Source organism: Thermococcus sp. EP1 (assembly GCF_001317345.1).
GTDB lineage: Archaea > Methanobacteriota_B > Thermococci > Thermococcales > Thermococcaceae > Thermococcus_A.
In genome coordinates, this window is record NZ_JXCG01000004.1 from 1 (window position 1) to 111362 (window position 111362).

Here is a 111362-nt window from a genome sequence, read left to right on the forward strand (position 1 = left end):
GTAGAACACCCTTCGGCGGTTCAATTCCAAGCTTCTCAAATACTTCCGGATGCTTTAAGGGAAGCTCAATCATTTCTCTAATTTTTTGTATCACGTCTTTAAGACCACCAATGTCCTCATAAGTAACCCCAAGAGCTGGTGTTTTTGCTACCTCCTTAACTGGCTTCTCAGAGATCACAAACTCTGTAAACTCTGTTATCTGCACTACACCTGAAGGAGTAGTTGCTGTAACTACAAACGTAAGCTCTTGACCAAGAACTCCAATTCTGATATAATCGCCTCTAACAACTGGTCTCCCAACCAATCTAGAGTGAAGCCAATCAACAAAGTCCCGACCAAACCTAATCGGCTCTGTTGGGGCCAAAACTACTTTTTGGGCCTCTTTAACTTCTGCTTTTCTTATAGTTACCTCATCCCCAAGGCCAACCCCAGAATTCTTTCTTATCGTACCATCCATTCTGATAATTTCTAATCCTTCATCTTCTGGATAAGCTGGCCAGACTACTGCAGCTGTATTTTTAGTACCTATAACCTCAATGATATCGCCTGGTTGAATTCCAATCTTTCTCATTGCACTCCTATCAATCCTAACTATCCCTCTACCAACATCCCTCTGATAAGCGGAAGCTACTTTAAGTTTAATCTCATTCCTATCACTCATTTATATCACCTCTTTCTTTAGTTATTAAATGACCGTGAATCCAACATTATTTAATTATTTAATCAAATTAAAAAATAATGAAATATCACTCTATCTTAACCTCAAAACCACCCTTCTCCTCTTTCTTGGTTGGATATTTCTTAGGAACTCTTATCTCAAGAACACCATTGTTATATTTAGCCTTTGCCTTTTCTGCTACAACCTCTTCAGGAAGCCTGATAACTCTCCTATAACCACTGTAATACCTTTCAATTCTCACTGCTCCTTCTTTTTCAAGTTCGTGTTCTCTCTTCACCTGGGCCTCAATATAAACAGCGTCGCTAGTTACTCTGACTTTAATGTCTTCCTTTCTGACTCCCGGTAATTCGGCTGTGATTATGAATTCTTCACCTGTGTCAAAGATATCTACAAAGGGCTCTCTCCAAACTCCTTCGCTTCTTATCTCAAATTCTCCTCTTGGCTCACTAAATCTTCTATAACTCCATAGTCTGGGCCCCCTGAATATGTCTTCAAACATTGCATCAATCTCTTCTTGTATTTCTCTCATTATATCGAAGGGGTCCCAGAGGTCTCTCCTCCACCATCTTCTCGCCACCTTCATCACCTCCTTACATCTTTTGGTTACCGATAGTTATTAAAATATCAACTCCTTATAAATTTTTCGATTTTAGTATACTTAAGTAAGATTAAATTACCGCAAGATTTATAAAGCGGATTAGACCTTCTATAGTTTGGACATGGGGCGGTAGCTCAGCCTGGGAGAGCGCCGGACTGAAGATCCGGGTGTCGGGGGTTCAAATCCCCCTCGCCCCACCACGTTTTTCCTGTTCTATGGAAACATAAAAGTTTAAAAGCCACTCTCCATAGTGATTTCCGGTGATGATAATGAAAGGGATTGTACTAAGCTACATGAGAAGTAAAGAACACCTACACAAGAACCACATGATTATCAAACCACTTGGAATTGAGAGTAAAGAGCAAGCAGCAGCATTGATTGGCAAGAAAGTCTTCTGGAAGAGTCCTAGTGGTAAGCTCCTCGTGGGCAAAATCACCAGAACTCATGGAGTTAGAGGAGAAGTAAAAGCAAGGTTTGAGAGACCATTACCAGGGCAAGCCCTTGGAGACTACGTTGAAATAAAATGACCTTTCTTTCCTTCTTTTTGGAGGTAACTTGATGAAACTTGTTAATATTAAAGAAGGAAAAGCAGAAATTTTTATACCTAAAGCAGAGCGTATTTATGATGCTCCTGTTTTTTATAATCCTGCCATGACATTAAATAGGGATTTAAGTGTCCTTGTTTTACAAGTTTTAAGTCCCAAAACAGTCTTAGATGCCCTCTCAGCCACAGGTATTAGAGGAATAAGGTATGCTTTGGAGACTAATGCAGAAGAGATATGGCTTAATGATATAAATCCTGATGCCTTTAAGCTCATTATTAAAAACCTAAAGATTAATTTTGGAGAAAAACTCACCTTAGATGACAAAATGACAAGAATAAAAGGGGAAAAAGAAATAATTGCTACTAATAAAGATGCGAATCTCTTGATGGCTGAAAAATTCAGATATTTCGACTTTGTGGATCTTGACCCATTTGGTTCTCCGATGGAGTTCCTTGATTCAGCGCTGAGAAGCGTTAAACGAAAAGGAGTTCTAGCAGTTACCGCTACAGACACTGCTCCTCTCTGTGGAGCCCATCCAAAAGCATGTCTCAGAAAGTATAACTCAAAACCTCTAAGAGGCGAGCTCTGCCATGAAAGTGGCCTGAGAATTCTGATAGGAGCTATCGCTAGATATGCCGTAAAATATGATCTCGGAATCAATGTTCTCTTTGCCTATTACAAAGATCACTACTTTAGAGCATTTTTACAACTTAGAGATGGCGCAAAAGAAGGTGATAAATCCCTCAAAAATATGGGATATGTATATTTTGAACCCAAAACAGGAAGGTTCGAAATTGAAAGGAATTTTCTTCCAAGCAGAGAAGGGGCCTTTGGACCCTTATGGCTCGGCCCTCTCAAAGAACAGAAGTTCATAGAAAAAATGATAGAAAAAGCTGAAAAAGCCGAATTACCCCAAAAGAACAAGCTTCTCAAATTCCTGAGTATTATCAAAGATGAACTCAATATTCCGTTTTTCTATGATTTTCACGCTCTCGCAAGACGAAACTCTCTTGAAGTAAGAAAGCTCTCAGATGTGTGCAATATACTCCAGGAGAAAGGGTATAGAACGAGTCGAACACATTTCTCTCCAACTGCAATAAAAACGGATGCACCTTTTGAAATAGTTCTGGAAACGTTAAAACTCCTCCAATGATCAGACCTTTATATATTTCCAACCACCTCGTTTAAATATCCACCAGAAAAAGATTGCTGTTGTGAATGTTTCTAACGTCATGGCAAGCCATGCTGCAATAACCCCCATTCCTTTGATGTGAATAATCCAAAATGAGACCCCAAACCCAAGGATATATGATGGAATTATTCTGAAAAAGAGCTTACTTATTGCCGTTACATACATTGGACTCTTTGTATCTCCAGCTCCTCTAAGAGAACCACTTAAAACGAACGTCCATCCAAGAGGTATCTCACTTATTCCAACGATTATCAGATATATACTAGCCAACCTTAAAACCTCTGCATAGTCCGGGTCACTTCTTGTAACAAATGGCATCACGAGATAGTTAGGAAATACCACCAGAATTATTGCCATAATACCCATAAACACTGAAACCATTTTAAGGGCCTCATAAACAACTCTTTCTGCTTTTTCAGGGTCTCCCTCTCCAAGGCTTTGACCAACCAAAGCTGAGGCAGCGACATTAAAACCAAAAGCCGGCATATAAGCTATACTTTCTACTCTCAAGCCCACCTGATGAGCTGCCAATGCTATAGTACCAAAACGGGTCACTATGCTTATGTAGAGGAAGTTATAGAAGCTGAAAATAACTCTCTCAATTGTAGCAGGAATTCCAATTCTGAGGATCCTTTTTATGGTTTCCCAGTCAGGCTTGAAGGCAGGCTTGAATTTTAAAACCAAGGACCCCCTAAGGAAAAGAATCAACCCAACAATAAAGGCAAGCAAAATTGAGAGGCCTGAGGCTAATGCAGCACCTACCACTTCAAGCCTCGGTAACCCAAACTTCCCAAAGATTAGACCATAATTCAAGAAAACATTAGCCCCATTAGTTAATAGACTTAATTTCATTGGTGTCTTTGTGTCTCCAGCCCCTCTAAGGGCACTAAAAGCTGCAAATGCCATGAAATTAATTGGATAAAAAATGAAAAATGTTCTTATGTAGGAATAACCAAGTTTTATGACATCTTCACTTGCCCCCATTATTTTGAGGGCATCATCTCCAAAGAAAACTCCAAAGAGCATTACCGGAATACTCATGAAAAAAGCTAGATATATACTTTGTTCAAGCACTTTTTCGGCCATATCAAAATCTTTCGCCCCTACAAACCTTGCAACTAAGGCCAGAGTCCCAGTAGAAATAGCAAACATGAGGGGCATCATAAACCAGGAAAATTGACCTCCAAGGCCCACGCTTGCTATGGCTAAAGACCCTAGTTGTCCTACCATTATCATATCCACTAGGTTGACAAGAGTTTGTCCAATATTGGCCAGAATGGCAGGCCACGCAAGAGCCCACAATCTTCTTCTTAATTCGCCATCCATGGATCCCACTCAGATTATTGTCTTAACGATTAGAGGCAAGATATAAAAGGATCTGAGAGGTTAAAAATCTTTTGGCAAAAGAAGAGGATCCAAATTGAACACCTTAAGTCCAAATCGTTCTAAAGCAGATTCAACCTGCTCCTTACTCAGTCTGTAATCATAAACAAATCCTTCAAACCCATTTCTTATCTGCTCCTGTTTAAACCCAAAAACCATTTCCATTAAACGTATGGCTTCTTCTTTTCGTTGTTTAAGGCTTTTAGTATTCTTTTTATAATAATCCATGAATTTGTAGAAAATTTCTTTGTTAATCTTAAAGAACTCATAATTGACTCCCAAAGCACAACAAGGATAAAGACCAAACAGTTCAACATATCTATAGACTTTAAACCCTTCTTTTTCTAAGCTGCTTAAATATGGTTCCCATATACTTAGAGCATCTATTTCGCCCTCTAAAAATGATTTTACGATCTCTTCGGGTTTTTTGAAATAGATTACTTTAGCTTTATCTACAAGCCCATGCTTTTCCAAAAAGAGCTTCAGCATTGTCTCCATTGTAGAGAGTTCTGAAGAACCAATCTTTATACCTTCCTTTAAATCTCCTTTTAATACGACTCCACTTCCTCCAAATCCACAACCACCAGCAATTCTTAGGTTTTTGGTAAGAAGACCAAAAAGAACCTGTGTAATAAGGGGAGAACACGCCAAATCAACTTTTCCCAAGGCCAATGCATTTGTTAGCTCAATAGCACTGTTATATACCAAAATTCTTACATCATACTCTCTCTCAAGATCCTTAGCTGTTAAAATTGCATGAGGATATTCAACAGCCCTCAAAAGTCCCAGTCTGAGAACTCCCTCTATTGGAAAGGGAGCTTCTTCGACAAGCCAGATGCGATAGGCCTTTTTACCAATTTCTTTCCTAATTACCTTCTTTTCTTTTTCTAAACTCTCAATAGCCTCAACAATTGTGGATCTAGAATAATTAAGCCTATAAAGCTCGCTTTGGAGTATTCCCTCATGACCTTTTGCTGTGAGATAAGCCAAAATATCGCCTTTAGCACTCATGAAAGTACCTTAAGAATTCATGTTTTTATAATTTTTGAAAATAGTGAAAAGAGTTAAAGAATACCTTTCGCTTTCTTCCACTTGTGACTCCAGCTGTATTTTCTAAGCCTTCTGCTCCTCCCAAAGCCACATGCAGCACAGTAACCCTTTCTAGTGTTAAAGGATTTCCTTCCACATCTTCTGCACTTTATATGAGTGGGAGTTCTATTCCGTTTTCCATGTGGAGCTGTTCCACTTCCCACGAAACCTCACCTCTCGCTCATTCTATCTCAACTGGGGAGATAGCCAACACGTTATCTCCTCTGATCACTATCTTACCGTAATTCTTCTTTGGCTCGCCATCCTCAATAAGCTGAGCATTAGCCAAGACAACATTTAAGTGGATGTCATAACCAATGAGCTTTCCTCTATATTCGGCTCCTCTCTTGAGGATTACCAAAACCTCCTTGTCGAGTGACTTGTGTATAACATCAAGTGGTCTTTCCGCCATTTTTCTTCCCTCCCAAATAATCAAAGATAGAGTTCACAATGATAACGGGAACCTTGCTTTATAACTCTTTCTCTTATTAGGCACAATCCTAATTAAGGTGTGCATTATAAAGAAAGTGGAGGTGAAAATATGGATCTACTCAACGTATCCAGAAAAGTCATGGAAGACGTTTTGGCAGTGGAGAGTGGAGAAGAGATATTAATAATCACCAACCCCGGAGAAGTTTTTGATATTTCTCTGAGTCTCTTCAATGCTGCAAAAGAATTCAAAGCAAAGCCCACTATTATTATCCAAGAACCAAAGGGATCTTTAGACTATGCTGAACGGGCAGTTATTGAAGCCATCAAATCAGGCCCTGATATTGTACTTTCTATTAGTGAGAAGAAGCTTGGAAAAGATGCTTATGGTCTCAACATCGGTTATATTGGTAGAGACAACAAGAAGTACACTCACATATTTGAAAAACTTCTAAGAGGAGATAAAAGAATTAGAAGCTTTTGGAGTCCAGGTATTACCAAAGAAATCTATCTTCGCAGTGTGCTCATAGATTATATCAAACTCAGAGAAGAAGCCAATATTTTGGCAGAGATTTTAGCTAAAGGAAAAGAAGTACACATAACAACAGAAAAAGGAACAGATTTATGGATAAACATAAAAGGCAGGAGACCTTTAAAAGATGATGGAGACTTTAGAAAGCCCGGCCGTGGGGGAAATCTCCCAGCAGGAGAAGTTTTTATCTCCCCAGCAATTGGAAAGAGTGATGGTGTGATAGTTTTTGATGGAACCCTAGGGTTGGGAGGAGAGAGTATTATCCCAAAAGAACCTGTTAAAGTGTATGTAGAAAACGGTTTTATAGTCAGGATCGAAGGCAAAGATGAAGCTAAAAAACTTGAAGAAGCAATAAGGAATGCAGAAAAGATGGCTCTAGAAATGGAGAAAGAAGAATATGCCAAAAACTCATGGCATCTTGGAGAACTCGGCATAGGATTAAACCCACGAGCTCAGATGTCAGGCAAACTATTAGAGGACGAAAAAATAAGAAAAACCATCCACATAGCAATCGGAGCCAACTATGACAATGATGCTCCAGCTTTAAACCACTATGATTGTTTGGTATGGAATCCTACCGTAGAAGTGGATGGAGAGAAAATTATGGATAAAGGTAACTTTACGATATTCTGAGGTGGTAGTATGGAGATAGGGGTTGTAGGAAAACCAAACGTTGGGAAGTCGACTTTCTTTGCCGCAGCGACCCTTGCAGATGTGCAAATAGCTAACTACCCATTTACGACTATTGGAGCAAATATCGGAGTAAGCCATGCAACAGCTGAACATCCTTGTAAAGAACTTGGGTGCACACCAAATCCCCAGAATTATGATTACAGAAATGGAGTAGCCCTAATCCCGATAAAAATGATAGATGTAGCTGGACTTGTCCCAGGAGCTCATGAAGGACGAGGTCTCGGGAATAAGTTCCTAGACGATTTAAGAATGGCTGCTGCCTTAATCCACGTTATAGATGCAACTGGAAAAACAGACGTTGAAGGACAAACCACTGATTATCATGATCCTGTGGAAGATATAGAATTTCTAGAAAAAGAAATAGACTACTGGATATATGGAATCCTTAAGAAAAATTGGGATAAATTCGCAAAGAGAATAAAAATGCAAGGCTTAAAACTATCAAGGGCAATTGCAGAGCAATTAACTGGGATAGGAGTTAGTGAGGAAGACGTACTCGAAGCCCTTCACAAGGTAGGACTAAACGATGACCCCACTGTTTGGAAAGAGGACGATCTCTTTAATTTCGTGAAAGAACTCAGGAAAATAAACAAACCTATGATAATAGCTGCTAATAAAGCCGATGCAACAAGTGATGACGAAATAAAACGGCTTATAGAGGAGGGAAAGAAGAGAGGGTACATAGTGGTCCCAACTTCTGCAGTTGCAGAACTTACTCTAAGAAAAGCAGCAAAAGCAGGATACATTGAATATATCCCTGGCGATAATGATTTTACTGTACTAAAATCTCTCAACGAAAAACAAAAACATGGATTAGAACTCATCAGAGAAAGAGTGTTAGAAAGGTTTGGCTCTACCGGAATTCAGGAAGTCATAAATAGGGCTGTTTTTGAACTCCTTCAACTAGTCCCAGTTTATCCCGTCGAAGATGAACATAAACTTACAGATCAATTCGGAAATGTTTTACCCCACGTGTTTCTGATGAAAAAGGGATCTACTCCAAGAGATCTAGCTTATAAAGTGCACACTGACCTAGGAAAAAGCTTCTTGTATGCTGTAAATGCAAAAATCCACAGAAGAGTGGGTGAAGATCATGAGCTTCAATTTAACGACATAATAAAAATCGTTGCTACTGCAAGGTAGCTTCTCTTTTTTCTCTCATAAGTTGTTGATAAAGCCTTGATTCAACATCTGACTCGTTTAACCCAAGTTTTTGAGCAATTTTCCATATTTTTCCTTTAGCTTCTCTCACATCCTCTCCTATGACTTCTATGTCCAAAAAGTCCCCAAGATTTTCGACTTTATTAAGTTCAAAAGTCACGTCGTCGAGCTTATAGACAAGTCTATGCTTCTTAACCCACACGTCTTCTCCAAAGCCAAGTCGAGTTAAGATTTCCTTCATTTTTTCAAAGTCCTCGACTTTGACTTCTATCTCCTCAAACTCTTCATTCTTCTCGTCTTGGATCTCTTTATAGCCTAAAATTACTTCCCCTAGATTAATGATATGTCTAATGCGAAGAAGTCTTGGAAGAGGAACAGAGAAATATAAATCCTCTTGCACTTCTTCCCTAATCAGCCTCGCTCCAAGATTTTCTATCTTCTCTCTAATCTCATTGAAGTCGACTCTAAATTTAATTTCAATTTCCATCCTAGATCCCTATTAAAAGGCCCTTAATTTCCTCTCCCTTTTTGAAGTCTTCAACATGATAAACTAAAACCTCTTTTACACTAGGTATGCTTTTAATATTTTCTTCAATGAACTTTGTAAGTTCCTCCTTATCCTCAGCACCAATTAGTGCAATTATCCGTTCATCTTTAGTCTTTCCAACTAACAGAATATGAGGTAGCATTGCTAAATTTCGTGAAACATATTCAAGATACTTGCTTAGGAAATCTTCAATAACAGGTTTTTCTAACTCTAAAATTACAAAAGCTATTTCTTTTGGCCTGGCACTCTCACCTAAGACTATAGTATACCTCTCTATGATCCCTCTTTCAATAAGTTTCTTTATCCTGAAATGGATGGTAGATTCAGGCTTACCAAGTCTTTCACCAATTTCAGAGATTGTTATACGGGCGTCTTCTTTTAGAAGCTTCAAAATTTCTCTATCCAAGTCATCAAGATATACCACATTATTCCCCCCATCTTTTGTATAAATTATGAGAGACTCCAAGAATGTCTAAAATTTTTCCAATTATAAAATTAACTATATCGTTTAAATTTTGGGGGTGATGATAAAAGCCTGGAGATGCTGGCATGACAACTCCTCCAGCTTGGGTAACTTTCAACATATTTTCGAGGTGAATTAGGTTCAAAGGAGTCTCTCTAACCAAAAGAATTAGTTTTCTACGTTCCTTTAGAGCCACATCAGCTGTTCTTGTGATAAGGTTATCAGCAAACCCATTTGCTATCGCACTTAAGGTTTTCATTGAACATGGAGCAATTACAAGAGCATCAAATTTATAAGACCCCGAAGCTATGGGGGCAAATAAATCACGCTCATGAAAATCAGGCTCAAAATCAACACCCAACTCATGTTTTATGACTTTTAAACCAGTCTCTGATGCAATCGAGATAACATCATGACCTAAGTCCCTTAAAACTTCTGTTAAACGGACTCCATAAATTACACCACTTGCACCAGTAATTGCAATCACCACTCTCATAATTCACACCTCTCCACTTAAATAGAAATCCGCACTCACTGTTTAAAACACTTGTTAACGTTCAAGGCGCTACTTACTTATTTAAAAAATATTTATAAATACCCACTACTTATAACTTAAATTAGGGAAGGAGATGAAAGAGGGTGAACATGCTAGAATACTACTCAAAAAAGCTATAGAAATCACAAATGCTCTAGATGCTAAAGCATTAGTTATAATTGGGATTCCTCCTCAGTATCGACCCAAAATGAAAATTCCTATTCTTATAATCGGAAAAGAGTCCGATAAAGAATCTTCTAACTTTCAACATCTTCCTCTACCTTTATCTCTCGGATCAAAAAACCTTGTGAATCTAGCTTCAAGCTTTATGATAGCCAATGGAATAATCCAAGAAGGCGAACTCTTCGTCTATGTCACCCCTTCAACAGTTGGGATTCAAAAAGCTGAAAAGACCGTTGAAGTGCGAGATGAGTTTTTCTCACAAATAGAGCATATTTTCCAAGAAGTCCTTGAACTAGCAATAGAATTAAGTCTAGAAGGCCGAGAAGGAAAACCGGTTGGGACTATATTTGTAATAGGAGATACACGAAACGTTATCCGCCACTCTCATCAGATGGTTCCTAACCCATTCAAGGGATACAAAATAAATATCCTAGATCGGAATACGAGGGAGATAATAAAGGAATTCGCATTCTTAGACGGAGCATTTATTATAAACAAGTCGGGCAGAGTATTATGTGCAGGTAGGTATCTTGATATTGACTTTAAGAAAATAAATGTTCACGTCCCTTCAGGACTAGGAGGGAGGCATTTAGCAGCTGCGGGAATTTCCAAGCTAACAAAAGCTATTGTAATAACTGTGTCGGAAAGTGGAATTGTTAGAGTGTTTAAAAATGGAAAAATTATCTTTGAATACAACCCAAGATTGCATTAAACTGAGTTATCTTTCTTTTAACGGTAAAATTTTAAAAAAGGTAAAGCTCAGAAGAGCCATTGGTTCTCAATACATTCATCACATGGTGGCTTCTCTGTCGCTATTGCTTTAAATTTCGTATAAATACACTCGGGTAGCCCTAAAGGACATCTCTCTGGTGTAAGTTCAGGCCTAACTTTTGTTGGATCTAACTTTATCTTTAAGTAAGCTTCATATTCTTCCACTTTCTTCCAAGGCAATACCTTAGCGCCATATATGACAAGGTTATCATATATCCTGGCATAGTCTCCAATCACAGCATTCTCTTTCAGGATAACATTTCTCCCAATCACGACTCCTTCTCCGAGTATTGAGTCCTTTAGCTCGCTTCTCTCTTTTATTATGTCGTATCCTAGAAGAATCGATCTCTTAATGTAAGCCCTATCTTCTATAATTGTGTTTGGTCCAATGTAGGTATATGCTTTAATCTTGACCCCATGGCCTATTTTTACGCCACTATCTATGTAAACCGGGCCTTGTATCTCCACATCCTCAGGAACCTCAGCATCCTCTTTAACTGTATAATATCCATTATTCTTTGCAATTTCATCAAGTATTAATTGATGAGCATAGAAGAAATCCTCTGGAGTTCCTAGATCCACCCAATAAGTCTCTCTTGGCATCATGTAACCATACACTAATCCCTGAGCAACGAATCGGGGGAGGATTTCTCTCTCAAAATAGACCTCTTTTCCTTTGGGTATCTCTTTGAGAACTTCTTTACTGACCATGTAAATTCCAGCATCTACAAGATTGCTCTTTGGTTTTAGTGGCTTCTCTTCAAAATCAACTATTTTCCCTTCTTCATCCGTGACTACAACACCATATTTCTCAGGATCATAAACCTTCGTAAGGGCTACTGTTATAATACCTTCCCTCTCTTTGTGAGCCTTTATAAGTGCCTCAAAGTCAAAGTTGGTAAACACATCACCATAGATAACTAGGAATTCGTCGTCTACAACATCTTCAACGTTTTTGAGTGCCCCACCTGTTTCTAGAGGCATTGGATCGTTAACAAAGCGAATGTCTTTTGGGTAATCACTCATTTTATCTTCAATGAACTCTCTAATCTCACCCCTCATATAGTGGACTGAAAGGATAATTTCGTCAATTTCGGGTATTTTTTCCAGGTTCTCAAGAATGTATTGCAAATTTGGCCTACCAAGAACTGGAATCATGGGTTTAGGTCTGGTTGAGGAGAGTGGCCTTAATCTTGTTCCAAAACCACCAGCAAGAATAACTGCCTTCATATCATCACCAATAATACATCGGGATAGGAGCTTAAATATTTTACGTGTATTAAATATGCCCTTAATGGACACCTTTCCAATAAATGTCTATTTTTCGTCATCCCTCTTAACTTCATAGATATTCCCTTTAAACACAACACAACTACCAGAACATATTTTCTTCAATGGGCAAGTATTACATGAAGGGTTCATATTAATCTTCTCGACATACCCTAAACTCTCGAGGATCCTTATTATACCCTCTACTTCCTCAATACTTAAGTTTAACCGCTGGGCTATTTCCCCAGCTGTTCTACTTCCCTCTTTTATTAAAGCCAATACTTCATCTAACTTCCCCATACCAACCACCTAAAATAAATCAAAAGCCAAGAAGACGGCCCAAATTGTAAACCAAGATCCCTATGAGACTGGCCAGTACTAGATTGTATACTGTAGCAACTAATGCCCATTTGTTTCCTCCTTCTGCTCTTATTGCTCCAATAGTAGCTATGCATGGAATATATAGGGTAGTTACCAAAGCAAGAACAAAAGCCTGTAATGAAGTCATTGCAGTTCGCATTAGTGTTATTAAAACCTCTTCACTCTCCCCTATCCCGTATATAATTCCATAAGTTGCAATAACGTTTTCCTTTGCAATTATGCCAAAAATCAAACTTACTGCTGCTTTCCAATCAAGCCCCATCAATCTTGTAAACGGCTCAAAGAACATTCCAAGCTTTTCTGCATAGCTCAGGCCGCTCCCTATAGATTGTGGATAACTACTCAAGTACCATATTGCTATTGAACCAAAAAGTATCACTGTGCCTGCTTTTCTTAGAAATTCTTTGCTTCTTTCCCAAGAGTGAACTATAGCGATCTTCCATGAAGGTAGAGAGTACTCAGGAAGCTCTATTACAAATGGACTCTCCTCTCCCTTGACAACAAACTTCCCAAGTAACAAACCTGAGAGGAGAGCAAGAAAGAGTGAAATTGCATATATCCCTACAGCAATAAGGGCCTTGTGTTCAGTGAAAAACGCGCCCGCTAAAAATGTTATCACAACCATTCTTGCACTGCATGGTACAAGAGGATTTACAAGCATGGTAAGTATTCTATCCCTCTCGTCCTCCAGAGTTCTTGTAGCCATTATTGCTGGGACATTACAACCAAACGCAAGTACCATTGGAATAAAACTCTTTCCAGGAAGTCCAAATCTTCGCATAATCCTTTCCATAACAGTGGCTGCTCTTGCCATGTATCCACTATCTTCAAGAATTGACATTGCAACAAAGAGTAAGAAGACTAAGGGGAAAAAGCTTAGTACTGAACCAACTCCACCTATGATTCCATCAGCGACCAGTCCTCTAATCGTCTCATTTCCTATATGAGAGGCTACAAATTCACCAAAAGATGTAAAAGTACTATCTAAAAATTCTTGCAATGGAGTTCCAATCGTGAATACGAACTTAAATAAAACATAAAACACAGCAAGAAGACCCAAGATCCCATAAACAGGGTGTGTAAGAATCCTATCCACGTGATCACTGAAAGTATCTTTAATTTCTCCAAATTGAAGAACAAACTGGTGCATTAGCTTATCAATAAATTCATACTTTTGATTTGCAATAACTATATCCAAAGAACGTTTGTAATGAACCTCCAGCTCACTTATATGGGTAAGTATTTCATCCATTTTTCCGGGTCCTAGATATTTCAACACTAGCTTTATTACTTCCTGATCCCTCGTGAGAAGTTTTATAGAAAGCCATCTAAGATTATAAATCTGCGCCAGGGGTGTTTCCCTTAAAATCGCTGATATATGCTCTATTTCCTTTTCTATAGGATCTTCATAAATTGGAGTGATTGGATTTGTAGTTATCTTTCCCCTTGTCATCAGATATACTACGTTCTTTAACTCTTCCAATCCCATTCCTTCTTTAGCATTAGTGGGAACCACTGGGACTCCCAATACTTTCTCCATTTTTCTCACATCGAAGCTTATTCCCCTCTTTTTTGCAGTATCTATCTTGTTAAGAGCAATTACTATGTTTTTTACCCCCATTTCAAATATCTCCATTGTTAAAAAGAGATTTCTCATAAGACAGGAAGCATCAACAATATCTATCACAACATCAGCATTCCCACTGAGTAGGAAATTCCTTGCAATGAGTTCATCAATAGAATTAGCAGTGAGAGAATAAGTCCCAGGCAAATCCACAACTAAAAACTCCTCATTATGATACTTCATTATTCCTTCTTTTTTCTCAACAGTTACACCAGGCCAGTTTCCTACATGCTGTCTCAACCCAGTTAATCTATTGAATATTGTAGTCTTTCCTACATTTGGATTACCTGATAATGCTACAACTCTCAACCCTCGTTTTTTCTCCTTGGAAACCTCTTTAACATCACAGCAGGAAACCACTAGAATCCCCTCCTTACAATAATCCTCTCTGCAATTCCACTTCCTATAGCAAGACGTGTATTTCCAATACCCACTATGTATGGTCCAGGATTTCCAGATTTTATAACTACTATTTTAGTTCCTGGAGCAATCCCCATCCCCAAAAGTCGTTGCCTGGCCCTATGTCCCCCTTGTACATCAACTACAACCCCATGTTCTCCTTCCCGCATCTGAGCTAATCGTACATACATGAGCATCACCGTTAGGTAAGCCTAATTCCATTTATAGAGTGTATAGAGTCCCTTAAAAAGATTTGGTAAGTCTAATATCCTCAGGGAGTTTTAATATCAAACAAAACGGTTCATTTCCAATATCAACTGAGTGCTCTTATCAGCTATAAAAATGCAAACTATTTTAAAGATAAACATACAATAAATTAATGACAAAAATATAGTGGAGGACCTGAAATGGATGAAGAAAAGAAAACATCTCTTGGACTTGAAGAAAATATAGAAGGAGCATTAGCTTATCTGTTAGGTTGGTTAACAGGCATATTGTTCTTGTTACTTGAGAAAGATAGTGATTTTGTAAGATTCCATGCAATGCAATCAACAATAACCTTCTTGGGAATTATGATAGCAAGCTTTATATTAGGATTCATACCCTTCCTTGGGTGGATGCTTGGAATGCTCCTTGGACTTGTTGGATTTATCTTGTGGATTGTTGGGATGATTAAGGCATTCCAAGGGGAATACTACAAGTTCCCGATAGTGGGAGAAATAGCAGAAAAACAATTAGGAAAAATTAACATTTAGGTTCTCTTTCTTTCCTTTTGTTCCTTCCACTCTTCTAATAGGGTTGAAAGAAGGCCCAACACTACTGGTCCAATTATAATTCCTTTTATTCCAAAGGCCATTATACCCCCAAAAATCCCAATTAGCACTATAGCAGAGTTCATTTTCGCACCTTCTGCAACGAGCTTGGGCCTAACTGTAATATCTGGTACGGGAGATATAAGAAGCGCCCCATAAATCCCAAACATAATTCCCGCAAAGATTTCACCTCGGGTAAGAAGATATATTGCTCCTGCTAGCCATACTAACCACCCACCAATTACTGGAAGGAGTTCAAGGACAATACAAAGAATCCCTGCCGCTATTGATCCACTCAAATCTGCTATTCCAAACACATAAAATCCTAAAGTTAGTATAAAGCCTTTAAAGATACTCAGCATGAGCCATGTTCTCAAAATAGCATTCAGAGTATCTCTAGCCTTGTTAATTAGTTCGATTCCAAGATCTCTTCTTTCTTCTGGTAAAAGACGGTAAACTTCGTTTAAAAGAACATGAGAGTGTGTCAATATACCATAAAACACAACGATAAAGATAACAGCTTGAAGAAGGAGCTTAGGTATTGAAAGAGTGTAACTAAGAAGATATTCACTCAACTTTGCAGAAACTCTTTCAAGCAAAATCGCTGTTGACTGCCGTATATCAAGAGGAAGGTCTAAACTCACGAACCATTCAAATGCTTCGTTTATGTACAATATAAGAGAGCTTGTGACATCTCTAAACCACAAGGCTATTCCAAAAATAAAACCAATGAGAAGCAGACTCATGAATACTGAAAGTGCAATAGCAGAGTTTTTTGCCCCAATTTTCTGGGTAAGCTTTGCATGTGCAGGATGAAGAATATATGCAACAGTCAAAGCAAAAATTATCGGTGTAATAAGCGGCTCAACGGTCTTCCAAACCATGAAAAGAATTATCAACGAGACAACAATCCAAATAACATGTTCAGTTTCCATATCACCATCTCCTTAAGTATTTAAGGAGTAGATCCCCCACCTGAGGTTTGTTAAACACAAATAGTATCTTTCTTGCTTCATCGAACAAGAAGTTCCTCCCAATAACCAATAAACCCTCTTTAAGTTTATAGATCTCTGCATTCTTAGTATCAATCGAATGTTTAATCTCATCTGGGAGTTCCATTCCATCTAGTGATCTATTAACTCTGTCAACCAAGGATCGAGTGATAAATTTTGGTTTGGCTAAGTGATATTCCTCTGCTACTACCTCCTCTGCATCCATATAAACTCCCCAGAACTCCTTGGCACATTCAAATGGATAGACATATTCGGAACCATAAATTGGCTGATAGAGATCATATATAATGGCGAGCAATGTTTTTCTACCATCCCCTCCATAATACTCGACCCGTAAGTTGAACTTCCCATCTTCGAATCCATTTTCAAATACTTCAAGGTGCTCCTCGCATTTCATACCTTCACCTCCTGATGTACGAAACCACATAATTTGACGGCATATAAAGCGAGGAGCTCTCATAAATCCCAAAATCTATTTTTTGAGTATCATAAAGTACAACGTTGGCACTTTTTATTCCTAACATATTTTCTAGTACTGTTATTGCATAATCCAAGTCTCCTGTTTCATCTACCAAGGTTCCCTTAACTTCACTCGCAAACCACACTCTCCCATCTCCATATTGTCTTGTCGTATTCATATCAAGCTTTCTTCCCTCACTTACTACCTGAAGAAAGTATTCAAAATAAGTATTAATCTCATTTTTTATCATCTCTCGCTCTTCGTCTGTTAGGTCCCTCCACTCAGCACCCGTATCTTTATATTTCCCAGTTTTAAAGACATTTACTTTTATTCCATTTTGAGCATAGTTCTGTTCAAGGTTATAGTGGACGTAGATAACTCCTATACTCCCTACCTCAGCGAGAGGATCTGCAATTATCTTATCTGCAGCACAAGCTAGGAAATACCCTCCAGAGGCTGCTAATCCTCCTGTATATACTACTATAGGTTTCTCGTAGGATAGTTTTCTTAATTCTTTGTAAATTGTTATTACCGGCCCTACATACCCTCCCGGGCTTTCAATCCATAGAATCACGCCAACAACATTGTCGTCCTTCCGTATTTGCCTTATTTTGGATATTGTTGTAACAGCCGTACTCTCATCAATAGGACCGACAACTGGGAGAATAGCTATTGTGACATTTGATTTCTCAGTCTTATTAGCTCTCAATTGATTTTTTATGTATTCAAGTTCCCTCTGAAGTTCATCTATTTTTGCTTGAAGGGCCAAAGTAGCATTGCTTTCGATTTCCCTCACAGTTTCATTATATACTACAGTGATATTACCTCGTTCTTGGATAGCTCTCTGAAGTTCATTATTGTTAATATAAAGGAGAACATTTCCAACTGCTGCTAGGGCTAAGAGTAGCATGAGAATGAAGCTAAGATATTTCCATACCTCTCTCTCCATTAGAATCACCTAAAATGAAATAACTTTGGAAACTTTTAAATTTGGTGTTCCCATAATCTTTAACAAAAACATGAAAAGGTGTAAAACATGGAGATAGGAGTAAGTATTTATCCACATTTTGTAAACAAAGGGAAAGCTCTCCCGTCTGTTTTGGCGGATCTAAAAATTAAAGATTATGATTTTGTTCAAATATTTCCACATGCTCTTGGCCTCATTAAAAACGGCCAGGTAGTAGAGAAAAACCTTCGCTCGGTAGAGAATGCATTAAAGGGAGTTGGAGTAAACTACACTATCAGAATGCCTCTTTCAGTAAACCTCAGAGACAGTGTATACTACACCCGACACTTCAAAGTAGCTAGAGCTGTGATTGATGTAGCAATAAAACTCGGTGCAAAGATAGTTGTCATGCAAAGCGGACGTACCGGAAGATTAGATTTAGAGATAGAAGCTCTCCAACAGCTTGCAGATATGGCAGAGAGTTTTGGAATTAAAATAGCTCTTGAAAATACATATAGTGTTAAAGACACCCTCTATGTTGTTGAAAGTGTTAACAAGGAGAATGTAGGATTTGCCCTTGATCTCGGTCATGCATTCCTCAGTGCTCAGGGTGATGAAAATAGATTCTTAGAGGACGTGAAACTTGGAACAGAGAAAACAATAATACTCATGATTCACGATAACTTTGGAAAACTTTCTCCACAAGTAGAACCAGAGGACACTTTAGCCTATGGAGTGGGTGACCTCCACCTAATGCCAGGAGAAGGGAAAATACCCTTTGGAAAAACCCTTAAGCTATTTGGGGACGTGCCACTTTTGCTTAAAATAAAAGACCCAGACACCTTCGCAACACTTCCGACAAAGAGGGGCCTAATAGAGCTACTAACAAGCATCTAAAGTTCCAATCTCTCTTTTATAATCTTCAAGAGTTCTCCAAAAGCATTTCCAATTACTTCTTTTTTTCTTGAGGGATGTGTAACCTCAGGAGAGAGATTTTCCCATAATATCTTTACAGCTTCTTCTATACTTATTATTTTTTCAAGCCATGCGTAAGCAATGATGGCCTCGGCTATATCACCTTTTCCATGCTTATCTGTTCTTGGTGGAACATGATGAAGAAGACCAGATTTTTCAAGAGCTATTGTCAAAGAAGCATTAGGAACTCTACCAGCACTTGGATGACCAAGATACTCACTAAGTGCCAAAGAGAAAATAAAGTTAATAAGAGAATCCCCAAACTTAGAGAGATTCTTATCCGTAAAATCTTTAGAATATCTCATTATTCTAACCCCTTCCGAGTAAAAGGTAAAAAGAAACTCACTCTTTTGTAGTCTTTTCCCAAACTTCAAGAACATCCTTAGCCTTGTCGAATATCTTCTGAGCTGCATCTTCCAAAGCTTTCTCCGGAGTTATTTTGCCATCAGTGACTATTCTAAACTTTGGTTTTCTTGCCATCAGCACAGGATGCTCTATAGTATATGCGGCAAATGTGACATGCTTATTCTCGTGGAGCACCTCATTTAGCAAGTTGGCAAATGTATGATCCTCTCCTATCAAGTAAAACTCAAGCAAATTCTCGTCACGCTTTATAAGTTCAATTTTCATTTTCCTCACCTCTCAATTTTTTAAGCATGATTTCCATCGCCTGCTCCTTATTCTTCACAAGTTCGTATTTAAACTTATCTTCCTTATATTCCGCAACTCCAAAATCAACAGCGAACTCCAAAACCTCCTGAGGGTCAATATCAAAAGTTGCTGCTAGTGGAATAACAACCTCCCTTATCTGCCTAGTGGTTTGAAGAGAAATATCACTCAGTATTCCTCCAAGTTTTTTAACTAATTCTACAATCTCTTCCCATGGTAAGGAACTTATGAGCTTATCCTCCTTGAGTTCACTATACTCCCCCAAAAGTTCAAGAGTTTTTATCAATATTGGAATTGATATGGTCACCCCTGCCTCTCTAAAAATATCATCAACATCATATTGATAAAACCCCTTTTTATTAGGATAGAGGCGAGAACGGACTTTATAATGTATTTCTCTAACTTTTTGCATGGCCTCTCTTATTTCGTCTTTCGTACCCTGAATATTGATCTTGAGAGAGTTCAATTTGCCATGAACATAAATGAAGGCAGGTAATTCGAGTTTTTGAAGCTCTTTCATCAACTCTTCCTTTTCTACATCATCTCTAACATGAACGACTATAACCTTCTTTGCTCTCATATCTTACACCTTACTCCAACTTCAGTTTTCTATAATACGCAGATAACTTTCTAGCTTCAGTTCTCCCACATTTAGGGCACACCAACACATTACCCCTTCTTACTAAAGGTATTCTACATGAAGAACACAATGCGTAAACCACGCCTAAATCCAACTCTTTTGTTGTGAGCTGTATCGGACTTTTTTCATTGGTTAAAACCTTTGCTCTAACTATATCACCGATTTTGAACTCATTATTCATGGATTCCACATATCCCTCCCTAACTTGAGAAATATGGATACCCGCCAACTTGGAAGTTGCTATCTCTCTATAACCCTTTCTCCCTTCAATTTTAAGCAGCTGGACTATCGCAGCCTGTGGCTTTACTTCAATCACTCTTGCTATGACAGTATCACCCACCTGGGGAAGTGGCGGAGTGTCAGTGATAGGTTCTACCGAAATCTCAATTTTTTCGAGATCAATTTTAACTCTACCTGCTCTAGCAGCATAAAGCTCACCATTTTCCTCGATTATTCCCTCGCCTGGGAGGAATTCCTCGATAACCCCAAGATAATCTCCAGGAAGAACTATATCTCCATTTTTTATTATCCTCTTTTTTCCTTCATCCATCTACCCACCACCACTAGACTTAGCCCTTCCGAACTTTTAAGTTTATGGATAGGGAAAGCCTATAAAAAGGTTGATGGCAACTTTTATGTAGTTTTGCCAATAGAAATAAGGTGGTGATATAAATGAGAATGCTCCTAATACACAGTGACTATCTTGAATATGAGGTGAAAGGTAAGGCACTCAAAAAGCCTGAAGAAATAAAGGAAGATCAAAAAATAGGAAAACTAGATGAAGTTCTTGCGGTATTCATGAGTGTTGAAAAAGTTGACGAGCAAAATCCTGATGAAGTAGTAGATAAGGCTATAAAAGAGATAGAGGATGTCGCTTCTCAAGTAAAAACAAAGAATATTTTTGTTTATCCATTCGCCCATTTAAGCAGTGAGCTCGGTTCACCTGAGGTTGCTCTAAAAATTCTCAAAAAGATAGAAGAAAAACTTAAAGAGAAAGATTACAACGTTAAGCGGGCTCCCTTCGGATATTACAAAGCATTTAAACTAAGTTGTAAAGGCCATCCCTTAGCAGAACTCTCAAGAACAATAGTGCCCGGAGAAGCTAAAAAAGAGGAAGAAGTCCCAGAAGCATTAAAGAAAGAAGAAGAACTTGTAAGTTACTGGTATATCCTAACACCTGAGGGAGAGCTCATAGAGGTAGATAAATTCGACTTTTCTGGTCATGAGAACCTTAGAAAGTTTGCCAATTATGAGATAAGCAAAAGCAGAGTTGTTACAGAGGAACCACCTCACGTAAAGATAATGCTCGAGCAAGAACTTGTTGACTATGAAGAGGGAAGTGACCCTGGAAACCTTCGCTATTATCCTAAGGGGAGACTAATTAAGTCCCTTCTCGAGAATTACGTAACTGAGAAAGTCATAGAATATGGTGCAATGGAAGTGGAGACCCCAATCATGTATGACTTCGAACATCCAGCACTTGAGAAATACCTAAATCGTTTCCCTGCAAGACAATATGTTGTGAAAAGTGGAGATAAGAAGTTCTTCCTCAGATTTGCCGCCTGTTTTGGTCAGTTCCTCATAAAGAAGGATGCCACAATAAGCTACCGCCACTTGCCTCTGAAGATGTATGAATTAACCAGGTATTCATTTAGAAGAGAAAAGAGAGGAGAATTAAGCGGACTCAGGAGATTAAGAGCCTTTACAATGCCCGATATGCACACAGTGGCTAGAGACTTACAGCAGGCCATGGAAGAATTCAAAAAGCAATACAAGCTAAGTATGGAAGTTCTCAAAGGTGTAGGCCTAGCTCCTGAGGATTATGAAGTAGCAATTAGATTCACAGAAGATTTCTGGAATGAGAATAGAGAATTCATAGTAGAACTTGCAAAAATAATTGGTAAACCAGTGCTAATAGAGATGTGGAAACAGAGATTCTTCTACTTCATCCTAAAGTTTGAGTTCAACTTCGTTGACAACCTTGACAAGGCAGCTGCTCTAAGTACAGTACAGATAGATGTAGAAAACGCTCAAAGGTTTGGAATAAGTTACTACAACGAGGACGGGCAAGAAGAGTACCCACTACTCCTCCACTGCTCGCCAAGTGGTGCAATAGAGAGGGTAATGTATGCGATACTCGAAAAACAGGCAAAACTCATGAAACAAGGTAAAAAGCCAATGTATCCCTTATGGCTCAGCCCAATCCAGGTGAGAGTAATCCCGATTAGTGATAAATACCTCGATTATGCCCTTTACGTAGCTGGAAAACTCGAAGGTGCAAAGATAAGAGTCGATGTAGACGATAGAAATGAAAGACTTAACAAAAAGATCAGAGAAGCTGAGAAAGAGTGGATTCCATACATAATTGTAGTAGGAGAAAACGAAAAGAGAATGGGCATTATCACAGTTAGAAAGAGGAAGGACAACAAACAATATGAAATGCACATTGAGGACCTAATAAAGGAGATAAGACAGAAGACAGAAGGCTTCCCATATAAACCGAGACCATTACCATTGTTGGTTAGCATGAGGCCAAAATTTAGGGGATGAAATTTTTCTTTCTTCCCTTAAAATTTTTAAGAAAAAAGAGCTGTCATTTTTCAGGTTTTTGCTCTCCAATCATGTCTCTAATGAATGCCTGAGCTTCTGGAGCAAATTTGTTCTGTGGAACCTCTTCTCCAAACTTATTGAAAACTCCACCCTCAATAAAGTTCAATTCAAAAACTTCGTATTTTTCAGTGTCTTTTTCGGCAACATTGATTCCATGTTTAGCCATGTGCTCTGGTAAGCTTTCTATATCCACAAATTTTCCACATTTTTCGCACTTGTAAAACTGCCAGAAAACATAATCTTGACCGTTCATCATATTGCTCTTGAGATGTCTCACTAATGGCCCTCCGAGATATTCATAAAGATCCTCTTGGACGAGTTTTCCATCTCTCTCAATAACTCTAAATCCTCCCCAGATTATGTGGTCATTTATATCCATAAGTGTAGCTTTTAAGAACCTCTCTGACAATATAAATGTCCCATTTTTGATATAAAATGTATTAGCATCTGGGAGAACTGCAATATCAATTCCAGGCCCATCTTTTTGTTCACTCAGTTTTTCTGCTTCTTCTTTACTCTCTACTACTCTTATCCTTATAGGAAATTCACTTTTCCTGTGATATCCTATAATTTTGTCCTCATGAATATCCCAGTGATAATCGTCTAACATTCTTATTTTCGCATAAACTCTTTTAACGTTCCCATTTAGCTCACTATATTTCATCCCCACCACCGATAGAAGCTCGACTTTAGGATTAATAAGTCTTCTCGGAAAAATTTAAAAAGGGTTGGAAATGCGAAAAAATCTTTTAAAGTTTAGAGAAGAGAAAAAGATGGAGTGATACAATGCTCCCCAAAGAAGTAGAAGAAATCATAAGAAGAATGGAAGAAGAACGAATTCAAGGAGCTTCTTATCTTGCAGAGATGGGTGCTAAGGCATATATAACCCTCGCTGAGATATTTGAAGGAGATACACTCTTAGAAGGGATAAAAGAGTTAGGAACAAAGCTCATTAACGTAAATCCCACAATGGCATCGCTTTATAACCTCGTGAGATTTATCCCCCTGACAAAAAACCCTGAGTTTGTAAAAGCAAAAGCAGAAGAGTTCATAAGATTAAACAAAGAGGCAAAGTTAGAAATCGGAAATATTGGGAGTGAAATAATAGACCAAAATGAAATCATAATCACTCATTCCTACTCTTCAGCCGTTCTTGAAATACTAAAAAGAGCCAAGGAGAAAGGAAAAACCTTTAAAGTCATATTAACAGAGAGTGGGCCTGATTATGAAGGCTTAGCTTTAGCAAAAAGACTTGATGAACTCAGGATACCTTTTGAAGTTATAACTGATTCACAGATGGGTCTTTTTGCAAAAAAAGCCACTCTAGCATTAGTTGGAGCAGACAACATAACAAGAGATGGTTATGTATTTAACAAAGCTGGGACATACTTACTCGCATTATCATGTTATGATAATGGCGTGCCCTTTTATGTTGCTGCTGAAAGTTTCAAAATACATCCAGAAGCAAAAGTAGACGACGTGAAGATCGTTGAAAGAAAATTCAAGAGAGATCATACAATCATAAGAAACTACCTCTTTGATGCAACTCCTTGGAAATATATCAGAGGAATAATAACCGAACTCGGAGTGCTGGTTCCACCAAAAGAAATTTAAGGTTAGAGAGCAGCATTAATTAAAGCCCTCATATGAATCTCGGCAGTATCAAGGACCTCGATTCTTACATCCCCTTGCTTTATTACCAATGGAAGCTCTGTACATCCTAGGATAACTCCATCTACATCCTGGTCCTGTATATATCGTTCTATAAGGTTAAGTAACCATGGCTTGCTTTTGAAGTTCTCAAACATGAGTTCCTCAAAAATTATTCTGTTAATCTCTTCTATTTCCTCTTCATTGGGTACGATTACTCGAAATCCTTTTCCCTCAAGTGCTTGTTTATAAAATGGCATTGTCATTGTGATCTTTGTGCCAAGGAGAAGAAGTTTTTTAAGACCTCTACGCTCGGCCTCATCTGCCACTGCATCTATTATGCTGACCATTCTAGCGTTTACTTCATTTTTAATTTCAGGAAAAACTATGTGAGGAGTATTAGCAGATATTCCAATCACCTCTGCCCCTGCTCTTTCAAGAGCCTTCGCCGCATTTATGAGGATTTTCTTTCTTCCCTCCCATCCTTCAGAATTATCTTTGAACTCTTTGAAATTAATTGAATATATAATTAGCTCCGGGAAAAAGTATGGATCAAACTTCTCTCTTGATATTTCAATGTATTTTTTGTAATAATAGAGAGTTGATTCAGGACTTGTCCCACCAATTATACCTATTCTTTTCATGAGATCACCAAGAAAAACTGAAAGAAAAGGAGTTTAAGAAGATTTTTCTGAGAAATTTTTCAATCTTGCCTTAAATGTACATCCAGCTGTGGGAATGGAATCTCAATACCCTCCCTGTTATACGCTTCATAAATGGCCTTGGTTAATTCTCCTTTTACTGTCCAGTAATCTCCAGTTTTTGCCCACGGCCTAAGCTGAAGGTTTATAGATGAATCTGCAAGTCCTGTAATTGCTACGTTTGGTGCTGGATCCTCTAGAACGAGTGGATGACCTTGCATAAGGTTCATTGCAATTTTTATAGCTTTGTCAAGATCCGTTCCATAAGCAACGCCAACGTCAACATTTACTCTCCTAATTGGCATCCTTGTGTAATTGACTATCGGACTTCCCCAGACAAGCTTGTTTGGAAGTGTTATTACAACATTATCCGCTGTAAAGAGCTCAGTTGCCATTATTCCGATACCTTCAACTTTTCCAGTATATCCTCCAATTGTAACCACTTCTCCCATATCAAAGGGCCTAAAGGCGGCTAACCAAATACCAGCAGCTATATTTGTGAGTGTATCTTGCATACCAAAACCCAAGACTAAACCTATTACTGCTGAGAGGCCTAAAACCACAGAACCAGTATGGACCCCTAACGCTCTAATAGCTAAGAGAAGGATTACCACATAGAAGAGGGCACTCAAAAACCGTCCAAGAAACTCCACCACAAGCTCTGGAAGCTTCGTCTTTTTGAGACTCTTTTTAAAGGTTCCAACTATTACCTTCGCTACAATCCACCCGATGATCAAGATTGCAAGAGCCATTACTATCTGGATTGGGGTTATATTTACATATGGCAAGGGTTTATTTAGGACAATCACTAATGTCACCACCAAAACATTGACAATAGTAACATCCATTTCAGCCCTTAAAAAGGTTGGTGGATTTACAAAAAACCTAAGAAAATTAACTCAAACCCGTTTCGGTTTTCCATCTCCAATCTTTTTTGCTTTTAATCTTCCCGGTGATTTTTCTTCCGTGATCCACAGATGATAAACCGTTGATGTGAAGCCTTCTTCTGGAGATTTTACAAGATAAACTTTTTCCTCAAGATTTTCATTAAGTTGCGTGGAAGCTACGATTACATAATCGCTTATCCCTGCTATCCATCCAATGAACCTCTTAGAAACAACATCTTTATTTATTGGTAATATTAACACAGAATCAGGCATTTGTTTTGAACGTTGAGCAATTGTCTGATTTAAGAGTTTAAGAGTTTCCATCTCACCGAACATTAAAGCTGTGCCATCAAGAGTATTAACTAACCTTATTATTCTCTCTTTACCTGCCATTGGCAAAACATAAGTCTCATAGATTATATCGATCTTTGGATTTATCAACTCTGGAGAAACAGAGTCAATATAAAATATATTTTTCCTCTTGTATTTCACATCATATTTAGATCCAAATATATCTATTATCACGAGGTTGTCTCTTTTGAGTTCTCCCTCTATATCCAGGTCTACTTGCCTTGCAGCTCTGCAAAGCTCCTGGAGTGGAACATTATAATTAGAAATTACTCCAAATCCGTTTTCAAGCTCCTTTTTGAGAATAGCAAAACCTAACATCCATGCCGAGGAGTATGCATCATAGATTATGGTTATAATTGAGCCACCCAATACTTGCCCCTTGAATAACTCTTTCACGATCTCAAATTCCTGGGGCATTTATTCACCCCACTCTGAGGGCCATAAATTCAATCGAAAATTTAAGTATCATTTGATATTATAAATTTTTCCCTTTAATAAACACAATCAAACAAGATAAAAAACTTGAAGATTGTAGGATTATGATAAAAGAGAAAATTAATTAGAGCATCGCCTTGATTTTGTCCCAAATCCTTTCCGCCAATTCTCTTTTACTCATGAGAGGCAGTTTCTCATGTCCTTCACTAGTAACCCAATAAACCTCATTGGTTTCACTTTCAAAAGCTATTTCTCCTTTATTGGCTATTACAACGTTGCTCCTTGCCTTTTCTATCTGTTCTCTAGCCCGTATAATTAGTTCTTCTTCGTTAACTCCATATTCAGCCTTAAATCCAACTAAAAACACATTTGGTTGAATTTCCTTAATTCTCTGTATTATCTTCGGAGTGGGGAGAAGCTCAAGAATCATGCTCTGTCCACTCTTTATTTTCTTTTCTGCTCTCTCTTTTGGTGTAAAATCACTCACTGCTGCTGCTAAAACCACAACATCATATTTTTTACTCATCAGCTCATTTTCTATAGCTTCTAGCATTTCACCAACAGTTTCAACCTCTATTTGATTTTCAACAAAACTCTCTACGCTTCCCTTAGTTTTTATTAAAGTCACCTCAGCTCCTCTTAACTCTGCCTCCTCTGCTATAGCAACCCCCATCTTGCCACTACTCTTATTTGTGATAAACCTTATCGGGTCAATGTACTCCCTTGTTGCACCGGCCGTGACAAGAACCTTTTTCCCGAGTAAATCTTTTTTATGAAGCTTTTTGAGAACCTGATATACAATTTCCTCAATGCTTACTATTTTTGCTTTTCCTTCCTCAAAACGGGGGCCTATAAACTCCACACCAAGTTTTTTCAGCTTTTCAATGTTCTCTTTGATTATTGGGTGTTCATACATTGTTGAATGCATAGCAGGAGCTATCATAATAGGAGTATGAGCAAAAGCAGTTGTCACTACGGTTGTTACCGGAGTATCATCAATTCCACATGCGATCTTTGATATTGTGTTTGCAGTTGCTGGACAAACCAAAACTAAATCTGCTTTATTTTCATGCTCTCCACAGAGCTCAACATGCTCTATGAAACCCGTAATCTCGGTGATAACTTTATTTCCCGTAGCAAATTCCATAGCATAAGGGTGAATTATCTTCTGAGCACTTGGACTCATAACAGCATGAACCTCAGCTCCATGTCTTATTAACTCCCTTGCAAGCTTCACACATTCAACAGCCGCTATACTTCCAGGGATTGCAAGAACTATCTTCTTTCCGACGAGTTTTCTACTCTTTGTTGCATATATAAGCTTGACATGATGGAGCATTTTCCTCACCAAAAAAGAATTGTGGAGTGTTGTATTTAAGGTTGCTGTTTCTAATAAGCAGGTGAAATTCTCTCAAACTCCCTTTCTAAAAGGAATATATGCCTTTTCTCAAGAGCTCTTTCATCCACGACCACTATGAAAATCGCTTTTTTCATTAGAATATGATCCTTTAAGTGTACAAGAAACTTAAAAACTGATTCAAATCCATTTTCAAGGATTAAATACTCAATCCCATCTAGTATTAATACCGAATCTTCTGTTACTGAATTAATAGCCAAATAATGCAGTTTTACTAGATCTGTTGGACTTATCGTATTCTCTTTTTCCACCTTGCTAATCCAGAGAGCTGGAATTCCATATTTTTCAAAGAGAGGAGCATTTCTCCCAATGACGAGAATGTCTCTATCCTTTAGGAGAGTGAAAATAGGATCAAGGTTCAAAGAGGGATATAGATATCCACCAGGCTCCAATGATACCTTTACCCTATTGTCTTCTTTAAATGACTTAAACATCTTTCCAATACGCAATAGTCCAACTACCGGTAGAGAAAAGAAAACTGAATATCCCATTAATAAATCCTCTGAATTAATAAATAACATGGGTAAAAGTACATGAGGAACAACTTCCATATTTCCCATCCAACATATAAATACTGCCAATCATTTATAAAATTGTTGTTGATAACTTTTTAATAAATTAAACTAGTAATAAATTTTGGTACAGTTTGCAAACCTATTCCTCCCTGACAGCATCTTCTTCAAACCTACTTACTTCTTCTTTTGTTCCAACCCACACTACTATAACTGGCTCAATAGTTATCATACCATCCTTTATCATCGTTTTAATTTCGTTTATGGCTTTTTCTATCATGTGTCCTCTATCAATTGCTTCAATTATTATTGGTAGATCCATAGAAAGTCTCAGAACATCACTTGAGTGCACTCTACTCTTTTTCCCGAATCCATAGATACCTCTATACACCGTGGCCCCAGCAAGCCCCATTTCTCTTAATCTCTCTACTATAACCTTATATAATGGCCTACCATGCCAACTATCATTCTCTCCAATATAAATTCTCATGCGGAGAGTATTCCAGTGTTCGATTTCAACCATAAACTCACCTCCTTGCAAGGAAAAATCCTAAGAATACTAAGCCTATGGTTATTATAACGTTTGCTGAGATATTTAAGACAGCAAGAAAGTGTTCTCGTTCCCTTAAAAGAGTAAACGTCTCATAGGAAAAAGTCGAAAAAGTGCTCAAGCCTCCACAAAAGCCTGTTCCAAAGAAAGCCCTCCAATTTGAAGAAACTTCATAGCCAAGGAAAATCAAGCCATAAAGGTAACCAAGCAAAAAACTGGCTACGCTGTTTACCAAAAGTGTACCTATAGGTAGATCCTTATAAACAGGAAGCATACCAGTGATACCATAACGAACTATAGCCCCCAGCATACCTCCAATGCCAACTGCTAGAAGTACTTTGAGATTCATTTTCAAACCCCCTACTTTCGAAAGTTCAAGAGATCGCTTAAAGTTCTAAGAGCCCTATAAGTATTCTGAAAGTTTGAGATACCCATCTCAAGACTTCTTCTAAAACCTCCATTTGGATTTTGAAGAGCTCGTATAAGTTGTATGTGAGCATCTATGTAGCGTGATTTTTCACCAAGGAGTCTTAATCCTCTCACTGCATAGAAAGTAGGTTCTAAATATGGCGGAAGAGAGTAGGGAACTTCTGTAAAACCTCCTCGAACCTCACACTTGTGAAAATGTCTTATTGTTGGAATCTCATATCCTAAGATATTAAGCGCAAATATTGCTTGATATGTCATAGTTGTCGTTGCTTGTTTTACTCCATACCCGCTTCCTTTCCTAAACATCTCGATGAATTCCTGTATTTTCTTTTTTTCTTCTGAGGAGGGCTCATAATCTATCGCATTAAATGCCCTGAGTACCCAGTATGTGGCCTCAAGAGGTGTTGCAGTTCCAAATTCTTCACTCCCTCCAAGACCGATAGCAAATTGGCCTTTAAGAGGATTGTATTTTCTAAAAATGAGCTGCAAGCCTTCTTCTGCAAGATCTATTGCCCCCAAAATTGCAAGTCCTTCAATCGCCATAGATATTGCCACAACAGCTTGTTGGGGTTTTAACGAAGCATAAAGGAATTCTATTGTCTTTTCTTTCTCTGGAATTCTCGTACCTAAGAGAGTATAAGTCTTTACTGCATAATAAGTGTCGTTTATATTTGTCTCATTCAACAAAGAGATGAAGCAATACCCACCGTCTTCGTGTCTTCTCTTTCCAAGATATTCTAAAACTGCTTTAATATTTACATAACTCTCAAGCTCCGAGCCCATTCTACCGCCTCCTAAAGTTTTAGCGGAGAACAGGCGTCATCAGCCCTTAGTGGGCGGTTCGGGCCCGAAGCCCTGGGCGGACGCCATCGCCCAACGGCAAATCTTTAGGTAATTTTATAAGCTTTTCCTTTAGAAAGATAATAATAGCAATCAAGCTAGTGTGAGTTAACATGGAGCTCATAGGATTTGTTCACGTGGGCAATACGTTCAATGAAAGGCTCATTGCTAGAGTTTACAGGAAGGTTAATGCATATTTCAAATCAAAGTACCTCCCTATAAGGTTAGTTTATTTAGGAGAGCTTGAATTAGGACCGGGTTACTTAGTTAATATACAAACGAAAGAGGGAAGTGTTAAAGGATACCCCCTTGAGGGGATCACCGAACTGTTACATGCAAGCCTTATTCACAAACAAGAAGAGCTTATGCAAAAAAGGAGAATAAGAGAAGAGAGGAAAGAGGGCAAACGCAAAAATACCTCCAGGATGAATAAGATTTTTGGCATAGTAAACTTCCCCCTAGTTTCAAGAAATCCCTACCTTGATTTTTACGAAAAGTTTTTGGGAATTCAACAAAACTTTCATGATCTTAGAGTAATGGTCCTCTCTATAAAACCTTTCGAAGACAAAAATGAAGAAATTTTTGAAAAAAGGCTCTTCAAAGGCATTTTACATGAAATTGGGCATGCTTTTGGTTTAGATCATTGCCAGAATGACTGTGTCATGAATCCACCAAAACTTATTGCAGAGTGGGATCTAAGAAAAGAAGACTTCTGTAAAGAGTGCTTCTTGGAGCTGAAAGGGAATGTTAAAGGAAAAAACGATTAGTCTCATCATTCCCGCCTACAATGAAGCAAAAAGGATTGGTAGTGTTCTTTCTAAAATTCCAGATTTTATTGATGAGATCATAGTGGTGGATGATGGAAGTAAAGACAACACTTCTGAAGTTGCAAAAAACTGGGGAGCAAAAGTGATTAGATTAAAACAAAATCAAGGAAAAGGGGCAGCTATGAAAGCAGGAATTAACAAAGCAAGTGGAGATATAATAGTTTTTATGGATGCAGATGGACAACACAACCCTAAAGAGATAGAAAAGCTCATTATACCAATAATAAATGATGAAGCAGACTTTGTAATTGGCTCCAGATTGATAAAAACCCAGGGGAAGAGACCACTAATTAGAAAACTCAGTAATTTCTTGAGCACTTTCTTGATAAAGCTCAAACTGGGAATTGAAGTAAAAGATACTCAAAGCGGCTTCAGAGCCATTAAAAGAGAGTTTTTACCAGACATCGAGAGCAAACGATATGAAGTAGAGACAGAACTCCTAATAAAAGCCGTAAAGAAAGGAGCGAGAGTTAAAGAGACCCCAGTAGAGCGAATCTATGGGATTGAAACGGGTCACTTCCAATTTGAAGACATTATAAGATTCCTAAAAGTCCTTTTCAAATATTAAATTTATCAAAAATCTGGAAATTTTAACTAACCCCCACTTAGGACAGGCATAATCTTTATTTCATCCCCTTCTTCCACTACCGCTGTCCCTTTTGCTGGTTTACCGTTAATGAATATTATTTTATCATGAAATTCGTCATATCTAGGAATAACTTCCCTGAGAATTTCATCGACGGTTTTTTGACCTTCAAGCTTAACTTCAAGTTCTCTTGTCTTTGCAAGATGAGCAAAAGCCCCCATAAGTCTAATTCTAACCATGATCACCACCATAGAAACTTAATCTCAGGGTATTAAAAATTTAATTGAAAGAAAAGAAAAAGCTTCACTCGAGCTGTGTAACTTTTTCAAGTTCTGGAATAACAAAATCAAGCCCAAACTCTTTGAGTGTCTCCTTCTTTGGAATACCTCTTTCATCCCAGCCTCTGAGCTTGTAGTACTCGCTAAGTAAGGCATCATATTTGTCTTTTTCAAGGTGTTCTCCTTTGTGTGGTCCAGTTTTAAGTCCTTCCTTGAACCATCTTTCTGGTGGATAGTCCATCTCCCTGTTCCAGTTGCCATTGTATTCTCTAACCCAGTAAGCCCTGATAAGGGCGTAAACTCTATCAGCTGCTTTGTAAAGATCGTCCCATGTGTATTTAACTCCAGTGATGGCCTCAAGAAGCTTTGGATAGTAGTCTAAGCTGAGCCCAACCTCAACCCATGGAAGTCTGCACGCTGTGAGCATCTCAAATAGACCGCCTCTAAGTCTCTGTAGCTCAATAACTTTAGCAGCCTTTTCTGGATCATAAGTAATCTTGTACTCAACTTTCTGGGCCTTTTCACCCTCAATTGGAGCTGTACCAATCTCCCAAGCAATAACCCAAGCTTCCTTGTGGTGGGCCCCAATAGCACTTGTTCCATAAGCTAAAGCCATTGCTGGGTAGATGAAACAGTTGTAACCGCTTACTTCCAAACCTTTTACGTGCATTGCAAAGTCCTTAGCACCAAGTTTCTCGGCCATTGCCTTAACACCTTCAGCAGCGAAGTTTCCAAGTTCTGTTCTTCTGTAAGCAATGTCCAAAGCTAGTTGTTTGGCCTTCTTGAAGTCACCAAACTCTGGGGCAGCGTCATCTTTTATGAGGCCCTTTTCTTTAGCCTCCATTACGTATGAGATTGCCACACCTAAGGATATTGTATCAAGGCCCATCTCATCAGCAATTCTATTTAGAACTGAAACCTCGTTGAGTTTTCCAAGACCTAGGTTTGAACCAAGTAAAGCAACGTTCTCATAGTCAAGTTCACTTTCTTGACCCTCTGCATCGAGAACAACGTTTCCACATGGCATGTTACAGTAAGGACATCCTCTTTGCTTAACTTTCATACCTTCCATTGTAAAACCATCAATAGAACGAGCAAACTCAAAACTACCATCACTGAAGTTCCTTGTTGGAAGGGCTGAGTTTTCATTGGTCCATTCAAGTGCGGCCATTGTTCCTTGTCTGTGCCAGAATGGATAACCAGGTGAATTAAGGATTTTATTATATGCTTCTTGAGAGAGCTCTCTAAGCTTTTCTTTATCAGCAACTGGAATCTCTTTAGTTCCTTTTATCACCACTGCTTTTAAGTTCTTGCTTCCCATAACTGCACCCATACCAGGCCTTCCAGCTGCTCTTCCCTCTTGAGAGATAACAACTGCATATTTAACGAGATTCTCTCCACCAGGACCAATGCTTAGTACTCCCACATTCTTCCCGTGGATTTCTTTAAGTTCTTTTTCTGTTTCAAAAGTAGTCTTGCCCCATAATCCCTCTGCACTGAGAATGCTAACGTTATCATTCTCAATATAAATATAAACCGGCTTTTTGGCCTTACCTTCAACAACAAGTGCATCATAACCAGCTTTTCTTAAGTGGACAGTTGCCATTGTTCCAAGGTTACCATCACCATAACCACCTGTTATGGGACTTTTAGCAGCAATGACCATCTTTCCCCCACTCGGGGTCGGGAGTCCGTTGAATGGTCCACTTGCAAAAATCAACCTGTTATCAGGGCCCAATGGATCCACATTCTTAGCTTCGTTCCAAAGAATCCAAGCTGCTAATCCTCTACCACCGATAAAGTTTTTCGCAACATCTTCAGAATATTCTTGCACCCATACCTTATTGTTCGTTAGATCAACTCTTAAGATTCTTCCCCACCATCCTTTCATAAAAGATCACCAAAGTTCATTAATGTGTGAATTTTAATAAAATTTTGGGTTCACAAAATATTTTACTCCGAATACACTATGAAAACGTGTTTATTTAACGCAAACTCGACAAATAAGCTCTTTTGTTTAGCAATGATTTTCGAAAATTTTACAATGAAATGCAACTAAAGCAAAGAGTTTGCTAAATTGCTTTGCGTATGCAAAACCTGAAAAGGATTTAAAGGGCCAATTAAAATTTCTAACTGATGAGTTATGTGGTTTAGGAGAGTTGAGATTGGAGAGATTGAAAGAGCAAAGAAAGCATTACCACATTATTTTTCAGTTTTTAGCGGAAAAGAAAAACCAAATTTCTTTCACGTGAAACAAGTAGAAGTATATTTCGATGAGGAAGACGAGCTCAAAGAGCTTTGGAAAATACATGAGGAAGGTCTGGAAAAGTTGAGAGAAAATGACTTAAAAGAAAATCCAGAGAAAAATCTCCTTGATCTCAAGGCCCTCATTGCCCATAAGATCCTAGAAAAGTGCGAACTTTGTGAGATTAAATGTCATGTTAATCGTTTTGACGAAGCAGGATACTGTCGCGTCAAAGAGAGCCTCGTTGCAAGCGATTTTCTACATATTGGCGAAGAGCCAGAACTTATTCCCTCATACACAATTTTCTTCTCTGGATGCAACTTTAGATGTGTTTTTTGCCAAAATTGGGATATAAGCCAGTATCGGGTGGGCGTGAGGTATTCTCCAAAAGATATGGGGATAAAAATAGGAGTTGCCTATGCAAGAGGAGCTAAAAACGTTAATTTTGTTGGTGGTGAACCAACGCCAAATCTTCCTTTTATATTAGAGAGCCTAAAATATGTTGAAGTCCCAATTCCAGTGGTATGGAACTCCAACATGTATATGAGCAAAGAAAGCATGGCTCTTTTAGACGGTATTGTTGATGTTTATTTGGCTGATTTCAAATGGGGAAATAATCAAGATGCCCTTAAGTATTCAAAAGCCCCTAAATACTGGGAAACCATTACAAGAAACTTTCTCTTGGCAAAGAAACATTACAAGGCAGAATTCCTTATAAGACATCTTGTAGTTCCTGGTCATCTAGAGTGCTGTACACAGCCAATTTTAAAGTGGATAAGTGAAAACTTAGGCAAGGATATTAGAGTCAATGTGATGTTCCAATATAGGCCAGAATATAAGGCACACAAATATCCTGAGATCAATAGAGGACTCACAAATGAAGAGATGATACGAGCAGCCGAACTTGCAGGAGAATTTGGGCTAAAAAACGCGCTGGTAGGATAAGATGCTTATTCCAAATAAAGAGATCACCGATAAAGACTTAGTAGCCTCTTTGATAGCAGTAATAATAGTTTATGCACTTATCCAAGTCTACACAAGATGGTACTCTAACTATCTCAAGAAAAGGGAAGAAAAGCTTAAAGAATGCAGAAATATAGGAGAGCTCTACTAGCCACCCGCCCGAGCTCTCATGAAAACCTCCATAAATTTTTCTATTTCTTCTTGGCTTCCTTTCAAAACTACTTTCCAACGAGGAGCCCCATAGAAAGGCTCACCTTCTTTAATACATAGATATAAGTTCGCTTTTGATTTTTCTAGAATCTCCTGTATTTCTTCTGGAGGTACCGCGGTGACAAGTTCTCGTTTCATGTGAATATCTTCACTCAGAGATTTTATAATCATTACCAAAAACTTTATAAACCAAACATGCATATGTAATATTGAACTTACATATGGAGAGGTGAAAGTACATGAGAAAGAAAATATTGGGAATTGGGTTGTTAATGTTGGGCCTCTTTGGCCTAGTGTTTGGAGCAGTAGCAGCGTATCAAGGAGAGCCAGGGCCAAACCCTGATGCAATGCTTTATGCCCAAGAGGATATGCAAGCTGGAGCTCAAGCTATGGCAATGAAGGGCCATGGCCATGGAATGAGAGCTGAGGAGAGGGGCCAATACATGGGACTTGGAGTAAACGGTCAGTATTTGGAAGAAGTTGATGTTGACAGCGGTGAAGTGCAAGAGTACTTGAACCAGCTCAGCGTTGAAGAGTTTACAAACCCAAGGGGAATTACAGTTCAAAAACTCGTCTATGATGGCGACTACGTCGGCAAGATAGTCGGTGACTATGACCTAAGCGAGCTCAGCATCTATAAGGCCTACGAGACACTCAACGGCGTTAAAGTATTCCTAAGCTACGATGATCAAATAGTGGGCTTTTTCAGGATGGCCTGAACCTTCCACTTTTTTCTTTTTTGAGGTGGTAAAAGTGAAAATTTGGAATAAAATTAAAATGTTGCTTTTACTAATTGTAGATAATGGGGATAGTGTGAAAAATGTTGCTTCGGCAGTTCCTGTAGACTGGAGGGATAAGGAATGATGGAAGGATTTGTAAGACCAGAGTTCGCGCTCATAGGAGGATTTGCTTTAGTAGTATTGTTCTTTGTGGTCATGTTTTTTATAGTTGGAGCATATTTCAAGGAATATTACAAAAATGAGGAAGCAGAATGTTTGAAAGCTGATTGTGGGTGATGGCCATGAGATGGCCGAGATGGGTTAGACCCACAATCGATGTTTTGTTAACGATTGACTTTATTGTAGCAGCACTCTCGGGAATTGCATTATACTTTGCTCCAAGCGGTAGGATTGCGGAAGTGACAGGATGGACGTTCTTAGGAATCAGTAGGGCAATATGGGACGCTTTGCACATATACTTTGGAATTGCAATGATTCCTTTAGTAGGGATTCACATAGTGGTAAACTTAGCTCCCCTTGTAAATCAAGTTAAGGCCATAATCAGGGATAGGAAAACCAAGTCGATAAATGTGAAAGCTACACTAGGACTAATCCTCGTCGTGATGGTGCTCATTGGAGGAGCAGTGGCTTATACATGGAGTTCAATAGAAGGAGAAGAGGATACCTCTGAGATTACTTATGAGGACACCAGCAATACAGTGAGCTACGATAACACCACCATTGAAATTACCGGGACCATGTTGAAGAGCTACACCTTAGAGCAGATTGCTCAGCTCTACGATGTCCCTGTGGACGAGCTTATACGGGTTCTTAAGGAGGACTACGGTATCGAGGCCCAAGCAAATGAGCTGTTGGAGACTATAGAGATTAAGAATGAACTAGATAGAGAGGTGTTTAAAGAGATACTGGCTGAAGCAATAGTTAAGGCAAAGACAAGTGGTAATTTTGGATGAGGAGAATTAATGGAGAGAATAATATTTATTTATCTTTTTAGTAATATATTTTTTAGAGGTGATACGATGAGGCAGTTTATGATCTTTATTATTACTGGAATATTACTAGTGAGTGTTGGTGCGGGATGCATCCAAGACCAAAAAACATCAACAACTTCCATAACAGAGGAAGAAAAGCAGGGAATACTTTGGATGCGCGAAGAAGAGAAATTAGCAAGAGATGTCTATTTAACACTCTACGAAAAATGGCGTTTGCCAATATTCAATAACATAGCCGAGAGCGAACAGACACATATGGAGGCCGTAAAGAGTCTAATTGATAAATATGCCCTTGAAGATCCAATTATTGACGAAGTAGGAAAATTCAATAATCGAGAACTCCAAGAGCTTTACAACCAACTCGTTGAGAAAGGAAGCAAGAGTGTTGAAGACGCTCTCATAGTGGGAGCAATGATTGAAGAGCTTGATATTGTGGATCTACAAAAATGGATTTCAAAAACAGATAAGCAGGATATAATAGAGGTATATGAAAACCTAATGAAGGGATCAAGAAACCATTTAAGATCATTTGTATCAAACCTCAAAAACTACGGCGTCACGTACGAACCTCAATATTTAAGCAAAGAGGAGTATGAGAAGATAATAAACAGCCCAATGGAGGAGGGCACTTCAGGTTGAGATATTTTTCTATTTTATTTATGCCATATATTGCCAACTAGAAACCACCCAATAATACTAACTATATATTCTCTTGACCCATATAGCTTGTAGGGAATTCGAGCTTCCAGAGCTCTTATGAGCATCTCCATAGCTTCCAATACTTACACACCAGAAAGAATTCTCTGTCCCCAAAGTGTGAAGTTTTTGAAATAGTAAAACACTCCAAGAGTTGATGTGAGAAAATACGTTAAAGTGGAGCCTTAGACAAAAAGATTTTTATCCCCTCTTTCACAAGTATTTATGTAACTGAAATCTGTCTTATGTAATAAATTCCTATGTGATGACCATGGTAGAGACAGTGAATGAACTGGCAATAATAGGAGAGGCATTAAGTTCACCTATAAGAATTAAGATACTTAAGATGCTTTGCGAAAAAGAGTGGTATGTCTATGAGCTTGCCAAAGAACTTAGTATATCTCGCCAATTACTTTATCTCCATTTGAAAAAGCTCGAGAAGGCCAAACTAGTTGAAAGTGAACTTCGCTTAGAACCTGGAGATCCAAGAGCTAAAAAATATTACAAGGCAAAAGATTTTAGGATTTTGATTAATAATAATGTTATAAAAAATCTAAAGGGGGAGTAAAATGCCATATGTTGGAACACCAAGTGGGTGGATTTCAATTATCTTAGGACTCGTGTTGATAGTAATAATAGTCTTTGCATTTTATCAAATGAACAAAACTCTAAATGAACTCAAAGTGGAAGTCAACAACTTAAAGAACGCCCTTAATGAAACACAGAAGAACACTGAAGAAATTAGAAAAAAGCTTGAAGAAGTTTAGATACTCTCTACTTTAAAATAAAAAGATAGCATTGTATTCTCTTCAAAAAAACAAGACTTTCAAAAGACAAACATATTACACATAAAAACGAACAAGGTTATATAACCCAAGATCTCTACATAAACAAAAGGTGAGAAAAGTGAGGCTTCCTTCTCATAAGACAAAGATAATTGCCACTATAGGTCCTGCATGTAGAAATAAATCTACAATGGAAAAAATGATAAAAGCAGGAATGAGTGTCGCTAGATTGAACTTTTCCCATGGTAGCCTAGAGGAACACGCAAAAACAATAGAACTAATCAGGAAAGCTTCTGAGAAACTTGATAAGAGAGTGGCCATTCTAGGGGATCTCCCCGGAGTTAAAATACGAGTTGGAAATCTAAAAGAAAACTCTGTAACCTTAAAAAAAGGAGAAAAGATAATTCTTACAACAAGAGAGATCGAAGGCGATGAAAATACAATTCCTGTCGAATTTAAAGACTTCCCAAAGCTCATTTCAACAGGAGATATCATTTACTTGAGTGATGGGTATATTGCATTAAAAGTTGAAAACGTCCGAGAAAATGACGTAGAATGCCTTGTAATCAATGGAGGAGTTCTATTCTCTCATAAAGGCATAAATATCCCAAAAGCCAATCTTCCAATAGAAGCAATAACCAAAAGAGACCTCGAAATCATAGAATTTGGGATTGAACATGGAATCGATGCTATAGGAATATCCTTTGTGGGTTCCGTTTATGATGTTCTCAAAGTTAAGCGATTTATAGAAAAGAAAAAATCCAAAATGTTTGTTATTTCCAAAATAGAACGACCTGATGCTGTAAGGAACTTTGATGAGATCCTTAATGCCTCCGACGGTATAATGGTTGCACGAGGAGACCTTGGGGTGGAGATGCCTATTGAAAGTTTGCCAATTCTTCAAAAACAGCTAATCAAGAAAGCCAATATGGCCGCAAAACCAGTAATAACCGCAACCCAAATGCTCGTTTCAATGACCCAAGACAGATTACCAACAAGAGCCGAGGTCACAGACGTAGCTAATGCAATACTTGACGGAACAGATGCTGTAATGTTATCAGAAGAAACTGCTGTTGGAAAATATCCAGTAGAAGCCGTTGAAATGATGGCCAAAATTGCCAAAGTTACAGAGGAATACAGAGAATCGTTGGGGTATTCAAGAATACGGTCTTGGATTGAGGCTTTACCAAAGAAAAGTACAATAAAAGAAGCAATAACTAGAAGTGTCATAGATGCACTGTGTACAGTGGACACAAAGTACATATTAACCCCTACAAAGACCGGTTTAACTGCAAGACTTATCTCAAGATTTAAGCCAAAACAATGGACCCTAGCATTCTCCACTGATCCATGGGTATGTAATACATTGATGTTCTCTTATGGTGTGTATCCATTCTGCATGGAAGAAGAATTCAATGAAAATGACATGATATCATTAATAAAGAGTTTTGGATTAGTAGATAGTGATGATATTGTCCTCCTAACGGAAGGAAAACCCATAGGAAAGACCGTTGGAACAAATGCAATGAAAATATTCCAGATACCTTAGACATTCCCAAATCTTAATCCTCTCTTTTCCATAAATTTTTTCGCCTTTTTAATTTCCTCCTCAGATTCACCAAAGAGTATTATTCCGATATATTTTCCAAAGCCCTTTGGAGAGGAGTGGATTTTCACATTAAATCTTCCTAAAACCTCATTTAAAAGTGGTGCGAGTTTCGATTCGTCTGTTATCTCTGCGAGAAGTTTTTCTTGAATAAACTTTCTTTTTCCAAGTCTTGGAAGAACTTCATTCTCAAGCATAGCTTTCATTTCCCTTGGCATCCCAGGAAGAACAAAGATTTCAGTAGAGTTATGTTTAAAGTAAGCTCCAGGGGCCGCACCTACAGAATTATCTAACGCTTCTGCCCCTTTTGGTAAGTAAGCCATTTTTATTCTGGCTTCATTTAAATTTGGATCCTCTACAATACCTTTTTCATAAAGCTCACGATAAAAAACCTCGATTCTCTCTACCACATCTTCCCTGAGCTCAAGCTCCACATTTAAGGCTTGGGCCACGGCCACCATTGTAACATCATCATGAGTTGGGCCTAGGCCTCCAGCTATAATGAGAACCTTCGGTTCTCTTGAAAGGGCTTCTTTAACAGCATTCTTTATTTCCTCAATATCATCACCCACAGTAGTTATCCTCCTAACCCAGAACCCCCTTTCCGTGAGCTTCTGAGCAATGAAAGCAGAATTGCTGTCTACAGTATTTCCAGTTAGAAGCTCGTCACCCACTGTAATTATCTCCGCGAACATTTTTGCTCACCTTTTTAGTCTACTCTCTCAAAAATTTTAATCTTTCTCATAGAAATCCTTTAAAATATTATACCAAATCAATCTTCGATGATAGAGAGAATAAAAGACGATTTCGTAAAATCCTACCGCCTGCAGCAAAGCCTAGAAGCACTCGAACGGGTTAAGGAAGATATTAGTGAAGAAGCGTACAAAAGACTAAGAGCTCTCCTTCGTTATCGACTTTATGGGGAAGAATTTGAGAGAAGTAAAATTGACGAAAAGATTGCTCTAGCTTTTTCAATGGGTAGTGATAGCACGGCCTCTCTTTTGATCCTTAGATGGGCAGGCTTCGACGTAGTCCCACTGATGGTGAGACTCCCTCAGATGAGAGACGTTGTCCTATTTAGAGCCCAAAGCTATGGAGCTGTTTTTGTCGAGATCCCTAATTATACAGAAGTTATAAATGATCAAATTCAAAAAAGAGCCCCAATCTGTGGAAAGTGTCATTCTATGATAATGGATGCTGTAAAGAACTATGCCAGAGAAAACGAAATAAAAATTGTGGCCTCAGGAGACCTTTTGAGTTTTGGTAGCATATCCATGTACAAAGATGGAGATTTGATAAAGCTAAATCTTCCAGCCTTTCTCGCAATCGATAAACGGGAAGCAATAAAAATACTTGGAAGAAAGTATGCCCTTGGATTTGGATGTTCACTTTGGAAAGGGGCCATCAAAAATGCACCAATATTAAAACGCTTTGGCATCCAGAGAGTATTAAGAGAACTTAGAGCAGGAGCAATAGATAAAGAGATAGCCAAGACACTTGTTAGGGATATACTAAAGAACTAAAACAAGATGGAGGAGAAAAAGTTGCTCTATGTTGAAATTCTTGGGAATTTACCTAAAATGGCCGAAGGAGAAGTTAAAGCATTATTAGAACTCAGCAATAACAAATTCAGGATTATTGAAAGAGATTATCTGTTTCTGGCATTAAAAGCGGACAAAGAAGCTTTTTCGTATCTCAGAAGACTTGGGATGGCTCATGAATATGGAATTTTACTCTTTTCAGCTGAAAGTCTGGAGGAACTCTACTTAAAAGCAAAAACTCTTAAATGGAGGGATTTTATCAACACTACATTCAAAGTTGACAGAGAAACAATGTTAAATTGTTCCTATAACGTAAAAGATTTAGAGAAAGAACTTGGTGCAATCATAGCACAACAAGGCTTTAAAGTCAACTTAAGCAATCCAGGCACCCTGATTAGGGCCTATTGTGGAGAAAAACTTTGGGTTGGAGTAAGAAAAGAAATGTTTTTGGCTAAAGACTTTGAGAAAAGAAAGGCCGATAAAAGACCATTCTTTAAACCAATAGCATTGCCTCCCCGACTTGCAAGAGCAATGGTAAACTTAGCAAGGGCAAAAAAGGAGGTTCTTGATCCATTTATGGGGACTGGAGGGATACTAATCGAAGCTGGCCTTATCGGCCTAAAAGTTTACGGAGTAGATCTCAGATCGGATATGGTAGAAGGTGCCAAAAAGAATCTCGAATATTATGGAATAAAGGAATACAAACTACAAAAAGGAGATGCCACCAAGTTAAGAGAACTTTTCCCTGATAAAACGTTTGAAGCAATTGTCACTGATCCACCCTATGGAACTTCTGCAACACTAGGAGGGAAGAAAAGAGAGGATCTCTATGAAAAGGCCCTAGAGAGCATGTATGAAGTTCTAAATGGATATCTAAGTATTGCATTTCCAGCTGATTTTAATGTAGAAAAAGCTGCTGAGAGAATAGGATTTACAGTTTTAGAGAAATACTATCAAAGAGTTCACTCTTCACTAGATAGATATTTCTATGTGATGAAAAACTAGCTCATTTCTGCCCCTTTTTCCATGACCTCCCTAAACTTGTCCTTAGATCTTTTTATAACTTGGTTTTAAATTTTAACAAAAAAGTTATAAAAGTCCAAGAGAATGAAAAGTGGAACAATTGAAAGGTGATGGACATGGAGGGAGGATATGACATAAAACCCGTAAAAAGAGATAAGAGAACTTTTACCCTCTTAACACTTCTTGCAATATGGTTTGGAGCAGGAATAAGCATTGCAGAATTTTGGGCCGGAGCACTTTTAACACCAGCTCTCTCATTAGGTATGGCACTTCTTGTGATACTCTTCGGACATATTCTTGGAAACACCATAATGGGGTTAATAGCCCTAGAAGGAGAAAAAACAGGACTTCCAACAATGGTGCTTTCAAGAGCTTCCCTAGGAATCAAAGGGTCGATCCTACCTTCCATCCTAAATTATCTTCAGCTTATAGGATGGACAGCGATAATGCTCATTGTAGGAGCTAATGCCATGAACACAGTTGCAGAAAGCCTTGGAGTTGAGAATTATGCTCTCTGGGTAATTTTGTTAGGCCTTTTAGTTACAGGATGGACATACATAGGACCTAAAAACTGGGAAAAATTAGAAAAAATTGCAGCCCTTCTTTTACTCGCACTAAGTCTATGGCTTACGTACATTACTCTCCAAAGATTTTCATTCACACAGCTTCTCTCTAAGCCTGGCACTGGTGAAATAGGAGTCATGCTAGGATTAGACCTAGTAATAGCGATGCCACTTTCATGGGCACCACTAATAGCCGATTATTCGAGGTTTGCCAAAAATAAGAACGCAGCATTTTGGGGCACTTATCTTGGATATTTTATCTCATCAAGCCTCTTTTATTTTGTAGGAGCCCTAACAAACATGGCAATTGGAGAAGGAGACCCAATCGGAATCATAGCAGCATATGGAATTGGAATCCCTGCAATGCTAATAATCATATTCTCCACTGTGACAACTACTTTCCTCGATGTTTACTCTGCTGCGATAACTTACAAAAACATTTCTCCAAAAGCCAATGCAAAGAAACAGGTTTTACTTGTTGGAGCACTTGGAACCCTCCTCGCTCTGGTATTCCCAATGGAACAATATGAGAGCTTCTTGCTTCTCATTGGTGGAGCCTTTGTTTCGCTAGCAGCAATAATGATAACAGATTACTTCCTCGTTAAAAAAGAATACAATGCAGCAGAACTCCTCGATGAAAATGGAAAATTCGCAGGTTATAATACCAAAGCTATACTCATATGGACAATTGGATTCGCATTTTACATGGGACTTGCCATAGAAGGTCTTTTCGGGATCTACATTCCTCTGCTAAGTGAACTTGGCTTTAAGTTGGGTTCAAGCATTCCAACCTTCCTCTTGGTAAGTATTCTCTATTACATATTGGAGAGGTGAAGAAAATGAAATGGATTATCGAAGCGTTGGGAAAAGTTAGGGAAAATAGGCCCTTGGTGCATAATATAACCAACTACGTGGTTATGAATACCACGGCAAATGCTCTCCTTGCTATAGGAGCTTCTCCAGTTATGGCCCATGCAATAGAAGAACTTGAAGAGATGGTTGCCTTGGCTAATGCACTAGTGATAAACATCGGGACCTTAGACGAGCACAAAATATACTCCATGATGAAAGCCGTTAAGACTGCAAAAGATCTCAAAAAGCCTGTTATTCTAGATCCAGTAGGTGCCGGGGCCACAAAACTTAGGACAAAGACATCTCTAAGAATTCTGGAGGCAGGAGAGATAAGCGTTATCCGAGGAAACTTTGGAGAAATTGCAGCCCTCCTCGGTGAACATGGAAAAACAAGGGGAGTAGATTCCGCAGTATATGATGAACAAGTTGCCAAAAAGCTCGCAAAGGACGCCTCAAAAGAATTCAACACAGTAGTTGCTGTTACAGGGCCTGTAGATTATGTAAGTGATGGAGAGAAGGTTTACGCTATAGAAAATGGAACTCCTTTGCTTGGGAGGGTAACTGGAACCGGTTGTATGGCAACAGCAATAATCGGTGCATTTTTAGCCGTTGAAGATCCTCTAAAGGCCACCATTGCAGGATTAGTTTCTTTTGAAATTGCTGCTGAAAAAGCCTTTGAGGAGTCTCCATACCCAGGAACATTCCACACAAAGTTATACGATTGGCTTTACAGGATTGATGAAGAGATTATAATGAAAAGAGCGAAGGTGAAAGAAGTTGAACTTTAGAGAAAAGCTCAAACTGTACGTAATAACTGATAGAAGACTGAAAGATGAGATAGAAAGTACCAGGCAAGCTCTGGAAGGAGGAGCAACTTCAATTCAACTTCGCATAAAGAGCGCACCCACAAAAGAGATGATCAAAATTGGAAAAGAAATAAGAAAACTAACAAGTGAATATGATGCCCTTTATTTTGTGGACGACCGTTTAGATGTTGCCTTAGCAACAAACGCTGATGGAGTTCAACTTGGTCCTGAAGATATGCCAATTCCCACTGCTAAAGAAATTGCCCCAAATTTAATCATTGGAGCCTCTGTATACAGTCTGGAGGAAGCTTTAAACGCTGAAAAAGAAGGGGCAGATTATCTAGGAGCCGGAGCTGTTTTTCCCACCCCTACAAAACTCGATGTTAGAGTTATCGGAATTGATGGACTTAAGAAAATACGTGAATCAATAAAAATTCCAGTTGTTGCAATAGGCGGAATAAATCACGAGAATGTCAAAGAAGTGCTAAAAACCGGCGTTGATGGAGTTGCAATAATTTCAGCAATAATTGGAGCAGAAAATGTAAGAAAAGCCACAGAAGACATGAGAAAAATCATAGAGGAGGTGATTAAATGAAACCTGAAACCAAAACACAAAAACTTGCTTATGTTGGAATTTTCACGGCTTTAGGAGTTGTTCTGGGAACAATTTCCTTCCCAGTTGGGCCAACAAAAGTCGCTCCCTTTCAACATTTTATAAACGTAATAACCGGTATCATGCTTGGACCATGGTGGGCTTCCCTAACAGCCCTCTTTATAGGACTCCTTAGAATGTCTTTTGGGGTTGGCACAATATTTTCAATACCTGGTGGAATCCCAGGAGCTTTTACAGTAGGAGTAGTTTATAAAGTCATGAGAAAAGACTGGGCTGCCTTTAGCGAACCTCTGGCTACGATTTTCATAGGAGGAACGCTAAGTGCCCTATTATTTGGCCCCCTCATAAATGTCCACAAAGGAGTTACATGGTTCTGGATAGCTTTCGCTCCAAGCACCTTAGTTGGAACAACTTTGGGATTCTTAACTCTTAAAGCCCTGAGAAGGATGGAGGTGATAGAGTGATTAGAAAGGCCCTAACTATAGCAGGAAGTGATAGTGGAGGGGGGGCAGGAATAGAGGCAGATTTAAAAACTTTCTCTGCCTTTGGAGTTCATGGACTTGTAGCAATAACTTCTGTAACCGCTCAAAACACACAAGAAGTTAGAGCAATTTATGACATCTCACCAGAAGTTGTGGTAAAACAAATTGAAGCTGTTGTAGAGGATATAGGTGTTGATGCTGCAAAAACAGGAATGCTAAGCAATTCAGAGATCATAAAAGCCGTGGCAAAAACCGTGAAGAAGTACAACTTTCCTCTAGTGGTCGACCCTGTGATGATAGCAAAAAGTGGAGCTCCTCTTCTAAGAGAAGATGCCATGGAAGCATTGATTAAAGAAATAATCCCATTGGCTTCGCTTGTCACGCCCAATAGGCCAGAAGCAGAAAAATTGAGTGGGTTCCAAATAAAAAATAGTGATGATGCCAAAAAAGCCGCAAAGATAATCGTAGAAGAACTTGGAGCTAGAGCAGCGATTGTAAAAGGTGGTCATTTAGGGTTAAGTGAAGCAGTGGATATTTTATATGTCAACGGAGAGTTTAGAGAATACCGTGCGCCTTTTGTTGAAGGCTGCACTCATGGTACAGGATGCTCATTTTCTGCAGCAATTGCTGCAAATCTTGCGAAAGGAAAGTCCCTAAAAGAGGCTGTAGAAACGGCAAAGAAGTTTATAACAATGGGCATTTATTATGGTGCAAGAATTGGCCATGGCCACTGCCCCGTGAACCAAAATGCATGGATTGAAATCCCAGCTGAGAAATGGAGAGTGTATGATACATTGAATAGAGCTCTCAAAGAGCTTGTATCAATAGAAGGCCTTCACAAATATGTCCCCGAAGTAGGAATGAACTTTGTTTACGCGCTTCCAAAGCTTTATGCAAGGGACCGAGAAGACGTTGCTGGAGTTAAAGGGAGAATCGTAAAGTTTGGAAACACTATAAAGCCCGTAGGTTGGATAGAATTTGGTGCTTCTGATCACCTTGCCAGAGCAATATTGGCCTTTATGGATGTTTTCCCCGAAGTTAGGAGTGTTCTCAACATAAAGTACAACGAAGATCTAATTGCCAAGGCACAAAAACTCGGCTTTAAAGTATCCTTCTACGATAGAAGAGAGGAACCCGAGGAAATAAAAGCAAAAGAAGGTGGGACTATTCCATGGGGTGTAAGAACAGCAATCGAGAGACTAAGAGACAAGCCTGATTTGATATACCACCTTGGAGACTGGGGTAAAGAAGCAATGATCCTAATATTTGGAGAAACTCCTGAAGTGGTATTGACAAAACTCAGAAGACTTATAGAATAACAAGAGTGTGATGAAGCTAAAAAACGTGACTAAGTACAAGGAGCACAAAAACAATAGCTATAACTCCAAAGATTAGCACTATTGCCATCTCCAAGTTTAAAGGATCTTTTAGCCCCTCAACATCCCGCAAAAATTCTTTTCTTTTTTCTATAAAAGGAATTGGCATCTGTTAACTCCTCCAAAATGTCCATCACTCACTCAAGATCATTATTTTTGTCCTTCAGGACGCAAAAGGAGCACACAAGGAAGAGAAAAATTTTCTGCACTTTTTATGGTGCCCCAAATGAATTGTTCTCTTCCTGGTTGAAGTTTTTAATATATACTTTGCTTGATATATTTAAAAATTTCGCTTTATGATTAACAAGTAAAAATACAAAACTAATTTACATAGTTATTTGTCATTATACAAAAATTTAGATAAAAGACAAGATTTCTTTCAAATCCTTCAAAAAGCTCTCTAAGTGTTCTCTCTTTACATGTGGCATCATAACTATTCTTATATACCCCCTATGGGCACTTATTCCCCAACCTCGCTTTTTAAGCTCTTTCTCAATTTTTTTAAGCTCCTTTGACCCAAATGACACTATGTTAAGCATAGGTTCTCTTATTAAATAAACACCATTTAAACCTTTTATTTGCTCTGCAAACCATTTAGCATTCTCCATAGCCTCTCCAATGACTTTTTTATACCCTTCAAATCCAAGATGCTTAAGAAGAGCCCAAACTGCTATCGCATTTGCCCCAGGCCTTGTACCTGTTATTGTGGCTTGGAATATTTCACCCCCTGCCAAGTAAGGGGCTAAGACGTTAATCGCGTCCATGTATTTCTTCTCTCTAAATATTATCCCTCCTGCAGGGATTGGGGCCATTCCCATTTTATGTGGATCTATCGTGACACTTTGAACCCCCTTAAGCTTAAAATCAAAATCCGGTAGATCATACCCTAAGGCCTTTGCAAATGGAATTACAAATCCCCCAAAAGCAGCATCAACATGAAGAGGAATTCCATAATCCACTGCTATATCAGAAAGTGAAGGAATGTCATCAACAACCCCTAATCCAGTTGTCCCTGCTATCCCTACTATTCCTATTGTATTATCTGTTATTTTAGCCTCCACATCTTTCACATTGACAGAGTAGTCATTATTAAGTTCCGCCCAGACGAGTTTTACCTTTAACAAATCTTTTGCCTTTAGAAAAGAGAAATGTGCACTCCGAGGTAAGATAAGTTCTGGTTCCTCAACACCAGAGAGATTCCGAAAAGCCCTTACAGCTAAAATATTTGCTTCCGTACCACCGCTAACTATATTTCCCCAAGCCCTTTTCAGATGTAAAAGTTCTCCAATCATTTGAACGGCTTCCTCTTCGATTTCTTTACTCCCTGTATGCAACCCCGGATCCCCTAAGTTCCTATCTATGTATCTTTGAATCACTTTTTGAGCTAAAGGATGAGGGTAAGTGCACATAGATCCAAGAATTTTACCGGAATTAAAAGTTAAGTCTGACCTAAGCCTTTTTTCAAGTTCAGCAAAAATTTCATCTTCACTCATACCCTCTTTTGGTATCATGCTCCCACCAGCCAAAGTTATTTGCATAGCATTTAAGCTTTTGTTATGACCTTGAAAACATTGCTCTTCAAAGTCTAGGATACATTATTCCTCCCGAATGTGGTTTAGGTAAAGCTTAAAAAACTGCGGTGTAGTTACAGCGGTGAGCATTGAAACTATAACTACAGCTGCAAAAATCCCCTGATCTATCAAACCTTCCTCAATCCCAAACTTTAAGATGGCAAGCTCTAGGCTACCTCGTCCTCCCATTCCAATACCGACTAGTGCTGCTGATTTCCAATCAAACTTAAAGAATTTCATTCCAAGACCACATCCCAAAAACTTTCCTGCAACAGCTGCTAAATAAAGAATGAATACCAATGCTATATTAAACTCATTTAGAGGGGGATTAAACATTAATCCCACATATATAAAGAACAACGGAATGAAGAATTCTGTGAGAACTACTTGAAGATCTCCAATAAGTTCATTAAGTTTTATTTTACTTAGTACAAGAGGATCTTTTCTCTCTCTAAGTCTACTAATTGTTAATCCGGCAAGATATGCTCCAATTATCTGGTGTAGGCCAACTCTCTCCGCAACTATTGCTAAAAGGAAAGTTAGAATTATCGTAAAAGTGAAGAATATGTTAAGGTTCCTCAGAATACTGTAGAATCTTACAGAGCGTTTGAAGACATACTCAGAAATTAGAAGCACTACAATTATAAAAATTGCAATTTTGATCGTCAGTATCCCAAGAGGAAAAAGTGCTAATTCCCCTTTTGTCATTGCAGTGATTATGCCTATCAAATAAACAGCCATGATATCATCCGCAAATGCAGCTCCCATCAATATAGATGAAATCTCCTTTCTAACCCGAGACTTTAAAATTACTCCACTTGTTACTTCTATTGCAGTGTTTCCAAGAGTTACTCCTACAAATATCGCTGCTGCTAAGCCTTTACCAAAGAAATAAACTGTCAAAAACCCGAATATAAAAGAAAACACTACACCCAAACCTGCAACTAAAATTGCCTTGCTCTTGTTGGATGCTATAGAAGAGAAGTTGCTTGTAAGTCCCATGTAAAGCATCATCATTAAGAGACCAAATTCAGAGAGAACCTTCAATGGTTCAGAGGGTATGACTACATTAAGGAAAAATGGGCCAAGCACCATTCCAGTGAGTATATGAGCAATTATTGGGTGGATTTCCCTTTTCTCAAAAAGCCACTCTAATGTCTTTGCAAGCACAAGGAGTATAGAAAGATCGAGAATATACTCCACTTCACACCCTCCTGCTTATCAAAGTCCCAATTATCCAGAGAACCATTAATAGAATAGCCAGTATCATCGCAAAAGTGGCCCCTCTACTGGTTCCAAATACTATAGGGATGGGGCCTATCATTATAACCCCTCCTCCTTCTACTTCAGCCTCTCCACTTGAGGCACTTATTAGAGTGCCTATAAAAATCAACATGAACCCTATAAATATCAACCCCATTCCCACTAGTACTAACAATCCACCTCTCATGGTCCCTCATGAAAAAACTATATCCAGAGTTTTAAAGCTTTAACGTTAAAGTTATTAAAGTGGAGGGCACAGTTATTACATGCTTGTACTTGTGGATTTGGATGATACTTTATGCAATACGTGGGAAGCTGCTAAGTGGAGTGTCCTTCGTCTTTTACCCCATTTAATCAGAAAAAGAAAGTTCCGAGCTTTACTTTATATTCTCACACAGCGCTACAAAGAATTAGAACAATCTAGAGAGTTACATCTGCTTGATCTAGACGAGTTGGTAGAAAACTTTATGGAAAGGGTATACAGAAAAATTTCAGAAGAAGACCTGAAAGAGATGTTTGAATTAGTCGATAGAACATTCTTCTCAAACTTAAAGCTCTATCCGGATGCAATTGAGTTCCTGAAGGGATTAAAAGCAATGGGCGCAAGGATAGTTCTCATAACAGATTCCTCCTCTGAATGGCAAAGAAAAAAGCTTGAATATCTAAATCTGAAGGATTACTTCGATTCACTTATAATAAGTGGAGAAACCGGTTACAGCAAACTTGAGCCTTATAACTTTATATTGGCAAAAAGAAGATTCCCCAAAGAGAGTGAAATATACGTGGTAGGAGATAGAGATGATACTGATATGCGAGGCGGAAAAGAGATCGGAGCAACGACCATCCTGGTTAGACGGGGTTACTTCAAGTCCCTTATGCCAAAATACGCTGATTATATAGTAAAAGACCTTAATGAGGCCTTAGAGGTGATAAAACGTGAGCATAAAAAGCGAGCTTAAAAGAAAAGTACTTCATCTAACTGGGTTGAGTGTTCCACTACTTTACCTTCTCTTTGGCCAAAAAGTAACAATAGGATTCGTTGCCACAGCTTTAATCGTTTTCGTAATATTGGAGCCTTTTAGAATAATTGAAGAATTAAGAGACAAAGTCAAACGAAAACTTGGCCTTTATGTAAGAGAAGAAGTAATTGCCCTAGTTGAAAAGGAGCTCGAAGCAATATCCAGGGAACACGAAAAATACTCCATTGGAGCACATATATACTTTACAATTGGAGCACTAATAATAGTCTGCCTTTTTCCGAGAGATATTGCCATTGGGGCCATAACTGTTGCAACGTTGGGAGATGCCATAGCTGCAATAATAGGAAAGCCCTTTGGAAGACATAGGTTTAAAAATGGCAAAAGTGTTGAAGGAAGTTTGGCATATTTTGTGACAGCGTTTCTAACACTTTTCGTGTTGATAAATTTACCACATGCCCTCATCGGGGCCTTAGCCGGAATGTTGGCAGAATTCTATGAGTTGCCCCCCGATGATAATTTCTCTAATCAAATAGCAGTAGCCATTGCAATATACGCATTCAGAAGGATATTCTTTTAAAAAATTAAGAAAAGTGGGATCAGCTAACTTCTATCTCAGCAAAAACTGTTATTAGGTCGAAGTCTGTCCATTCACCATATCCTTTTACATCATCAGTGAGCTCGTGCATGCTTGGGTTGTCTGGAAGTGCTTCAACTGCTGAGTCTTCTGGATAACCTCCGGTGACGAATGCTACAACTCTCACGACACTTGGTTTACCTCCGAGAGCATCCCAAGGTATTGCTAACTCAAGGACTTTCAAACCTTCAGAACTTCCAGTAATGCCACTCCAAATGCCCCAATCGCTTATGGGTCTCTCATCCCAAGTACTGTTAGTCTCAATCCATTTGCCAAATTTCTGAGCCCCTGCTCCTCCTCCACTTGTCCATTGTAAGTAGTATTCAAAGTCTATTGGTGGGTCAAAGCCCATTCTTCTTACCCACATATCTAGCCCGTCGCTGTAACCACTTTCTTCTCCATTTACATCAATTCCAATTCCATATGCAATGTCCCAGCTGGCTTTGTTGTCACCTACTAACGCTATGTAGAGGTAGTTATCGTCATAGTCCACATAAAGGGCCTTTAAGTTTGCACCTTCCTGGCCGAGCCCAACAATATCTTCTGCAACTTTTGTGGATTCATTCCAATCTGCTAAACTTCCATCAATTTCTTTTGAAAGACCACTTTCTATAAGAATCTTTAATCTATCAATATCCTTCTGAACTCTCTTTAATAGAGAATAGCTTCCATAGATCCTCAGAGCTCCGATATAGGAATAATATGGATACCTATATCTCAAAAGCTTTTGACCAGTCTCAAAGAGCTCTCTGCTTTTATTCATCTTTGCTTCAAATTCAGGTATTTTATCTTTGTATTTCGGAGGAATCACTAAGGAGGATAACTCTTCAAGCATTGAAAGAGTTTTTTGATGCTCATCTTCGTACATTGGCTCCAGAGTATATCCTGCAGTTACAAGCTGGTTCTGAAGCATTACACTAGCTCCAACCTTTAAAGTTAATTTGGCTACATTATTGGCCTCATTAACTTCTTCTATTGTATTGGAGGGATCAACAACAACTTTCAATGTATGTATTCCGACTTTGTTGATATCAAAGAGATATTCATAATTAAGTGAAATCTCTCCTCCTCCAGGCAATAAACCAATCGTCCAATTATCAAGTTTAGTATTACCATCATACAAGACCACTAGAACATCATTGGCATCAATGTCCCCAATATTCTTGACAGTGATTGTTATATTTCCAGGTTGCCACTCTTCCACATTCAAAACATTTGAAGATATGCTAACCGTGAGTTCAGGTTTTGGGAGAATGAATTCTCCTAGCCAATCACTTGCATCTGCATCAATAATTACTGGAGGATGGCCACTAATATCTGCTAACTCAATCTCTAAATAATAGTTAACAATCCCATCATCTACTTCGTCCCAAGTGTTTGGGCCAATATTAGTTATAGCGTCTAAAGCATCTGAAACTCCGCCAATATCCCAAGTCCCACCACCATTTCCACCATAATTACTCCATGCTCTTCCAGTTATTGCTTCAATCCTTATCTTATTGGTAGAAGGGATTCCACCAACAGCATTCCATGAGATTTTCACTTCAATAATACCGTTACTCAAGTTAACTGCAAGAGCACCATAAGTTCCAGTATCGCCTAGTTGATAAAGATGGCTCCATGTTGTGTCAAGGAACTGAAATATTGCTCCCCAGTTGTTTGTACTTTCGTTTAAAGGATGAACTATGTAAGTTAACCCTTGACCAGAATACCTCGAATCTGCAAGATTAATTACAATTTGCCTTTCCCACGCAGCATTTGGATTCAGTTGAGTGTCAGATTCCCCAGAAAACCAAACCTGTCCACTACCAGATACTTGATCAGTGTCAATTGTAATTGCCAAGAATGGTGCTCCATTATCCCCAATGTGCCAACTATTCGTGTTATTAAGCTTTACAAGGAAGTATAGATAATCTTGATCAGTAGTTACTCTGAATTCCGTTATATCAACGTGAGTATTTGCACCCCACTCAGTTCTTTGGTCACCAGCTGCGTCTTTCCAAATAAGTTCTTGCGAATTTATAACCCACAGATTCTCTGCTCCTTGAGCACTCACAAACTTCACTGCAGGCACTACATTAAAAAGCACTAAAATAACAATAGCTAAGGGTACACTCCTCCGCATCTTTATTCACCTCGGGTGATATTTGTTCACCCAAGTTGGTATATATGCATAAAATATTTATATATCTTTTCCACTATCACTCTTAGTGATAATGTTCATGGAGGTGTAAAAATGGAAAAAATCAACTTCATATTTGGCATTCACAACCATCAGCCTCTTGGAAACTTTGGCTGGGTTTTTGAAGAGGCTTATAACCACTCATATCGACCATTCATGGAGATTCTTGAAGAATTCCCAATGATGAAAGTAAATGCCCACTTTAGTGGCCCTCTTTTGGAGTGGATTGAGGAAAATAAACCAGATTATATTGATCTTTTAAAATCTCTTGTAAAAAACGGTCAGCTTGAAATAGTAGTTGCAGGATTTTACGAACCTGTGCTTGCAGCCATTCCAAAAGAAGATAGAATAGCCCAAATAGAATTGCTTAAAGAGTATGCAAGAAAACTTGGATATGAAGCAAAGGGAGTATGGCTTACCGAAAGAGTATGGCAACCAGAACTCGTGAAATCTCTTAAAGAAACAGGAATTGAATATGTGGTGGTTGATGACTACCACTTTATGAGTGCTGGACTAAGCAAGGAAGAGCTCTTCTGGCCGTATTATACTGAGGACGGAGGAGAAGTGATAGCAGTCTTTCCAATAGATGAAAAACTTAGATACCTGATTCCTTTCCGACCCGTAGAAAAAACCATTGAATACTTGGAAACCCTCGTAGACACCGATCCATCTAAAGTTGCAGTCTTCCATGATGATGGGGAGAAGTTTGGCGTCTGGCCTGGAACCTATGAATGGGTCTACGAGAAAGGATGGTTGAGAAACTTCTTTGATGCCATTACAAGCAATGAAAAGATTAATCTATTAACGTATACTGAGTATCTAAAGATGTTCACCCCCCGTGGGTTGGTTTATCTTCCAATAGCATCCTATTTTGAGATGAGTGAATGGAGTTTACCAGCCAAACAGGCAAAATTATTTGTAGAATTCGTCAAAGATCTGAAAAAAGAAGAAAAATTTGAAAAATACCGTGTCTTTGTAAGAGGAGGTATATGGAAGAATTTCTTCTTCAAATATCCAGAGAGTAACTTCATGCACAAAAGAATGCTTATGATAAGTAAAGCTGTTAGAAACAACCCAGAGGCAAGACGCTATATTCTAAGGGCCCAATGCAACGATGCATACTGGCACGGGATTTTTGGAGGGGTTTATCTTCCCCACTTAAGAAGAACTATATGGGAAAACATCATAAAAGCCCAAAGCTATCTAAGACCAGAAAATAGAGTCATTGATGTTGACTTTGATGGAAGAAAAGAAGTTATGCTTGAAAATGAAAACTTCATTGCCACAATAAAGCCTCATTATGGAGGAAGTATATTTGAGTTGAGCTCAAAAAGAAAAGCCGTGAACTACAACGATGTACTTCCAAGAAGATGGGAGCATTACCACGAAGTACCAAATGCAGCAACTCCAGAAGAAGAGAACAACGAAGGAGTGACAAGCATACACGAATTTGGGAAGGCAATTCCAGATGAAATAAAGCATGAACTGGCATATGACTGGCAACTCAGGGGTATTCTTCAGGATCATTTCATTGGAGTCAATGAAAGTTTAGACCGTTATAGACTCGTCAGATATCACGAGCTTGGAGATTTTGTTAACCAGACCTATGACTTTAAGATTAACGAAAACTCCGTGATGCTCTGGCGCAATGGGGGAATATACATAGAAAGAAAGATACCAGTAAGAATTGAGAAAAACATTGAACTCACCAAAGAAGGTTTTCTCGCCCACTACAGAGTCAGCTTAGAAACTCCGTATGAGGTACTCCTTGGAGTTGAACTAAACCTCGCAGTCCACAGCGTTATGGAAAAGCCAGAAGAATTTGAAACAAGTGAATTTGAAGTAAACGACCCATATGGAATCGGTAGAGCAAAAATAGAATTAGATAGAAAAGTCAAAGTGTGGAAGTTCCCAATAAAAACGCTTTCACAAAGTGAGGCTGGATGGGACTTTATACAACAAGGAGTGAGCTATACTCTGCTTTTCCCAATTGAAAAGGAGCTTGAGTTTGAGATAAAATTTAAAGAACTTTGATTTCAATTTGTTTCAATTCTTATGTCATTAATCTCATAACTGCTCTTGCCTCCCCATGCTCCACTTCCCCCTTCATTTATCATCCATTCATTAGGGTCAATTATGACTGTTTCAGGCTTGTTTTTGAGTTCAAATGTTAAAGTTGTGTTTTTATCAACAAATATTCTCTTCAAATAGCTTTTTCCTTGGTAATCAACAACCTTCACTTCCAATGGCATTTTAAATCCATTTGTTTCTACTATTTGGAGAGTTAAGAGATATACTCCCTCTTTTTTCTCTAAGATCGCATTAGAAACTTCAATATGTGGATAACCCGTTTTATAAAACCATTCACTAAAGAACCATTCCAAGCTTTGATTTGAAACCTCCTCAAAAATCCTCTGAATTTGCTTTAAAGTTGTCATAGTGTCTTGGACACAATTATTTAAATGACAATACTCCAGTAAATTCCTCATCCCTCTGAAGAATACTTCATCCCCCAAAACAAACTGCAAAGAACGAAAAACAAAAGCGTTTTTATAATACAAGGTTACCATATTCTCCCCAGTATTATCCTTAATTTCTGCGATTGGAATTGTATCAGTCGAACTCAAACACATTCTTTCAATATCGTCATATTTAGTCAAATTATTCTCATAAAGCAGATCCGCATAAGTGGCTATACCCTCATGTATTGGATAAATGTTAGCATAGAGACCAAACCAATTATGTGCAGTCTCATGGGCAATTAATGGAATATATAACTGAGTTGCTATTATTCCTCCATCTAATCCATGACCTCTGTATTTGCTCATTGGATGCTTAATCTGTATATAAAAGTATTGGGCCTTAGGATAAGGCATAAATACTTCAGAATAAAAACGTAAGATGCTTTTGATACTCTCTAAAACCCATTCACCTTCATTTGTAAGAGCTATCACTCTAATGGTCTTATTTCCAACTTTTATGCTCCCCTCATAAAAATTCCACTTTCCAAAAATTAAATAAAAATCATTTAAATTTTCTTTTTCAAAACTTCCATTATAGAGTAGAGGTCGGAATCTCCAGAATTCTGTCTCAGATGGCTGATCCAGTATAACAAGAGTATAATCTTTTGGGTAGTTAATGTCCACCTTAATTCTCTCTTCATTACCTTTTAAGTTATTCGAGATAGTAAAGTATCTTTTTGGGATATAAATATGCAGAGAATCCTGATTTAAGTGATGATCTAGATAACTTTTTGGCTTTTCACGAAAAGGATTATAACTCACTTTAAAATGGACTTCAACAGTTACATTTTTAGTTTTTGGGGTTATGTTGAGCAAGATCAGTCTGCTTTCTTTGTCTTTGAATGCTCTATATGTAACTGAGGCATTGTACACTATAATCCTATTAACCTGCTTGAAATCTTCAAAGAGTATTGAATATAAAGCAGGATATGTCAAGGGAAAGGTGACTCTTTCAATTCCTACAATCGATACACGTTCATCCTCTATGCTGATATTTAAGATATAATGATAAGAAGCATTGAGTGTAGAAAGCTTATTTTCTTGATAAAGTTCATCCAATTTTTCTTTTTCTATTTTTTGAAAAATTATCTCTTGAGTAATGTTTTCCATTATTAGAACACTTTTTGGATTTGTATTGTTCACAATAAGGGCACAGAAAAAAAGTGTTATGATGAGTATCATGGGCAAGAGCCTACTCTTTTTCATGACTACCACCAGGGATAAATTTTATTCTATATATTATTTTATGGAAATTTTTAAAATTTCACTAAAGAGCAAAAGCCCAAAAATCTAAATTTTAAAGTTTATAGGCTCATCCAAACGCCAGAATCTGCAAAAGGAACATTTTTCTCTCTGAGCCGGCATTCCACAAACTTCACAGGCATGCAGCTCGGCTTTTTCTAACTCCTGACCGAAGAGGGATTTTTTCCTTAGATAACCTTTCACAAAGTTTATCTTTGTTCCAGGCCTTTCCTCTTCCATTCGGTTCAAAATCTCCTTATATTCTATTGTTGTCGCACCTCTTGCATGGGGACATTCCTCAATAAGATATTCTATTCCCACTGCCAAAGCATATGCAACAACTTCTCTTTCTGTAACTTCATAAAGAGGTTTGACTTTTTTCACAAAAACTCCTTCACCTAGTAAGAGGGGACCTTGTTTGGCTAGATACTCCGTATTCCAGTTCATCAAGTTTGAGAAGATAAAACTCGCTTCATCATCCAAATTGTGACCGGTGGCTATTACGTCAAACCCGTTGTCATAAGCAAACTTATTAAAGATATACCTTTTTGTCAGTCCACAATATGAACATGTAGGCCTTCTTGTTCTGACTTCTCCAATACCAGCGCCTAAAATCTCTTTGACTCTGACTATATGCAAAGGAGCATCTATTAGTTCGCATTGTCTTTTTACATATTCTTCACTTTTCCTGGAGTATTCTCCTATGCCAAGATTTATATGGAGACACTCAATGTTGTAACCAAGTTTCTTGAGAATATAAGCAGTTACTGCTGAATCTTTACCGCCGCTGATAACCACGAGAATTCTCTCGCTAGGTTTGAGGAGTTTATATCTTTCAATAGTTCGTTTAACTTTTCTCTCAAAGTATTCGATAAAGTGATCAACACAAAGATACATTTTGGGATAGTGAATCTTTATGTAAGCCTTGTTCTCACAAAACTTACATCTCATGTTCTCACCAAAAGAAGAAAATAGAAACCAAATTTAAAGCTTGCTCCTATTCTTCCAAACTTTCAACAGCCTTTTTCCAGTTACCTGATTTTTTGAAGTCTCGTTCTCTGTAAAGTCCTTCTTTAATTAGTATTCCTCTAGCTGCTAAAAGACCAGTTGCAGCGGCGTTTACTATATCCCTTGAAAGTCCTGCGCCATCTCCAGCCACAAAAATATTCTCCATGTTCGTTTCAAGCAGATCATTAACTTCCACTCTCATAGCATAATATTTAATTTCGGGAGCATAGAGAAGCGTATGGTCACTGGCAACACCTGGAATTACTTTGTCAAGCTTTTCAAGTCCTTCGATTATATTTGTAACAACTCTATGAGGCAAGGCCATTGCTATATCTCCTGGAGTAACATGTTTCAAAGTGGGTTCAACATCACTCTTCTTAATCCTACTCCATGTGCTTCTCCTTCCTCGCCTTAAATCCCCTAATCTCTGCAGTATTGGTTTTCCTCCTCCAATAGTCGTTGCTAACTGGGCTATACTCTTTCCATATGCTGTCGTATCTTCTACTGGTTCTGTAAGTTCAATTCTCGTAAGAAAAGCAAAATTTGTATTGTTACTCTTTTTGTCCCTCATTGAATGTCCATTTACTCCCACATAGCTATCGTATTTCTCTTCAACGACAAAACCGTTTGGATTGGTACAGAATGTCCTCACGAAATCATCATAAGTCTCAGTGTATATGTGGAACTTGGGATCATGGTTTATTTTTGTTATTGGATCCATTATTATGGCTGGTACCTCAACTCTAACGCCTACGTCAATAGGTCCATGTCTCGAGTGCAGGCCAATCTTTTGAGCAACTTCTTGAAACCATTCCGCTCCTCCCCTTCCCGGGGCAACTATTATGTAACGCGTTTTTATTGTAAACGTATCCTTTCCTTTCCTAGCAATAACTTCTCCCTCTCTAAATTCTTCCACTTTTGTCCACAAGAGGAACTTAACTCCTTTATTCTCTAAGTGCTCCTTTATGCTCTTTATAACTCCTTTAGTATGATCCGAACCTATGTGGCGCTGGATTATTGGAATAAATTTCACTCCAGCTTGAGCAGCTCTCCGCTCCCACATCTGTATTTCGTCTTCGTCGCCTTTGTAGACTCCTCTAGGAGCACCATGTTTCAAGAGAATCTGATCTACTTCCCAAACAAGCTGCCAAGAGTACATCTCATCCCTTGTAAACTCTGTTAAATCTCCTCCAATATCTGGTCTTAAGTTTATAGTCCCGTCACTAAGTCCTCCTGCTCCTCCCACACCACTCATGATATGGCACGGTTTGCACTCAATACAATAGCCAAGTTCATCCATTGGACATATCCGATTTTCAATGTCTCCTCCCTCGTCAATTACTGCAATCTTCAGGTCACTCTTTTCTGAAAGCTCATAGGCCGAAAAAAGACCTGCTGGCCCAGCACCAATTATGACAACATCAAACTTTTCTTCAAAATTCATATTTCCCTTGTCTATGTTTGTAGTCACCGTTCTTATAAACTTTTTGCTTGTTACAAGACTAATCTCTTATGCTTTTCCCTAAGTTTTTGCCTTAAAAATGTATATTTTTAGGACCCATAATAGAGAGTTTGCTCAAGAAGAGAAAATTTTAAGTTGAGAAGAGAGAAAAACTATAGGGGATAAATGTGGAAGACGCCTCCCTTTCAAACAAACCTAAAGAAGCTAAAAATAAAAAAATAGCAATAATAATAGGCAAAAAGAGACATTTACAACTTCAGAGAAAAGAGGAACTAAGCCACAACCTTCGATATATTTCAAAAGTTCCCGTAAAAATTGTTATGGATAAAGATTTTCTAACAGTTCATCCCCAAGATTCACTTACTGTTTTGATAGGAAAGTTCACAAGCGAGGAAACTTCTGCAATAGTTGTAGACGATGAAGGGAAGCTGTTAGGATTTATCACGATGAAAGATCTTCTTCAATTCTTCACAACCCCTAGAAGGTACTCTGTTGTGGGGTTGGGATTGCTAAAAAAGTACACAATAACCCGGGCCTCTAGAGTAGAAGATATAATGGTGACAAAGCCAATAACAATTCATGTGGATGATAATCTCGGACATGCGATCAAGCTCATGGTAGAAACGGGAAAACATCATCTTCCGGTTGTAGATAGTGAAAAAAAGGTCCATGGGTTGTTGGAGGTCAAAGACATAATTCGGCTTATTAGACTTGTTGCCCTTTAATCAGCAGGAGATGAAAGTATGGATGTATTCCTTGAACTTGCAGTGATCCTGATAGTGGCCAAACTATTTGGTTATATTGCTACAAAAGTAAAAATGCCTGGAGCTCTTGGGCAACTTATTGGAGGAATGCTTATTGGCCCTTCCATTCTCAGTATAGTAAGCTATTCTGAAGGGGTTCATTTAATAAGTGAAATGGGAATAGTTTTGTTACTTTTCCTTGCTGGCCTTGAAACAGATGTTGAAGAATTCAAGAGCGTTGGACTACCCGCTTTTCTGGTGGCTATAGGAGGAGTAACAGTACCCTTCGCGCTAGGATACTTTGTTTCTGAGGGGTTTGGATATGAAAAGATGGAGGCATTATTCCTAGCAGGTATCTTAACAGCCACCAGTGTTGGACTAACTGCAAGTATTTTGATGGAAATGAAAAGAGTCCGAACAAAAGAAGGAACAGCAATTTTAGCTGCTGCAGTTGTTGATGATGTATTAGGAATTATAGTGCTTACCACATTGATAGCCATGCATAGAAAAGGACATGTATATGTAGAGGATCTTGGAATATTAATTGGAGAAATAATTCTATTTTTCATAATAAGCTGGCTTGTTGGAAAACCTGTTATCAAAGAAATTTTAATGCTTTCAGAGAAAATTGACTTGCCAGAGACCTTAACAGCATTCGCTCTCGCTTTAACACTCATCTTCGCCTATATAGCTGAACAGTTCAAAATAGCAGGAATAACGGGGGCTTATTTAGCAGGAGTTTTAATAGCCCAAACAGATGAAGCAAAGAGAATAACTGACAGAATAATAACCCTTTCATACTCCCTGTTTGTCCCTGTTTTCCTCGTTGGGATTGGAGTTAACACTGATCTGAGTATCCTCTTACATGCAGGATCCTTCGCAATAGTTTACTCAATAATAGCAGTCACGGGGAAGATATTAGGCTGTGGTGTTGGAGCCTTAGCAGCTAGATTTAGTCCAAAAGACGCCCTTAAAGTGGGTGTAGGAATGGTTCCCAGAATGGAGGTTGCTTTAATTATGGCCAATGTTGCACTAACAGAGGGAGTATTTGACAAAGGTATCTTTTCAATCCCGGTTACAATGGTAATAATTACCACATTCGTTACACCACCCCTCCTAAAATGGGCCTTCTCGAGGGATTAGTATGGAGACAATACTTGTGATTGCCCTAATGCTTGCAGTGGCCAAACTTCTTGGGTGGGTATTTGAAAAAATCGGCCAACCCGTAGTCCTCGGACAAATTTTAGGTGGATTACTCATAGGGATTTTTGCAGAAAGTAATGAGATAATTAGAGAGTTCTCTAACCTTGGAGTTCTCCTGCTATTATTCCTAGCAGGAATTGAAAGCGACCTTACCGAGTTTAAGCGAGTTGGAAAGCCGAGTGTCCTCGTCGCTGGAATAGGGGTAGCATTCGCCTTTATGCTTGGATTTTTAGTTGCATATCCATTTGTAGAGTTCCACGAAGCTCTCCTTTATGGTGCAATAATGACCCCAACAAGTGTCAGTATAACCGTGAAAGTCCTAATGGAACTTAGGAAACTTAGAACTAGAGAAGGTACAACTATTTTGGCTGCTGCAGTTGTTGATGACGTATTAGGAATACTTGTCCTAACTGTAATAATATCTCTCCTCCGTGAGGGGACTATCGATTATAAAACTATCCTCGAGATTATTATTGAGGTTAGTGGATTCCTAGCAGTTTTTCTGTATTTTGGCCCAGTTTTTGCAGAAAAGGCTTTTAGAAGAATTTCCCGCATAGACTTGCCTGAATCTACGACTGCATTTGCAATAGTATTTCTAATAATTTTTGCTTACATGGCCGAACATCTAAACCTAGCCTCTATTCTAGGAGCGTATTTAGTAGGACTAACGATTGGGCAGACAAACTATCGGAAGCAAGTCGAAGATCATGTAAGCATTCTTGGTTACTCTCTGTTTATCCCCCTTTTCTTTGTAGAAGTGGGAATGAGAATTGAACTCAGTTATATTTTACATGCTAGCCTTTTCGCGATTTTATACACTATTGCCGCAATAATGAGTAAAGTCGTTGGCTGTGGAGCTGGGGCATATCTAGCAGGTTTTGATTTCAGTGCCTCCCTAAGAATTGGAGTTGGAATGATCCCTAGACTTGGTGTTGAGCTTGCAATGCTTACAATAGCCCTAGCAAGTGGTGTCATTGGTACAGACGCCCTAACAATAGCTATATTCATGGTATTCGTGACTACGATTTTAACACCTCCCCTACTAAAATGGGTCTACTATTCAAAAGCCCCTTCTATCAAAACAGTTAAGACGTCAGAAAAATGAAATAAAACTCTTATTAACAGAGACTCTTCTTCAACTCTTTTGAAAGAAAATTATTTATATTTGAAGAAACCATAAAAATTGTGAATGTAATATGAAAAGATTTTAGGTGTGGTATATATGGTCTATGTAATCGTCAGGGAGGAGATAGTCAATGGGAAACTCAAAAAACTCACTCTTCTAATCGGGGATAAAGAACAGTTGAATAATTTCATTTACGAAGAATTAAACAAATTTTATAAAGAAGGAGGGAGTTTTTCAAAGAGAAAAGAAACTGAAGACAGACTTTATGAAGTTTGGGAGCTACGCAAGTCTACTGGAGAAATCATCGAACTAAGATTCTATGTGTTTGGGAACGAAGATACAGATGTCATTGAAATGGTGAGCTAATCCCTCCAACTTACCTATTTCTCCAGAATAGAAAAAGTCTATGGTGCGGTGGCCGGGATTCGAACCCGGGTCACCGGCTTGGGAGGCCGGTGTCCTAGACCAGGCTAGACTACCACCGCTCAACGAAGAATAATACAAAAAAGGTTTAAAAGCTTTACTTTAGGCGCTCCAAGATTATGGAAGGACAAACTTTTGTAACTCCGTCAATTTTTCCTATTTTATTTGACATTATATCTGCTAAATCTTCTCCATCTTTTGCCCATATTTCTGCCATGATCATGTGGTCCCCACTTGAGAGGTACAATTCCCTAACAAACTCAAATGCTTTCAGTTTTTCAGCAACTTCAAAAAGCTTTTCCGGTTTTGTATCAACGCCAGTAAGACTTATCAAATTATAACCGAGTTTTTGTGGATCCACTTTAATACTATACTGACGTATGACCCCCTTTTCTTCTAATGCCCGTACTCTCTTCCTGACTGCTGTTTCACTTATACCCAGGGTCTTTGCTATTTCTGTGAAAGGCATCCTTGCATCTTTTGTCAACATTTCAATTATGACCTTATCTCGTTCGTCTAACATAAACCCACCTCACCGTTGTTTTATCAAACAGGTATATTAACTTTTTGAACCCTATATTTTGCTTTTCAAATTTAGTTTTGCAATAATTTCAACATGGGGAGTATGAGGGAACATATCAAGGGCCACTATTCGCTCAATGAGATAACTCCCTTTAAGCTTTTCCAAGTTTTCAGAGAAGGTTTTTGGGTTACATGAGACATAAACTAGTGTCTCAGGAAGATCCCTTAGCAGTTTCTTTATGAGCTTTGGATGAAGACCCGCTCTAGGGGGATCCACAATAACAGTATCATAAACTCTTAGATTCCTCACATCTTTGTCAACGCCTACCCTAAATTCAGCATTCACATTGTTTATTTTAACATTTCTATTGGCCATTTCTACGGCAAACGGATTCACTTCAATCCCTTCTACTTGAAAGCCCCTCTTTGCTAAATAAACTCCAAAGGTTCCGACTCCAGAGTAGAGATCAAGAACTCTCTCCCCCTCTACAAATTCACTGACCTTTTTTACAAGATTAACAGCTTGATATGAATTTGTTTGGAAAAATGAATTTGGATGGATAAAATATGTAACATCATCAAGCTTCTCCCTAATAAACTCCTCTCCCCAAAAGTTTCTTGGTTCTCCATAGGACACATCACTTTTAGTATTGTTGACACTCCAATAAAGAGAAGTCACAAAATCAAAGTATTCAAAAATTCTTTCAGGAAGCTCCCCTTCAGCGGTTACCAAGTTTATCATAAACTCTCCAGTGAATTTGCCCTCTCGTAATACAATATACCTTAGAAAGCCCGTATTTTTCTTCAGATCCCATCGTGCCAATTTATAGTCTTCAATGAGTTCTCTTAGGGATTTTAGAGCTTTTTTACTTTTACTCCCAAACACATCGCACTTCTCTATATCAACAACATTCCACCAAGTACCTCTTTTTCTAAACCCAATACCTCTGGTTGTTATTGCAATATCAATCCTGTTCCTATATCCATATATCTTAGGAGATGGAATCACATCAACTTGAATCTGTAAAAGCTCGAATAATTTCTGTTCTTTAAACTCTATTTGCTCTTTATAAGGAAGATGTTGTAACAAACAACCTCCACAAATCCCAAAGTATTCACACTTCGGTTCAATCCTAGAAGAAGACATCTCAACTATCTCGTAATCATGGGCTACAAGTTTTCTTTTTTCCCTATGCCACTTCCTGATATCAACTATATCCCCTGGAGCAGTGAAAGGCACTAGTATCTTCTTCTCTCCAACCTCAGTTTCCCCAAATCCCTCAGGACTTAGCTTTTTTATCTCCACTCGCATGTGTCAAAGTTTAAAATATTCCTATAAAAATGTGCCGTCTAAAAAAGAGAATAATTTCCCCCCTAACTTGTCAAAATGTCAACACCATGGCAAGAAATCTTTATTAGAAACAAAAACAATATATTATTTGGTGTCTTCAGAATGGTTGTCAAAAAAGACATTATTTACAAACTATTAGTGACAAAAAAGAAGGCGACTTCTTTACAAAAGTTGAGTGAAGAACTGGAGACCCCAATGCCATGGCTTCTCCATACATTAAAAAGTCTGGAATCAGAGGGGCTTGTTGAAATATTCTATGGAAACGAAAAAGCTGCAATAATGATTAAAGCAAAAACTCTTGAAGATTATTTTTAGTCCCTTATTTACTTCACTTTTCTCTATATTTAAAGAGCTCCCCAACTGTTACCAAGGGAATTAACGTATAACCTTCTTTTTCCAGAGATTGCTTGGCACCCTCCTCCCGATCAACAACCACAATGATAGCCACTATATTCGCACCCGCCCTCTCCAAAATCTTAGCTGCTCTAAGTACACTACCTCCCGTTGTTGTAACATCCTCTACAAGAAGGACTCTATCCCCTCTTTTTACCTCTCCTTCAACTTGTTTTCCCGTTCCATAATCCTTCTTCTTTTTACGTACTATTAAAAGAGGCTTATCAGCTATTAAAGCTAATGAAACTGCAATGGGGACTGCCCCAAGCTCTGGACCTGCTACTTTATCATACTCAAGACTAAAGCTCTCTGCTTTAGCTTTTATAAGAGAAGCAATTATCTTTAAGGCCTGAGGATTTGTTATAAGTTTTTTAATATTAATATAATAGTTGCTTTGTTTTCCTGAGCTAAGAACAAAGTTTCCAAATTCAATAGCACCCTCTTTGAAGATCAGCTCAATCAAACGGTCCTTTTCTTTTGACATTTCCATGTAAACCACCCCTACATTTCCAAAAATATGTTAACAAAAAATTTATAAATCTTTGGGAACTTAATTTGGTCGGGCTTTATGCGATTCCAAGATGTGATTAGTATAAACGATTTTGAAAAAGACGATATTGAATATGTGTTAAAAACTGCAGAATTGCTTGAAAGAGAACTTAAAGAAAAAGGGACACTCCAATACGCAAAAGGTAAGGTTTTGGCAACTCTCTTTTTTGAGCCATCTACAAGAACTAGATTAAGCTTTGAGAGTGCAATGCATAGACTTGGAGGTTCAGTTATTGGCTTTGCTGAGGCTTCAGCCACCAGTGTTAAGAAAGGAGAAAGCCTCATGGACACTATAAGAACTGTAGAGAACTACGCAGATGTAATAGTTATACGACATCCAAGAGAAGGGGCTGCAAGATTGGCTGCAGAAGTTGCAAAAATCCCAGTCATAAATGCTGGAGACGGGGCAAATCAGCACCCCACTCAGACTCTTTTAGACCTCTATACCATTAAAAAAGAATTTGGGAAAATCGATGGACTTAAGATAGCTCTTTTAGGGGATCTCAAGTATGGAAGAACTGTGCACAGCCTCGCAAAAGCACTTTCTTACTATAACGTTAAGCTTTACTTTGTGGCTCCTCCAGGGCTGGAAATGCCTAGACATATCGTGGAAGAGATCTCAGATAAAGTGGACATAGTGGAGACTAGCAGCCTGGAGAGTGTTATTCCTGAAATTGATGTACTGTACGCTACAAGAATTCAAAAGGAAAGATTTCCAGATCCAGCAGAGTACAACAAAATCAAAGGATCTTACAGAGTTGATATAAAGATCCTAGAAGGAGCAAAAGAAACTCTCAAGATCATGCATCCTCTACCAAGAGTCGATGAGATATCCTACGAAGTAGATAAAACACGTTACTCCGCGTATTTCAGACAGGTTTGGAGTGGAGTTCCTGTCAGAATGGCTCTTCTAGGGATAGTCCTGGGGGTGATAGAATGAAAGAACTTAAAGTCTCAGCAATCCATAAGGGAACAGTCATAGACCACATACCATCAGGGAAGGGACTAAAGGTCCTTGAAATCCTTAATCTACCAGAAGACAGCACAATCCTCATCGCTGTCAATGTCAGAAGTGAAAAGCTTGGAAAAAAGGACATAATAAAAGTAGAAGGGAAAATTCTGAGTAAGGATGAGGTAAATAAAATAGCTCTTATAGCACCTACTGCTACAGTAAACATCATCGATAAATGGGAAGTCGTCGAGAAGAAAAATGTGGAAGTACCAGATGAAATAATTGGCATCATCAAATGTGCAAATCCAAACTGTATAACCCACTATGAAAAAGTAAAACCAAAGTTCAAAGTGATTTCAAAGAAACCACTCAAGTTAAAGTGTCACTACTGTGAGAGAACTATGGAAGAAGAGATCATAGCTAAAAACCTCTTGTGAGGATTAAACATGATAATTAAAGGCGAGATACTATCTCACAGCTATCAAGGAAAAGGATACATTGTAATAAAAAATGGAATAATCAAAAAAGTCCAGCAAGATAAGCCTAAAGAAAAAGGAGAATTTATAGATGCAGGAGACAAACTCGTGATCCCTGGCCTAATAGACATGCATGCTCATTTCAGAGAACCAGGTTATGAACATAGGGAGACTATAGAAAGTGGCTCAAAAGCTGCTGTCCATGGAGGAGTTACTACTGTGGCGATAATGCCAAACACAAGTCCTCCACTAGATAGTATTGAAACCATTGAATATGTAAAAAAACGAGCCCAACAAGTGGGACTTATCGATATTCTCCCAGTAGGAGCAATAACAAAAAAGAGATATGGAAAAGATCTTGTAGATTTTGAAACCCTAGCTCCACACGTAGTTGCATTTAGCGATGATGGAACAACTCCTCAAAGTTTTAAAGTGTTTCTCAAGGCAGCACAGCTTGCAAGAGTCGTAGGAAAGCCAATTGCTGACCATGCAGAGATAACAGAATTATCCGGGGGAAGTATAAGGGAGGGTAAATTTTCAAAGGCTTACGGAATAAGTGGAATCCCAGATATTGCTGAATCAATAGCTGTTGCAAGGGATGTTGAGATTGCCCGTTATACTGGAGCTCACATCCACGTCCAACACTTATCTACAAGTGCTTCTGTCAAAATTCTAAGAGACGCGAAGAAAAGAGGAGTGCCAGTAACAGCCGAGGTAACTCATCACCATCTACTTTTTACTGATGAGGATTTAAGAGACCGATCTCCTTTTAAAAAAATTAATCCTCCACTTCCAAGAAAAGAAGATCAAGAAGAGCTTATAAAGGGCCTCTTAGATGGTACAATCGATATAATAGTTACTGATCACGCACCTTATTCAAAAGAAGAAAAATCTACAAATATAGAAGAGGCTCCATTTGGAATAAGTGGTATCGAGACCCTCCTTTCTTCACTTTTCATTATAGCCGAGAAATACGAAATACCCTTTAAGGTTCTTTTGGAGAAAGTTACTTGGAAACCAGCTCAACTTTTTGACTTGGGTCTTAAAGGAGATATTATCCCCGGATATTCCGGAGATATTGTGATACTCGATCCAAGCAAAACATGGAGGGTTAATGAAGAGAATCTCTTTTCAAAAGGTAAAAATACACCATTTTTAAACAAAACTCTTCCGGGAGTTATTGAATTAACGATTAAAAATGGCAAAATTGTGTACAGGAGGGATAGTATTGATTGAAGCTGAACTTAAGAAAAAGAGAATAAGTGGCGACTATGGATTTTTTATTTTCAAGCTTCAGGAAGAGATAGAAAACCCAGATGCAGGGCAATTTGTAATGCTTAAGGCCCCAGACGAGCCAATTTTAGCAAAACCATTCTCCATATACTCATATAAGAATAGAGAACTCGTATTGTTTATAAAGCGCGTTGGGAGACTAACGGGGAGAATATTCTCAAGTCCTATTGGAGAAATTTTCTATGTAAGAGGACCTCATGGAAATCCCTACGTTAGCTCAATAGATTTAACGAAACGATACATTCTAGTTGGAGGGGGAAGTGGGATTTCCCCATTAAACTTCTTTTCTGAACTCCATCCAGAGTTAACATATACAAAATTATATGGATTCAAAGAAGGACATATAAGAAAACTCTTTAATGAAAATGAACAGAAACATCTCGTAATAGAGGAAGAAACCGGACATACCGTTGTAGATGTTCTTAACGAGCTAACTTCAGAAGAAGTTGGAATAATAGCCTGTGGTCCTATTCCAATGCTAAAAAACTTGCCTAAAAATGCGTATGTATCTCTTGAAGCTGTAATGGGATGTGGGGTTGGAACGTGCAAAAGCTGTGCCGTGAAGACTATAGAGGGTGTGAAGCTCGTCTGCAAAGATGGCCCCTTATTCAAAAAGGAGGAGATAACATGGGAGTGGATTTAAGCATTGAAGTATTCGGAATACAGTTTAAAAACCCAATAGTGCTGGCCTCTGGGCCTGCAGGGTTTGGTTTTGAGCTCCAACCGTACTTAGACTTCTCAAAAATTGGTGCAATAACCCTAAAAACAATTACAGTGAAAGCTAGAGAGGGAAACCCACCTCCACGACTCGTAGATGCGTATGGAGGGGTCATAAACTCCATAGGGCTCCAAAACCCAGGTATTAAAGGATTTATCACAGATATCGTGCCCGAGCTTAATAAGCTTAATACCATAAAGATCGGTAGTATAGCCGGCTTCAATCTTGAGGAGTGGCAACTTCTGGTAGAAGAGATGGACAAGATAAAAGAAATACCACTCATCGAACTTAATCTCTCCTGTCCTAATATCAAGGGAAAAAGACGTTGGGCAGAAGACGTGAAACTTACACAAGAAGTTGTGAAAACTGCTAGAGAGTTAACAAATAAGCCAATAATAGTCAAACTTGCTCCAGATGTCACAGATATAATAGAGATTGCAAAAGCAGCTGCAGAGGCAGGAGCGGATGGACTAACTATTGGAAATGGTATTCAAGGCATGAGAATAAATGTTGAAACTGGCTTACCAGTACTCAAACTCAAAACAGGAGGCCTAGGTGGGCCAGCTATAAAACCAATAACCCTTGCAAGAGTATTTAAAACGAGTGAGGTATTGGATATACCAATAATAGGTATAGGCGGAATCATGAACTGGCAGGATGCTCTCGAATATGCTATGGCAGGAGCATCGCTTTTAGGAATAGGAACGGCTGTAATGGTGGATCCAAAGAGCCCTACAACAATCTTAAGTGGAATTGAAGCATTCCTCAAGCGGAAAAAGATAGAAAGATTTAGGGACATAATTGGAATAGCCCACAGAGGTGGATTCAGTGTTTCTTGAGAAATACAGAAAAGCTAGAGATAAGAACAATTCCATCCTTGTAGTAGGTTTGGATAGTGACATAGACAGGATCCCCAAAAAATTCAGGAATATTACAGAATTCAATGAGCATGTGATAAAAGAAACTGCAGATCTCGTATGTGCATACAAAATAAACATTGCCTTCTATGAAAAACTTGGTTGGAGAGGGTACAAAGCCTTAGAAGAAACAGTAGAGCTAATAAAACAAGATACAAAAGTTCCAATAATTCTGGACGCCAAACGGGGAGACATAGGAAATACTGCAAAAGCCTATGCAGAGGCTTATTTCGACAAACTAAAAGTAGACTCTGTAACTGTAAACCCCTACATGGGACGAGATGCCATAATTCCATTTTTAGAAAAAGGACATGTGTTCATCCTTCTCTTAACTAGTAATGAGTCTGCACATGAGCTCGAAATATCTGTATATCCAAGAGTGCTTGAACTTTCAAAAGAGCTTGAACGCATCTACCCCAAAAAAGTGGGAATTGTTGTTGGAGCTACAAAAGAGGATTACATAAAAAAAGTTTCCCAAGAAAGTGAGACTCTTCCATGGTTAATTCCCGGAATTGGAACACAGGGAGGAAATCCAAAAATCCTTGAAGAACTAAAGGGGAGAGATATCTTAGTAAACGTGTCAAGAGCAATAATATTTGCAGAAAATGTTAGAAACACCGCAGAAAAATTCAGAGAGATTCTAAACAAATACTACTTAGGATAATAATCCTCCAAATATCCAAACTTTTTCAAAATATGCAGAATACCCTCTGCTCCCCCTTCTCCATAAGATTTATTTGTGACATAATCCGCTTTCTTTTTAAGACTCTCTGGAGCCTGAGCCACTGCAACTTTATACCCTACAACTCTGAAAGCATCAAGATCATTTTCTCCATCACCAATATGTGCCACTTCTTTTGGAGTTATGCCCAAACTTTGACATGCTTTCTTTATCCCCTCTCCTTTGTTTACATGTGGCTGTTTTATATGAATAGCATATCCACTGTCCACAGCTATGAGATCCAAATTCAAGTCCTCTATAATGGCCCTAACGACTTCTACAGGTACCGTTCTCTTTATTACAAGACCTGCTCGTCTTTCTCCATATTTCATCGTATCACTCATTTCAGCATTAGGATAACGTTTTTTCAGTTCACTCCACAAAATCATTGAATCGCCCATGTCACCAAGAAAAATACGATTATTTTTCCTGTCCCCTATCACTCCCCCATCTTCAGCAATAAATGGGCCAGTAGTACCAATTAAGACGCTCGTAGCATAAGCAAAGCATGCACTATTCCCAGTGACAAGCATAACAGGTACTCCAAGAGTCTCTGCTAGTCTTATGGCTTCAACAGCTTTTTCATGTAATCTCCTATTTGGGTATGTTATCGTCCCATCTATATCTACCGAGATTGCCTTAATCATGATATCTCCTCCTAATGATCTTTCATTATCTCTCTCATAACACTTGTAGCATAAACCCCTTTGGGAAGGAAAAATCTAAATATTAACCCTTGCTCGAAGGCCCTATACTTAAATTCTTTTGGTTTGATTAGAAGCTCTCTCCTACCACCAGCCTCTGCGAGAATTGAGAGCTGTTTCATTTTAAATTCATCCATGCTTATTCCCTCCTCTTCCAAGATTTCCCTTTCTATTTTACCCATCTGGCCCTCGGCAAGTCTTGAGGCAAAACCGAAAATTGGTCCAGTTACCATAGCCTCTCCTCGCCTAATCCTCTCATTAACGAATCCTAATGACCTCTTTGTAACCTTAAAGGTCTTACTCCGAAGTGGAAGGCCTTTTTTCACTTGACAGACTATATCACCCACAAGAGCCTCATTAAGGGGTAATTCCTCTTCTATTCTACGGGATAACACTTTATTGAACAAATAGGACTGATAAGAATGAATGAATATCCGCACTATAGGTCTTGGAAGAACTGCAAAGGCTTTTTTCCAGCTTTTGGTTTCTCTATACCTGTAAAGCATTGCCCTTTCATACCGGAGAAAATTAGGAAACTCTTCCAAAGCTTTTTCTACATTCTTAGTTTCTAAAAAATTCTTCCTAGCTTCATCACCCATCATGTCTCCAGTATACTCGCCCAAAAACTTTAAAGCCGCCTCTTCAAAGTTCCCTTTTAGTAAAAGCTTCCCAACTTCATGATTGATAACTCTTCTCTCTCCAAAACGCTGATAACCAAAGTAATTCGGGAACCCTCCCTTAGACCTCAATTCCTTTAGAATCTCACGTGTTCTATTTAGTCCTTTGATAGGATCGACATCCCTAACAATTATTTGAAAATGATTCCCAAGGAGCATGCCAAGCTTTAGAGGTTTTCCAAATCCTACAAACTTTAGAGAAATGTCTTGTATATCTAAGGCATCAACACGCTCTTTAACCTCTTCTAGGTTTTCTGTACAAATACTAATATACTGATATGTCACAGCGTGTCTGTCTTTAGTCCCAGCGAATCCAATAGTTTTATAATCAACGCCACTGCGTTTGGCAATTTCCTTTACAGCTGCCATTGTTTCCCAATTCCGCTTTTTCATGATGTAGATCAAACATTTGTTCCCTCTATGCACGGCCTTTGGAATAACTTCTTTAACTACAAAATCCTCTGGTCGAGACTTGATTCTTCCACCGATACCTGCCAATTGACTTAAATATTTGAATTGAGCAAAGAATTCTCTATAGTCCATTTTCTCCCACTCACACAAGCTTTAAATCTCCAGTGACTTTATTAACTAGTTCTTCAGGGCCAGGGCCAATTGCCAAGCACGTTATCGTGCCTGGAGGGATTTCTGTTAATCCTGCATCTCTTATTAGAGCTGTCGGAAGCCCAAATTTCTCAGCTTCAGCTTTTAGTTTAAATAGATCACTCTCACTATCTACCTTTACTACGACCTTTTTCTGGCCCTCTTGGAACCATGGTTTAAACCACTCTGGTTTCTCTTTATACGCTTTAAAGGCTGCTGTGACTGCTCCATGAGCTACTTGGACTGCTAACTTTCCCTTACTGAGTTTTAAGTCGTTCCTAACTACTACGACTTGCTTATACTTGAACATTTCACATCCCAAGAGAACCAAATAAAAAGGAGTATATAAAAGTTAAGAAAAGACTTCAAAGTTGTTCTTCTTTACTCTGAATTTCTTCAGTTTTTTGAGCTTCCTCTTTCTTTGGAATTCCTCCAGGTCTCCTCTTCTTTCTTCCAAGTTCTTTGAGAGCTTTATCATATTTTGACTTTAGGTCCACATAATTGTATCCTAGAACCGCTGAAACTATAATGAAGAGAACTGTAAGAATTGGCCACCAGCTGATACCCTTTTCGGGTAAGTATGCAAGAGTGATATTTTGGAGAGCTTCTGCCAGCGTGACCTTACTATCATTATCCAATTCAGCGAGAGTGCTGTTCACATAGGATGGAAGTTCATCTGGAGCTGGATAAACCTTTACTTCCTTAATCTCAATTGCTGGTGGGAGGGAGTTCACTACAACTAGATTTCCAAAGCTCTCCTCGTGCCAATTTCCTAGAGGGTCTTGATAAACTAGTTTCGCATTTATTATGGCATTATCTGCTTTTAGTATTGCATAATCACTTTCAAGAGTCTTTGTTTCACCAGCTTTAATATCACCAACGTATAGTTTTATCTCTCCATCCATACTATCAGGAAGCTCTAGTTGCAGGGTTGCATTCTTGATAAACTCATACTTCGGGTCTTTACCTTCTGCAGAGATTGTGAATTTTAATTTGACGGTTTTCTCTTGGGTATGGACATAGGTGCTCCATGTACCGTTGAAGGCCTCTCCTGTTACAGAAAGCTTTGGAAGAGCATAAACGGTTATCTGAATTGGTTTTCCAGAGTCCTCTTCTTTTTCAGCACCTCTTTCATCGTGATATTTGACAACTACTGGACCAAGACTATATTTACCAACTTGGGTTGGTTTTAAGACATAAACTAAAACAGGCATTTTAGTGAAAGGTGGCAACGTACTAAGAGTCCAAGTTCCAATTTCACTCCCTAATTCAAATCCAGTAGGTATTGAGGCAGCCACATTAACATTATCTGCCCTTCCACGTCCACTGTTCTCAACATCTATGAACACCAAAAGTTCATCCTCATCCAATAACAATTCTGTTGAAGAGGTGCTTATGGCAACATGTATTTCAGGATCTCTGATAATTGGGGTTGTCTCAGCCCCTTTTGGTGCGTAAATTCTCACATATGCTCGTTTATACTCACTTTCATAACTGAGTACTTCCAAAGCCAATGGTGCTTCAGACATTATGTACCCTGTACCTCTCCTAACTTCAAAGGTTTTGATAAGATTATTCTCTTCATCAAAGACAGAAAAGCTAGAGTAATATCCGACTGTATTAAGCTTTACTGTGTAACTAGTCTCATTAAGAGTTATTGTGAGATTTTCCCCTTCGTACATGATGTCATTATAAACAAGTTCAGTCGGCTCTGCACTTGGGGCACTGGGCGTAGTACCACCAGTCTCCCCTTCACCCAATTGGAAAACTGTAGTTGGATATTTTGGAAGATACACATCAAAAACTGCATAACTGGTAGTTGCGTTTTTGAGGTAAAGATATAGGTACGGAGAGTATTGGAAATCACCATTTAGCTTGTAAGCGACACCATAATGGTCTCCCTCAAAAATAGTTTGAGTTACAGTTTCATAAGGCAATTTAATTTGGACATCTACCTTATTGTCATAAGTGTTGGTCACTTTTATTTTTATAGCCGGAATTACTACATCATTGAACTTATAAGGCAGAGAGTACTCCCCATTTTTGGTAATATTTACATCCCCTTGGACTAACTCTAGATCCGATTCTAAGGATATCAAAATTTTTTGATTGCTTGCCAATATCCACGAAACCCTGACATAAAATATTGGATTTTGAGCATCAGGTACTGGAAGAGAGTACCCAGTGGGGAGCACTTTACTCGTGACAGGACTTCCATCTTTAGCATAAACCTTTATTAGTGCTTGAGTCCACGCCTGATCTACATCTGCAAATTGAATCTTATAATCACCAAAAGTCACTGATTCTCCCAAACCGAGCATTACTTGATCAATGCTAGCTTTTCCAACACTAGCTGATTCCACATAAGGCACAAGTGAAAAAATCAGCAACCCCATCATAATCAGAGGCAATTTTTTCATCTTTTTCTCCTCCACCAACTTGTTTCCTAAATTCATAAAAAGGTAAAAGAATATAAAGCTCTTATGGTTCCAACCTTTTTCTGTCCCTTGGGAATAGTATGACTTCTCGGATATTGCCCAAGTCAAGCATTTGCTTGACCAATCTCTCAGCACCGAGACCAAAACCTCCATGCGGCGGCATGCCATAACGGAATGCTTTTAAGTAGAAATCAAAGCTCTCTACGTTCAGTCCTTTTTCTGCTATTTGAGCCTTTAGTTTCTCATATCTGTGTTCTCTCTGACCGCCAGAGGTTATCTCTATTCCCCTATACTCAAGGTCAAATGACCTTGAGATCTCTGGCTTATTGTCATACTTCATAATATAGAAAGGCTTGGCACTACTAGGATATTGATATATGAAATAGAGATCTTCATCATAGGCTTCTTTAATATAACGGCCAAGAAGTTTCTCCCCTTCAGTGTCTATATCTTCTCCCCAAGGAATGTCTTTTCCTAGGTCTCTTAGGATTTCAAGAGCTTCAGTATAAGTAATCCTTCTGAAAGGAAGCTTTGGTTCTTCAAGTTCAAAATCAAGAACTCTTAGTTCCCTCTCATTATGCTCTCTCACATAAGCTATTACATGTGCTATGAGGTGTTCAAGAAGCTGCATCACTTCATCTTCGTTCTCTATAAACGCCATTTCTCCATCAATACTCCAAGCTTCATTCAAGTGCCTGGTAGTGTTGTGTTCCTCAGCTCTGAATATTGGGGCTATTTCAAAGACTCTGTCTAACCCTGAAGCCATCATAATTTGTTTGTAAAGCTGTGGAGACTGGGCCAAAAAAGCATCTCTCTCAAAGTATTTCATAGGAAAGAGTTCAGTTCCACCCTCTGTAGCTGTAGCTATTATCTTGGGAGTGTGAATTTCTACAAAGCCTTCCCTATAAAAGAAGTCTCTAACTGCTCTAAAGACACTTGAACGGATTTTGAATATTGCCATAACTTCTGGCCTTCTTAGGTCTATAAAACGATTATCAAGCCTAGTATCTAGTTCAGCTTTAATCTTTCCAGTTGGATCTAAGGGGAGTGGTGTCCCGGCTTTTGAAAGAATCTCAATTTTTTCAGGAATAATCTCAAAACCTAATTTTGCTTTTGGAGTAAAGTTAACAACTCCTTCAACTGAGACTACATCTTCACTATTGAGTTTTGGTATAAGTTTAAATAGCTCTTCAGAGACTTTCTTTTTTGGAGCGGTAATTTGGGTTATACCCTCTCTGTCTCGTATCCATAGAAACTTTATTCCACCTAAATCCTTAACTTCATGCACCCATCCAGCTACCCTTACCTTTTTCCCATTCAATTCTTCAGTGATTTGACTTGAATAGTGTGTCCGATACATGCTTAAACCTCCAAAAAATAGAATCAGATAAAAGAGATCTTTACGTCAGAGCCAACGATTTTAGATAAGATATCTTCCAAAATTTCCTGCCTCTCAGGGAGCTTCTGCTTATCCCTTCTAAGTATCAAGACCTTGTAGTACTGTCCAGCTGGAGCATACACTACATTAACTCCAAAGACACTTGCAGGGTATAATAAGTCTATCGCCAGCTTTTTGATGTCTTCAGTCCCTTTTATTTCCATCCCTTCAATTACCCTCACTCTCTTTCCAAGCTCCCCTCATAAGGAGCTTGATATTTTTGCCACCCTTCCCAATGACAAGAGGGACATTTCCCTCTCCTACCATTATAACTACTAGGTCACCAGCCTCTACTGCTTTTTTAAATTCTACATCAACATCTCCTAAGAGCTTGTAAAGCATCCTTGAAATCCTAACATCCATCTCAGAAATAACTCCCTCTTGCAGTTTCTTTTCATCTGCTGGACATAAAATATCCTCCGTTTTAAGACACACCTCACAGATTGGTGCTTTCATTAGCTCACCTCCCAGTTATTTGCAAAAAATGAACATAAGCTAACACTCTTTTGTAGATGTTATTTAAAAACCTTATCCCATCGCAAAAAGAACTGAAAAGTGAGCTGTTCACTCTAAAATTAAGACTTCAAAAAAGATGTATCTCACAAGAAAACCCTAAAGCTCTCCTTCAATTTCCTTCTGTATTCTTTTAATGAATTCCTCCACGAACTTGTGTCTTTCGTTAGCAAGCTTCTTTGCACTTTTGGTATACATCAAATCTCTAAGTTTCAATATTTTCTCTTCAAAGTGCCTTAACGAGACATCTATATCTCTTCCATGTTCTCCAGAATACATGAATACTCTTGCGACTCCGATCGCACCTATAGCATCAAGTTTATCCGCATCGCTTAGTATTTTTGCCTCAATGGTTTTTGGTTCCGGGGGTTTTGAGAACCGGTGAGCTTCTATTGCATGAACTACTTCCTCTATTTTGGGATATCCAAGAGAACTCAAAAAGCGACGGGCAATTTTTGCACTTTCTTTTGCATGATCCTCTACAATTCCCTTGTCTTCCAAAGGCCGTGCAATATCATGAAGCAATGCTGCTAAAGCTAGAACCTCAAGATCAGCCCCCTCCTCCTTTCCTAAATGTAAACAAAGATTAAAAACTCGTTTAATATGGGAAAACCCATGAGTCCCCTCTCTTTCAAAGAAATTTCTAGCGAATTGCTCTGCTTTTCGTATAAGTTCCAAACTAGCATTATTATGAATATATTCCTCGATTTTCATCGTACTCACCCAATTCTACTCTCTATTATCGAATTAAGCAAGGTCAAGATATTCTTATGAAGTTCAAATGGAATTCCATCAACGCTAAGCTGAGGTTTTTTAACAACACCGTCTATAACTCCTACAGAAATTAAGGCCTCCAAAACCCTCCTTTCATCCCAATCTTTCAAGAGATTTTCTTTCACTTCAAGAGAAACTTGGGCAATCAAACCATAAGCACCCCAATTGGAAACTGCAGCAAGTATTAATTCATCAACTTCTATAATACTAGTTATTTTCTCTCCAAACCTGATGTACTTCCTAATGAGTTCGGCAATATTTCCCATTCCTATCTCATTTCCTCCGTCCCCAATCCCAATGGTAGGTATCCCAAGCTCTCTCGCTTTCAAAAATAATTCATCAAAAGGTGGCATTTTAATTTCTAATGCACTCATCGAATAATATTTTCCATCCTTTGCCCGTCCAGGGGTTTCAACACTTATCAAAAGAGAGTATTCCTCAACTGAAGGATCCTCTGTAAAATTAACTTTGAATCTGTTGAGGGCCCTTTTTATTTTTTCACACGTTAATATCTCTGCCTTCCCTCCAAGTTTTTCAATTGTCTTATATAGGGCCAACGCACCAGGTGGGCCGTCAGTTTCTACTATTTGCATTGGAGGTATTGGAAAACATGTCACAATGAGAACATTATCCAGATTTTTTAAAAAAAGATCTTTGGCATCCTCTAAAAAATTGAAGTTTTGCTTTCGATATTCCAAATAAACTTTCAAAATGTCCCGTCCATAGATATCAGTGTTGATTAGATGCGCAATCATCTTTCATTCCCCAAGCTCATATACAATTATTTTGATCTTTTTTCCCTTTATGACCTCTTTAAGTTCCCACCATAGATTAGTAGGGCGTTCTTGCTTATGCACCAACTCATCCCCATTTTCCAGTTTCACTAGCTTCTCTTCAAATTTTATGAAAATCCCTTCCTTATTGAATATCTCCTTCATTTTTCAAATCCCCCCAGTATACTTCTAAGCTGATGAAGGCTCCTAATTTCGATGGTAGCAAAATTATAATCCTCTACGCCTTCACGATTTATCCAGATAGATGTCATGCCAACATTTCTAGGGCCATACACATCCTGATTTAAATCATCTCCTATCATTACAGCTTCTCTCGGTTCTATTCCTAACTTCTCACACCCATATAAAAATATTCTAGGGTCAGGCTTCACAGTTTTTACATCTTCTCTTGTTACAATAACATCAAAGTACTTATCAAGTTTCGTTATCCTGAGTTTCAATCTCTGATACTCTGGACCACTAGTTATTACCCCCAACTTATATCCCTCTTCTTTTAACCACTCCAACGTTGGGATTACATCCGGAAACACTTGAATTTTGTGGGGATAACTCTTTATCAGCTCTTCATACCTAAACTCGAGTCCAAAGCTCTTAAAGAAAAAATTCCAATCATGCCATTCGTAAGTATTTTTTCTTTCTGCGATTTCTCTAAGAAATTTTAGTCGAGCATCACCTTTGGATATTCCGAGCTTTTTTGAGAGCGTATCATATACCTGTGGAAGAAATAGCATAATGAGAGGTCTTTCTGTTAAGAGAGTTCCATCTATGTCAAAAAAGATAGCTTTCATGTTACCACCTCTTAACTAAGAGAGAAAGTATCTCAACGCGGTTGTTTAAGCCCTCTTCCATTTTTATTCCCCAGATTATGTCCTTTTCTTTCAGGAAATTCTGAAAATTATAAAGTATTTTATGCGCATCGCTTAAGGGAACGTTTTCTCCTACAAGAATGTTTATCAAGCCTTTATCCCAGATTCCCCAATGCCATTCAAAGTTAACTTTAGTTAGCAACCGTAAGATCCCTACATTATTACCCCTAACTATGTTGAAGAAGTCAGCATAATCAACATTTACCAACATTTGGTTTTCAAGATAATAATGAAGCCTAGTGAACATAACTCCAATATTTTTTGCTGCCATTTGAAAGGCCGTTTCTAGTGAAACATCTGTGTAATCGTGCAAGAATTCCCATAAAGAATCATAGAATACTGTATCGAATTCCTGGGCCCACCATGGTTTCTTTTCATATATTAGCTCTTTTTGAGGAGTTAAGATGTACGCAAGTTTTAATGGATTTTTGGGCAGGTAATCAAGAATAATCTCCAATATTTCAATATTTATTGGCTTATTTTCTAGCACAATCCACAGAACTGCATTGTCTGGAATGTCCCAGAAGGTCTTCCTGATTTTCTCTCTGAATGAGGATTTCCCCAATAAGTAATAAGAAGGGTTTATGGAGAACTTTAGAACATCTTCTATTCCAATATTTTGGACAACCCTATTGCCATTGTTCCCAATCCCAATAAAAATATGAGGAAATGAAGACATACGAATCACTCTAATGTAGCATGTTTTCTCTTCATATCCTTTTCTGTCTTTTGGAACGTGGCCATCAATAGAGCTATTATACCATCTAAAAACAGCATTGTTGAATCTTCAAAAAGCGTTCCCATTGGGGCTATCCACTTATACTCTGTGAGCATTTGTCTAGCAATGTAGTCAGTGGGGATATCTGCTTTTGTTCTTCCTGGTATTTCTACCACCACATCGGAAAGCTTCCCAAGAGTTGAATCCTTATATGAGGTTATTGCTACAACTTTTCCCCCTTGTTTTTTAGCAATCTCTGCTGCATCGACTATAGTTCTGGTTTCACCACTCCCACTGATTGCTATAAGGAGGTCCCCTTCACCAAATGCAGGGGTTATTGTTTCACCTACAACATAAACGTCAAAGTCAAGGTGCATTAACCTCATTGCAAATGCTTTTCCTACTAGACCACTTCTCCCAGCACCATAAATAAATATTTTATTTGCTCCAATCATTGCGTCTACCATTCCCCTGACTTGCTCTAGTTTTAAAGAATCAGCTACCATGTCGATATGGTCTGTGATATCGTGAATCGCCTTTCTAATCGTCTGCATGTATTCACCCCAGAAGAGGTCAAGTATCTTCTTGGTAATACCTTCAGGGTCTTTCGTCTTTGTTATTGCTCCTCCAACTATGATAATGGTAGCACCTGCTTCTATAACCGTGGGGATTGTCTCTAAATTTAACCCACCAGCCACGGCAACCGGGACTTTTACTGCCTTTACAACTTTTTCTAGATCTTCAAGTGGATCCTTTCCTTGAGCTTGTTCATCTATTCCCGTATGAACAAGAATATAGTGAACTCCCATCTTTTCAAGTTCTTTTGCTCTTTCTACCTTATTCTTAACTCCGATTAAGTCTACCATCACCTTTATTCCATACTTTCTACCTACAGTAACTGCGTCTTTTATAGTTTTGTTGTCAGCAACCCCAAGTATTGAGACGACATCTGCACCATGTCTAGCTGCCATCTCTACCTCAAGTGCCCCTGTGTCCATAGTCTTCAGGTCAGCCACTATTTTTCTATCAGGGAACCTTCTTTTCATAAGTTCTACTGCTCTCATGCCTTCCTTCTTTATGAGTGGTGTTCCAACCTCGAGCCAATGAGCCCCACCACGAGCTGCTTTTTCTGCTATAGAAATAGCCTGTTCTATATCCGTTAAGTCAAGTGCCACTTGTAAGATCATCTTAACGTACCTCCCCAATGATCCTCAAACTTAACATCAAGAGGGTTACTTTTAACTTTAACCCCTTCACCACTAGTCACTCTCTCCCATAAATTTAAAAATAATAAGCCCAAAATAGCCTCACGTGAGAAATATGGTCACTTTCATTCCTTTTGGAGAAAAACCAAATAGAGAGGGAGTCATATACGCCCTTGAACTACTTAGAAAAAATAAGATAATACAGGATTTCATGGTGGTCGAATCAAGTAATGTTGAACTCTTAGCTGATAGGCTCCCGTTCGACAAATGCTACATAGTGGGAGATCACTTAGCCACTTATGGAATAATTAAACGTGTTAAACCACGATCATTGATAAGTATCGATGCCCATACTGACTTAATGCATGACTACCTTGACCATGGCTCATGGCTTGCTTATAGCTTAGAAGAGCGACTAATTGAGAGAGCAAGTATAGTTGGGCCAGTGTTAATGATTCCCACAACTGAGGGGACAAGCTTATGGACACGGCGAGTTAGGATATTTCCAGCTCTCCCAAGGAGCAGACGTGTAAGAGGGACATGGAGAGCATATAAAAGTTTAAGAACTTCCTCTCTCGAAGAAATCATCAAAGATATGAAAAAATACCTAGGAGATGAAGTATACCTAACCGTTGATATGGATGTTTTAAAACCAGAATACAAACTCGCTAGGTTCCAACATGGAGAATTAACATTAGATGAATTGACTAGTATTGTAGAAGAGATTAAAAAGAATTTTAATATAATTGCATGCGATATTGCTGAGGTTTCAGACAGAATAAAGAGATCTAAACTAGGAAAGAAAGCCCTAATTGAGCTTTATACAACTCTTATGGGGGAGTAATATGGTACTCAGTGATAAGGAAATTAGAGAAATAATAACACCCCTCCTACTTTCAGGAGCAAAGATGCTTGATAAGCACTGCCTCAGATGTGGCTCCCCACTATTTGAACTAAATGGGAAGGTATTCTGCCCTGTTTGTGAGCACAGAAAAAAGCATGGAGAAGTCGAGTTAAAGAGTGTTGAGGAAAATTTGATACAAAAACTGAACATGTTAGCAAACACCCTTCCCAATGATGTTAATGAGTTAAGAAAGTACTTAGAAGTTATGGACATGATAATCACACTGCTAGAAAAATACAAGAGAATGGAGGGGAGAAAGTGAAGCTTATGAAAATCTTAGAAATTCTAAAAAATGAAGAAGCGACAGTTGAGGAGATTGCAAATAGAACAGGAATGAACATCCCCCAAGTAAAAAGACTTCTATTAAGACTTTTGAGCCAAGGGAAGATAGAGAGTCTCGAGAGGAATGGAAAATTGGTTTGGAAAGCTAAAGAAAAGGATGAAGCTGAAGAGAAATTCAAGTATATCTAAGCTTTCTCTGCTTTTTCCCAGTATTCATTGAATTTGCTCTTGAATAGTTCGACTATTCTGAAGTCTTTAATCCATACTTGGGTTTCATAATTAAAGTATCTAGCGGCTAGATCTTCTAAAGCGAAAAAGACTTCCTCATCACAAATCAACATTGGGAGCTCTATCTTATCAAGAACTCTAAGTTCCAGTTTTCCGTCTTTATAATAATCCATGATTTTTGAAGTCTCAAGTCTAGGAAGGAGTTGCTTTAAGACAAGCAATTTTGCTTTAACTCCCTTATCCACTGCGGCAGCTATCTCTTTATCAAGATTTGCTGCAACATACCCATTATCAGCAAGTAGTATTTCTTTTTCAACTTCTTCTAACATTTCTTGTGTCTTTAAAGTTGAATTTCTAATTCCTCTTACCACCCAAACTCTTTCAACGCCATATTTTGGAATTTCAGTTTCTATTAGAGGTGTCATTAGTTCTATAAGTTCCTCCTTTGCCTTTTTCTTTGCTTCAAGTTCTTCTTTAACCCGCTCTTGCCAGTCTTCTATAAATTTCTCCAGAATGTTCTTAGGATGTACAGGCCTATATTTATTGGCCTTTCCAGGCTGGCTTAGCGCAAATCCCTTCTTCTCCAAGCTTCTCAGCACATCATATGTCCTAGGAGCTGGAACCTCTGAAACACTCGCTAGCTCTGCAGGTGTAAGAATTCCAAAACCTACTAAAGCAACATACGCTCTGGCTTCATATAAATTCAACTCAAAATGTTCCTGTAGAAGTTCTACAATTTTTTCTTTTACCATTTTAACCACCTCTTCTTTTTATAAAAAAGTCGACGATCTATATAAATTTTTCTTATCACTGTTAGTTGCTCTTTTTCTACATAACGATTTTATTTAGAATGTATGAGTATGCAATTCTGCTACTATTAATATTATTAAAAATACACTATGATAAGTGTAATTGATTTTTTACATACAATTCATTAAAGATAACAAAATTTTGAGCAAAGTGAGTGGGATTTACCACAAATGTTTCCCAAAACTTTATAATACCTTTGTCTCTCACTCCTCATGACGGCAAATGAACGCCGAAAATTATAAAAGACTCAAACAACTTATAGATAAATTGCGAGAGTTTGATGGTGTTATCCTGGTAGAAGGAATGCGAGACGAGGTGGCTTTACGAAAATTGGGGGTCGAAACGGAGATAATTAAACTTTCCCGCTTGCCATTAGCGGAGATTGCACTAACAGCCTCTCACTATCATGATATAATGATATTAACGGACTTTGACAGAAAGGGTGAAGAACTGGCAAAGAAATTAGCTCAATATTTAGAAGGGTACAAATGTAGAGTCGATGTCGAAACAAGAAAAGAGTTCAAAAAAATAGCAAAAAAATACATTAAAGGTATTGAAGACCTATATGGATTATATTTACGGGCCGAAAATCTCCGTTTCTGACCCCCAACAGGAGGGGTATGGATTGAAGAGAAAGAAGACTACAATCCAGCAGATTTTGCTTGATAAGCAAAGAATGTTAAAAAAGAAGGAAATAGAAGGTGATAGCATGGCTGCGAAGGATGATTTTGGAACAACAAAGTATGTAATCCACGCAGAATTTGAAGCAAGTGGAATTGTCGAACGACCAGATGTTGTTGGTGCTATTTTTGGACAAACTGAAGGCTTACTCGGAGATGATTTGGATCTAAGAGAACTGCAAAAAACTGGAAGAATTGGAAGAATAAAAGTTGATGTTCATACGAGAGCTGGAAAAAGTTATGGAAATATAACAATCCCTTCCAGTCTAGATAGGGTAGAAACTGCGATTTTAGCAGCTGCCTTAGAAACTATAGACAGAATAGGACCATCAGAGGCTAGAATCAAAGTAATGAGGATTGAAGATGTTAGAGCAACAAAGAGGAAGTACATTATTGAAAGAGCTAAAGAGATTCTGGAGACCCTTATGGAAGAAGAAATCCCAGAGACCCAAGAGATTACTGAAGAGGTCAAAAAAGAGGTACGGGCTAAGGAACTTATTGAATATGGCTCAGAAAAACTCCCTGCAGGACCTCATGTACCATTCTCAGATTCAATAATTGTTGTTGAAGGGAGAGCTGACGTGCTTAATCTCCTCAAACACGGAATAAAGAACGCTATAGCCGTTGAGGGTACCTCAATTCCAGAAACTATAATACGACTCAGCAAAGAAAGGATTGTTACAGCTTTCACTGATGGAGATAGAGGTGGGGAACTAATACTCAAAGAACTTCTTCAAGTGGCAGATATTGACTACGTCGCTAGGGCCCCAGAAGGAAAAGAAGTTGAAGAACTAACCAAGAAAGAGATAATTAAATCCTTAAGGAGCAAAGTTCCAGCAGAACAAGTAATCAATGAACTATTTGCAAAGGGTAAAAGCTTTTATGAACTCGTAAAAGAGAGGGAACAACAGAAGGTTGCTCCTGCTGAAAAAATAGAAACCCCAGTTGAAAATAAACCCGAAGTACCTGCAGAAATTCATTCAGAAGCTCCAAAGGTCGAGACTCGAGCCCCCGAAAGGGAAGAAAAGAGAGAAGAGAGATTTATAAAACCAATAAAAATATCAAAACCTCCAGAAATTGATAAATTCAACCAGTGGGTTGAGGAAGTGAAAAAGGACTCAAAGGCAATCTTATTAGATGAAAATAAAAATATCATTGCAGAAATACCAGTAAGAGACCTTTCAAGTTCATTGAACGATAAAGAGGATGTATATGCAATAATTTTCAATGGAATAATAACTCAGCGGCTTATTGATATAGTTAGTGAGAAAGGTGTTAAATATCTAGTAGGTGCAAGGAAAAGCAACGTTGTTAGAAGGCCGATAAACCTCAAAATACTTACTTTCGCTGAGTAAGCTCTTTTATATTTTTTCTTTGAAAGCTTTATCCATTAAAGGCTAAATACACCATCAATTCAAAATTAAGAAGAAAAATGAAGAAAGATCACTTTTTCTTTGCTCTTTGAAGTTTTGCCTCTTCAAATGCCTTTGTCCATTTGAGTTTTCTTGGGTTTCTGCCCATAAAGAAGTACTTTTCACACTTCCTCGAACAGAAGAAGTATACTCTCCCATCGTTTCTAACATACATTTTTCCTGTTCCAGGCTCGAATTCCTTTCCACAGTATGAGCAAACGTTCCACCTTGCCATTTACATCACCTTCTTGCCTTAATTTCTCTGGCTTCTCTTTCAGTCTCTCTGAGGATAACTATGTCTCCAATTCTGACTGGGCCTTTGACGTTTCTTCTGATAACTCTCCCCTTGTCCATACCTTCAAGAACACGAACCTTTACTTGAGTAACCTCTCCAGTAACTCCTGTCCTTCCTACAATCTCAATAACCTCTGCCGGGTATCCCTCGTCTGACATTTCTCACACCTCTAATGATTGTAAATATAAAAACTCGCTCAATTTAATGAGAGTGAGGAAAAGGGAGCTCACTTAGCGAGCTCCCTAACTTTCATTGCGATTTCTTCAACAAGTTCACGAGCCTTACCAGGCTCGATTATAGCAACACTTGCAGATGGAACTTCAATACCTGCAGCAGCTCCAAGCTCCTTCTTACTTGGAACATAAATATAGGGTATCTCTTTTTCCTCACAGAGGGGTGGTAAGTGAGCCACAATCTCTTCGGGATCAACATCTTCAGCTATTACTACAAGTTTAGCCTGGCCCCTCTCAACAGCCTTTGTTGTCTCGTTTGTACCTTTCCTAACCCTTCCAGTGTCTCTTGCAACCTCAACTGCTTCAAGAGCCTTCTCAGCAAGCTCTTTTGGAACCTCAAACTTTACGTAACTTGGCTTTGCCATTTCACATCCCTCCAAACTTCATCGTTCATCGAGTCATCAAGTTAGGGAAGGATGCTTGCTTTTTAAATCTTTCCTTTCTTTTAAGAAGGAGAATTAGAAAAGGCAAAAGAAAAGAGTCAACCCTCATATATCACATACTCTTTATCAGCTATAAACACAGGTTCTACTCTTATCCCTCTAACCTCTACTCTATCGCCATATTTTTCTTTGAGCTTTTCAATATATGGTTGGATGACAACTGGGAAGTTAGCTTCTCCTTTGAACTCCAGTACTTTGTCACTTGTAGTTAGTCCATCAGCAATTTTTTCATAGTGAATTATATCCATATGGGGCTCAAACGCTGCATTCGGGTCGTCTCTGCTCTCCCCTTTAGTTCTAACAAGATAAATTACTGTTGCCCTAAGATAAAGTCCAAGGTTTGAATAATCTTTCCTGAACCCTGCTTTTAATTCAAGTTCCCCACTCTGACCATCTCCAAAAACTCTTATTGGATTCGTTATTTTGCCGTCTACTTTAGGAGCTTCAGTAAGGACTCCAACTGGGCCTTTCTGTATAAGAACTAACTGGTATCTTGTAGCATTTGGTAGTTTTAATTCAACTTCTAATGGGGTCTCATTAAGATGGTTAACGTTGACATTCTGGGCTATTACTTGTTCACTTACAAGCTTATCTCCATTGTATGCCCTTAGTTTTATTGTGGCGTCCTTTATGTCCCTTCCAAATGCTGAAATATAAAGTTTGGCCTTATACTCTCCTGGCGTAAGCTTTGAAATCGACTCCCAGCTACCATTCTTATAAATCTCAATTTTATAAATGCCAAATGGAGTAAATTTATATGTATTCAAGTCATTCGTACTTTTCACAAGCTGGAAGTTCGAACGTAGCTTTCCAACAAATCGTGCCTCTGTACTAATAGGAACTCCAAAAGCTAGTTTCATGAAATTACTTGTTGCCACTTTATGGTAAACAGCAACAGCGTAATTCGGAAAGACATAGACAACGTATGGAAAGTTCCCTTTCCCGGGTATAACCTCCCCAGTTTGCAAATCTACTGTTTGCACAGGTTCTCCTTGCTGATTACCAGCTATTATTATTCCTACTTTCTTCCCATCCTGTTCAACTATCTGGAACTGAATACCATAAGGACTATAATACGCCTTCTCCCCAATTTTCTGATTGAATGGAAGAATCATACCAGATTTATCTCTTTCAGTCCTTGTTATTGCTCCTCCCAAATAACTAATAGCATTGAACTTAGCCCAGTCTTGTATCCACACAATAAAATAATTAAGCTGCCAGCTTTCAAAGTCCACTTCACTCTGATTCCCATCATTTGCAAGGAAGCGGGCTATTATATAGTCCCTATCTCTAGCATGACCACCATCTGCACTTGCTCTTCTATTACCCAACAAAGAGCTTTCAATCCAGTATCCATAATCCCACCATGAGGTTGCAGTATCGTATTCATGTGTATTTTCCCTAAGCCATTCAAGGGTTTCCTCCCAACTCGGAGTCACTGCATCTCTACTAACCTTTGCAGACTTATAGGTCGTGTTTGCCCCAACTATTGGTATGGGTATAAAAAGAAGTATTAACAATACAGCGTAGAGTGCTTTTGTAGAGGCCTTTTCCTGCATGGATTCCACGATCCTAAAAAGTTCGCCAACTAAGATACCGAAAGCAAGTAATACTGCACCTGAAGCGAGGAAAAGAAATCTTACAGCAGTCCACATTAGATAAACCGAAAGTCCATAGAATACCAACATGAAAAGATTATCACTTTTCACATCACTTTCATTAAGCGTGTTTTTAAAGAATTTAAAGCCTACTATTGCGATCCCAACAAGAGAAAGTAAAAAGACTAATCCATCAGTACCCTTAACTGAGTAATACCTCCTTACGTCTTCCCACGTAGTTTTTGCCAGCTCTTGAACAGTCTCATATACTTGGGTTGATTGGTATGCACCGCTCATTAATGAGAAAAGCTTGGGACCAACATAAAGATAGGCTCCAGTAATACCCAATAGGGTAACAACAGCAACAACACCGAATCTATGGGTTCTGTCAGAGTAGTTAAGGTATTTCCCTCCATAGAGCATGAGCACTGTAAGCAATGTCAGTCCAAGGAAAACTTCAAATGCGAATTTTATATGTCCCCCAACTCTCACGATTCCGTTGAATGTTAATAAGTAACCTATGAGAAGAATTGCTAAATAAGCTGGATAGAAGTCTCTAACGAACGTCTTTACTTCATCAATTTTGCCAAAGATAAACGTTACTACTACATAGAGACTTGCGAATCCTAGAAGCACCATAAGACCAAATGGAGAACCATTCCAAACTGTAAGCATTAGCACACCAGAGATTATAAAAAGACCTCCAAATAAGGATTTCTTTCTCAGATCACTGCTTTCAAAGTAGTAGAACATGAATAAAGCAGAGAAAATAAAGAACATTAAGAACGGCCCATCACCTCTAGCATTTCCTGAAAATGTCCTTGTCCAGTGAGCTACTGAAAACATCATGGCTAAGGCTGCCCAAATGCCAGCCCATTCCGAATGGAGTTTTCTCCCAAGGAGGTAAATTCCAATTATACTGAAGAACCCAACAAGAGGGGGCCATGCTTTAAAAACCCCAATTGCATCAACTCCAAAGGCGGAGAACATTTTATATAGTATTGCTGGGAGTATGTATAAACCTAGTGGCTCTTTCACAACAGAACCAAATGGAGCATCAGATAATGGATAATACTTAGGAATCCACTCTTGAATTGCGAGTTTATAAATCTCAAAGTGATAGAATGTGTCTGGATCTATAAAGTACTTAGTTTGACCTGTTGCAGCCCTAATTTTGTACCCAATAATTCCAATAACAATCACTAGTATGGGAAACAAATACACTCTAACTTTTGAGAAATCAAAAGATGAGGAGGATTTTTCCCCTCCTTTAGATTTTTCCTTAACTTTCGTCTCCACCATTTTAAATCACCTCATTCAACGGTAACCGACTTTGCCAAATTCCTAGGTTTGTCCGGGTCATTACCTCTAAGTATCGCTAAATGATAAGCTAGCAACTGCAGTGGTACTATATACACAATAGGACTTAAAAGTTCATCTATTTTTGGCATCTTTAGAAACACTTGACTTACTTTCTTAAGTTCCTCGCTATCCCCAAGACTTATAACAAACCCTTTTCTTGCGTTGACTTCCTGTATATTAGAGATCATCTTCTCGAACGTCTTTCCAGTGGGAGCAATTGCAACTACTGGAACTCCATCTTCAATTAGGGCCAATGGGCCATGCTTGAGTTCGCCCGCAGAAAGGCCTTCTGCATGAATATAACTAATCTCCTTAAGTTTTAAAGCACCCTCAAGGGCTGTTGCTACACTCGGACCCCGTCCAATATAGAAAAAGCCCCTTTTCATTACTAATTGCTTTGCCAAGCTCTTTATCTTATTCTCATAGCCTAAAACTACCTCAACATATTTTGGAAGTTCTTGAAGCTGTTTTTCAAGGCTCATGAGGTACTCTCTATCTACCGTATTCAATTTTTTAGCCAGTGCTATTGCAAGCATCATTAAAACCGTAAGCTGTGTTGTATAAGTCTTAGTAGCAGCGACACCTATTTCTGGCCCGGCATGTGTATATAGAACAAGATCACTTAGCCGAGTTGCCATACTTCCAACAACGTTTACAATGCTCAAAACTTTTGCACCATTCTTCTTAGCAAGCCTTATCGCCGCTAACGTATCAGCAGTTTCCCCACTTTGAGTTATGGCTATCACAAGGGAGTTTTCATCCACTATATCTTCAAATTCATATCTAAATTCGCTTGCTTCCTCTACCAAGACTGTTTTATTCGCTAAACGCTGAAGCAGGTATTTAGCAGCAATTCCCGCATGGTACGACGTCCCCATTGCTACTACAAATATCTTCTCGTACTTTGCTATCTCTTCTGCCACTTTATTTATTACTTCAAGATTTCCATGTATTGCATCTTTTACTGCTCTCGCTTGCTCATGGATCTCTTTAAGCATGAAATGAGCATAACCTTGCTTCTCTGCCATCTCAAGGGTCCAGTTAATCTCATGGATTTTTTTATCCTTTATATCTCCCGTCTCTAGGTCTTTCACCACAAAAGAATCCTTATCCACAATTGCATACTCTCCATCATCTAAGAATACTACTTTATTTGTATAGGGGAGAAAAGCGGGGATATCGGATGCTGCAAACATTTCATTATTCCCTACTCCAAGAACGAGGGGGCTTTCATTTCTAACAAAATACAAATGGTCCCGATCCTCTGTATATATAATACCCAGTGCAAAAGATCCCTTGAGTCTCAAAAGGGCCTTTCTCAATGCTATCTCAAAGGATTTTGATCTTGTTAACTCCTCTTCAATTAAATGGGCAATAATTTCAGTATCAGTATCACTCTTAAACTTATGACCCCTCCTTTCGAGCTCTTCCCTGAGTTCAATATAATTTTCAATTATCCCATTATGAACGACTGCTATCTTACCTGTGCAATCAGTGTGAGGATGAGCATTAACATCATTAGGGATACCATGAGTGGCCCATCTTGTATGACCAATCCCTCTCTTCCCTGGAAGTTGAGCAAGGCCTAATCTCTCCTTAAGTTCGTTTATTTTACCCGCTCCTTTTTTTATGAAGAGTTTTCCATCTTCCGTTACTACACCAACTGAATCATATCCTCTATATTCAAGTCGTTTAAGACCATCAACAAGAATTTCAGCAGCTTCTTTCTCTCCAATGTATCCTATTATTCCACACATTTCACTGCCCCCTCATTTGCACTGTAAATCGTAATATTCTAGAATAGATTAAAAGGTTTCCCTAAAACCTTTGCTGCATCCAATCTAAGTTCAAGCTAAACATTTGCTTTTCGGTTAGAATAGTTCAAAACAATTTCTATCCCTTTTAAGTCTCTGAAAATTGGAGATTATGCCAACATGTCCTTCAAGAATAATTGGAACACTTCCAAAAAATCTATATATTTGTTTGAATGGTATTAGTTTGGGTGGGTAAATGAATAGAACCCTTGATGAATTCATTAAAGGAGATATTAAAATCAGCAAAGAAAATTCATTAAACAATAAAACTCGAAAAAAGAGGCTCAAATCCACAAAACTAGATCAATTCCTACCTAATGAACATATAGACTACTTCAAGGCTCTTAGAATAGGTTCAAAGAGAATACAAAGAATGAAGATAATCGAGGTTTCGGCCAAAAAAGAGGAAAGCTAATCAATAGATTCAGCGATTATTGCCTTATCATTGAATTTGAATAGATATGCTCTTTTATCCCCTCTTAATCCTTGTTCTATTCTTCTTCTAACTTTCCAGTATTCAGTGTCGGGTATGGAGATTTTAAGGGTAGCTCTCCCATATCCCTCTCTTTTTAGAAACTCATTAATTTTTACTGGATGGAACTCCAGAACACTTTGAACCACGTAGTGTCTTTTGAAGTAATCACTCTTTATTTCTTCGTCACTTGTAGCTAATACTCGCCTTTTTTCCCTCATGAGCATCCAGAGGTTACCATCAACTATGTGAAAAAGCTCATTTATTAACCCTGCATAATTAATGCTCTGAGGAATTTCATATAAATACTCTCTAACTTCCTCACTCCATTTTACAATGTCTTCTAGATTTGGATCGCTCTCTAGCCTAATGCCTTGGGGCAATATAACTGCCGAACGTTCTGCTTTTGCTAGGGGCTCAAAGTAGAAGGTTAGTCTATTAAGTGCACCATAGAGATCTATGTATTCAAATTCACCGTTCCATGGAATCTTCTCCCTCCTTATCTGGGGAGGAAGGTCAAAGATGAAAGCATCTGTTTTATGTTTATACGCTTCATAAACCTCAAGAGGACTAGGTAAAAGGTCTTCAAGCCTCCTCTCAGGCATTTTCGGTGGCCTGGCAGGATCAGAGAAGATAATATCTGCCTCTACCTGGTTAACAATTTCTTCCTTCAAGCTATCACCATGGATGAAAGTGATTTTATCTCTAACATCGTATTTCTCAGCATTTTTCATTGCATAGAAAAGCTTCTTCTTATCTATATCAATGGCATATGCCTTATCAGCATATTTTGCGAAGAAGATGAGCTGAATTCCCACTCCACAGCTTACATCTGCTATGCTCTCTGGTTTTACCCTTTTAGCCCTGTATTCTGCAACGATCTCGTGGGTAGCGTATCTAAGTCCATCTAAGTCCATCCACAGATCTGTTCTTGAGAATTTGTTTTTTGCTTTTATTCTAGCCCTTGCTATTTCAATTATCTCATCGGCACTCTCCTTCGGGAGTCTCGCCCTTATTTTTTTCTCATCAAGCCCCTGTTTTATCATCTCAACAACTTCTTTGATATATTCCTCCATGCTACCTCACTATTCTTCCTATTTTCGGAATTTTTAAAGATTTGTGCGAAAGGGTTTAAAGAGAGTTGGATTAAATCTAGTGGGATGGGGATGAGGGAACTTAAGAAGAGACTCTACTTTGCATTGGTTGCTTTGATAATACTTGGAACCTTTTGGTATTCATATGAAAAAGCCTCAAGCTCAGAACTTTATGATTATATTGGAGACGAGGTGTGGTATATCCCAGCTGCTAGAAATGTTCTCCACAAACTTGGCTTTGAACTTCATTATCTAAATGAGACAACGAATTCAGAAGGTGTAAATATCATCTCTAAGGGTACAATAATCAAAGGATACGTGAAGGTGAGTGCATTTGGATTTGAATTCACAAGGCCATATACGAGAAACGTTGCTTTCCAAACCCCTCCTCTTCTCTCTAAAATAGGGGTAAAACTTGAATTTACACCATTAAACAAAACTCAGACATCTAATTTCGATGAAATTAAATTTAAAATAGAAGTGATAGCCAAGAGATACAACTATACGTACTATAAACCATATGCCAACTTCCCTGGAGTTTACTATGAGATTCCCCAAGAAAACATTGATGAATTTATAGAAGAAGTCAAAAAGATAGAAGAAATTGAAATTGTAAAAGGCTTTCGATATCCTGATAAAGAGAACATCCAGAACTATCTTAACACCGAACATCCGTTTCTTGGAAAAGACATTATAATGCTAGGAATGCTCATAGAGGACAAACCTATTTTTTGGCGTCTCCCTGGACTGATAGAACATGCCATCATAAATCTTATCGTCTTTTTAGTAACATATAAAATCGTGAAAAGTTATTTGGCAGCTTTCATAGCCTTAGTATTTTCTGCATTTGATCCTTTGCTATATGCAACTTCTCTTGCTGCCATGCTCGATATTCACGTAGCGTTTTTCACCGCTGTTTTTATGTATTTCTTAATTCTCGATAGGTACAGTTTAAGTGGGAGCTCAATCGGGCTTGCAGCTTCCACAAAACTCAATGGAGTATTTTCTTATCCAGTACTAGTTATAAAAACACTCAAAGAGAAAACGGAGCTTAAAAAATGCCTAGTTTCTCTAATATTCTTACCTGCAATTGCTTTCCTCCTCCCACAACTGCCAATAATTATGGCGATAGGGTTCTTCCCATGGCTTTCAGAATTTATCGGAAGCTTTGGATGGCACTTAAGTTACAAGGGTGATCATCCTGCAAATTCACCCTTCTGGGAATGGTTCATAAGCCTCAAACCTTTTGCCTTTCATTACAACCCCGACATATTTGCAGCGACCGATCCCATTTTAATGCTCTCAATGATCGTATTTATCTTTGCGATTCCATATGCTGCTATAAAAAGAAGAAAACTCCTAATTCCTTTCGGAATCTTCTGGAGCACTATAGCCTTCTATGCACTCCAATGGATCCTTGGAGGTAAGACGCAGTTTAGTTTCTATGCAACTCCCTTAGTCCCTCCTGGAGCTGTAACGTTGGGAGTAATGGCCTATGAGATAATAAAATGGGAGTATTTCAAGAATTCTATCCAAATGTACTGGAGATGGACAAAAGGCATTCTCTTGTGGATATGGGAAAAAATTCAGAAGTTTAAGACCTTTTTAAGAAATCTAAAATAGTAGATTGCGCTTCTTTATTTTTTAGTTTTTCTTCGATTTTTTCCAAGGTTTTCCAGCTTTTCCTTACTATGGGCGGAAAAACACCATGCTTCTTATAGTATTCCTCTAGAAATCGTCTTGTAATTGGGTCACTGGGATAACCGGATCCTATTTCTCCATAAGCTTCCTTGAGTTTTTCTATTGCTCTATCTCTCGTAACTTTCGCAAGAATTGAAGCTGCTGCTACTGGAATATACTTAGAATCTGCCTTATGCTCCGCTACTATCTTGGGAGAAAATGATAGTCTCTTCCCAATTACCTCTCCAAAACGTTCTTCCTTCACATCAGCAGCATCTATATAGAGGACATCAGGTTTGAGATTAAGTGAATTTAAGACCTTAATAAAGTTTTCAACTTCAAATTCGTTCATAGTACCTTCTCTATTATCTATCTCCTCAGGAGAAATCTCTAAAATAAAATAATCATCAACAAGTCTGATTATTTCCTTAAAAAGTTCTTCTCTCTTCTTAGGACTCAATTTTTTCGAATCTTTAACTCCTAAAGTTTCAAGGTTAGAGAGTTTTGACTCATCTACAACTACAGCCGCTATTACAAGTGGTCCTACAACAGGGCCCCTTCCAGCTTCATCTATGCCTCCAAGTTTCATTTTTTCTACCTCCTTAAAACTAAAGTTCCATAAACCAAACCAAGTATTATAGTGGCTATTCCACTCGGTGGAATATCAGTAAAATATGCCAATATTATAGAAAGTACCTGAACTGAGAGAGTTAAGCCCAAGCTAATCCCTAAGATCTTTCTAAGATCATTACTCAACATTAATGCTATTGCACCAGGTAAAACTGCAATAACTTGAAGGGTTATCAATCCCACAGTTCTAACTATCAATGCTCCCGTAGCTCCTACCACCACATAGAGAAGGGTAAGATAAAACTTTGCATTGCCAGAGTAACTCTCAAGCCCTTCAGCATCAAAACTCACATACAAAAAGTCCCTATAAAAGGCAAGCATGACAAAAAATATTACCACCCCACCTAGGATCAAAAAGAGTAGATCATTGAGTGTAATTAGGAAAAGTTCACCTGTAAGATAAGAAACTATACTTTGAGAGAATGCAAAGTAGGGTTTGAGTGCCATTACCTTATACAAAATTCCGAAACCTAAAACCGTAAAACCTGCTATAAAGCTAGCTATTATTCCTATTGCTGTATCACTCCCAAACCCCCTATCTTCAAGAAATGCCACCAAGATTACTACAAAAATTGTAACTATTAATGCCATCCAAAGGATTAGAGAAAGGTTTTCAAAAAGTAATCCGAGTATCATACCCAGAACCGCACCAAGGAGTAGAGAATGAAAGATAGCATGAGTTAAAAACGCCAGACCTTTCATATTTATTAAGGGACTAAGCATACCTAACAGTACACTAACCATTATACCCCCCAAAAGAGCTCTAAGTAGATACTCGGGGATCACTTTTCCTCCCTCCTATGCAAGTGTACATCACCTATAAAACAGTACATTCTCTCGCCAACTTTAACAGCTTTAGAAAGAGGACCGTATACCTTTGTTATTATCTCGTCTTTAAGTACATCTTCGGGAATCCCAAAGGCTATGAGACGTCTGTTAATGAGCATTATTTTATCACCAATCTCCGTTAGAGGGTTTGGATCATGAGTGGTTATGATTACTGTAATACCTGTCTCATGTTTTATTTTTGCTATAACAGAAACAACCTCAACCCTCGCGCTAGGATCAAGAGCTGATAGAGGCTCATCTAGCAAGAGTAATTTAGGCTTTGATACAAGTGCTCTTGCAAGTAAAACTCTCTGTTTTTGTCCTCCACTAAGTTCTGCAAACCGTTTGTCCTTTACTCTCTTAAGACCCACAAATTCTAGTGCCTTTTCCGATTCTTTTAATATTTCTTTAGGGATGCTAAAATGAACCAGACCTTTCTTATAGAGTGCACCCATAGCAACTACTTCGATAGCCTTTAGGGGCACACGTTCATTTAAAGAATGACTTTGAGGAACATAAGAGATAATATCTCTAGCTTTAACCGGAGTTTTTCCAAATACTAAGAGTTTTCCTCTGTACTCTTCATGGAGCCCAGCAATGGTCCTTAAAAGCGTGGTTTTTCCAGCACCATTCGGGCCCAGCAGAAGAAGAGTCTCTCCAGTATTTAGCTCAAATGTCACATCCTCAATTGCTCTATAACTATCATAATAAATGTTCAGATTTTCAGCTATTATCAATTTTCCACCCTCAATTAGGTTTACCTAAAAAATTTAAAAAGTTTATGGAGATTAAATGCCAAATACTCCTCTAATCTCGTTAATCACAAGTTGTACGGCCATTGAAGCTAGAATTGCCCCCATCCTCCTAATAACTGCAAAAAAACTACAAAGATATAGAGAAAAACCTTAAAAAACAAAAAGAATTCCATTTCACTCACCAAATAACCGTTCAAGCATCCACTTTTCATCAAAAGGCATTAAGTCATCGTAACCCTGTCCAACACCTACAAAAAGTATTGGGGCACCTATAGCATGACTTATACTTAATGCTGCTCCTCCTCTTGCGTCTGCATCTAATTTAGTCAAGATAACTCCATCAATTTTAACCGCATCGTTAAACTGCCTTGCCTGCTCTATTATTGCATTTCCAGCCAACGCATCTCCGACAAACATGACGAGATCTGGCTTAGTAACTCTCGCTATCTTCTTCATTTCGTCCATTAAATTTCTATTAAGTTCATTTCTTCCGGCTGTATCAACTAGGACGACATCAATTCCTCTTGCTTTTGCATGCTCTATAGCATCGTAAGCTACTGCAGCGGGATCAGATTTATAGCCGTGTTTTATGATCTTAACACCTACTCTTTTTGCATGTTCCTCCACCTGCTCTATGGCACCAGCTCTAAAAGTATCACTAGCTGCTATAACCACGCTAAGTCCGTGTTTTTTAAGCCAGTTTGCAAGCTTTGCTATAGTTGTCGTCTTTCCGCTCCCATTAAATCCAACAAAAACTATTACAAAGGGCTTTTCTTTCTTTGATTTTATTATTTCCAACAAATCTATTCTTTTTTCTGGGGTTAAGACCTCAAGAACTGCATCTCTAACAGCATTTTCAACAACTTCTCTCTTATTAGTGCCAATTTTAACCTTTTGTCCTACAAGTTTTTGTTTTATTCTCTCTTTAAGTTCATCTACAACTTCTAGTGCAACATCTGCTTCTAGAAGTTCTAGTTCAAGGTCCCATAAGGCATTTTCCACATCTTTCTCACTTATCTCTGTTTGAGCAACTTTATCAACGAATGAGCTTAACTTTTCCTTGAGCTTTCCAAACATCTGCCGCCACCGGATTTATGATAATGCGTCACATTTATAAAGATAAGCCTCAGCGATAGCTGGTATCATCACATTCTCAGTTCCGAAACCGTTCTTCATCGGCTGTTTTTTGATACACTTTATCATTTAAGGACTTTTTGATGGCGCAGAAAATATAAAGCAAAGTTAAAAACTATAATGGGTGAACAATTTGATCAAGGCATACATAAATGGAAAAATTTACACATCCTTTCAACCAGTGAAAATCGTTAATGGACTTGTTGTGGCTAATGAAAGGATAATCTATACAGGAAACTGTGAAAAAGCTATGAAAATTGCAAGAGAACTCCAAGGGGAGATAATAGACTTAAAGGGAAGAATAGTATTGCCTGGTTTTATAGATTCCCACATACATCTAACTGCTCTTGGTCAATCTCTTCAAATGCTTAACCTCAAAGAAGCAAAAAGTATAGAAGAGTTGAAAAAAAGGCTTAAAGAGTATAGTGCAAAGGTGGAAACAAGCTGGATTCTTGGTTTTGGGTGGGATCAGGAGAGACTTGGAAGATATCCAACTAGAAAAGATATAGATGAGATTATCCAAAACAAACCTGTTCTCTTATATAGAACCTGCTTCCATGTAGCTGTTTTGAACTCCAAAGCCATAGAGATTACAAAACTAAACGAGGAAGAAGACGTCGATCTTGAAAAGGGGATAGTAAGAGAAAATGCCCTTGAGAAGGTTAGAAAAATTGTAAACAAAACTCTAAGTGTAGAAGATTATAAGCATTTTATTGAGAAAGGAGTAAAGTTTGCCTTATCTCAGGGAATCACAAGCATTGGTTTCGTCAGTGTAAACGAAAAAAGTTTAAAAGCCCTCATAGAGTTGGATAGTGAAGGAAAACTGCCCATTAGAGTTTTTCTCTATCTGAACCCATCACTTCTTAAAACCATGAAAAAACTTGGTCTAAAGAAAGGAACTGGAGGTAAAAAGGTTAAAATAATGGGAATAAAAGTTCTTGCGGATGGTAGCCTCGGGGCTAGGACAGCATGGCTTTCAAAACCCTATGCTGACGTTCCCACAAACGGACACCCAAATATAAGTGAAGAAGAGCTTAGAAAAATAGTCAAAGAGGCTCATGCACTTGGTCTCCAGATGGCAATTCATGCTATAGGAGACAAAACCACAGATATGATACTAAGAATCTATGAAGAGTTCAAGAGTGATTTAAGGCCCCGAATAGAGCATGCCTCCATTTTGAGAGAAGACCAGATGAAAAAAATGAGAGAACTCGGAGTTGTCACCTCAGTTCAGCCCAGATTTATAATAAGTGATTGGTGGGCTGTCAAACGTGTTGGAAAAGAAAGAGCAGGATGGATATACCCATTCAAAAAAATGCTCAAAAGAGGGATACCCATTGGATTTGGAACAGATTCCCCAATAGAACCTATTAATCCTTGGGAGAGTGTTTATGCCGCAGTGACAAGAGGAAAATTTGAAGGAATCGAGACTTATGAATATACAAAAGAGGAGTGTCTAAGCCTGGAGGAAGCCATGAAGGCTTATACATATGGATCAGCCTATATAATGTATGTTGAAAATGAACTTGGAAGTTTAGAGAACGGAAAGTTTGCTGATTTTATTGTGGTTGATAAAGACCCCTTTGAAGTGAATGAAAAAGAGCTAAAGAGCATAAATGTTCTAGAAGCCTATGTTGGAGGCCTAAAGTATTATTAAATCCCTCTCGGCTTTAGTAAGTCTTTTTCCCTTTTTCTTTACAATAACATCATCCTCTATTCTAACGCCCCCTATCCCAGGAAGGTAAATTCCGGGTTCAATTGTAAATGTCATGCCATCCTCAAGAACAGTTCCACTAGTAGCACTTATGTAAGGCTCCTCATGCACTTCCAACCCAAGACCATGCCCAGTTCTGTGGATAAAATACTTCCCATAACCAGCTTTAGTTATATAATCTCTCGCTGCGCTGTCAACCTCCCTAGCCATTATTCCCCTATGAACGCTTTGAAAGGCCCGTTCTTGAGCTTCTTTTACGATTTCATAAATCTCCTTAAGTTTTTCATTAACTTCACCAATCGCTACAGTTCGTGTTATATCAGAACAATAGCCCTTGTATTTTGCTCCAAAGTCGAGGATTACAAGATCTCCTCTCCTTATTTTCCTTTCACCGGGTGTGTGATGGGGATTTGCAGCATTCTTACCTGCAGCAACTATGGGATCAAAAGCCATGCCCTCAGACTGTTCTCGAAGTAAAAACTCTATTTCCAAGGCTACTTGTTTTTCAGTTTTACCTTCTAAATCCATGTTAATTACTTCATAGAACACTTCATCAGCTATTTGAGCGGCTTTTTTCATTAGTTTTGTTTCTTCCTCATCCTTATATATTCTCATTTCTCTCGTAACTATACTCAGGGGAAAGAGTTCGTAATCCTTAAGAAGGTGCTCGATATTAATAAGAAAACTTGCTCTCATTGTATCTTCAATCAAAATTTTTCCGGTCTTCAAATTTAAGGATGAGAGCACATTATCTAAAATTTCATATGGATTTTCATTGTCGCTCCAGAAGATCACTTCTTCCCATTCTATTTCATTCTCATATAGTTTAGGGGCAATTAGAGTACTTTCTCCCTCCTTATTAACAACTAAAAGAAAAAGTCGTTCTTCTGTCGCTTGAGGCTTCATCCCCGTGAGATAATATAGGTTAGTGCTTGGCGTTATTAAAGCTCCATCGTATCTCCCAAGATAACTCAAAAATCTCTTCATTCTCTTCACAATCCCCACCACATTTCAATAGTAAGCAAAATTTATAAGGCCTCCTCCAAAAGTTTCCTTGGATGCCCCGGTGGCCTAGTCTGGATAGGGCGCGAGGCTGCGGACCTCGAGGTCCGGGGTTCGAATCCCCGCCGGGGCGCCAAATTTTTGAATAGACTTTTCTAACCCTAAACCAAAACTCTCTTCGCTCTAAGAAAAGATTTAAATATAAGCTCTGAAGAGCTCCAAAGCTTTTTTTACCTCTTCCTTAACACCTAGCAAATAGACCAAAAACCCTATAAAAAAGAGACTTTTTGAGATAAATATCAAGCCCTGAACCGATACTGCTAATACAAATGGGAAATAGGATCTAGGAGAAATCCCAATGTTCTTATATGAAATCCATGCCGTCATGAGAAGTATTGCCAAATAACCCAATAGTAGACCTAAAACAGCCCCATATTCCTCAAACGGCTTTATCAATGTTAACCATGAAACTAATGAAATTATCGCGCCAAAAATAGCCACAAAAGTTCCCTCTCTCACGTACTGAGTTGAATTCAATGCAACTATGCTAGGATTGTAAGCTATATACGTTTCAACTGCCATGAGGGCAAGATAGAACTCATTACCAAGAGTAAACCCAAAGAGAACTGAAAGAAGCTCTCTCCCCACAAGTATTAGAATAAAAACAATAAAAGCCACAAAAAGTGAGAGCATCTTTGTGGATTCTTCAGCAAGCCATCTAACGTAGTTCATTTCATTCTTCCCATATTTATAGGAATAAAGTGGCATTATAGCAGATTGAAACACTTGAGGAAGATATGTCAGTAAAAAAGCCGAGGAAAGCGAAGCTGAAACAATACCTGCAACAATAGAACCAGCGAATTTTTCACTCAAAAAGTATGGAGCCTGAACCAAAAAAACGCCCGAGAGCGTCCCAAGAAAAGCAAAAGAAGAATACCTAGTAAGAAGTTTGAAATCCTCAAATTTAGGCTTTCCAAGAAGTTTATTTTTGAAGAGATAAATGAACCCAGAAATGGTAATAACTAAAAGTAGGCCTATATACGGAGCATAATAATTTTCAAACAAAAAACCACCTATGAAAAAAAGAAAAGAAACACACATCACATAGGCATAAACCTCACCCCTATGAAGGCCATAAATAAAGCTTCTAAAAGTTAGTTGGAATGCTCTAAGAAGAGCTATTACTCCGAGAAATAGATTAAACGGAATCAAACAAAACCCCACAAACGGAAAAGCGAATCCTATTGTGGTTATGGATTTTATCTTTTCTTTTTCAGCTTTTGCCAGAAATTCAGAAGTATACTTTCCCAATGCAACTGCAAAGAAGCTCAGTGGAATTGCAAGAAGAAATGCTTGAGAGATTAAAGAGTTTGCCCTCCCAAGAATTTCAATGCCAAACTTTCTTGAAATAATGACACTATAAATGAACCTACTAGCACCAAAGATAGCGAGAGCAACGATGCTTGCCAAAGAATGCCTCAACATTAGTTTTCTCTCATAACTCATAAAAGAAAATCAGATAAAGCAAAATTTAACCTTTGCGGAATCCAAGGTAGAACCCAGCTACAAATGCTCCTGTTCCTGGAAGAATTCCTACCGCCCTCTCAGCCAAAGTTAAGGTTGATGTTGTTGCGCTTTCTGCAAGATTGAAAAGGGCATCGGTATTAATACTTATAACTCCTTTTTGTTGAAGCCAGAAAAGGCTCAATATATAAGCTCCTATCAAAGTAAGTACTATTTTGATGAACTTTTTAAGCGCATACCCCGTTATAAAACCCACAACTGCTCCTATTCCCATGTCACCCATTATTCCACTAATATCGAAGTTCATCATGCCTCACCGTTTATCTTTTTGGAAATAATTGATTAAATACTTTTGCTTTTTGATTTTATAATAACAAAATGTTTAAATGCTATGAAATCCAGATATTTACAATACATAAAAGTTTTAATGTTAGATAATATACACCATCAAAGGTGATACAGATGACGACTCCCATGGATAGACTGAAAGAGAAAATAACGAAAGAAGTTCTTTGGATGTACATACTGAGACTTCTAAAAGATAGAGCAATGTACGCATATGAACTTAAAAATGAAATAAAAGAGAGGTTTGGATTTGAACCCGCTACTGTAAGTAGTTACGTTGTTTTATACAAACTTGAACACGAAGGATACGTCACCTCAGAATGGCAAGAAAGTGAGACTGGAAGGCCCTCGAGAAAATATTACAAACTTACTGAAAAGGGAGAAAAGCTCCTCGAAGAAGGAATAAAATTTATAGAAGAATTATTAGAGAAGCTCAAATGACACTAACGTCCAGCTCCTCCTCTTGGCTCTCTAGCTTTTGCTCTTAGTCCCTTGTATCCGCACTTTCTGCATTTTTCTGCTTTCCATGGATTAGTAGCACCGCACCTCATACATATATATTTCCTAAATATCCTTGCCTCAGCTTCAGGAAACCTCGCCATTTTAATTCCCTCCATGATCTTGACTGTGTTCACTTACAAGCATTTCTTTTTAAGCTTTACCTTTTTTATATTATCCACCGAAAGCTTTTTAATCAAACCTTGCTCTTTCACTTATGAGCGGGGGTGCCCGAGCCTGGCCAAAGGGGACGGACTTAAGATCCGTTGCCGTAGGGCTACGCGGGTTCGAATCCCGTCCCCCGCACCAGTTTTTATAGAGATTCTGAAATAGTTTTGTGTATAAAACTATCATTTGAAATTCGGATATTTTTTTAAGGAAAAATTTTTATTTTCGAATTATCATTTTAAATACTAGAGGTGAAAAAATGCCAACCTTTCTCTTTATGCCTGAAGTGGAAGCGGTCTTCGAAGAACTTAGATTTGGCGAAGGAGTTTTAATAGAGTACAATTCCCTCACCCATCCAGATTTGTTGCTTTATATGCTTATTCAGTGGGCAAAAAAGAGAGAGTATAAAGTCGTCGTTGATGATAATCTTGATACATTTTACACTTTCAAGACAACGCTTGATCTATTAGGTCTTGATACCAGAATTTTAGAAGATATATTAGTTATAAAAACTGGTGGAAGAAAGAGAGTTGGCAACGTTATCGGACAAATTCCAGTTAATGACGTTCGTGTAGAATCTACTAAGTATATAAGCCTCTTTAGTTCCACAATAGAAAAAGGGAATGTAATTAACCCGGTGTTGGGCCTTGATAGGGCCTTTTATATACACAGTTCAAAAGAAGAAATCATGACATTATTGGGCAATGCTATAGCTTTTAAGGGAGACAAAAGAAGAATTGCATTCTATTTTGTCAATATTGATGTTCTTAACAAGATCCATCCAGCAATTTTATCTTGGCTTGAGGAGCTTGCTACAACAGTAATACGAGTTCAGGGACATTTAGAAAAAATGAAAGTAATTATCATAAAATCAATAAACGGACCTCTAACCGGAAAAGAAATAGTTGTATCACTCAAAGCATGAAAACTTACCTCCTTGCATTAAGAACAAGCTTATCAAAGAAAATCGAGATCCCAGAAGTAGGGGTGTAGACTCAAAAACATCTCTTCTAAATATAGATAGTTAAAAATAAAACTAGATAATCAAAGGTTTCTTAAACCTGGAAACCAGTATTTTCTACCTCTTTTTTCCTTCTCTTCATCCCATTCAGCCAATATCTTAACAGCTTCGCTAGCAACTAGGGCAGCTTCTTTTTCACCCTCTTTTCCAAACTGATTGGTTACTCTATTAGCAAAAACTGCACAAACACAACCTGCCCTAAGTCCATAAATATTCGCCAGAGTATAAAGTGTTGCTGCTTCCATTTCAAAGTTAGTAACCCTTGCTTGCCTTAAATCATCTATAAGGTGTTTTGCAAAGCTTGGGAAGTAACCATTTAAACCAGGTCTTGCCTGACCAACATAAAAGCTATCTGTAGAAGCTGTTATCCCCACATGATATCTAACACCTAAACTCTCAGCAGCTTCAATAAGAGCTAACGTTACCTCAAGGTCAGCTGCAGCTGGATACTCTATTCTAACATACTGTTTTGATGTCCCTTCCAGTCTAACGGCTGCTTTTGCTATTATTAAGTCACCGATTTCTATACCTGGTTGAATTGCACCAGTAGAACCAACTCTTATAAATGTATCCGCTCCTATAGCAGCCAATTCTTCAATTGCTATAGCAGTAGAGGGTCCACCAATTCCTGTGGAAGTAACGCTTATAGGAACTCCCTTGTATTTGCCTGTATGAGTTCTATATTCTCTATGAAAGGCTATTTCCTTGGCTTCATCCCAAAGGGTACTTATCTTAGGGACTCTCTCAGGATCACCCGGAAGAAGGACATATCTGGCAACATCTCCGGGTTTACAAGCTATATGATATTGATATCCTTCTTCAGTTTGAGGCCTGTCTGCTGGCATGAACTTCTTCATACACCTCACCTCCAGAGTTATTTTAGAAAAGACCTATATAAATGAAACCCTTAATAATAGAGAGGTGGTACTGTGTTAAAATGCCAAACATGCGGAAGGATTTATGAGAACTTCAAGATTATATGTAAGTGCGGTGGAGTTCTAGACTATATCAGTGAAATTGAAAATAACTTTGATTCCCTACTCAAAAAAGAGTTCCTAGATGTTAGAAGATATCTAGAGTTTTTGCCTGTAAAAGAAGAATTCCTACCAAAGTTGATACTTCCAATAACCCCAATTGTGAAAAGAGAGATTAATGAAATTCATGTTTTTTTCAAGCTCGAATACCTTATGCCAAGTGGCTCTTTTAAAGATAGAGGCACTTATGTAACGATAGCAAAGTTAAAAGAGGCAGGAATTAAAGAAGTTACTTTGGATTCCTCAGGCAATGCTGCTTTAAGTTTAGCCCTATTTGGAAAAAGTGAGGGGATAAAAACCCATATCTTTATTCCAGCGTATACGAGCGAAGGGAAAAAACAACTGCTCAAATTTTTTGGAGCAGAAGTGCATGAAATCCAAGGTTCACGGATGAAGGTACATGCAATGGCCAGAGAATTCAAAAAAGGACTTTACATCTCCCACTGGTATAATCCGTATTTCATTGAGGGAACTAAAGTGATAGCATATGAAACATATGAACAAATAAGAAGCATTGACTATATATTAACTCCCGTAGGTAGTGGAAGTCTTTTTTTAGGAGCTTATAAGGGATTTAAAGAACTAAATATTCTTGAAAAAATCGAGATTCCAAAAATGATAGCTGTCCAAGGAAAAGGTTATGAAAGTCTTTGTGAGAGGAGTGATGAAAGAAGCAATTTAGCAGAGGGAATAGCGATCCCTGAACCACCAAGGAAGAAGCAGATGATCGAAGTTTTAAAAACAACCCATGGAACATGCGTCTCCGTTGGAGATAGGGAGATCAAAAAAGCGCTTAATGAATTAATCTCTATGGGATTTCTTGTTGAACCAACTTCAGCAACAGCTTATGCAGGATTTAAAAAGCTTTTAAACGAGGAGTACTTTGAAAAGGGTTCTAAAGTTCTAATACCTCTAACTGGATCTGGACTAAAAAACGTTTAAATGGAGCCGGGAGGGGGATTTGAACCCCCGTAAAGCGGATCTGCAGTCCGCCGCCTCGCCTCTAGGCTATCCCGGCATTTTACCCTAAAGAAGATTTTTGGCGCCGCGGCGGGGATTTGAACCCCGGAGGGACCACGCCCATCGGCTTAGCAGGCCGACGCCATACCAGGCTAGGCTACCGCGGCATGCTCAACATTAAGGAGTCTGGGAGGGTATTTAAATCTTTCGCAAATGGCAACGCTAGAATCTATGAGTATGCACAGAGTGCCTTTTTGACGCCAGTATTAAAAAACCATTGACAAGAAATGGCCAATAGTTTAAAAGAACTTTCCATACATATGCTGAGGTATTGGGCAGAATATCAACCGCCTTCCCCACAAACAATCTGCACAACTGGGCTCATTACCCCAACAATCAACATCACTCGTAGTAACAAAGTCACATGACTCTCGAAGGGAACAATCTGTACAAGAGGGGTAGGCATAATTCTTCATGATAAATCGGAACCAAGTATAACGCCTACTTCTCCATATGTCGCTTAATCTTTCCTCTTTCACGTTTCCAAAAGAATACGCATTGACCTTTTTCTTTCTTCCAAAAATGTACTCATAGTAAGTATGAAGAAATCTGTAGCATGGGGCTACCTCACCATCCCATCTAATAACAGCAGCATTATTTTCATCAAACTCGCATCTTCTTTCACTCTTCAGCTCAAAATAGGGGATCTTCATATATAATCCATAATGAGCCATTTTTTCAAGCTCCTGGACATAGTACTCCATGTCAACACTACCATCATAAACAATGTCGTTTATTTGTTCTTCAGCCATTGGAATTAAATTTGAAAGCAACAGAGTATCAGCACCGATATCCCTAAGATAACGAGCTATTTTAGATAGTTGATTATAGTTTTCTTTAGTTACAACAACCTCAACACCAATAGAAGGTTTCCCTGTCCCATACTTCTTTTTTAATCCCACTAATTTTTGTATTTTTTTGGCTGTAAGAGCAGCGGCTAAATGTCCAAGAGTTATGGCACCAGAAACATTTGGAACAGTGTCCATGGAAAAATAAATCAACTCTACTCCAAGCCTTACAAGCTCTTCAAGAACCTCATCTGTAAGCAAAGTACCATTTGTCGAAATTCCTAAGGCAAAACCTCTTCTTTTTACCTCCCTAACCATCCTAATGAACAGAGGATGTACAGTAGGTTCTCCAATACCCCCAAAAAGTATCATCTCTAGCTTTGGAAATTCCTCTGCATCATCAAGAATTTTTAAAAACAGATCCCAATCCATGTCTCCTTCTTCATCTTCCCAATATTGTTTAAAACACATTTTACACTTTAGATTACACCGGCTTGTTATTTCAATATAAAGATACTTCATGTCAAGTTTGGGTTTTATTGTGACTTCTGCATCCCAGAGTTTGAATTTATGCTCCATTTAACCCCCTCCAGCGGGGGGGAATACACTAACTGTATCATCTTCTTTCAAGGGAGTTTCAGGGCCTTGGAGATGCTCTATGTTACGACCGTTAACAAGTATCATAAAACCTTTCTCAATTTCCTTTTTGAAACCAGGAAAAAGCTCATCCATTTTATCCAGAAGCTCCCTTACGGTCTTAACCCCATTTATCTCCATAGCCCTCTTTCCTGTGAATCCTATAAGAGTTGCAAAAAGCTTAACTTTTACCATTATTCCTCACCTTAAAAATATTTCACTTCAATAACATTAAAAATTTTTTATGAAAAAAATTTCATAAAAGAAAAAGACTCACATAAATTCATCAAGACCAAGCTCTTTAAGCTTCTCTTCTGGAATCTTTCCGTCTTCACTCCATCCACGAAGTGCATAGTATCTTGGAAGCATTTCTTTAAGTCTAACTGTGTGTCCTTTGTTTGGACCTTCTGGCATTGGCTCTTCAAGGAAGCGTCTTGGAAGAGTATCGTCTTTAGCTGGATCAAGGCCCGCTTTAAGGTTGAAGAGTCTCTCTGCATTCCAAATTCTTTCTCCAATCTTAAGATAGTCGTCAGTGCTAAAGTCCCAACCAAGACCTGCGTTGAGCAAATCAGTGTAGTCATCTGCCCCTAAACCAAATGTCGTGAATAGACACAATCCAGCAGCATCTATAACTGCAGTAAGGTGCTGGAAGATTATAAGCATCTTTACCTTCTCATCTCCTATGTCGTGTGGGTCCATTTTATATGGATATCCAAGAATTTCTGGACTTATCATGTAGTTCTTTATGTGACATCCACCACGATTGTTGGTTGCGTAACCTAATCCATGTCCTTCAGCACCTCTTGGGTCATATGCTGGGAGTTCCATTTTCTTAACTCCCATAAAGTACTCTGTTCCATTGTACATCTCAGCTAACCTGTATCCTCCTTCAGCAAGCTTGTCTCCAAAGCCTTCTCTCTTGGCTATCTTCTCGATATAGTAGTGAAGGACCTCGCTGTTACCAAACCTAAATGGCGGAGCTTCCCCAAGATCCTCATCTTTTATTAGTCCTTTTTCGTAAAGCTCCATAGCCGTTGCCAATGTTCCACCAGTTGATATAGTATCCAGACCAAATTCATCACACATATGATTAGCTTCAATTATAGTTGCTAAGTCATTTATGCCCATGTTTGAACCAAGTGCCCAAATGCTCTCGTATTCAGGCCCCTCAGTCTCTCCAACAGTGGGGAGTTTATTAACCCTTGCACATCCAATGGGACATGCAAAACAAGGTTTATTCCTAATAAGATACTTAGCAGCCATTGCTTCACCACTTTGTTCATAAGCGTATTCAAATACTCCTGTTTGGAAGTTCTTATGTGGATAAAGACCATTTTCATTTATTATATTCACTAGTACTGCAGTTCCAAACTTGGGCAATCCTCCACCACCAACTGGATCATTCCTTATCTTGTTCACCTTCTCTCTAACAACTTGCATGAATTTTTCCTTATCCGCAATAGGAACTGTTTTAGTCCCTTTTACAGCAATAGCTTTGAGTTTCTTACTCCCCATTACTGCTCCCGGGCCTCCTCTACCAGCAGCCCTGTGTTCATCATTCATCACTGCCGCAAATTTCACAAGATTCTCACCAGCTGGACCAATTTCTGCTATTCGGATATTCTTATCATTAAGCTCTTTTCGTATAATGCTCTCAGTTTCTCCTGTAGTTTTACCCCATAGATGAGAAGCATCTTTAAGCTCTATGTGGTCATCGTTTATGTAAAGATAGACAGGCTTTTCAGACGCTCCTTCAATTACTACCGCATCATAACCTGCTTTCTTGAGTTCTGCTCCAAAATAACCACCGGAGTTTGCAAATGTAATATACCCCGTAAGCGGGCTCTTAGTTATAACATTGTATCTCCCTCCGGTAGGGGCGCTTGTTCCTGAAAGCGGTCCTGCCGCTATTATCAATTTGTTATCCGGGCTCAGTGGATCTACAGTCGGATCCATTTCTTTTAGAAGAAGATATATCCCAAGTCCTCTGCTACCAAGCCATTTCTTTGCAATTTCTTCATCCCAACTTTCTACTTTTATTTCTCCAGTCGAAAGATTCACTCTAATATATTTTCCCCAGTTTCCATACATAAAGAAACACCTCGATGTACTATATGTTATACTTTATATATAAAAATTTAGGAAATCAGAAATGTTAATATATTGTAAAAAAGGTTAATTGAATAGTTAACGTCCAAACCTCTTCTCGTCTTGAAACCCCCCAATCAAAAGACGGAGAAGTTTGACTGTGTGTCAAGAAGAAACATAAATCAAAAATCAATATACCAGTAGAGCTCAACAAACTATAAATAATATATTTTCAATGAATCTAATGATGGAGCTTTTTAACTCAAAGCTGTGTGCTCTTTGCAAAGGGAGAAAATTGCTATGTGGGCGGCCTACTTGTCCGATTCTTGAACGTTTTA

125 protein-coding genes, 6 tRNA genes, 3 pseudogenes and 1 riboswitch (1 of these 135 running past the window's edge) are annotated in these 111362 nt (G+C 38.4%); of the genes and pseudogenes, 56 read left to right on the forward strand and 78 right to left on the reverse strand.

Annotated features, from left to right (window positions below; translation table 11 throughout):
- Window positions 1–661: pseudogene (locus tag EP1X_RS04390) on the reverse strand (AAA family ATPase); the annotation flags it as partial.
- Window positions 662–746: 85 nt separating this feature from the next.
- Window positions 747–1262, reverse strand: a complete 516-nt coding sequence (locus tag EP1X_RS04395; protein WP_055282107.1) for an Hsp20/alpha crystallin family protein — start codon at window positions 1260–1262, stop codon at window positions 747–749.
- A gap of 138 nt (window positions 1263–1400) precedes the next feature.
- Here EP1X_RS04395 and EP1X_RS04400 point away from each other — a divergent pair.
- From EP1X_RS04400 to EP1X_RS04410, 3 genes are all read left to right on the forward strand, one after another.
- Window positions 1401–1477: transfer RNA gene (locus tag EP1X_RS04400), tRNA-Phe, on the forward strand.
- 63 nt (window positions 1478–1540) lie between these two features.
- Window positions 1541–1804, forward strand: a complete 264-nt coding sequence (locus tag EP1X_RS04405) for a 50S ribosomal protein L35ae (RefSeq protein ID WP_055282108.1) — start codon at window positions 1541–1543, stop codon at window positions 1802–1804.
- A gap of 31 nt (window positions 1805–1835) precedes the next feature.
- On the forward strand, window positions 1836–2975 hold the full coding sequence (locus EP1X_RS04410; RefSeq protein WP_055282110.1) for a tRNA (guanine(10)-N(2))-dimethyltransferase: 1140 nt from the start codon (window positions 1836–1838) through the stop codon (window positions 2973–2975).
- Here the strand turns inward: EP1X_RS04410 and EP1X_RS04415 are convergent, their stop codons facing one another.
- The 4 genes from EP1X_RS04415 to EP1X_RS04430 are packed head-to-tail and all read right to left on the reverse strand — an operon-like array spanning window position 2976 to window position 5898.
- Entirely contained in the window at window positions 2976–4340 is a 1365-nt protein-coding gene (locus EP1X_RS04415) for an MATE family efflux transporter (protein ID WP_055282112.1), read from the reverse strand. It abuts the gene before it with no gap.
- Between the two features lie 60 nt (window positions 4341–4400).
- Complete coding sequence (locus tag EP1X_RS04420) at window positions 4401–5408, reverse strand: ABC transporter substrate-binding protein (protein ID WP_055282114.1); 1008 nt, start codon at window positions 5406–5408, stop codon at window positions 4401–4403.
- A 53-nt stretch (window positions 5409–5461) separates the two neighbouring features.
- The gene (locus EP1X_RS04425) at window positions 5462–5650 is read right to left on the reverse strand and encodes a 50S ribosomal protein L37e (RefSeq protein ID WP_055282116.1); all 189 of its coding nucleotides are present in this window, start codon (window positions 5648–5650) and stop codon (window positions 5462–5464) included.
- A 17-nt stretch (window positions 5651–5667) separates the two neighbouring features.
- Window positions 5668–5898 carry an LSm family protein gene (locus EP1X_RS04430; RefSeq protein WP_055282118.1) on the reverse strand — a complete coding sequence of 77 codons (231 nt, stop codon included), beginning with the start codon at window positions 5896–5898 and terminating at the stop codon, window positions 5668–5670.
- 129 nt (window positions 5899–6027) lie between these two features.
- Here EP1X_RS04430 and EP1X_RS04435 point away from each other — a divergent pair, with 129 nt between their 5' ends.
- The gene (locus EP1X_RS04435) at window positions 6028–7080 is read left to right on the forward strand and encodes an aminopeptidase (RefSeq protein WP_055282120.1); all 1053 of its coding nucleotides are present in this window, start codon (window positions 6028–6030) and stop codon (window positions 7078–7080) included.
- Between the two features lie 9 nt (window positions 7081–7089).
- Window positions 7090–8283 (forward strand): redox-regulated ATPase YchF, encoded by a 1194-nt coding sequence (locus EP1X_RS04440; protein WP_055282122.1) that lies wholly within the window; start codon window positions 7090–7092, stop codon window positions 8281–8283.
- On the opposite strand, the gene cyaB is transcribed toward EP1X_RS04440, so the two are convergent.
- Genes cyaB through EP1X_RS04455 form a run of 3 tightly spaced genes read right to left on the reverse strand, consistent with a single transcriptional unit; the run spans window position 8270 to window position 9807 of the window.
- On the reverse strand, window positions 8270–8788 hold the full coding sequence (cyaB, locus tag EP1X_RS04445) for a class IV adenylate cyclase (protein WP_055282124.1): 519 nt from the start codon (window positions 8786–8788) through the stop codon (window positions 8270–8272). The genes EP1X_RS04440 and cyaB overlap by 14 nt on opposite strands.
- A gap of 1 nt (window position 8789) precedes the next feature.
- Window positions 8790–9272, reverse strand: coding sequence for an Lrp/AsnC family transcriptional regulator (locus EP1X_RS04450; RefSeq protein WP_055282126.1), 483 nt, complete (start codon window positions 9270–9272; stop codon window positions 8790–8792).
- A 1-nt stretch (window position 9273) separates the two neighbouring features.
- Complete coding sequence (locus tag EP1X_RS04455) at window positions 9274–9807, reverse strand: UbiX family flavin prenyltransferase (RefSeq protein WP_055282127.1); 534 nt, start codon at window positions 9805–9807, stop codon at window positions 9274–9276.
- 133 nt (window positions 9808–9940) lie between these two features.
- Between EP1X_RS04455 and EP1X_RS04460 the strand changes: the two genes are divergently transcribed.
- The gene (locus EP1X_RS04460; RefSeq protein WP_055282129.1) at window positions 9941–10741 is read left to right on the forward strand and encodes a diadenylate cyclase; all 801 of its coding nucleotides are present in this window, start codon (window positions 9941–9943) and stop codon (window positions 10739–10741) included.
- Between the two features lie 47 nt (window positions 10742–10788).
- Here the strand turns inward: EP1X_RS04460 and EP1X_RS04465 are convergent, their stop codons facing one another.
- The 4 genes from EP1X_RS04465 to EP1X_RS04480 form a co-directional block, all read right to left on the reverse strand.
- Window positions 10789–12030, reverse strand: a complete 1242-nt coding sequence (locus EP1X_RS04465; protein ID WP_055282131.1) for a sugar phosphate nucleotidyltransferase — start codon at window positions 12028–12030, stop codon at window positions 10789–10791.
- Between the two features lie 87 nt (window positions 12031–12117).
- Window positions 12118–12369 (reverse strand): helix-turn-helix domain-containing protein, encoded by a 252-nt coding sequence (locus EP1X_RS04470; protein WP_055282133.1) that lies wholly within the window; start codon window positions 12367–12369, stop codon window positions 12118–12120.
- A gap of 19 nt (window positions 12370–12388) precedes the next feature.
- Entirely contained in the window at window positions 12389–14434 is a 2046-nt protein-coding gene (feoB, locus tag EP1X_RS04475) for a ferrous iron transport protein B (RefSeq protein WP_172672598.1), read from the reverse strand.
- Window positions 14434–14664 carry a FeoA domain-containing protein gene (locus tag EP1X_RS04480; protein WP_055282135.1) on the reverse strand — a complete coding sequence of 77 codons (231 nt, stop codon included), beginning with the start codon at window positions 14662–14664 and terminating at the stop codon, window positions 14434–14436. Before EP1X_RS04480 ends, feoB begins: the two co-directional genes overlap by 1 nt.
- 216 nt (window positions 14665–14880) lie before the next feature.
- Between EP1X_RS04480 and EP1X_RS04485 the strand changes: the two genes are divergently transcribed.
- Entirely contained in the window at window positions 14881–15228 is a 348-nt protein-coding gene (locus tag EP1X_RS04485; RefSeq protein WP_055282137.1) for a DUF4870 domain-containing protein, read from the forward strand.
- Here the strand turns inward: EP1X_RS04485 and EP1X_RS04490 are convergent.
- The 3 genes from EP1X_RS04490 to sppA are packed head-to-tail and all read right to left on the reverse strand — an operon-like array spanning window position 15225 to window position 17707.
- Window positions 15225–16220: an AI-2E family transporter gene (locus EP1X_RS04490; protein ID WP_055282139.1), complete on the reverse strand. Its 996-nt coding sequence runs from the start codon at window positions 16218–16220 to the stop codon at window positions 15225–15227. The genes EP1X_RS04485 and EP1X_RS04490 overlap by 4 nt on opposite strands.
- A gap of 1 nt (window position 16221) precedes the next feature.
- Entirely contained in the window at window positions 16222–16695 is a 474-nt protein-coding gene (locus EP1X_RS04495) for a PH1570 family protein (protein WP_055282141.1), read from the reverse strand.
- A gap of 4 nt (window positions 16696–16699) precedes the next feature.
- Complete coding sequence (gene sppA, locus EP1X_RS04500; RefSeq protein ID WP_055282143.1) at window positions 16700–17707, reverse strand: signal peptide peptidase SppA; 1008 nt, start codon at window positions 17705–17707, stop codon at window positions 16700–16702.
- Between the two features lie 87 nt (window positions 17708–17794).
- Between sppA and EP1X_RS04505 the strand changes: the two genes are divergently transcribed.
- Window positions 17795–18601, forward strand: coding sequence for a sugar phosphate isomerase/epimerase (locus EP1X_RS04505; RefSeq protein WP_055282144.1), 807 nt, complete (start codon window positions 17795–17797; stop codon window positions 18599–18601).
- Here EP1X_RS04505 and EP1X_RS04510 read toward each other — a convergent pair.
- Genes EP1X_RS04510 through EP1X_RS04525 form a run of 4 tightly spaced genes read right to left on the reverse strand, consistent with a single transcriptional unit; the run spans window position 18598 to window position 20538 of the window.
- Window positions 18598–18984 (reverse strand): ribonuclease III family protein, encoded by a 387-nt coding sequence (locus tag EP1X_RS04510; protein WP_055282146.1) that lies wholly within the window; start codon window positions 18982–18984, stop codon window positions 18598–18600. The genes EP1X_RS04505 and EP1X_RS04510 overlap by 4 nt on opposite strands.
- 37 nt (window positions 18985–19021) lie before the next feature.
- Window positions 19022–19309 carry a DNA-directed RNA polymerase subunit L gene (locus EP1X_RS04515; RefSeq protein ID WP_055282148.1) on the reverse strand — a complete coding sequence of 96 codons (288 nt, stop codon included), beginning with the start codon at window positions 19307–19309 and terminating at the stop codon, window positions 19022–19024.
- Window positions 19299–19928, reverse strand: coding sequence for a DUF2067 family protein (locus tag EP1X_RS04520; protein WP_055282150.1), 630 nt, complete (start codon window positions 19926–19928; stop codon window positions 19299–19301). Before EP1X_RS04520 ends, EP1X_RS04515 begins: the two co-directional genes overlap by 11 nt.
- Before the next feature lie 10 nt (window positions 19929–19938).
- Window positions 19939–20538 carry an exosome complex RNA-binding protein Csl4 gene (locus EP1X_RS04525; RefSeq protein WP_055282152.1) on the reverse strand — a complete coding sequence of 200 codons (600 nt, stop codon included), beginning with the start codon at window positions 20536–20538 and terminating at the stop codon, window positions 19939–19941.
- Window positions 20539–20660: 122 nt separating this feature from the next.
- Here EP1X_RS04525 and EP1X_RS04530 point away from each other — a divergent pair, with 122 nt between their 5' ends.
- Complete coding sequence (locus EP1X_RS04530) at window positions 20661–22538, forward strand: threonine--tRNA ligase (protein ID WP_055282154.1); 1878 nt, start codon at window positions 20661–20663, stop codon at window positions 22536–22538.
- A 43-nt stretch (window positions 22539–22581) separates the two neighbouring features.
- Here EP1X_RS04530 and EP1X_RS04535 read toward each other — a convergent pair whose 3' ends face one another.
- Window positions 22582–23262, reverse strand: coding sequence for a TBP-interacting protein (locus tag EP1X_RS04535; RefSeq protein WP_055282156.1), 681 nt, complete (start codon window positions 23260–23262; stop codon window positions 22582–22584).
- Between the two features lie 122 nt (window positions 23263–23384).
- Between EP1X_RS04535 and EP1X_RS04540 the strand changes: the two genes are divergently transcribed.
- Entirely contained in the window at window positions 23385–24212 is an 828-nt protein-coding gene (locus EP1X_RS04540) for a translation initiation factor IF-2B subunit alpha (RefSeq protein ID WP_055282158.1), read from the forward strand.
- 2 nt (window positions 24213–24214) lie between these two features.
- On the opposite strand, the gene EP1X_RS04545 is transcribed toward EP1X_RS04540, so the two are convergent.
- From EP1X_RS04545 to EP1X_RS04580, 8 genes are all read right to left on the reverse strand, one after another.
- Complete coding sequence (locus tag EP1X_RS04545) at window positions 24215–24892, reverse strand: aspartate/glutamate racemase family protein (protein ID WP_055282160.1); 678 nt, start codon at window positions 24890–24892, stop codon at window positions 24215–24217.
- A gap of 59 nt (window positions 24893–24951) precedes the next feature.
- Window positions 24952–25797, reverse strand: a complete 846-nt coding sequence (locus EP1X_RS04550) for a mechanosensitive ion channel family protein (protein ID WP_371180438.1) — start codon at window positions 25795–25797, stop codon at window positions 24952–24954.
- Between the two features lie 51 nt (window positions 25798–25848).
- On the reverse strand, window positions 25849–26604 hold the full coding sequence (locus EP1X_RS04555) for a hypothetical protein (protein WP_055282164.1): 756 nt from the start codon (window positions 26602–26604) through the stop codon (window positions 25849–25851).
- A gap of 142 nt (window positions 26605–26746) precedes the next feature.
- Window positions 26747–27961, reverse strand: coding sequence for a bifunctional phosphopantothenoylcysteine decarboxylase/phosphopantothenate--cysteine ligase CoaBC (gene coaBC, locus EP1X_RS04560; RefSeq protein ID WP_055282165.1), 1215 nt, complete (start codon window positions 27959–27961; stop codon window positions 26747–26749).
- Window positions 27962–28011: 50 nt separating this feature from the next.
- Window positions 28012–28599 carry a DUF835 domain-containing protein gene (locus tag EP1X_RS04565; protein WP_082391480.1) on the reverse strand — a complete coding sequence of 196 codons (588 nt, stop codon included), beginning with the start codon at window positions 28597–28599 and terminating at the stop codon, window positions 28012–28014.
- A gap of 94 nt (window positions 28600–28693) precedes the next feature.
- Window positions 28694–29074 carry a DUF190 domain-containing protein gene (locus EP1X_RS04570; RefSeq protein WP_055282168.1) on the reverse strand — a complete coding sequence of 127 codons (381 nt, stop codon included), beginning with the start codon at window positions 29072–29074 and terminating at the stop codon, window positions 28694–28696.
- 4 nt (window positions 29075–29078) lie between these two features.
- Window positions 29079–29450: a fluoride efflux transporter CrcB gene (crcB, locus tag EP1X_RS04575; RefSeq protein ID WP_055282170.1), complete on the reverse strand. Its 372-nt coding sequence runs from the start codon at window positions 29448–29450 to the stop codon at window positions 29079–29081.
- An 11-nt stretch (window positions 29451–29461) separates the two neighbouring features.
- Complete coding sequence (locus tag EP1X_RS04580) at window positions 29462–30313, reverse strand: hypothetical protein (protein ID WP_055282171.1); 852 nt, start codon at window positions 30311–30313, stop codon at window positions 29462–29464.
- Between the two features lie 23 nt (window positions 30314–30336).
- Window positions 30337–30413, reverse strand: a riboswitch (Fluoride riboswitch).
- Window positions 30414–30483: 70 nt separating this feature from the next.
- Here EP1X_RS04580 and EP1X_RS04585 point away from each other — a divergent pair.
- Window positions 30484–31137 carry a peptidase M54 gene (locus EP1X_RS04585; RefSeq protein ID WP_055282173.1) on the forward strand — a complete coding sequence of 218 codons (654 nt, stop codon included), beginning with the start codon at window positions 30484–30486 and terminating at the stop codon, window positions 31135–31137.
- A complete protein-coding gene (locus tag EP1X_RS04590; protein ID WP_055282175.1) occupies window positions 31115–31765 on the forward strand; it encodes a glycosyltransferase family 2 protein in 651 nt (216 codons plus the stop codon). Before EP1X_RS04585 ends, EP1X_RS04590 begins: the two co-directional genes overlap by 23 nt.
- Window positions 31766–31791: 26 nt before the next feature.
- Here the strand turns inward: EP1X_RS04590 and EP1X_RS04595 are convergent, their stop codons facing one another.
- Together EP1X_RS04595 and for are read right to left on the reverse strand one after the other, a co-directional pair.
- The gene (locus EP1X_RS04595; RefSeq protein ID WP_055282177.1) at window positions 31792–32022 is read right to left on the reverse strand and encodes a MoaD/ThiS family protein; all 231 of its coding nucleotides are present in this window, start codon (window positions 32020–32022) and stop codon (window positions 31792–31794) included.
- 64 nt (window positions 32023–32086) lie between these two features.
- Window positions 32087–33952, reverse strand: a complete 1866-nt coding sequence (gene for, locus EP1X_RS04600; RefSeq protein WP_055282180.1) for a tungsten-containing formaldehyde ferredoxin oxidoreductase — start codon at window positions 33950–33952, stop codon at window positions 32087–32089.
- A 252-nt stretch (window positions 33953–34204) separates the two neighbouring features.
- Between for and EP1X_RS04605 the strand changes: the two genes are divergently transcribed.
- Both EP1X_RS04605 and EP1X_RS10130 read left to right on the forward strand, forming a co-directional pair.
- Window positions 34205–35251: a radical SAM protein gene (locus EP1X_RS04605; RefSeq protein WP_055282182.1), complete on the forward strand. Its 1047-nt coding sequence runs from the start codon at window positions 34205–34207 to the stop codon at window positions 35249–35251.
- A gap of 1 nt (window position 35252) precedes the next feature.
- On the forward strand, window positions 35253–35420 hold the full coding sequence (locus tag EP1X_RS10130; protein WP_172672599.1) for a hypothetical protein: 168 nt from the start codon (window positions 35253–35255) through the stop codon (window positions 35418–35420).
- On the opposite strand, the gene EP1X_RS04610 is transcribed toward EP1X_RS10130, so the two are convergent.
- Window positions 35417–35617 (reverse strand): TIGR04140 family protein, encoded by a 201-nt coding sequence (locus tag EP1X_RS04610; RefSeq protein ID WP_055282183.1) that lies wholly within the window; start codon window positions 35615–35617, stop codon window positions 35417–35419. The genes EP1X_RS10130 and EP1X_RS04610 overlap by 4 nt on opposite strands.
- A 101-nt stretch (window positions 35618–35718) precedes the next feature.
- Between EP1X_RS04610 and EP1X_RS04615 the strand changes: the two genes are divergently transcribed.
- The 7 genes from EP1X_RS04615 to pyk all read left to right on the forward strand — a co-directional run bounded on the left by EP1X_RS04615 (window position 35719) and on the right by pyk (window position 40241).
- Window positions 35719–36198: a hypothetical protein gene (locus EP1X_RS04615; protein WP_055282185.1), complete on the forward strand. Its 480-nt coding sequence runs from the start codon at window positions 35719–35721 to the stop codon at window positions 36196–36198.
- A 141-nt stretch (window positions 36199–36339) separates the two neighbouring features.
- Complete coding sequence (locus EP1X_RS10055; RefSeq protein WP_156300706.1) at window positions 36340–36495, forward strand: hypothetical protein; 156 nt, start codon at window positions 36340–36342, stop codon at window positions 36493–36495.
- A 5-nt stretch (window positions 36496–36500) separates the two neighbouring features.
- Complete coding sequence (locus EP1X_RS04620) at window positions 36501–37172, forward strand: DUF4405 domain-containing protein (RefSeq protein WP_055282187.1); 672 nt, start codon at window positions 36501–36503, stop codon at window positions 37170–37172.
- Between the two features lie 66 nt (window positions 37173–37238).
- Window positions 37239–37850, forward strand: coding sequence for a DUF2202 domain-containing protein (locus EP1X_RS04625; RefSeq protein WP_055282527.1), 612 nt, complete (start codon window positions 37239–37241; stop codon window positions 37848–37850).
- A gap of 328 nt (window positions 37851–38178) precedes the next feature.
- Window positions 38179–38475, forward strand: coding sequence for a winged helix-turn-helix domain-containing protein (locus tag EP1X_RS04630; RefSeq protein WP_055282189.1), 297 nt, complete (start codon window positions 38179–38181; stop codon window positions 38473–38475).
- Window position 38476: 1 nt separating this feature from the next.
- Entirely contained in the window at window positions 38477–38674 is a 198-nt protein-coding gene (locus EP1X_RS04635; RefSeq protein ID WP_055282191.1) for a hypothetical protein, read from the forward strand.
- Between the two features lie 139 nt (window positions 38675–38813).
- Window positions 38814–40241: a pyruvate kinase gene (gene pyk, locus EP1X_RS04640; protein ID WP_055282193.1), complete on the forward strand. Its 1428-nt coding sequence runs from the start codon at window positions 38814–38816 to the stop codon at window positions 40239–40241.
- Here pyk and EP1X_RS04645 read toward each other — a convergent pair.
- The gene (locus EP1X_RS04645) at window positions 40238–40993 is read right to left on the reverse strand and encodes a molybdopterin-binding protein (protein ID WP_055282195.1); all 756 of its coding nucleotides are present in this window, start codon (window positions 40991–40993) and stop codon (window positions 40238–40240) included. The genes pyk and EP1X_RS04645 overlap by 4 nt on opposite strands.
- 87 nt (window positions 40994–41080) lie before the next feature.
- Between EP1X_RS04645 and EP1X_RS04650 the strand changes: the two genes are divergently transcribed.
- The 7 genes from EP1X_RS04650 to EP1X_RS04680 all read left to right on the forward strand — a co-directional run bounded on the left by EP1X_RS04650 (window position 41081) and on the right by EP1X_RS04680 (window position 47497).
- On the forward strand, window positions 41081–41821 hold the full coding sequence (locus EP1X_RS04650; protein ID WP_055282196.1) for a hypothetical protein: 741 nt from the start codon (window positions 41081–41083) through the stop codon (window positions 41819–41821).
- Window positions 41822–41842: 21 nt separating this feature from the next.
- The gene (locus EP1X_RS04655; protein ID WP_055282198.1) at window positions 41843–42844 is read left to right on the forward strand and encodes a TIGR01177 family methyltransferase; all 1002 of its coding nucleotides are present in this window, start codon (window positions 41843–41845) and stop codon (window positions 42842–42844) included.
- A gap of 134 nt (window positions 42845–42978) precedes the next feature.
- A complete protein-coding gene (gene cytX / locus EP1X_RS04660) occupies window positions 42979–44259 on the forward strand; it encodes a putative hydroxymethylpyrimidine transporter CytX (protein WP_055282200.1) in 1281 nt (426 codons plus the stop codon).
- A gap of 5 nt (window positions 44260–44264) precedes the next feature.
- A complete protein-coding gene (gene thiM / locus EP1X_RS04665) occupies window positions 44265–45065 on the forward strand; it encodes a hydroxyethylthiazole kinase (RefSeq protein ID WP_055282202.1) in 801 nt (266 codons plus the stop codon).
- The gene (gene thiE, locus EP1X_RS04670) at window positions 45055–45678 is read left to right on the forward strand and encodes a thiamine phosphate synthase (protein ID WP_055282203.1); all 624 of its coding nucleotides are present in this window, start codon (window positions 45055–45057) and stop codon (window positions 45676–45678) included. The genes thiM and thiE overlap by 11 nt, the downstream gene beginning before the upstream one ends.
- Window positions 45675–46160 (forward strand): energy coupling factor transporter S component ThiW, encoded by a 486-nt coding sequence (thiW, locus tag EP1X_RS04675; protein ID WP_055282205.1) that lies wholly within the window; start codon window positions 45675–45677, stop codon window positions 46158–46160. Before thiE ends, thiW begins: the two co-directional genes overlap by 4 nt.
- On the forward strand, window positions 46157–47497 hold the full coding sequence (locus EP1X_RS04680) for a bifunctional hydroxymethylpyrimidine kinase/phosphomethylpyrimidine kinase (protein WP_055282207.1): 1341 nt from the start codon (window positions 46157–46159) through the stop codon (window positions 47495–47497). The genes thiW and EP1X_RS04680 overlap by 4 nt, the downstream gene beginning before the upstream one ends.
- A gap of 16 nt (window positions 47498–47513) precedes the next feature.
- Here the strand turns inward: EP1X_RS04680 and EP1X_RS10060 are convergent, their stop codons facing one another.
- The 4 genes from EP1X_RS10060 to EP1X_RS04695 all read right to left on the reverse strand — a co-directional run bounded on the left by EP1X_RS10060 (window position 47514) and on the right by EP1X_RS04695 (window position 50575).
- Window positions 47514–47663 (reverse strand): hypothetical protein, encoded by a 150-nt coding sequence (locus EP1X_RS10060; RefSeq protein WP_156300707.1) that lies wholly within the window; start codon window positions 47661–47663, stop codon window positions 47514–47516.
- Window positions 47664–47910: 247 nt separating this feature from the next.
- The gene (gene mfnA / locus EP1X_RS04685; RefSeq protein WP_055282209.1) at window positions 47911–49065 is read right to left on the reverse strand and encodes a tyrosine decarboxylase MfnA; all 1155 of its coding nucleotides are present in this window, start codon (window positions 49063–49065) and stop codon (window positions 47911–47913) included.
- Window positions 49066–49149: 84 nt separating this feature from the next.
- Window positions 49150–50328, reverse strand: coding sequence for a cation:proton antiporter (locus tag EP1X_RS04690; protein ID WP_055282211.1), 1179 nt, complete (start codon window positions 50326–50328; stop codon window positions 49150–49152).
- A 1-nt stretch (window position 50329) separates the two neighbouring features.
- A complete protein-coding gene (locus EP1X_RS04695) occupies window positions 50330–50575 on the reverse strand; it encodes a DUF131 domain-containing protein (RefSeq protein WP_055282213.1) in 246 nt (81 codons plus the stop codon).
- Window positions 50576–50654: 79 nt separating this feature from the next.
- Between EP1X_RS04695 and EP1X_RS04700 the strand changes: the two genes are divergently transcribed.
- A complete protein-coding gene (locus EP1X_RS04700; protein WP_055282215.1) occupies window positions 50655–51347 on the forward strand; it encodes an HAD family hydrolase in 693 nt (230 codons plus the stop codon).
- Window positions 51325–51945 carry a diacylglycerol/polyprenol kinase family protein gene (locus EP1X_RS04705; RefSeq protein ID WP_055282217.1) on the forward strand — a complete coding sequence of 207 codons (621 nt, stop codon included), beginning with the start codon at window positions 51325–51327 and terminating at the stop codon, window positions 51943–51945. Before EP1X_RS04700 ends, EP1X_RS04705 begins: the two co-directional genes overlap by 23 nt.
- A 19-nt stretch (window positions 51946–51964) precedes the next feature.
- Here EP1X_RS04705 and EP1X_RS04710 read toward each other — a convergent pair whose 3' ends face one another.
- On the reverse strand, window positions 51965–54127 hold the full coding sequence (locus tag EP1X_RS04710; RefSeq protein ID WP_055282219.1) for a CARDB domain-containing protein: 2163 nt from the start codon (window positions 54125–54127) through the stop codon (window positions 51965–51967).
- 111 nt (window positions 54128–54238) lie between these two features.
- On the opposite strand from EP1X_RS04710, the gene jtg reads away from it, so the two are divergent.
- Window positions 54239–56218, forward strand: coding sequence for a 4-alpha-glucanotransferase (jtg, locus tag EP1X_RS04715; protein ID WP_055282221.1), 1980 nt, complete (start codon window positions 54239–54241; stop codon window positions 56216–56218).
- A gap of 2 nt (window positions 56219–56220) precedes the next feature.
- Here jtg and EP1X_RS04720 read toward each other — a convergent pair whose 3' ends face one another.
- The 3 genes from EP1X_RS04720 to EP1X_RS04730 all read right to left on the reverse strand — a co-directional run bounded on the left by EP1X_RS04720 (window position 56221) and on the right by EP1X_RS04730 (window position 60400).
- Window positions 56221–57912 (reverse strand): M1 family metallopeptidase, encoded by a 1692-nt coding sequence (locus EP1X_RS04720; protein ID WP_055282223.1) that lies wholly within the window; start codon window positions 57910–57912, stop codon window positions 56221–56223.
- Between the two features lie 84 nt (window positions 57913–57996).
- The gene (locus EP1X_RS04725; protein ID WP_055282225.1) at window positions 57997–58899 is read right to left on the reverse strand and encodes a TIGR00269 family protein; all 903 of its coding nucleotides are present in this window, start codon (window positions 58897–58899) and stop codon (window positions 57997–57999) included.
- 46 nt (window positions 58900–58945) lie between these two features.
- Complete coding sequence (locus EP1X_RS04730) at window positions 58946–60400, reverse strand: NAD(P)/FAD-dependent oxidoreductase (protein ID WP_055282227.1); 1455 nt, start codon at window positions 60398–60400, stop codon at window positions 58946–58948.
- A 185-nt stretch (window positions 60401–60585) separates the two neighbouring features.
- Between EP1X_RS04730 and EP1X_RS04735 the strand changes: the two genes are divergently transcribed.
- The 4 genes from EP1X_RS04735 to EP1X_RS04750 all read left to right on the forward strand — a co-directional run bounded on the left by EP1X_RS04735 (window position 60586) and on the right by EP1X_RS04750 (window position 63856).
- Window positions 60586–61143, forward strand: a complete 558-nt coding sequence (locus EP1X_RS04735) for an HPP family protein (RefSeq protein WP_055282229.1) — start codon at window positions 60586–60588, stop codon at window positions 61141–61143.
- Between the two features lie 18 nt (window positions 61144–61161).
- Window positions 61162–62304: a cation:proton antiporter gene (locus EP1X_RS04740; protein WP_055282231.1), complete on the forward strand. Its 1143-nt coding sequence runs from the start codon at window positions 61162–61164 to the stop codon at window positions 62302–62304.
- A gap of 1 nt (window position 62305) precedes the next feature.
- The gene (locus EP1X_RS04745) at window positions 62306–63469 is read left to right on the forward strand and encodes a cation:proton antiporter (RefSeq protein WP_055282233.1); all 1164 of its coding nucleotides are present in this window, start codon (window positions 62306–62308) and stop codon (window positions 63467–63469) included.
- A 117-nt stretch (window positions 63470–63586) separates the two neighbouring features.
- Entirely contained in the window at window positions 63587–63856 is a 270-nt protein-coding gene (locus EP1X_RS04750) for a hypothetical protein (RefSeq protein ID WP_055282234.1), read from the forward strand.
- A 41-nt stretch (window positions 63857–63897) separates the two neighbouring features.
- On the opposite strand, the gene EP1X_RS04755 is transcribed toward EP1X_RS04750, so the two are convergent.
- The 3 genes from EP1X_RS04755 to rlmD form a co-directional block, all read right to left on the reverse strand.
- Window positions 63898–63975, reverse strand: a tRNA-Gly gene (locus EP1X_RS04755).
- A 35-nt stretch (window positions 63976–64010) separates the two neighbouring features.
- Window positions 64011–64436 (reverse strand): HTH-type transcriptional regulator LrpA, encoded by a 426-nt coding sequence (gene lrpA, locus EP1X_RS04760; protein WP_055282236.1) that lies wholly within the window; start codon window positions 64434–64436, stop codon window positions 64011–64013.
- 51 nt (window positions 64437–64487) lie between these two features.
- Window positions 64488–65747, reverse strand: coding sequence for a 23S rRNA (uracil(1939)-C(5))-methyltransferase RlmD (gene rlmD, locus EP1X_RS04765; RefSeq protein ID WP_055282238.1), 1260 nt, complete (start codon window positions 65745–65747; stop codon window positions 64488–64490).
- Between the two features lie 141 nt (window positions 65748–65888).
- On the opposite strand from rlmD, the gene EP1X_RS04770 reads away from it, so the two are divergent.
- Window positions 65889–66101 (forward strand): ArsR family transcriptional regulator, encoded by a 213-nt coding sequence (locus EP1X_RS04770; RefSeq protein ID WP_055282240.1) that lies wholly within the window; start codon window positions 65889–65891, stop codon window positions 66099–66101.
- A gap of 13 nt (window positions 66102–66114) precedes the next feature.
- Here EP1X_RS04770 and pyrE read toward each other — a convergent pair whose 3' ends face one another.
- Entirely contained in the window at window positions 66115–66669 is a 555-nt protein-coding gene (gene pyrE, locus EP1X_RS04775) for an orotate phosphoribosyltransferase (protein ID WP_082391482.1), read from the reverse strand.
- A 78-nt stretch (window positions 66670–66747) separates the two neighbouring features.
- Between pyrE and pyrB the strand changes: the two genes are divergently transcribed.
- The 6 genes from pyrB to pyrF are packed head-to-tail and all read left to right on the forward strand — an operon-like array spanning window position 66748 to window position 71748.
- The gene (gene pyrB / locus EP1X_RS04780; protein WP_055282243.1) at window positions 66748–67668 is read left to right on the forward strand and encodes an aspartate carbamoyltransferase; all 921 of its coding nucleotides are present in this window, start codon (window positions 66748–66750) and stop codon (window positions 67666–67668) included.
- On the forward strand, window positions 67665–68117 hold the full coding sequence (gene pyrI / locus EP1X_RS04785; protein WP_055282245.1) for an aspartate carbamoyltransferase regulatory subunit: 453 nt from the start codon (window positions 67665–67667) through the stop codon (window positions 68115–68117). Before pyrB ends, pyrI begins: the two co-directional genes overlap by 4 nt.
- A gap of 9 nt (window positions 68118–68126) precedes the next feature.
- Window positions 68127–69392: a dihydroorotase gene (locus EP1X_RS04790; RefSeq protein ID WP_055282247.1), complete on the forward strand. Its 1266-nt coding sequence runs from the start codon at window positions 68127–68129 to the stop codon at window positions 69390–69392.
- Window positions 69385–70092, forward strand: coding sequence for an FAD-binding oxidoreductase (locus tag EP1X_RS04795; RefSeq protein ID WP_055282249.1), 708 nt, complete (start codon window positions 69385–69387; stop codon window positions 70090–70092). The genes EP1X_RS04790 and EP1X_RS04795 overlap by 8 nt, the downstream gene beginning before the upstream one ends.
- Complete coding sequence (locus EP1X_RS04800) at window positions 70077–71006, forward strand: dihydroorotate dehydrogenase (protein WP_055282251.1); 930 nt, start codon at window positions 70077–70079, stop codon at window positions 71004–71006. Before EP1X_RS04795 ends, EP1X_RS04800 begins: the two co-directional genes overlap by 16 nt.
- A complete protein-coding gene (gene pyrF / locus EP1X_RS04805; protein ID WP_055282253.1) occupies window positions 70996–71748 on the forward strand; it encodes an orotidine-5'-phosphate decarboxylase in 753 nt (250 codons plus the stop codon). Before EP1X_RS04800 ends, pyrF begins: the two co-directional genes overlap by 11 nt.
- On the opposite strand, the gene EP1X_RS04810 is transcribed toward pyrF, so the two are convergent.
- From EP1X_RS04810 to hxlAB, 12 genes and pseudogenes are all read right to left on the reverse strand, one after another.
- Window positions 71736–72452 carry a phosphoglycolate phosphatase gene (locus EP1X_RS04810; RefSeq protein WP_055282255.1) on the reverse strand — a complete coding sequence of 239 codons (717 nt, stop codon included), beginning with the start codon at window positions 72450–72452 and terminating at the stop codon, window positions 71736–71738. The two genes, pyrF and EP1X_RS04810, sit on opposite strands and share 13 nt — an antisense overlap.
- 11 nt (window positions 72453–72463) lie before the next feature.
- Window positions 72464–73729 (reverse strand): tRNA pseudouridine(13) synthase TruD, encoded by a 1266-nt coding sequence (gene truD, locus EP1X_RS04815; RefSeq protein ID WP_055282531.1) that lies wholly within the window; start codon window positions 73727–73729, stop codon window positions 72464–72466.
- A gap of 10 nt (window positions 73730–73739) precedes the next feature.
- Complete coding sequence (pth2, locus tag EP1X_RS04820) at window positions 73740–74096, reverse strand: peptidyl-tRNA hydrolase Pth2 (RefSeq protein WP_055282257.1); 357 nt, start codon at window positions 74094–74096, stop codon at window positions 73740–73742.
- 55 nt (window positions 74097–74151) lie between these two features.
- Entirely contained in the window at window positions 74152–76206 is a 2055-nt protein-coding gene (locus tag EP1X_RS04825; RefSeq protein ID WP_055282259.1) for a hypothetical protein, read from the reverse strand.
- Between the two features lie 61 nt (window positions 76207–76267).
- Complete coding sequence (gene aspS / locus EP1X_RS04830) at window positions 76268–77584, reverse strand: aspartate--tRNA(Asn) ligase (RefSeq protein WP_055282261.1); 1317 nt, start codon at window positions 77582–77584, stop codon at window positions 76268–76270.
- Between the two features lie 23 nt (window positions 77585–77607).
- Window positions 77608–78118 (reverse strand): annotated as a pseudogene (locus EP1X_RS04835) (KH domain-containing protein).
- Between the two features lie 156 nt (window positions 78119–78274).
- Window positions 78275–78889, reverse strand: coding sequence for an HD domain-containing protein (locus EP1X_RS04840; RefSeq protein WP_055282263.1), 615 nt, complete (start codon window positions 78887–78889; stop codon window positions 78275–78277).
- A 5-nt stretch (window positions 78890–78894) separates the two neighbouring features.
- Window positions 78895–79704, reverse strand: a complete 810-nt coding sequence (locus tag EP1X_RS04845; RefSeq protein ID WP_055282265.1) for a DUF4392 domain-containing protein — start codon at window positions 79702–79704, stop codon at window positions 78895–78897.
- Between the two features lie 3 nt (window positions 79705–79707).
- Window positions 79708–79887 (reverse strand): hypothetical protein, encoded by a 180-nt coding sequence (locus EP1X_RS04850; protein ID WP_055282266.1) that lies wholly within the window; start codon window positions 79885–79887, stop codon window positions 79708–79710.
- Window positions 79884–80531, reverse strand: a complete 648-nt coding sequence (locus EP1X_RS04855; RefSeq protein ID WP_055282267.1) for an HAD family hydrolase — start codon at window positions 80529–80531, stop codon at window positions 79884–79886. Before EP1X_RS04855 ends, EP1X_RS04850 begins: the two co-directional genes overlap by 4 nt.
- Window position 80532: 1 nt before the next feature.
- Window positions 80533–81288 (reverse strand): hypothetical protein, encoded by a 756-nt coding sequence (locus EP1X_RS04860; protein WP_055282269.1) that lies wholly within the window; start codon window positions 81286–81288, stop codon window positions 80533–80535.
- 5 nt (window positions 81289–81293) lie between these two features.
- Window positions 81294–82514 carry a bifunctional 3-hexulose-6-phosphate synthase/6-phospho-3-hexuloisomerase gene (gene hxlAB, locus EP1X_RS04865; protein ID WP_055282270.1) on the reverse strand — a complete coding sequence of 407 codons (1221 nt, stop codon included), beginning with the start codon at window positions 82512–82514 and terminating at the stop codon, window positions 81294–81296.
- A 133-nt stretch (window positions 82515–82647) separates the two neighbouring features.
- Between hxlAB and EP1X_RS04870 the strand changes: the two genes are divergently transcribed.
- The 3 genes from EP1X_RS04870 to EP1X_RS04880 are packed head-to-tail and all read left to right on the forward strand — an operon-like array spanning window position 82648 to window position 83907.
- Window positions 82648–83376 carry an arginase family protein gene (locus tag EP1X_RS04870; protein ID WP_055282272.1) on the forward strand — a complete coding sequence of 243 codons (729 nt, stop codon included), beginning with the start codon at window positions 82648–82650 and terminating at the stop codon, window positions 83374–83376.
- Between the two features lies 1 nt (window position 83377).
- Window positions 83378–83698 carry an Sjogren's syndrome/scleroderma autoantigen 1 family protein gene (locus EP1X_RS04875; protein WP_055282274.1) on the forward strand — a complete coding sequence of 107 codons (321 nt, stop codon included), beginning with the start codon at window positions 83378–83380 and terminating at the stop codon, window positions 83696–83698.
- Between the two features lie 5 nt (window positions 83699–83703).
- Window positions 83704–83907: a helix-turn-helix domain-containing protein gene (locus EP1X_RS04880; RefSeq protein WP_371180444.1), complete on the forward strand. Its 204-nt coding sequence runs from the start codon at window positions 83704–83706 to the stop codon at window positions 83905–83907.
- On the opposite strand, the gene trmBL2 is transcribed toward EP1X_RS04880, so the two are convergent.
- On the reverse strand, window positions 83904–84698 hold the full coding sequence (gene trmBL2 / locus EP1X_RS04885) for an HTH-type transcriptional regulator TrmBL2 (RefSeq protein ID WP_055282278.1): 795 nt from the start codon (window positions 84696–84698) through the stop codon (window positions 83904–83906). The genes EP1X_RS04880 and trmBL2 overlap by 4 nt on opposite strands.
- 280 nt (window positions 84699–84978) lie before the next feature.
- Between trmBL2 and EP1X_RS04890 the strand changes: the two are divergent.
- Window positions 84979–85375: pseudogene (locus EP1X_RS04890) on the forward strand (toprim domain-containing protein); the annotation flags it as partial.
- Window positions 85376–85381: 6 nt separating this feature from the next.
- The gene (gene dnaG, locus EP1X_RS04895) at window positions 85382–86791 is read left to right on the forward strand and encodes a DNA primase DnaG (RefSeq protein WP_055282281.1); all 1410 of its coding nucleotides are present in this window, start codon (window positions 85382–85384) and stop codon (window positions 86789–86791) included.
- Between the two features lie 88 nt (window positions 86792–86879).
- Here dnaG and EP1X_RS04900 read toward each other — a convergent pair whose 3' ends face one another.
- From EP1X_RS04900 to glmS, 5 genes are all read right to left on the reverse strand, one after another.
- A complete protein-coding gene (locus EP1X_RS04900; protein WP_055282283.1) occupies window positions 86880–87083 on the reverse strand; it encodes a 50S ribosomal protein L24e in 204 nt (67 codons plus the stop codon).
- A 5-nt stretch (window positions 87084–87088) separates the two neighbouring features.
- Window positions 87089–87301 carry a 30S ribosomal protein S28e gene (locus EP1X_RS04905; RefSeq protein ID WP_004067238.1) on the reverse strand — a complete coding sequence of 71 codons (213 nt, stop codon included), beginning with the start codon at window positions 87299–87301 and terminating at the stop codon, window positions 87089–87091.
- A gap of 68 nt (window positions 87302–87369) precedes the next feature.
- A complete protein-coding gene (rpl7ae, locus tag EP1X_RS04910) occupies window positions 87370–87741 on the reverse strand; it encodes a 50S ribosomal protein L7Ae (protein WP_055282284.1) in 372 nt (123 codons plus the stop codon).
- 116 nt (window positions 87742–87857) lie between these two features.
- Window positions 87858–90719 carry a peptide transporter gene (locus EP1X_RS04915; RefSeq protein WP_055282286.1) on the reverse strand — a complete coding sequence of 954 codons (2862 nt, stop codon included), beginning with the start codon at window positions 90717–90719 and terminating at the stop codon, window positions 87858–87860.
- 11 nt (window positions 90720–90730) lie between these two features.
- The gene (gene glmS / locus EP1X_RS04920; RefSeq protein ID WP_055282288.1) at window positions 90731–92536 is read right to left on the reverse strand and encodes a glutamine--fructose-6-phosphate transaminase (isomerizing); all 1806 of its coding nucleotides are present in this window, start codon (window positions 92534–92536) and stop codon (window positions 90731–90733) included.
- Window positions 92537–92789: 253 nt separating this feature from the next.
- Here glmS and EP1X_RS04925 point away from each other — a divergent pair, with 253 nt between their 5' ends.
- Window positions 92790–93008, forward strand: coding sequence for a PCNA-inhibitor (locus EP1X_RS04925; protein WP_055282290.1), 219 nt, complete (start codon window positions 92790–92792; stop codon window positions 93006–93008).
- Here EP1X_RS04925 and EP1X_RS04930 read toward each other — a convergent pair.
- Complete coding sequence (locus EP1X_RS04930; protein WP_055282292.1) at window positions 93005–94141, reverse strand: 50S ribosomal protein L11 methyltransferase; 1137 nt, start codon at window positions 94139–94141, stop codon at window positions 93005–93007. The genes EP1X_RS04925 and EP1X_RS04930 overlap by 4 nt on opposite strands.
- 84 nt (window positions 94142–94225) lie before the next feature.
- On the opposite strand from EP1X_RS04930, the gene EP1X_RS04935 reads away from it, so the two are divergent.
- Window positions 94226–95782, forward strand: a complete 1557-nt coding sequence (locus EP1X_RS04935; RefSeq protein ID WP_055282294.1) for a dolichyl-phosphate-mannose--protein mannosyltransferase — start codon at window positions 94226–94228, stop codon at window positions 95780–95782.
- On the opposite strand, the gene rnhB is transcribed toward EP1X_RS04935, so the two are convergent.
- The 4 genes from rnhB to ftsY all read right to left on the reverse strand — a co-directional run bounded on the left by rnhB (window position 95754) and on the right by ftsY (window position 99129).
- Window positions 95754–96428, reverse strand: a complete 675-nt coding sequence (gene rnhB, locus EP1X_RS04940) for a ribonuclease HII (protein WP_055282296.1) — start codon at window positions 96426–96428, stop codon at window positions 95754–95756. The genes EP1X_RS04935 and rnhB overlap by 29 nt on opposite strands.
- Before the next feature lie 5 nt (window positions 96429–96433).
- Entirely contained in the window at window positions 96434–97255 is an 822-nt protein-coding gene (locus tag EP1X_RS04945) for a metal ABC transporter permease (RefSeq protein WP_055282298.1), read from the reverse strand.
- The gene (locus EP1X_RS04950; RefSeq protein WP_055282300.1) at window positions 97252–98034 is read right to left on the reverse strand and encodes a metal ABC transporter ATP-binding protein; all 783 of its coding nucleotides are present in this window, start codon (window positions 98032–98034) and stop codon (window positions 97252–97254) included. The genes EP1X_RS04945 and EP1X_RS04950 overlap by 4 nt, the downstream gene beginning before the upstream one ends.
- 192 nt (window positions 98035–98226) lie before the next feature.
- Window positions 98227–99129, reverse strand: coding sequence for a signal recognition particle-docking protein FtsY (gene ftsY, locus EP1X_RS04955; RefSeq protein WP_055282302.1), 903 nt, complete (start codon window positions 99127–99129; stop codon window positions 98227–98229).
- Window positions 99130–99310: 181 nt separating this feature from the next.
- On the opposite strand from ftsY, the gene EP1X_RS04960 reads away from it, so the two are divergent.
- Window positions 99311–100843 (forward strand): amidohydrolase, encoded by a 1533-nt coding sequence (locus EP1X_RS04960; protein ID WP_156300708.1) that lies wholly within the window; start codon window positions 99311–99313, stop codon window positions 100841–100843.
- Here the strand turns inward: EP1X_RS04960 and EP1X_RS04965 are convergent.
- Window positions 100829–101887, reverse strand: a complete 1059-nt coding sequence (locus EP1X_RS04965) for an aminopeptidase P family protein (protein ID WP_055282533.1) — start codon at window positions 101885–101887, stop codon at window positions 100829–100831. The two genes, EP1X_RS04960 and EP1X_RS04965, sit on opposite strands and share 15 nt — an antisense overlap.
- A 73-nt stretch (window positions 101888–101960) precedes the next feature.
- Between EP1X_RS04965 and EP1X_RS04970 the strand changes: the two genes are divergently transcribed.
- A tRNA-Arg gene (locus tag EP1X_RS04970) sits at window positions 101961–102038 on the forward strand.
- Between the two features lie 59 nt (window positions 102039–102097).
- On the opposite strand, the gene EP1X_RS04975 is transcribed toward EP1X_RS04970, so the two are convergent.
- Together EP1X_RS04975 and EP1X_RS04980 are read right to left on the reverse strand one after the other, a co-directional pair.
- On the reverse strand, window positions 102098–103408 hold the full coding sequence (locus tag EP1X_RS04975) for a lipopolysaccharide biosynthesis protein (protein ID WP_055282304.1): 1311 nt from the start codon (window positions 103406–103408) through the stop codon (window positions 102098–102100).
- A gap of 25 nt (window positions 103409–103433) precedes the next feature.
- A complete protein-coding gene (locus EP1X_RS04980; protein ID WP_055282306.1) occupies window positions 103434–103733 on the reverse strand; it encodes an FUN14 domain-containing protein in 300 nt (99 codons plus the stop codon).
- 155 nt (window positions 103734–103888) lie between these two features.
- Between EP1X_RS04980 and EP1X_RS04985 the strand changes: the two genes are divergently transcribed.
- Complete coding sequence (locus tag EP1X_RS04985) at window positions 103889–104212, forward strand: PadR family transcriptional regulator (protein ID WP_055282308.1); 324 nt, start codon at window positions 103889–103891, stop codon at window positions 104210–104212.
- 2 nt (window positions 104213–104214) lie between these two features.
- On the opposite strand, the gene EP1X_RS04990 is transcribed toward EP1X_RS04985, so the two are convergent.
- On the reverse strand, window positions 104215–104373 hold the full coding sequence (locus EP1X_RS04990) for a 50S ribosomal protein L40e (protein WP_055282310.1): 159 nt from the start codon (window positions 104371–104373) through the stop codon (window positions 104215–104217).
- A 117-nt stretch (window positions 104374–104490) separates the two neighbouring features.
- Between EP1X_RS04990 and EP1X_RS04995 the strand changes: the two genes are divergently transcribed.
- Window positions 104491–104578 (forward strand) — tRNA-Leu (locus EP1X_RS04995).
- A gap of 118 nt (window positions 104579–104696) precedes the next feature.
- A complete protein-coding gene (locus EP1X_RS05000) occupies window positions 104697–105362 on the forward strand; it encodes a DUF257 family protein (RefSeq protein ID WP_055282311.1) in 666 nt (221 codons plus the stop codon).
- Between the two features lie 119 nt (window positions 105363–105481).
- On the opposite strand, the gene udp is transcribed toward EP1X_RS05000, so the two are convergent.
- Complete coding sequence (gene udp / locus EP1X_RS05005) at window positions 105482–106315, reverse strand: uridine phosphorylase (protein WP_055282313.1); 834 nt, start codon at window positions 106313–106315, stop codon at window positions 105482–105484.
- Window positions 106316–106387: 72 nt separating this feature from the next.
- On the opposite strand from udp, the gene EP1X_RS05010 reads away from it, so the two are divergent.
- Window positions 106388–107434, forward strand: coding sequence for a pyridoxal-phosphate dependent enzyme (locus EP1X_RS05010; protein WP_055282315.1), 1047 nt, complete (start codon window positions 106388–106390; stop codon window positions 107432–107434).
- A 1-nt stretch (window position 107435) separates the two neighbouring features.
- Here the strand turns inward: EP1X_RS05010 and EP1X_RS05015 are convergent.
- The 5 genes from EP1X_RS05015 to aor form a co-directional block, all read right to left on the reverse strand.
- Window positions 107436–107510, reverse strand: a tRNA-Cys gene (locus EP1X_RS05015).
- 22 nt (window positions 107511–107532) lie between these two features.
- Window positions 107533–107619: transfer RNA gene (locus tag EP1X_RS05020), tRNA-Ser, on the reverse strand.
- A gap of 132 nt (window positions 107620–107751) precedes the next feature.
- Window positions 107752–108879 carry a tungsten cofactor oxidoreductase radical SAM maturase gene (locus tag EP1X_RS05025; RefSeq protein ID WP_055282317.1) on the reverse strand — a complete coding sequence of 376 codons (1128 nt, stop codon included), beginning with the start codon at window positions 108877–108879 and terminating at the stop codon, window positions 107752–107754.
- Complete coding sequence (locus tag EP1X_RS05030; RefSeq protein WP_055282319.1) at window positions 108880–109131, reverse strand: MoaD/ThiS family protein; 252 nt, start codon at window positions 109129–109131, stop codon at window positions 108880–108882. It lies immediately after the preceding gene.
- A gap of 78 nt (window positions 109132–109209) precedes the next feature.
- Complete coding sequence (gene aor, locus EP1X_RS05035) at window positions 109210–111027, reverse strand: aldehyde ferredoxin oxidoreductase (protein WP_055282321.1); 1818 nt, start codon at window positions 111025–111027, stop codon at window positions 109210–109212.
- A gap of 241 nt (window positions 111028–111268) precedes the next feature.
- Here aor and EP1X_RS05040 point away from each other — a divergent pair, with 241 nt between their 5' ends.
- On the forward strand, window positions 111269–111362 hold the 5' end (the start) of the coding sequence (locus EP1X_RS05040) for an Nre family DNA repair protein (protein ID WP_055282323.1). 1151 nt of this gene lie beyond the right edge of the window; 94 of the gene's 1245 nt are visible here — the first part of the coding sequence; it begins with the start codon at window positions 111269–111271; its stop codon lies beyond the right edge, outside the window.

Bases quoted from the DNA above. Each gene is read 5' to 3' on its own strand.
- EP1X_RS04825 (WP_055282259.1), bottom strand. From the start codon at position 76,206: ATGAAAAAATTGCCTCTGATTATGATGGGGTTGCTGATTTTTTCACTT.
- EP1X_RS04565 (WP_082391480.1), bottom strand. From the start codon at position 28,599: ATGGGAAATATGGAAGTTGTTCCTCATGTACTTTTACCCATGTTATTT.
- EP1X_RS04405 (WP_055282108.1), top strand. From the start codon at position 1,541: ATGATAATGAAAGGGATTGTACTAAGCTACATGAGAAGTAAAGAACAC.
- EP1X_RS04440 (WP_055282122.1), top strand. From the start codon at position 7,090: ATGGAGATAGGGGTTGTAGGAAAACCAAACGTTGGGAAGTCGACTTTC.
- EP1X_RS04535 (WP_055282156.1), bottom strand. From the start codon at position 23,262: ATGAAATATAGTGAGCTAAATGGGAACGTTAAAAGAGTTTATGCGAAA.
- EP1X_RS04990 (WP_055282310.1), bottom strand. From the start codon at position 104,373: ATGGCGAGGTTTCCTGAAGCTGAGGCAAGGATATTTAGGAAATATATA.
- EP1X_RS04750 (WP_055282234.1), top strand. From the start codon at position 63,587: ATGGTCTATGTAATCGTCAGGGAGGAGATAGTCAATGGGAAACTCAAA.
- EP1X_RS04495 (WP_055282141.1), bottom strand. From the start codon at position 16,695: ATGAAATGCGAGGAGCACCTTGAAGTATTTGAAAATGGATTCGAAGAT.
- EP1X_RS04840 (WP_055282263.1), bottom strand. From the start codon at position 78,889: ATGAAAATCGAGGAATATATTCATAATAATGCTAGTTTGGAACTTATA.
- glmS (WP_055282288.1), bottom strand. From the start codon at position 92,536: ATGTGTGGAATAATAGGATACATTGGAGAGAAAGAAGCTGCTGAAATT.
- EP1X_RS04700 (WP_055282215.1), top strand. From the start codon at position 50,655: ATGCTTGTACTTGTGGATTTGGATGATACTTTATGCAATACGTGGGAA.
- EP1X_RS04870 (WP_055282272.1), top strand. From the start codon at position 82,648: ATGGTCACTTTCATTCCTTTTGGAGAAAAACCAAATAGAGAGGGAGTC.
- truD (WP_055282531.1), bottom strand. From the start codon at position 73,729: ATGGACTATAGAGAATTCTTTGCTCAATTCAAATATTTAAGTCAATTG.
- hxlAB (WP_055282270.1), bottom strand. From the start codon at position 82,514: ATGATCTTACAAGTGGCACTTGACTTAACGGATATAGAACAGGCTATT.
- EP1X_RS04770 (WP_055282240.1), top strand. From the start codon at position 65,889: ATGGTTGTCAAAAAAGACATTATTTACAAACTATTAGTGACAAAAAAG.
- EP1X_RS04630 (WP_055282189.1), top strand. From the start codon at position 38,179: ATGGTAGAGACAGTGAATGAACTGGCAATAATAGGAGAGGCATTAAGT.
- EP1X_RS05030 (WP_055282319.1), bottom strand. From the start codon at position 109,131: ATGGTAAAAGTTAAGCTTTTTGCAACTCTTATAGGATTCACAGGAAAG.
- EP1X_RS04730 (WP_055282227.1), bottom strand. From the start codon at position 60,400: ATGAATTTTGAAGAAAAGTTTGATGTTGTCATAATTGGTGCTGGGCCA.
- EP1X_RS04725 (WP_055282225.1), bottom strand. From the start codon at position 58,899: ATGAGATGTAAGTTTTGTGAGAACAAGGCTTACATAAAGATTCACTAT.
- EP1X_RS04790 (WP_055282247.1), top strand. From the start codon at position 68,127: ATGATAATTAAAGGCGAGATACTATCTCACAGCTATCAAGGAAAAGGA.
- jtg (WP_055282221.1), top strand. From the start codon at position 54,239: ATGGAAAAAATCAACTTCATATTTGGCATTCACAACCATCAGCCTCTT.
- EP1X_RS04505 (WP_055282144.1), top strand. From the start codon at position 17,795: ATGGAGATAGGAGTAAGTATTTATCCACATTTTGTAAACAAAGGGAAA.
- EP1X_RS04745 (WP_055282233.1), top strand. From the start codon at position 62,306: ATGGAGACAATACTTGTGATTGCCCTAATGCTTGCAGTGGCCAAACTT.
- EP1X_RS04485 (WP_055282137.1), top strand. From the start codon at position 14,881: ATGGATGAAGAAAAGAAAACATCTCTTGGACTTGAAGAAAATATAGAA.
- EP1X_RS04435 (WP_055282120.1), top strand. From the start codon at position 6,028: ATGGATCTACTCAACGTATCCAGAAAAGTCATGGAAGACGTTTTGGCA.
- coaBC (WP_055282165.1), bottom strand. From the start codon at position 27,961: ATGCTCCATCATGTCAAGCTTATATATGCAACAAAGAGTAGAAAACTC.
- EP1X_RS04635 (WP_055282191.1), top strand. From the start codon at position 38,477: ATGCCATATGTTGGAACACCAAGTGGGTGGATTTCAATTATCTTAGGA.
- EP1X_RS04610 (WP_055282183.1), bottom strand. From the start codon at position 35,617: ATGAAACGAGAACTTGTCACCGCGGTACCTCCAGAAGAAATACAGGAG.
- EP1X_RS04510 (WP_055282146.1), bottom strand. From the start codon at position 18,984: ATGAGATATTCTAAAGATTTTACGGATAAGAATCTCTCTAAGTTTGGG.
- EP1X_RS04410 (WP_055282110.1), top strand. From the start codon at position 1,836: ATGAAACTTGTTAATATTAAAGAAGGAAAAGCAGAAATTTTTATACCT.
- crcB (WP_055282170.1), bottom strand. From the start codon at position 29,450: ATGAATCTCAAAGTACTTCTAGCAGTTGGCATTGGAGGTATGCTGGGG.
- EP1X_RS04740 (WP_055282231.1), top strand. From the start codon at position 61,162: ATGGATGTATTCCTTGAACTTGCAGTGATCCTGATAGTGGCCAAACTA.
- aor (WP_055282321.1), bottom strand. From the start codon at position 111,027: ATGTATGGAAACTGGGGAAAATATATTAGAGTGAATCTTTCGACTGGA.
- EP1X_RS04530 (WP_055282154.1), top strand. From the start codon at position 20,661: ATGAGAATGCTCCTAATACACAGTGACTATCTTGAATATGAGGTGAAA.
- EP1X_RS04455 (WP_055282127.1), bottom strand. From the start codon at position 9,807: ATGAGAGTGGTGATTGCAATTACTGGTGCAAGTGGTGTAATTTATGGA.
- cyaB (WP_055282124.1), bottom strand. From the start codon at position 8,788: ATGGAAATTGAAATTAAATTTAGAGTCGACTTCAATGAGATTAGAGAG.
- pyrB (WP_055282243.1), top strand. From the start codon at position 66,748: ATGCGATTCCAAGATGTGATTAGTATAAACGATTTTGAAAAAGACGAT.
- rpl7ae (WP_055282284.1), bottom strand. From the start codon at position 87,741: ATGGCAAAGCCAAGTTACGTAAAGTTTGAGGTTCCAAAAGAGCTTGCT.
- EP1X_RS04900 (WP_055282283.1), bottom strand. From the start codon at position 87,083: ATGGCAAGGTGGAACGTTTGCTCATACTGTGGAAAGGAATTCGAGCCT.
- EP1X_RS04810 (WP_055282255.1), bottom strand. From the start codon at position 72,452: ATGATTAAGGCAATCTCGGTAGATATAGATGGGACGATAACATACCCA.
- EP1X_RS04490 (WP_055282139.1), bottom strand. From the start codon at position 16,220: ATGGAAACTGAACATGTTATTTGGATTGTTGTCTCGTTGATAATTCTT.
- EP1X_RS04420 (WP_055282114.1), bottom strand. From the start codon at position 5,408: ATGAGTGCTAAAGGCGATATTTTGGCTTATCTCACAGCAAAAGGTCAT.
- EP1X_RS04650 (WP_055282196.1), top strand. From the start codon at position 41,081: ATGATAGAGAGAATAAAAGACGATTTCGTAAAATCCTACCGCCTGCAG.
- EP1X_RS04915 (WP_055282286.1), bottom strand. From the start codon at position 90,719: ATGGTGGAGACGAAAGTTAAGGAAAAATCTAAAGGAGGGGAAAAATCC.
- sppA (WP_055282143.1), bottom strand. From the start codon at position 17,707: ATGGAGAGAGAGGTATGGAAATATCTTAGCTTCATTCTCATGCTACTC.
- rnhB (WP_055282296.1), bottom strand. From the start codon at position 96,428: ATGAAACTTGGAGGCATAGATGAAGCTGGAAGGGGCCCTGTTGTAGGA.
- EP1X_RS04880 (WP_371180444.1), top strand. From the start codon at position 83,704: ATGAAAATCTTAGAAATTCTAAAAAATGAAGAAGCGACAGTTGAGGAG.
- thiW (WP_055282205.1), top strand. From the start codon at position 45,675: ATGAAACCTGAAACCAAAACACAAAAACTTGCTTATGTTGGAATTTTC.
- EP1X_RS04860 (WP_055282269.1), bottom strand. From the start codon at position 81,288: ATGTCTTCATTTCCTCATATTTTTATTGGGATTGGGAACAATGGCAAT.
- EP1X_RS04595 (WP_055282177.1), bottom strand. From the start codon at position 32,022: ATGGTTAGAATTAGACTTATGGGGGCTTTTGCTCATCTTGCAAAGACA.
- EP1X_RS04800 (WP_055282251.1), top strand. From the start codon at position 70,077: ATGGGAGTGGATTTAAGCATTGAAGTATTCGGAATACAGTTTAAAAAC.
- EP1X_RS10055 (WP_156300706.1), top strand. From the start codon at position 36,340: ATGATGGAAGGATTTGTAAGACCAGAGTTCGCGCTCATAGGAGGATTT.
- EP1X_RS04845 (WP_055282265.1), bottom strand. From the start codon at position 79,704: ATGATTGCGCATCTAATCAACACTGATATCTATGGACGGGACATTTTG.
- aspS (WP_055282261.1), bottom strand. From the start codon at position 77,584: ATGTATCGGACACACTATTCAAGTCAAATCACTGAAGAATTGAATGGG.
- EP1X_RS04540 (WP_055282158.1), top strand. From the start codon at position 23,385: ATGCTCCCCAAAGAAGTAGAAGAAATCATAAGAAGAATGGAAGAAGAA.
- trmBL2 (WP_055282278.1), bottom strand. From the start codon at position 84,698: ATGGTAAAAGAAAAAATTGTAGAACTTCTACAGGAACATTTTGAGTTG.
- EP1X_RS04965 (WP_055282533.1), bottom strand. From the start codon at position 101,887: ATGAAGAGATTTTTGAGTTATCTTGGGAGATACGATGGAGCTTTAATA.
- EP1X_RS04550 (WP_371180438.1), bottom strand. From the start codon at position 25,797: ATGGATGTTACTATTGTCAATGTTTTGGTGGTGACATTAGTGATTGTC.
- EP1X_RS04605 (WP_055282182.1), top strand. From the start codon at position 34,205: ATGTGGTTTAGGAGAGTTGAGATTGGAGAGATTGAAAGAGCAAAGAAA.
- pyrI (WP_055282245.1), top strand. From the start codon at position 67,665: ATGAAAGAACTTAAAGTCTCAGCAATCCATAAGGGAACAGTCATAGAC.
- EP1X_RS04470 (WP_055282133.1), bottom strand. From the start codon at position 12,369: ATGGGGAAGTTAGATGAAGTATTGGCTTTAATAAAAGAGGGAAGTAGA.
- EP1X_RS04545 (WP_055282160.1), bottom strand. From the start codon at position 24,892: ATGAAAAGAATAGGTATAATTGGTGGGACAAGTCCTGAATCAACTCTC.
- EP1X_RS04460 (WP_055282129.1), top strand. From the start codon at position 9,941: ATGAAAGAGGGTGAACATGCTAGAATACTACTCAAAAAAGCTATAGAA.
- pth2 (WP_055282257.1), bottom strand. From the start codon at position 74,096: ATGTTCAAGTATAAGCAAGTCGTAGTAGTTAGGAACGACTTAAAACTC.
- EP1X_RS04585 (WP_055282173.1), top strand. From the start codon at position 30,484: ATGGAGCTCATAGGATTTGTTCACGTGGGCAATACGTTCAATGAAAGG.
- EP1X_RS04480 (WP_055282135.1), bottom strand. From the start codon at position 14,664: ATGTATGTACGATTAGCTCAGATGCGGGAAGGAGAACATGGGGTTGTA.
- EP1X_RS04980 (WP_055282306.1), bottom strand. From the start codon at position 103,733: ATGAACTTCGATATTAGTGGAATAATGGGTGACATGGGAATAGGAGCA.
- EP1X_RS04875 (WP_055282274.1), top strand. From the start codon at position 83,378: ATGGTACTCAGTGATAAGGAAATTAGAGAAATAATAACACCCCTCCTA.
- mfnA (WP_055282209.1), bottom strand. From the start codon at position 49,065: ATGATACCAAAAGAGGGTATGAGTGAAGATGAAATTTTTGCTGAACTT.
- EP1X_RS04855 (WP_055282267.1), bottom strand. From the start codon at position 80,531: ATGAAAGCTATCTTTTTTGACATAGATGGAACTCTCTTAACAGAAAGA.
- EP1X_RS04645 (WP_055282195.1), bottom strand. From the start codon at position 40,993: ATGTTCGCGGAGATAATTACAGTGGGTGACGAGCTTCTAACTGGAAAT.
- EP1X_RS04620 (WP_055282187.1), top strand. From the start codon at position 36,501: ATGAGATGGCCGAGATGGGTTAGACCCACAATCGATGTTTTGTTAACG.
- EP1X_RS04905 (WP_004067238.1), bottom strand. From the start codon at position 87,301: ATGTCAGACGAGGGATACCCGGCAGAGGTTATTGAGATTGTAGGAAGG.
- lrpA (WP_055282236.1), bottom strand. From the start codon at position 64,436: ATGTTAGACGAACGAGATAAGGTCATAATTGAAATGTTGACAAAAGAT.
- EP1X_RS04975 (WP_055282304.1), bottom strand. From the start codon at position 103,408: ATGAGTTATGAGAGAAAACTAATGTTGAGGCATTCTTTGGCAAGCATC.
- EP1X_RS10060 (WP_156300707.1), bottom strand. From the start codon at position 47,663: ATGCCAATTCCTTTTATAGAAAAAAGAAAAGAATTTTTGCGGGATGTT.
- EP1X_RS04555 (WP_055282164.1), bottom strand. From the start codon at position 26,604: ATGCCCCAGGAATTTGAGATCGTGAAAGAGTTATTCAAGGGGCAAGTA.
- pyrE (WP_082391482.1), bottom strand. From the start codon at position 66,669: ATGGAAATGTCAAAAGAAAAGGACCGTTTGATTGAGCTGATCTTCAAA.
- EP1X_RS04935 (WP_055282294.1), top strand. From the start codon at position 94,226: ATGGGGATGAGGGAACTTAAGAAGAGACTCTACTTTGCATTGGTTGCT.
- EP1X_RS04710 (WP_055282219.1), bottom strand. From the start codon at position 54,127: ATGCGGAGGAGTGTACCCTTAGCTATTGTTATTTTAGTGCTTTTTAAT.
- EP1X_RS04615 (WP_055282185.1), top strand. From the start codon at position 35,719: ATGAGAAAGAAAATATTGGGAATTGGGTTGTTAATGTTGGGCCTCTTT.
- EP1X_RS04695 (WP_055282213.1), bottom strand. From the start codon at position 50,575: ATGAGAGGTGGATTGTTAGTACTAGTGGGAATGGGGTTGATATTTATA.
- EP1X_RS04930 (WP_055282292.1), bottom strand. From the start codon at position 94,141: ATGGAGGAATATATCAAAGAAGTTGTTGAGATGATAAAACAGGGGCTT.
- for (WP_055282180.1), bottom strand. From the start codon at position 33,952: ATGAAAGGATGGTGGGGAAGAATCTTAAGAGTTGATCTAACGAACAAT.
- EP1X_RS05025 (WP_055282317.1), bottom strand. From the start codon at position 108,879: ATGGAGCATAAATTCAAACTCTGGGATGCAGAAGTCACAATAAAACCC.
- EP1X_RS04580 (WP_055282171.1), bottom strand. From the start codon at position 30,313: ATGGGCTCGGAGCTTGAGAGTTATGTAAATATTAAAGCAGTTTTAGAA.
- EP1X_RS10130 (WP_172672599.1), top strand. From the start codon at position 35,253: ATGCTTATTCCAAATAAAGAGATCACCGATAAAGACTTAGTAGCCTCT.
- EP1X_RS05000 (WP_055282311.1), top strand. From the start codon at position 104,697: ATGCCAACCTTTCTCTTTATGCCTGAAGTGGAAGCGGTCTTCGAAGAA.
- EP1X_RS04925 (WP_055282290.1), top strand. From the start codon at position 92,790: ATGAATAGAACCCTTGATGAATTCATTAAAGGAGATATTAAAATCAGC.
- EP1X_RS04850 (WP_055282266.1), bottom strand. From the start codon at position 79,887: ATGAAGGAGATATTCAATAAGGAAGGGATTTTCATAAAATTTGAAGAG.
- EP1X_RS04465 (WP_055282131.1), bottom strand. From the start codon at position 12,030: ATGAAGGCAGTTATTCTTGCTGGTGGTTTTGGAACAAGATTAAGGCCA.
- thiM (WP_055282202.1), top strand. From the start codon at position 44,265: ATGAAATGGATTATCGAAGCGTTGGGAAAAGTTAGGGAAAATAGGCCC.
- EP1X_RS04520 (WP_055282150.1), bottom strand. From the start codon at position 19,928: ATGAGAGCAAAGAAGGTTATAGTCGTTCATGTTAGAGATGATGTAGAA.
- EP1X_RS04570 (WP_055282168.1), bottom strand. From the start codon at position 29,074: ATGGTTGAAATCGAACACTGGAATACTCTCCGCATGAGAATTTATATT.
- EP1X_RS04515 (WP_055282148.1), bottom strand. From the start codon at position 19,309: ATGAAAATTGAACTTATAAAGCGTGACGAGAATTTGCTTGAGTTTTAC.
- EP1X_RS04590 (WP_055282175.1), top strand. From the start codon at position 31,115: ATGTTAAAGGAAAAAACGATTAGTCTCATCATTCCCGCCTACAATGAA.
- rlmD (WP_055282238.1), bottom strand. From the start codon at position 65,747: ATGCGAGTGGAGATAAAAAAGCTAAGTCCTGAGGGATTTGGGGAAACT.
- EP1X_RS04525 (WP_055282152.1), bottom strand. From the start codon at position 20,538: ATGGATGAAGGAAAAAAGAGGATAATAAAAAATGGAGATATAGTTCTT.
- ftsY (WP_055282302.1), bottom strand. From the start codon at position 99,129: ATGTTTGGAAAGCTCAAGGAAAAGTTAAGCTCATTCGTTGATAAAGTT.
- EP1X_RS04625 (WP_055282527.1), top strand. From the start codon at position 37,239: ATGAGGCAGTTTATGATCTTTATTATTACTGGAATATTACTAGTGAGT.
- udp (WP_055282313.1), bottom strand. From the start codon at position 106,315: ATGAAGAAGTTCATGCCAGCAGACAGGCCTCAAACTGAAGAAGGATAT.
- EP1X_RS04720 (WP_055282223.1), bottom strand. From the start codon at position 57,912: ATGAAAAAGAGTAGGCTCTTGCCCATGATACTCATCATAACACTTTTT.
- EP1X_RS04395 (WP_055282107.1), bottom strand. From the start codon at position 1,262: ATGAAGGTGGCGAGAAGATGGTGGAGGAGAGACCTCTGGGACCCCTTC.
- EP1X_RS04430 (WP_055282118.1), bottom strand. From the start codon at position 5,898: ATGGCGGAAAGACCACTTGATGTTATACACAAGTCACTCGACAAGGAG.
- cytX (WP_055282200.1), top strand. From the start codon at position 42,979: ATGGAGGGAGGATATGACATAAAACCCGTAAAAAGAGATAAGAGAACT.
- EP1X_RS04415 (WP_055282112.1), bottom strand. From the start codon at position 4,340: ATGGATGGCGAATTAAGAAGAAGATTGTGGGCTCTTGCGTGGCCTGCC.
- EP1X_RS04985 (WP_055282308.1), top strand. From the start codon at position 103,889: ATGACGACTCCCATGGATAGACTGAAAGAGAAAATAACGAAAGAAGTT.